The organism is Hymenobacter sp. YIM 151858-1, from assembly GCF_025979705.1.
In the GTDB taxonomy this organism is placed as follows: domain Bacteria; phylum Bacteroidota; class Bacteroidia; order Cytophagales; family Hymenobacteraceae; genus Solirubrum.
The window spans coordinates 1,933,371-2,048,713 of record NZ_CP110136.1 but is presented as its reverse complement, the minus strand read 5'-3'; the positions used below and the strand labels follow the sequence as shown (position 1 = coordinate 2,048,713).

The following is a 115,343-nucleotide window of genomic DNA, read 5'->3' as shown; positions in this document are numbered from 1 at the left end:
CTCTTTGCGCAACTGCTCCTCGGCCTGCGCAATCAGGCCATCGAGCTTATCGGCCTCGAGCAACCTAGGCTCTTGCTCGTGCTGCGCCTGCTGGGTCTGGGCGTGGTGCTGCTTGCCCGTGGCGCGTTGCTGGCGGGCTGTTTCGAGGGTGGTGTGCAGCAGGGGGCGGCGCAAAGCAAGCTGCTCCTGCTCGTGGCGCAGGCGCTGCAGCTGTGCATCGGTTTGCTGCACCAAGGCCCACGGCGTGCTGAACGGCGCGGCCTGCTGGTGCGCCGTAAGGCGCTGGCGCACGGGCCCGAGGCTGGCGGCCTGCGCGGTTAGCTGCTCCAGGGTGGCGGCCGCGCGCTGGCGGCGCAGCCCTAGGTCGTCGAGCTGCCGCAGCCAGGTATGGGCCTCGCTGAGGCGCTGGCGCGTGGCGGTGGCCGCGGCGGCTTGCGCTTCGAGGGCGGTTATTTCGGCCGTTAGGGCGGTCAGTTCGTCTTCCGACAGCAGCGTTACGCCGGCAAGGCCCGCGCGCAGGGCTTCGCTGCGCTTGTCTTCTTCCTTGGCTTTCTCAAAGGCAAAGCGCGAAATCTCGGAGTACTTCTGCGTGTCGGTAATCTTTTCGAGCAGTTGGGCCCGCTCGCCGGGGTTCGATTTCAGGAAGCGCGTGAACTCGCCTTGCGCCAGCAGCACCGAGCGCAAAAACTGGCGGTACTCCAGGCCGCTCAGCTCGGCTACCCGCGCCGGCACCCGCGACTTGTAGCTTTCCAGAATCACGCCCTCGTCGGAGCCTTCCTTCAGCTCGCTGATGCTCATGGAGGCATCCTGCAGCTGCCCTTCGGCTTTTTTTCGGGCGCGGTGCTGGCCCCAGCGCGAGCGGTACAGCTTGCCGTTTACGCTGAACTCTACCTCGGCCCAGCTTTCGCCGGTACCTTGGCTCATTACCTGCGCTACTTCGCCGTCGTGGCGGGGCACCTGGCCGTAGAGGGCCAGCGTAATGGCGTCGAGGATGGTGGTTTTGCCCGCGCCGGTGGGGCCGGTAATGGCAAACAGGCCCGCATCGGAAAGCGGGGCATTGCTGAAGTCAATCTCGTGCTGCCCGCGCAGCGAGTTGAGGTTGAAAAACCGGACGCGGAGAATTTTCATAGGTGGCCTCACGGGACCCCTCCGGGGCACGGCCCCTCTCCAAGGGAAGAGGGGGAGCCTGACGAGGGCATGTATTCAAGGTAAGAATGAGCTAGCTTTTGTAGTTAGCTATTTGCTAAGCAAGTTACGCCAGATGCTGTCGGATTTGTGCTACTACAGAGTCGGGTTGATGCAGCACTTCTTCGTTGGAAAAGCGGCTGACGGTGTCGCCCAGCGTTGCCAGATTGTGGGTACGGCCTTCATCATAAGTGTTTTGCTCTGGCTGGTTATGATAACCACCATCAACCTCAACAATAAGCTTGGCGGGTATGCAGATGAAATCCGCAATGAAGCGGTCAATCACATTCTGCCTCCTGAAGCGAAAACCTAACCGCTTCCCTCGCAAATGCTGCCACATCACCGCCTCAGCCAGAGTAGGCTGGCGGCGCATCTGCCAGGCCGATACACTGCTTAGATTATACTGCAACTTATCAGCAGTAGCCCATGCCAAGCCTCCTGAGCAGATGGATGAGTTTCCTTGAGTTGTTGATCCACAATTCATTTTCTCACTTATCGTCACAAACGCTAATTAACTCTATTGAATCCCCAGGCTCCCCCTCTCCCCTTGGAGAGGGGCGGGGGGGTGAGGCCCCTAGTTGGTGTGCATCAGCTCCACCAGCTCATCGAAGGTGCGCAGCAGCTGTTCGCGGCCATCTTCCGGCTCGCCCTCCAGCCGCCGCTCGAATACTTCGCGCTCCGAGAAGTCGTGCAGGCTGCGGGTGAGCGGCTCGGCTTCGGTTTCACCTAGGGGCCGGAGCGTTACGATGCGGAAATGCCGGCGGGCCAGTACCTCAATCTGCTTGCGGTCGAGCTTTTCGATGACTTTCAGCAGCTGCTCCGCTACTTCGAGTTGGCCTATTTCGGAGCGGATTTCCACATCGGCCCAGGCGGGCAGGGGCAGCTCGGCGTTGTCGTAGGCGGCTAGTTGCGTAAGTACTTCCTCCAGGTCGCCGTGGAAGCGCACGAGGCGGCGGGCAGTGGGCACCGCAATGGTTTCGATGGTGGGGCAGCCGGTGCCCTTGAATTCGAGCAGCAACACCTGCTTCGGGTCGTGGATTTCGGAAAACGACAGCGGAATGGGGGAGCCGCTGTAGCGGATATGCTCGCGCCCGCCCACGCGCTGCGGGCGGTGCAAATGACCTAGGGCCACGTAGTCGAAGCAATCGGGGAAGTGGTCGGCCGTGACCTGCCCTAGGTTGCCCACGTGTATGGTGCGCTCCGAATCGGAAGCCGAGCCGCCGGCGGCGTAGAGGTGGCCGGTAGCCAGCACGGGCAGGCCGTTGGCCTTGTGCTGCCACACCTGCTCGCACTCGGCCACGCGGGCGTAGTGGTCGGCAATGCCCTGCTTGATGCGGGCTTCGCGCGCCTCGGCGGTTTCACCGGGCAATGAGAGGCGCACGTCCCGGTCGCGCAGAAAGGGCACAGCGCACACCACCAGCGCGGGTTGGCCCTGGGCGTCGTCGAGTATCAGCACCTGCTCCTCGAAGCAATCGGGCACGCAGCCTACCACGTGTACGCGCAAGTGGCGCAGCAAGCGGGCCGGGGCATTGAGCGTGGCCGGCGAGTCGTGGTTGCCGCCCACAATCACCACGTCGCGGCAGTTGGTTTGGCGCAGCTGCACCAAAAAGGAGTAGTACAGCTCGAGCGCGGCGCTGGAGGGCGAGCCAGTGTCGAACACGTCGCCGGCCAGCACCAGCACTTCCACGCGCTGCTCCTGCACGGTGCGCACCAGCCACTCCAGGAAATGGCGGTGCTCCTCGGTGCGCTCGTGGCCACTGATGAAGCGTTGGCCTAGGTGCCAATCGGCGGTGTGCAGGACTCTCATGCGGGTGGTAAGTGACAGTGCAACGTCAAAATTAACGTTTGCGGCGCCGATTTTCGCTGCAAATTGTCGGCGCCAAGAAGGTTCGATGTTTAGTAAATCAGGTTACTTAATCAAATTGGTAAACCAGTTTATTTAGCCCGCAGAGGGCGCAGAGGTTTTCGCAGTGGCCGCTGAGCTCTGCGACTTCTGCGAAAACTTCTGCGGCTTCTGCGGGCTAAAAATCAAAAAGCCCCGGCACACGGCCAGGGCTTTTGACTTTCAGATCAGCAGGCGCTTAATGCACAGCCTGCTTCTGAAACTCGGTTATAGCTTCGCCTAGGTCGTAAACCGGCACGTTGGGCAGCACAGCCTTCAGGATGCTGCTACCCGCGGCCGAGCGGTAGCCGCCGGCGCAGTGCACCAGCACGGGCTTATCGGCGGGCACTTCGTGGGCACGTTCGCGCAGCTCGGGCAGCGGAATCAGCAGGGCGTTGTCGAACACGGGCTGCTTGGCCTCGGTGCGGTTGCGGATGTCGACGATGGTGAACTGCTCGGGGTGCTGGCGTACTTGCTCCACATCAACCTCCGGCGAGGTGGCAGGCAGCTCGCGCGGAGTCAGCAGAGCGCCTTTGATGTTGCTTTCGTAGCCGATTTTGGCGGTTTTGCGGATAACCGTGTCGAGGGCAATCTGCGAATCGGCCACCAGATAAAACGGCTCTTTCGGACCTAGGATGGAGCCCAGCCACGTTTCAAACTTGCCGCCGTCCATCAGGTTGATGGCGCCGGGCAAGTGGCCTTGGCGGAATTGCGCCGCCGGACGGGTGTCGATAATCGGAACGCCGGCTTCGAGCGGGGTGTGGCTTTGCAGGTGTTGCACCGAACGCACCGAGTCCTCGAACGCCGGCGCGCCTTGCTTGTTGATCTGCACATCGCGGCCGAAGTACTTGGGCGCGAAGGGCTGGTCTTCGAGCAGCACGCGCACAAACTCGTCGCGCGACATGGGCTGCAAGGCGTAGTTGGTTTTCAGCTCCTTGCCAATGGTCGAGTCGAGGTCGGTGGAGGTGGTTTTGCCGCACAACGAGCCGGGGCCGTGCGCCGGGTATACCTTGGTGGTGGGCGGCAAGGTCATCAGCTTTTCGCGGGTGCTGTCGTACATCTGCGCGGCCAGCTCCTCGCGCTTGTGGCCACCCACGGCTTCGTCTTCGCGCAGGTCGGGGCGGCCTACGTCGCCCACAAACAGCGTGTCGCCGGTAAATACGGCGCGGGTGCCGCCCAGCTCGTCGATCAGCAAAATGCAGATGGAGTCGGGCGAGTGGCCGGGCGTGTTGATGGCGTGCAGCTCCACTTGCCCTACCGAAATCCGGTCGCCCTCGTCGAAAGGCTTGTGCGGGTAAGAGGCCTTCACCAGCTTGCTCACGTAGATGGTGGCGCCGGTTTCCTCAGCAATTTCCAGGTGCGACGAGACGAAGTCGGCGTGCGGGTGCGTCTCGATGACGGCCACGATTTTGGCGTCTTGCTCGTCGGCGAAGTCGTAATACGGTTGCGGGTCGCGGGCCGGGTCGATGACGGCCATGCGGCCGCCGCTGAGCACGGCGTAAGAGGCGTGGGCCAACCCTTTGTCGTAGAACTGGTGTATCCTGAAGGGTTGTGAGGAAGGCAGGGGACTCATGGATGTAAAGTAAGGTGACAACTGCCGGACCCAGGTGGCGCGGCCGCCGACGGAGGGCTTGCCGATTACAAGCACCGCGCCGTTTAAGCGTAAGCTGACAGCATGGCCGCTACGGGCCGCCCGAGGCTGACATTGTCAAATATAACAATCCGAGAATCCGGCCAACCGGGTAGTGCCCTGAAATTTCGGCCGGCCGGCAACTTGCCAGCTGGTAAGGCCGAGGCAGGTGCCCTGGGTGGGTGGGCCGGGCGGGCGTTGCGGCAGCCCCTAGGTGGCGCAACGGCAGCAGCTGTCAGGCAAGCAAAAAAGCCGCCCCGGGCAGGAGCGGCTTTTAAGAGGTGGAGCGAGAGACGTGATGCTTCGCCTTAGTCGGCTTTCACTTTTGATTTGCCTTTATCGGCTTTCACCTTCACTTTGTCGCCTTTGGCTTTCACCTTGGCGTCTTTCATTTCTTCGCGGCGCTCGAGGCGGTTTTCCATTTGGTCTTCGCGCTTGGCCTGGTACTGGGCAAATTGCTCGGGCGAGAGCACGCCGCGCAGCTGCTCATCGGTACGCGTGCGGGCCTCCTGCATTTTCTGACCTAGGGCCTGCCGGCCATCGGGGTTGCCCGGGGTCATCTGGCCGCGCAGGGTTTCCATTTCGTTGGCTTGCGCCAGGAAGATGGCGCGCACCTTGGTTTGCTGATCGGCCGTGAGGCTGAGCTGCTTGGCAAGGCGCTGGGTTTGCAGATCGGCGCGCTGCTCGGGCGAGAAACGGCCTTGGCCCTGCCCGCGGCCCTGGTAATTGCCGGGGTTGGGCGTGCCCGCATTCGCGCTGGCGGGGTTTTGGGCCTGAGCAGTGGTAAAGCCGAGGGCCGCAACCGTCAGCAGCAGAAGCATCTTTTTCATGGCGGGAGTGTCTGTAATGAAATATTGCCTGCTTAGAGGGCAAACTGGCCCATAGGTTTAACGGGCCCGGGTCAGCCGGGGCAAGTTCCGGGCCAAGCTAGCAGCAAGCCGGATTCTGCCTATATTCGGGCCCCGACGTGTCCGTTTGCGGCCCGCTGCGGCATCCCACGACCAACTTCTCTCTAAATATTCTCCCCATTCACTCTCACTAATGGCAAACATTTTCGCCAAAAAACCGCTCGCTCAGCTGTTGGGCGAAGCCAATGCCTCCGGCGAAGGCGCTCTTAAGCGCACCCTGGGCGCGGCCAACCTGGTGGCACTCGGCGTCGGGGCCATCATCGGGGCTGGCCTGTTTGTGCGTACCGCTGCGGCGGCCGCTCAAGCCTCAGGCCCGGGCGTTACGTTAGCATTCATCGTGGCCGCTATCGGCTGCGCCTTTGCGGGCTTGTGCTACGCCGAGTTTGCGGCGATGATTCCGATTGCCGGTTCGGCCTACACCTACGCCTACACCACCATGGGCGAGTTTGTGGCCTGGGTTATCGGCTGGGCCCTGATTATGGAATACGCCCTAGGTGCCGCCACGGTATCCATTGCCTGGAGCGAATACCTGAACAAGCTCTTGGAGGTGTTTGGCACCCGAATACCCTTCGAGCTTTGCCACGCCCCCTCCGAGGGCGGCTGGATTAACCTGCCCGCCCTGCTGATTGTGGTGGCCCTGTCGCTGCTGCTCATCAAAGGCACGCAGGAGTCGGCTACCTTCAACGCCGTTATCGTGGTGGTGAAAGTGGCCATCGTGTTGATATTCATTGCGGTAGGCTGGCAGTTTGTGAACCCCGCCAACCACACGCCGTACCTCATTCCCGAAAACGCCGAGCCGGTAACCAACGCCGCCGGTAAGGTAGTGCGCGAGTACACCGCCTGGAACAAGCACGGCTGGGGCGGCATCATCGGTGGCGCGGCCATCGTGTTCTTCGCCTTTATCGGTTTCGACGCCGTTTCGACGGCCGCGCAGGAAGCCAAGAACCCCAAGCGCGACATGCCCATCGGTATTCTCGGCTCGCTGGCCGTGTGCACCGTGCTCTACATCCTGTTCGGCCACGTGCTGACGGGCGTTGCCAACTGGCGCGAGTTTGCCGACCCCGCGAAGGGCGGCGAAGCCTCGGTGGCTTATGCTATTAAAGAGCACATGCCCGGTTTCGAGTGGCTGAGCACCGCCGTTACGGTGGCTATCCTGGCCGGTTTCTCGTCGGTTATTCTGGTGATGCTGATGGGCCAGTCGCGCGTGTTCTTCTCCATGTCGAACGACGGCCTGATGCCCAAGGCTTTCTCCGACCTGCACCCCAAGTTCCGCACGCCCTACAAGTCGAACCTGGTGCTGCTGGTGTTCGTGGGTGCTTTCGCGGCCTTCGTGCCCGGCTCCCTGGCCGGCGACCTTACCTCGTTTGGTACGCTGCTGGCTTTCGTGCTGGTATCGATCGGCGTGTGGATCATGCGCCGCACCGACCCCGATCAGCCGCGCCCGTTCCGTTCGCCGCTCTCGTCGGCTGCTTTCCCGCTGGTGCCTTTCCTGGGTGCCGCCATCTGCTTGCTGATGATCGTGGGCCTCGACCTGTTCACGCTGCAGGTAGCGCTGGGCTGGATGGTGCTCGGCTTCATCGTGTACTTCGTGTACGGCAAGCGCAACTCCAAGCTGCAGAAGGGCATCGTGGTAATCCCCACCGAAATGGAGGAGCAAGCCTTTATCGAGCCCGACCCCAAAAACGCCTAGGTCGGTTTTCTGCCTAAGCCCAAAAGGCCCCGCCGGGTTACCGGCGGGGCCTTTTTTGTGCGTGTAGCGCGATTGTAGCGCGGACTACAGAGTCCGCGCTACTGCGCGCCACACCGTTCTACTTGCTCACCGGCTGCACTTCGCTTTTGAGCTTCAGTACCCGGTCGCCGTTATCCTGCACGATAAGGAAGGCCGGGTTATCGGCGGTGCCGTTGCGAGTTATTTCGGAGCCCTTAATGGTGCGGGTTACCGGCTCTTTAAAGGTCTGTTCGATTTTGCCAATGGCCGAGCCGGTGCCGTATTTCCAGGAAACGCGTGAGCCTTTGCGCATAAGTGTGGGGTTAAAAGGTGCTTGACAACAACCCACTTACGCAAAGCCGCGAAACTCGGCTTTGCGGGGCTGCAACCATTGTAGGCACAGCAGTTTCTTTGGCTACCTTTAGTGGGTTCACTCACCTCATTTCCACCGCTTTTTTTCGCATGCGAAACCATTTACGCCTGCTGGGCTTGGTGTTTGGGCTGGCAGCAGTTAGTCCGGCCTGGGCGCAGGGCACGTACCCGCGCAACGGCGTGTACGACGAACGCCCCGGCCTCTTTGCCTTCACGCACGCCACCATTTTTACCGACTACAAAACCCGCCTCGACGACGCCACCCTCGTTATCCGCGACGGGAAAGTGGAGGCCGTAGGCAAAAACCTGAAAGTGCCCGCCGGCGCCGTGGTGCAGGACATGCGCGGCCGCCACATTTATCCGGCTTTTGTGGAGGCCTACTCCAACTACGGCCTGCCCGAGGTGAAACCTGCCGACAACCGTGGCCGCCGCGCGCAGGGGCCGCAGTTCGAAAGCTCGAAAGCCGGCGCCTACGACTGGAACCAGGCCGTGCACCCCGAGGTAAATGCCGCCGAACTGTTTAAGGTGAACGACGAGCAGGCCGAGCAGCTGCGCAAGCTGGGCTTCGGGGCCGTACTCACGCACCAAACCGACGGCATTGCGCGCGGCACCGGTGCTTTGGTGGCTCTGAGCTCGGGCCGTAAAGAAGCCGAAGTGCTGCTGCTCGATCGGGCCGCTGCCGCTTATTCCTTCGATAAAGGCACCAGCACGCAGGATTACCCCTCGTCGCTGATGGGCAGCATTGCGCTGCTGCGCCAAACCTACCTCGACGCCGACTGGAACCAGCGTAATCCGCAAAAGGAGCAAAACCTCTCGCTGCGCGCTCTGAACGACCAACGCCGCCTGCCCCAGATTTTTGAGGTGCGCGACAAGCAAAGCCTGCTGCGCGCCGACCGCGTAGGCGACGAGTTCGGCCAGCAGTACATCATCAAAGGCCGCGGCGACGAATACCAGCGCATCGAGGACGTGAAAGCCACCCGGGCGCCGCTGATCCTGACGCTGAACTTCCCCGATGCCTACCAGGTAGATGATATTTACGATGCTACGCGCATTGCCCTCGAAGACCTGAAGCACTGGGAAATGGCCCCGGCCAACGCGGCGGTACTGCAAAAAGCCGGCGTGCGTTTCGCCCTGTCGTCGGCCGACCTTAAGGACAAAAAGAAGTTCTGGACGAACCTGCGCACGGCCGTGCGCTACGGCTTACCCGAAGAAGAAGCCCTGCGCGCCCTCACGGCCACCCCCGCCGAGCTGCTGAAGGTGCAGGATAGGGTAGGAGCCCTGCGGCCCGGGATGGAAGCCAACTTCTTGGTTACCTCGGCGCGCCTGTTTGCCGACGACAACGTGCTGCTCGATAACTGGGTGCAAGGCCGCCGCTACAAGCTGAGCGAAGTGCCCACCGATTACCGCGGCGTGTACGCGCTACAAATCGGCCAGCAGCCCGAGGTGCGCATGCTAGTGGCCGGTAAGCCCGAGGCGCCCGAGCTGAAAGTAGCCCTGGCACCGAAGGATACCGTGCGCGGCTCGCTGAGCGTGGCCGGCGATTTGGCCACCATCGTGTTCAGCCAGAAGGGCAAAGCCAAGGGCCAAACCGTGCGCCTGAGCGGCTACTACACCGCCGAGGGGCGCGTTTTTCAGGGCGAAGGCCAGCTGCCCGATGCCAGCCAGGTAAAATGGACAGCCCGCCGCCTCGAGGAAGCCAGCCGCGCCGCCAAGCGCGACTCGGCCAAAGCGCCCGAAGCCCCGCAATTGGGCGGCATGATGTACCCCTTTGTGGCGTACGGCCGCACCGAGGTGCCCAAGCAGGAGGTGGTACTCATCAAAAACGCCACCGTTTGGACCAACGAAAAGGACGGCCGCCTGGAGGGTGCCGACGTGCTCCTGAAAGACGGCAAGATTGCCAAAGTGGGTAAGGGCTTGGTAGCCCCCAGCGGCGCCCGCACCATCGATGGCACCGGCAAGCACCTCACGCCCGGCATCATTGATGAACACTCGCACATTGCCATCAGCGAAGGCGTAAACGAAGGCACCCAATCGGTTACCTCCGAGGTGCGCGTGAGCGACGTGGTAGATGCCGAGGACGTGGACGTGTACCGCGACCTAGCCGGCGGGGTAGTAGCGGCGCAGTTGCTGCACGGCTCGGCCAACGCCATTGGCGGGCAATCGGCCATTATCAAGCTGCGCTGGGGCATGCCCGGCGAGCAGTACAAAATTCAGACGGCCCCCGGCTTCATCAAGTTTGCCCTAGGTGAAAACGTGAAGCAAGCCAACTGGGGCGACCTGAACGTGACCCGCTTCCCGCAAACGCGCATGGGCGTGGAGCAGGTGTTTGTGGACGCTTTCACGCGCGCCAAAGAATACCAGCAGGAGTGGGCCGCCTACAACAAGCTCGGCAAGGGCAAGCAAAAGAAGGTTGGCGCCCCGCGCCGCGACCTGGAGCTGGAGGCCTTGGTTGAAATCCTGGAGGGCAAGCGCAACATTACCTGCCACAGCTATGTGCAGAGCGAGATTAACATGCTCCTGAACGTAGCCGAGCGCATGGGCTTCAAGGTGAACACCTTCACGCACATTCTGGAGGGCTATAAAGTGGCCGATAAGATGAAAGCGCACGGCGCCACGGCCTCCACGTTCTCCGACTGGTGGGCCTACAAAAACGAAGTGCGCGACGCCATTCCGTACAACGCCGCCATCATGACGAAGGTGGGCCTGAACGTGTGCATCAACTCCGACGACGCCGAGATGTCGCGCCGCCTCAACCAGGAGGCCGCCAAAACCATCAAGTACGGTGGCCTTTCGGAGGAAGAAGCCCTGAAGCTGGTTACGCTGAACCCCGCCCGCGCCCTGAAGCTCGACAAGCAAATGGGCTCGATCAAGGAAGGCAAAGACGCCGATGTGGTGCTCTGGTCGGCCAACCCGCTGAGCATTTACGCCAAGGCCGAGCGCACCTTCGTGGACGGCCGGCAGCTGTTTGATCTGGAAAGCGACCTGCAGCTGCGCCAGCAAATGAAGCAGGAGCGCCAGCGCCTGGTGCAGAAGATGATCGACGCCAAGAAAGGCGGTGCGCCCACCCAAATGGGCGTGCAGCGCCAAACCGGCCACTTCCATTGCGACACGGTAGGCGAAGACAAAGACCTCGATCAGTAATGCCGCAGCAGCACGACGTGGTGCGGAGTGGGACTCCGCAGGCGGCCTGAAGCCGCCATTCGGTACCACACCTTCTTAGGCCTCTAGGTCAGGTAGCTGCCCATGCGAGGCCTTGGCGCCGGTAGCGCCACGCGGAGTACCACTCCGCGCCACTTCGGCTCATCCCGATAACACAACAGACATTCAGCCATGCGCTTTTCGCATAAACTTTTTACCCTTGCCCTGGCCCTAGGTGCCAGCGCCACCGCGGCGCTCGGGCAGGTGCCCACCCCGGCCCCGCCGCAGGCTAAACCCATTTTGCTGGTGGGCGGCACGCTGCACGTGGGCAACGGCACCGTAGTCAACGACGCCGCCGTAGCCTTCGATAAAGGCCGCATTACCTACGTGGGCGCCCAAAACGGCTTTGCGGCCGACAAAGCCGCCTACGAGGTAGTCGATGTAAAAGGCCAGCACATTTACCCCGGCCTGATTTTGCCGAACACCACCCTAGGTCTGACGGAAGTAGATGCCGTGCGGGCCACCGTCGACTCGCGCGAGGTGGGCGTGTTCAACCCCAACGTGCGGGCCCTGATTGCCTACAACACCGATTCCGACATCATCCCGACGCTGCGCACCAACGGCGTGCTGCTGGCCCAGGTAACACCTAGGGGCGGCATGATTTCGGGCCAGAGCTCGGTGGTGCAGCTCGACGCCTGGAACTGGCAGGACGCCGCCGTGCGGGCCGACGACGGCCTGCACCTGAACTGGCCCGGCATGGTGCTGAAGCTGAGCGCCACCGAAGATGCCCAGGCCGTGCAAAAGCGCCAGGACACGCGCGAGCAGCAACTCCGCGACCTGGAAAGCCTGCTGAGCGAAGCCGCAGCCTACCAGCAGCTGCCCAAAGGCCGCAAGGAAAACCTGCGCCTCACGGCCCTGGGTGGCCTGTTCGACGGCTCCAAGACGCTGTTCATCCACGTCGACTACGGCAAGGAGATTATCGAGGCGGTGCGCTTTGCCAAGCGCCTGGGCGTGCAAAAGGTAGCCGTGGTGGGCGCCCGCGACGCCTGGATGGCCCTCGATTTCCTGAAGCAAAACAACGTATCGGTGGTGCTCTCGCGCATTCATGCCCTGCCGCGCCGCCCCGACGACGACTACGACCTGCCCTACAAGCTGCCGTACATGCTGCAGCAGGCCGGCATTCCCTTCTGCCTTGATTACCAGGGCGACATGGAAATTCCGGGCTCGCGCAACCTGGCTTTTATTGCCGGCACGGCGGCCAATTTCGGCCTGAGCAAAGAGGAAGCCCTGACGGCCGTAACCCTGAGCCCCGCCCGCATGATGGGCCTCGATAAGGACTACGGCAGCCTGGAGCAAGGCAAAAGCGCCACGCTGGTCATCAGCACCGGCGACCTGCTCGATATGCGCACCAACAACGTTACCCGCGCCTACATCGACGGCCGCGCGTTCAGCCTCGAAAACAAGCAAACCTACCTCAACCGCAAGTTCAGCGGCAAGTACGGTTTGTAGCCGCGGGCTGCCCGCCTAGGTCTCCACACGCGGGGCCTGGGTGGGCAGCCCGTAGGCCGGGCCCGGCTTACCCGTGCTTGGCTTTGCAGGAAGCACGCACTTAGTAGGTATTTATCGCGATGGATTACGTAGTGGCGGGCATTTGCCGAACAGTTCTTGCTTGTAAATTGCTCGGGCTGAATTGGACTAATAATTTGCTGATGATCAGTAAATGACCGTTCTCGCCCGGCTGCACGCATTTTCGGCCCGCCAACACCCTGCCGATTGTATCGTACTTTGCGGTGTTGCCCGACCCGGTTAGCAGCGCAACACGATTTCGTATAATTACTCGCATGTTTGGCATTAGCCCAGGTGAACCTTCCATGAGCAACAATTCCGGAGCCGCAAGCCAGGCCTCAACCAGTGTTTTGCAGGTGCTTCTGGTCGACGACCATCCGTTGGTTATCGAGGGGTTGAAAGCCTTGCTGAAAGACATTCCGGACGTGCAGGTGGTGGCCTCGGCCGGAAGCGGCGGCGATGCGCTGCTGCGCCTGCAGGAAAACCCCGCCATTCGCGTGGCCATCGTCGACCTGAACATGCCAGGCATGACGGGCGTGGAGCTGATGCGCGCCATCCGGACGGCGCACCCCGCCGTGTGCACCATGGCCCTGTCGGTTTTTCACGACCACAGCTCCGTAACCGATGTGCTGGAAGCGGGTGGCTCGGGCTACGTGCTCAAGAACACCACCAAGCCCGAGCTTACCGATGCCATCAGGCAGGTGGCCGCGGGGCGCACGTATTTCAGCCCCGAGGTAGGGGCGGCGCTGCTGCAAAACCTGCACCGCAACGGCGCCAACCAAACCGATGGCCGCGAAGAGAAACCCGTGGAGCTGACGGCCCGCGAAATGGAAATTTTGCAGCTGATAGCCCGCGAATACCCCAACGCGCTCATCGCCGAAAAGCTTTTCATCAGCGAGCGGACGGTGGAAACGCACCGCAAAAACATCCTTACCAAAACCAACTCCAAATCGGTGGTGGGGCTGATTCAGTACGCCCTCAAGCACAAGCTCATCAACAACTCGTAGCAGCTCGCCCAGGAGTTTTCTGGCTACTATTCAGAGCGTCCGGCACAGGTGCCGGACGCTCTTTTGCTTTAAGTCAGGTTAAGTAGGATAAATCTGCTTTGCCGGCGCAGGCTCAACCATAATCTACCGACCACCGTATTGCGTCTGCGAACGGGGCTCAGGCATCTATGGCGCGTATAGCTTCCGGGTTGGTACTGAGCTGATTACTACGTACTAGCACGGATACTAAATTACGTAATGCTACGGATGGCGCAGCAATAAATTATTCTGCTATCTTAGCATCGTTCAATTATTTAAAATTTAATTTATAGTTGTCAAGGACTTTACGTAGCTTACGCTTGCTGACACCCAACCTCTTTTCCAACAACCTAAAACACGAGAACGAACATGGCTTCAAAGATCCTCTCCTTCATCTGCCACGTACCTGGTGTAATTCCTGGCGCTTACCCGGCGGTGCCTACCTCCAGCACTACCACCACGATGGCTGCGGCTCCCAAGAGCAGCATGGAGCGTCAGCACGCCGACAACGGCGGCGGCCACTTCACGGCCATTTACGAGAACGACAAATTTGTGCGCTTCAAGTACATCCACAATCCTGCATGAGAACACACTGACGCTATTTGCCTCCGGCAACAGAATTGCGCATCGCCCACCTGGTTTTAGGCCAAGTGGGCGATGCTGCGTTTGCGCCAAATGCCTCAGGCACGGATTTCGCCTAACTTGCACACCAGACCAAGTGTGCTGTTTTGCCTTATGCCGATTGCCTCTGTATTGTTGCGTAGCTGTGTGGTAGTGTTGTGGATGGGTACGATGTGGGGGCACCACCGGGCCGCTGCGCAAAACGCGCCTACGCCCACCGAGGGCACATTTTACGGGGTGGTGGCCCGGGCCACCGGCCGGGCGCTCGAGGTAAAAGGCGCCACCGCCGAGGCCGGCGCCGGCGTGGTGCAGTGGGAGTTTACCCAGGCCCAGAGCCAGCAGTGGCGCTTTGTGCGCATCAGCCCGGGCAGCGAGTGGTACCGCATCGAGGCGCGCCACAGCGGCAAATGCCTTACGCTGGAGCGCCCCGACGAAAACGCCCCCGTGGTGCAGCGGCCTTACACGGGCAGCCTGTACCAGCAGTGGAAGCTGGTAGCGGCGGGCCCGGTTGGCTGCGCCCAAATTGTGAGCCGCGGCAACGACTTTTGCCTGGCCGTGCCGAGCACCGATAAGCTGAACGGTACCGGCGTGGTGGGCCAGCGCGCCCAAACCAAAGCCACGCAGCAGTGGCGCATGTTTCCGCTGCGCCTGCAGCTGGCCGAAAACGCCCGCACCTTTGGCAAGCCCGCGCCCCTAGGTGCCGCCATCAACACGCCGGCCAACGAGCTGCACCCGGTGCTTACCGCCGATGGCAAAACCCTATACTTTGTGCGCACGCGCTTTGCCGGCAACACCGAGGGCAACACCGAATCGGGCGACGTGTGGACAAGCCAAACCACCGACAACGGCCAAACCTGGGGCCCGGCCATCCGCATCGACGCCCTGAACACGCCGCAGCACAACGGTGTGCAGGCCGTGCTCGCGGGCGGCAACGCCCTGCTGGTGCGCGGCTGGTACCAGTCCGACGGCACCTCCAAGGACGAGGGCGTATCCAAAGCGCGCCGCCTGGGCAATGCCTGGGGCAAGGTGGAGTCGGTGGAAATTGCGAACTACTACACCACGGGCACCTCGTCGACCTTTTTTATGACGCCCGACGAGAAAGTGCTGCTGATGAGCCTCGAACGTGCCGACGGCCAGGGCGCTAACGATTTGTACATCAGCCAGCCCGACCGCGACGGCGGCTGGACGGAGCCGCGCAGCCTGGGCGGCACGGTGAACTCGCCGGGCTTCGACTTTGCGCCCTGGCTTACGCCCGATGGCAAAACGCTGTACTTCGCCTCGTACGGCCACGCCGGCTACGGCAGCGCCGACATTTTCGTGTGCCAGCGGCTCGATGATACCTGGACGCGCTGGACGGAGCCGCGCAACCTAGGGCCCACCGTCAACAGCCCCGGCTTCGATGCCTACTTTCAGCTGGGGCCCGAGGGCAAATCGGCCTACTGGGCGGCGGCCCGCACCACCAACGGCCCCGCCGACATCGTGCGCGCCGCCGCTGGCCTCACGCCCGCCCCCGATACCCTGGTGGCGCAGGCGCCCGTAGCAGCCGCCGTGCCGGTGGCCACGGCCCCGCCGCGCGGCTTTGTGCAAGGGCGCGTGCTCGATGCCCGCACCCGCAAACCGGTGGTGGCCGAGGTAAAAGCCCAGCGCCTAGGTGGCGACATCGTGTTCAACGCCACGGGGCGCACCGATGCGGCGGGCGGCAATTACCAGTTTAGCCTGCCGGCCGGCCGCTACCGCGTAGCCGCTACCGCCGGCGGCTTTCTTACCGTAACCGACACCGTCAGCGTATCGGGCCCGCTGACGCTGGATTTGCTGGTGATGCCTGCCGCCGTGGGCTCGCGCCTCGAGCTGCCCACCATCATTTTCGCGCAGGGCAAAGCCAACCTGCTGGGCACCTCCTACGCCGAGCTGAACCGCCTGGCCCGCACGCTACAGGATAACACCTCGGTGGAAATCCGCCTCGAAGGCCACACCGATAACCAGGGCGACGCTAAGCTGAACGTGAAGCTTTCGGAAGAGCGCGTGGCCGAGGTAAAACGCTACCTCGTGAGCCGGGGCGTGGCCGCCGAGCGCATCAGCACCATCGGCTACGGCGGCGCCAAGCCCCGCGCCAGCAACGAGCGCGAAGAAACCCGCCGCCTCAACCGCCGCGTGGAGTTCACCATCACGAAGCAGTAAGGTGTCAGTTGTCAGTTGATAGTTTTTCGTTGTTCGTTTTTCGGCTGATGACGAGGTGCTTGGCAGCCGGTTGCCGTGCCCGAACCAGCCCATGGCCAACGGCCCCGGCCCCGGTTGCGTAGCGGCATAAAGCGTTGCGGGCTACTGGTGCTGCTTTTCCCGCCATGCTGGCAACCCCTCAACAGGTACTGGCAACCGGCAACTGAGAACTGACAACTCACAAACCAACCATGCAAGCCACCATTCAGCGCGAAGTAGCGTTGCCGAAGCTGCCCTCGGCCTCGGGCATTGAGATTGTAGGCGATTTGGCCTACATCATCGGCGACGACGCGCCTTTTCTGTATTGCCTCAGCGCCCGCGAGTTGGTGGCCGGCAAGCCGGTGCAATTGTTCGAAACGGCGCATTTCAGCTCAGGCCGCATCCCCAAAGACGTTAAGCCCGACTTGGAGTGCCTGACGGCCGTGGCGCTGCCCGATGGGCAAAAGGGCTTGCTGGTAATGGGCTCGGGAGCTACTACCGCCCGCGAAATCGGTTTTTGGGTGACGCTTGGGCCCGGCACGCCGCCCGCCGCCGCGGTGTATCCGCTTTCGCTCGCGCCACTCTACAACGCCCTTAAGCCGCTGCTGCCCAAAGGCATTACGCTGAACCTGGAAGCCGCCGCCGCTACTGCTGATACGCTTTTTCTGATGCAGCGCAGCGTGGGCACCGATGCCGGCAACCTCGTGTTTCGCTGCCCCCTGGGTGCCGCCATGGATTTTGTGCAGCACCGCTCGGCGCAGGTGCCGCCTATTGGTGTGCAGCGCTACGCCTTGCCGCACATCAGCGGCAAGCCCTCGGGCTTGTCGGGCGCGTCGGTGCACCACAACCTGCTGTTTGTTTCGGCCTCGGTAGAAGACACCACCGACCCCGTGGCCGACGGCGAGGTACTCGGCAGTTTTGTGGGCATCATCGACCCGAACCAGCAGAGCCGTAGGGCTTTGCCCGTACGCATGGCCCAGCTGGTGCAGCCCAACGGCAAACCTTACCTGGGCAAAGTAGAGAGCATAACCGTGCGACGCGAAGTGGCCCGCGGCCGCTACGAGCTGCTGCTGGTTACCGACGATGACAAAGGCGGCTCCACGGCCGTGGAGGTAGAGCTAACTACCTAGGGTGCCGAAGCTGGCCACAGGCAAAACCACCTAGGCAGGTGGCTGCTCACCTAATCCCGAGGCCGGTGCCACCTTACGTAACTGCCGGCCCAGCACCACGGCCGGGCCGCTGGCAAACCGCACCAGCATGGAGCCGTTGCGCCCGCGTATGCACTTGCCGCGGGCATCAAGCACCGGGTAGCACAACTCGCCGACAAGGCCGGAGCCCATCAGGCGGCTGAGCCGGTCGCCTAGGTAGCGGTAGGTGGTAAGAGGTGTGGGCATGAATAACAAAGCCCCGCATCAGCCGGAGGTGCCGATGCGGGGCTGGTTGTGTGTACTGCTGCGCTAACGTTCGAGTTTCGCGCCGGCGTCCACGGTGGGGCGCTCGGGGGTGTTGCTCACGGCCCAGCCGGTGGCGTACATCCAGCGCGTCATGCGGGCGAGCTTGGCGATGTCGATGCGCGCGGCTTCGTCGCGGGGCGTGTGGTAATCGGGGTGGAGCAGGGTGGTGAAGAACAAGCCCGGAATGCCCGCGCGCACGTAGGGCAAATGGTCGCTGCGAAAGTACCAGCCCTCGGGGTGCCTGGGGTCGTCCCAGCGGTTATCGAGCTTGAATTTGGTGAACTGGTTGTTGGCTTGCAGGGCCATGTTTACCAGGGCCGTGGAGTTGCGGTGCGGCGGCACCGAGCCCAGCAATGCCGCCGAATCGGGCGCGTTGCGGCCAATCATGTCGCCGTTCAGCACGGCCACAATTGAGTTTTTGGGCACGGTGGGGTGCTCGGCGTACCAGCGCGAACCCAGCAGGCCGCGCTCTTCGGCGCCGTGCCACACAAACAGGGCCGAGCGGCGGCCGGGGTTCAGCTTCCAGGCCCGCCCAATGGCCAGCATGGCTACGCTCACGGTGGCGTTGTCGTCGGCACCGTTCCAGATAGAGTCGCCCTGCATGGCCGGGCCTACGCCGTCGTGGTCGTGGTGCCCGCTGAACAGCACGTGCTCGGCGCGCAGCGTGGGGTCGGTGCCCGGGGCGCGGGCTATTACGTTGATGGATGGGTAGATGTAGCTATCAACTCCCAGGTTTGCCTTAAGCGTAGCCTTCGAGCGAAGCTGAGCACCTAGGGCTTGGCGTACCAGCAGCAGGGGCGCAGCCGGTGGAGTAGGTGTAGCGGTGGTAGCTGGCAGGTTGTAGGTGCCGTCTTCGTAGCGGAAACCCACAAAGCCCAGCTGCGGCTCGGCGGTGGCATCGGCTACCAACACAATGCCCGCTACGCCCTTGCTGCGCAGCGCCGTCCCCTGCTGACCTAGGGCCGACAAAATGTAGCGGAAACCCCACAGGCTCATTTTGGGCGCGGGCAGCGGCGTAGGCGGCAGCAGGTTCATGGCCACAATCTTGCCGCGCAAGTCGCGCTTGGTGGTATCAGCCATTGAATTCAGCCACACCACCGGGCCATCGAGGCGAGCCTCCACAGGGTTGGTCACCCAGGCATCCTGCCACAAGGCCACGGGTTGCCCGTTGAGCTGCACCCGGCTATCGGCCGATACGGCCACGCGGCGCAGCGGGTAAAACTGAAAGTAAGTACCATCGGCGCCGGCGGGCTCGAGGCCCGCTTCGCGGGCGCGGTCGGCCACCCACACGGCCGCACGTAGCTCGTCTTCGCGGCCGGCGCGGCTTTCACGCAAACTGTCGCTGGCCAGCTCGAATAAGTCGCGGCGCAGCTCGTCTTCGCGAATGGCACCGAACGCGGGCGGCTCGGTAGGGGAGGTGCTGACCTTGGAGGAAGCACTCGGTGGCCGCGTGCCGCAGGCTGTCAGCAAGCCGAGCGCAGCGGCTAGTATGGGTAGGTAGTTTTTCATAAGCAATGGAGAAGTGGATGCGGGAGCTGCCAGCAGGGTTGCCCTAGGTACCGCAACGGCATTTGGCAAGCTATGGCCGATGGGGCTGGTGCAGCGTGCCAAGCTACTGCTATAAGCTGTACTTAAGCGAGCAACGCGGCGCGTTCTTGTACGCGCTGCAACTCCAGCACGCCGGGTACCTCCGTTTGTCGTGGCAGCTCACCGGTGCGGGCAAATGCGGCCCACAGCTGGCGCACCTGCCTGCCGGCTTCCGCAACTTCTGCCCAAGGCACATCCCCCAGTAGCGGCACCGCTTCCCAGGTTTCGCGCGTGCCAAACAGCAAGGGCAAATCGATGGTGTGCGCGGCGCCGAACAGACTGCCGCGGGGGCTGAACGTTACGTTGAACAGGTAGGCCCGGCCGCCCGCCTGGGCATGGCGCTTGGCAAAAGCTGCTGCAGGAGCCACGTAGATGCGCCGCGAGCCTTCCGCTACGAGCTGGCGCGTAAGCGTTCGGCCGAGCAGCGGCACCCGCTCAATCCAGCGAAACTTGGGGTCGATGACGGCAAAAAAGCGCAGCTCCTCGGCCGTCGCGCCAATAAGCACATCGATTTTGGTTGCTGCCGACTGCCAGGCCTGCGCCACGGCTGCCTCGGGTGGCAGCGGGTAAGCACCGTACTGCGTACCGAAGGGCATACCGCTTTTCAGCCCCGCCCACCGTGCCGCCCGCCAGGCCTTTGCCTCCAAAGCCAACACTTCATCGGCACTGGCGGTTGCGGCAACGGAGCCAATGGCCGCGGCCATGGCCTGCGTCATGCGGGAGCGGTTGGGCGCTAAGCCAAGCGGTGCGCTGTGCAGCATCACGCGCCTGAACAACCCCGCAGCGCCCTCCGCAACCATGAGGTGCGCCGCCGCATCGCCACCCGATGAGTGCCCCAGCAAGGTTACGCACGCCGGGTTGCCGCCGAAGCCGGCAATGTTGCGTTGCACCCAGCGCAGCGCCGCCATCAGGTCGAGCAGGCCCAGGTTGGCCGGCGCATCCGCCCGACCCAGGAAGCCAAACAGGCCCAGCCGATAGGTAACGGCAACCGCTACCACCCGCTGTTCGCTGACGAGCGGAGCGGGGTCGTAGAAAGCCAGGTCGCCGGCGCCACTTACGTACGAGCCGCCGTGTATCCATACGATTACGGGTAGCTGCTCATCCGGGCGTGCATCGGCTGGTGCCGTAACGGTCAGCCGCAGGCAATCCTCGCTGTAGGTGCGGCCGGCCAGTACCGGACCTAGGGCCTGGTTCAGCAGCGAATCGACTACCTGCGGGCACGCCGGCCCTGGGCTGGTAGCTTGAATAGGCGCGGCGGCAGCAGGCTCATCAACCGGCGGCTTAAAACGCTCGGCACGGGCATAGCGGATGCCGCTGGCTCGCACCACTGCGCCATCGTAGTAGCCGATGATGGTGCCGGCCGGCGTATGGAACTGAGCAGGAGAAAGCGTGGACATGCGGAAAGTAGCAGCAGGAGCCAGGCTTTACGTTGCCCCGCGCCGCAAGGCCGAGCTAACAGCAGCACCGGAAAACAAAAAGCCCTTCGGCAGCAGTGCCGAAGGGCTTTTGAGTACCCAGAGCCGGGGTCGAACCGGCACACCTTGCGGTATTGGTGTTTGAGACCAACGCGTCTACCGATTCCGCCATCTGGGCAAGACGAACAACGCGGACCGTTGTTCAGGAACGGGTAGCAAACTTAGAGAGACTTTCGCGAATGCGCAAGAGGTAGCGGCGTTTCAGGTAATACGTGCGCACTTGCTGCAGGGCGGCGGGGCGCTGCTCTGCGGGCAGTTCAGCGTAGCCCTGGAGCACCGGCCCGATGTCGGTTTCTATTTCATTCTCAATCCGATTGACCTCGGTTTGCACGCGCGTTGCTACCTCGGCATCGGGTTCGAATTCCAACTCCATCAGCTGCTCGTTCAGCTCCATAACTTCCATTAAAAAATCTGCCGGAAGCTCTTGTTTGCCTTCTTCGAGCAGGCCGTGGCGCTGCAAAATGTACTGCAGGCGCTGGTCGTAGCTCGAGAGGGTGCGGTAGGCATTGGTGTTTTGCGTGGAGAGCTCCAGCATGTGCTGCTGCTGCTCGGGCGCGGCCGTGGCATGAAAGTCGGGGTGATACTCGCGGCTGAGCGCGTAGTATTTTGTTTTGAGGGCCTTTTCGTCGGGCAAAAAGCTTTCGGGAAGGCCGTAGAAGGCGAAGTAGTCGGGCTGCATAAGGCAAGGCGCACGGCTGGGACCGCGCGAAACGGTGAGCGGAAGCCGGCGATGCATCGGCCGTGCCGGGCAACAACGGGCCCCTAGGTATAGTTTGGCTACAGCACCGAATCGGGGGGTGGCAGCTGGGCGGTTTGGGCCGTTACGGGGTGTACGGAAAACGCTACGGGCGGGGCGGCAAACAACCGCTTGGTGGCCGGCCACACCTCGCCAAACAAGGCCGATTGGCGGTAAGCATCGAGGTGCTCGGCCGAATCCCAGTGGCTGTAGGTGCAGAACACGTTAGGGGCGTCGGCATCCTGCCACAGCTCCATGTGGCGGCAGCCGGGTTGCTGCCGGATGCGGTCTTCGGAAGCCCGGAACACCTGCAGGAAATCCGGCACGGCTTCGGGCCGGAACGTTAGGCGCACAACGCGAATGAGCATAGCGGGTAGTCGTTGGGGTGGGACCGGCCCTAGGTCGGAAGTGCCGGCTGCGGTGCCGGCAGCGTGGGCTGGGCGGGCAAGCTACTCCTGCGCAAACCGCACATCGACCTGCGAATCGAAGTGCAAACCGAGCAGCTCGGAGGCATTGCCCTGGTTTACGCCGATGCACAGGGCGCCTTGGCTGTTGAACACGCACACGGCGTCGCCGGGGTCGGCGGTTTGGTAATGCGGGGCAATGTGGCGCACGGTTTCGCGGGCAAAATGGATGCTGAAGGGACGCTCGTGCCCCACGGCCTCGATGGCAGCGCGGGTGATGTTGGTAATGAGGTTGCCGTAGTGGTCGACGTGCACCACGTGGCCGGTAATGCGGTGATCCTGCAGGCGCAGCTGGCGGTTGAGCAGCTGGTACAACTCGGTGGTGAGCGGCCCTAGGTCGGTAAGGGAGCCACCTTGGGCCAGGTGCGCGGCCGCGGGGGCCAGCACCTCGCGGGTGGGGGAGGCGGGCCACTCGGCGGGCTGCGGCAACTGCACCAGGTCGTCGGGGCGGCCGTCGGTGAGCAAGGTGAGGATGCCGTTGTCGGCGGCCACAAAGTAGTGCCCGCGCCACGCAGCCGCCAGCCAGCCGCGGCGGCCCGCGCCGTGGTCCTCAACGCCAATCAGATGCACCGTGCCCGCGGGAAAGTCAGCAAAAACCGACCCGAGCACGTGCACGGCCTGCGCAATGTTGAAGGGCTCGATGGCGTGCGTGATGTCGAGCACGGGCGCGGCCGGGGCCAAACGCAGCAACTGCGCCTTAACGGCGGCCACGTAATGGTCGCGGTAGCCAAAGTCCGAAAGGAACGTTATCAGGCCCATTGACCGTTTTTGAGAAGAATGCGTACTATTGTTTAAGCCCACTGCAGCGGCCGCAAAAGTAGGCAATCGGCCCCGACTGACCGCTCAGCATGTTGGCCGCTTTTCTTCTCTCTCCACTGCGCCTTTGGCGTTTTCACATCTATCTAGCTTGGTCGAAAAAGTCATTACGCTTGAGAACGTTTCGCTAGTCGACTTCTTGGGCCCCGACAACCAGAATATCCGCCAACTGGCGGCTGCCTTCCCCGGCAGTAAAATCATTTCGCGCGGAAACGAGATTAAAATCCAGGGCCAAACGGCCGTTATCCAGCGCATCAACGACATTCTTTCGTCGCTGCTCGAGCATTACCACCAGTACGGCCAGGTAACGGACAAAACCGTGGCGCAGTACGTGGGCTCGTCGGATGAGGAGCTGGAGGACGCACGCCTCGCCTCGTCGCCCGACGTGATTTTGTTTGGCGCGAAGGGGGGCATTATCAAAGCCAAAACGGCTAACCAGCAGCGCCTGGTTGATGCCGTAAACAAAAACGACCTGGTGTTTGCCCTCGGGCCGGCCGGTACGGGCAAAACCTACATTTCGGTGGCCTTGGCGGTGCGCGCCCTCAAAAATAAAGAGGTCAAGAAAATCATCATTTCGCGCCCCGTGGTAGAAGCCGGTGAGAGCCTGGGCTTTTTGCCCGGCGACATGAAGGAGAAAGTTGACCCCTACCTGCGCCCGATTTACGACGCGCTGGAGGACATGCTGCCGCCCGAGAAATTCAAGTTCTACCTCGAGAACAAGACCATCGAGATTGCGCCGCTGGCCTACATGCGCGGCCGCACCCTCAACCATGCGTTTGTGCTGCTCGACGAAGCCCAGAACACCACGCCTTCGCAGCTGAAGATGTTTCTGACGCGCATGGGCCCGAACGCCAAAGTGATGGTGAACGGCGACCGTAGCCAGGTAGACTTGCCCACGAAGATTAAATCGGGCTTGTTCCAGGCCTTGGATATTCTGCAGGATGTGCCCGGCATTGGGTTCGTGGAAATGTCGGCCGAAGACGTGGTGCGCCACCGCCTGGTAAAGCAGATTGTAATGGCCTACGACAAGCACGACGCCGACCAGCAACGCGCCCAAGCCGAACGCCCCGTGCGCCCGGCGCGCTACTACCAGCCCGGCCAGCGCCCCACCGACTCCGACGGCGACGACCGCCCGGTGCAGGAGCTGCCCGTAAACCAGGAGCAAGCCTAGGTAGCACTGGCTGATATTTTTCGACGGCGCGGTAGCTTTGCTGCCGCGCCGTTGTGCTTTTACCCAATCTCACCCTCAGTATGATTACCGCCCACCGCATCACCGCTCCCGCCGAACTTCAGCAGGCCTTTGCCATCCGCGAAAAGGTGTTTGTGGAAGGCCAGAACGTGCCGCGCGAGCTGGAGCACGATGCCCACGACCAGGCCGGCGCCACGCACTACCTGGCCCAGGCCGCCGATGGCACGCCCTGCGGCGCTGCCCGCTGGCGCCGCACCGAAGGCGGCGTGAAGCTGGAGCGCTTTGCCGTGCTGGAGGAGTACCGCAACCAGCAAGTGGGCAGCGCCATTCTGAAAGCCGTGCTGCGCGATGTGCAGGCCATGCACCCCGAGGCCACGGTGTACCTGAACGCGCAGCTGCGCGCGGTGCCCTTTTACGAGCGCCACGGCTTCGAGAAAGTAGGCGAGCAGTTTACCGAAGCCGACATTCAGCACTACAAAATGGAGTGGCGCAACCCGGCCGCCGCGGGGCTGTAGGCTGCCTGCCGCGTACCCGTCCCGGCTGCTGCCACCTAGGGTTTGCTTTGCCCGTACACAACCGCCTAGGTCAACCGTACGCGTGAGGCATTCTTAGGCAAAGGCATCTATGGCAATTCGCTCCACCACTATTCCGTGGGCCACGCACCCGGCGGTGCGGTTGGTATTGGCCCTGGTTTTGGGCATCGTCATTTGGTTTTACTGGGGCGCAAGCTTGCCCGATTTGCTGCCCTGGCTGGCCGCAGGCGTGGTGTTGTACCTAGGGGCCAACGGGTGGGCCACAAAGGCAGGCACCTCCGGGGCGCACGATGCCGCGGGGCTACTGGCCCTGGGTGTGCTGGTGCTGGCCGGCACCACCGTAGCCCAACAAGCCACCGAAAGCCGCCGCCCCGAGCACCTCTACCACCAAGGCCCCATCGAGTTTTACCGCGCCGTAGTCGATGATTACACGGTGGTGCGCCCCAATACCTACGCCACTACGTTGCGCGTTTCGGCGGTGCGGGTGGCGGGGCAGTGGCGGCCGGCTCTAGGTGGCGTGCGGGTATCGGTGCCCAGGTACGAGGCCGGGGTGCAGGAGCCGCGCTACGGCCAGGTGTGGCTGGTGCGCGGCGCCCCGGCTCCGGCCAAAGCGCCGCTCAACCCCGGCGAGTTCGACTACCGGCGCTACCTCGGCTACCACCAAATCTACCACCAGCAGTTTGTGCACCCCGATCAGTACCGCGTGCTGGCCGTGCAGCCGCCCAGCTGGCTGCGCCATTACAGCATGCAGGCCGCCAAACAGCTGGAAGGTGTTTTCCGGCGCTACGTTACGGCCAAGCGTGAGTTTGCCATTGCCGATGCCCTGGTGCTGGGCCTGAAAGACGAGGTGGACAGCGACACGAAGCAGGCCTACGCCAACACCGGTACCACGCACATCATGGCCGTTTCGGGGTTGCAGGTGGGCCTGCTGTTCGGGGTGTTGCAGCTGATCCTAGGTCGGTTTTTCGGCAACACGCGCGGGTTTCGGGTGTGGTCGGCAGGGGTGGGGCTGCTGGTAATTTGGGCCTACGCCTTCCTCACGGGACTGTCGGCCTCGGTGCTGCGGGCGGCCGTCATGTTCTCGTTTGTGGCGGTGGCGCGGGCCATGGGGCGGCAAAGCAACATGTACAACACGCTGGCGGTGGCCGCCTTCTGCCTGCTGCTCTACGACCCGTACCTGCTCGTCGACGTGGGGTTTCAGCTCTCGTTTCTGGCCGTGCTAAGCATCGTGTACCTGCAGCCGCGCATTGCCGGCTGGGTTGATGCGCAGGAGTGGACGGCCCGCAAAATCCGGCCGTGGCAACCGCGCTGGCAGCGGAAGCTGCTAGGTGGCGCGGGTTGGGTGTTGGATGCGGTGTGGCAGGCGGTAGCGCTTTCGTTAGCAGCACAAGTGGCCACGTTTCCGCTGGGCTTGTTCTACTTCCATCAGTTTCCGCTCAGCTTTTTGCTCTCCAACCTGGTGGCGGTACCCTTGTCGTCGCTGGCGCTGTACGTGGGCCTGGGGCTGCAAGCGGTGGCTTTTCTGGCCGAAGGCGCCTCGCAACTCACAGGCCTGCAGGCGCTGCTGTGGCTGCCACGGGGCCTGGGCTGGGTGTTCGAAAAGCTGATCTGGCTGTTCAACGAGTACATTGTGTGGGTAGGCGAGGCCATGCCGGGTGCCCTGGTGACAGGCATCCACCTCACGCCGCCGCAAACCTGGCTGCTGTATTTGCTGATTGCCTTGCTGTTGGCGTTTGCCGCGTGGCGGCGGCTGGTGTGGCTCGGTGCCGCTACGGTAGTATTGCTGGGGTTTTCGGGTAGCCGCGTGCAGGCCGACCGCCGCATTGCCGCCGATACGCGCCTGATCATCTACAGCATACCCAGGCGCTCGGCACTGGGCTTGCACGAGGGCGCTTCGGCCCTTATTGTCACGCCCGATTCGTTGCCACTCAACCACACCGAGCAAACCTACCGGGTGCTGCCGGGGCTTATCGAGCGGGGCAACCGACAGGTGCGCTACGTGGCCGGGTGGCCGCCGCATTTGGCCGTGCGCCACCTAGGGCCCGGCGGGCCGGTGCTCCTCAGCTGGCATGGCCGGCGGGTGGCCTTTGTCAGCCAGCGCCTGTGGCAGGGGCAGCGCCCCGTGCCGGTTGATGTGGTGGTGCTGCGCCGCAACGCCCGCGTGTGGCCCGAGCAGCTGCGGGACACCTTCGGACCTAGGGCCCTGGTGGTGTTCGATTCGTCGTGCCGCTCGTGGTACGTGGCGCGCCTGTTGCCGCAACTGCAGGCCGCAGGTATGCGCGTACACGATGTAACGGCGCAAGGTGCTGTCGTTCAGCGGGTAGGAGCTGCATCGAGCGGCGGTTAAGTTGCATAATCCGAGTAAGTTTTGGGTGGCCCCGTCCAAACTCATTATTCCTTCGTACATTCTCATGGTGCGACGCTCCGGCCCAGCTGGTTTTTATGTCGCATCATTTTTGTTAGGTTTGACCTGAGCCCGTTTGGGCCACCGCCGCGCACCGGGCCTGCATGGCCCCGCTCCCGGGCCGCCGCGCCCCGGAACAACGCGCCGCCTTGGCCCTCCACCACACCCCTCACGCAACGACGACTCATGGAAGATATGGCTACCCAGGAGCTAGAAGCGTTACAGTACATTCGCTACGAGGCCAGCGATGCTATTGGCTACATCACGCTCAACCGGCCCGAAAAACGCAATGCCCTCAGCTCGGAGCTGGTAACCGAGCTGAAGCAGGCCTTCGAATACGCCGAAAACGACCCCCACTGCAAAGTGGTGGTGTTGCGCGCCGAAGGCCCGGCCTTTTGCGCCGGCGCCGACCTAGGCTACATTCAGGAGCTGCAGAACTTTGGCTACACCGATAACCTGGCCGACTCCACGCACCTGATGCAGCTGTTTCACCAGATTTACACGCTCAAGAAAATCGTGATTGCGCAGGTACAGGGCCACGCCCTGGCCGGCGGCTGCGGCCTGGCCACGCTCTGCGATTTTTCGTTTGCGGTGCCCGAGGCCAAGTTTGGCTACACCGAGGTGAAGATCGGCTTTCTGCCGGCCATCGTAAGCGTGTTCTTGCTGCGCAAAATAGGGGAGGCCCGTACCAAGCAGCTGCTGCTCACCGGCGACGTGTTTCCGGCCGAAAAAGCGGCGGCCTACAACCTCATCAACGAGGTAGTGCCCGCCGAGCAGCTGGCCGAGCACGTGTACCGGTTTGCCCGCCGCCTGTGCGTCGAGAATTCGGGCCAGAGCATGGAAATAACCAAGGAAATGATTGCCCGCATTCCGGAGCTGCCCCTCGAGGAAAGCCTGCGCTACGCGGCCCGGCTCAACGCCGAGGCCCGCGGCTCCGAAGACTGCCGCCGGGGCATTTCGGCCTTCCTCAACAAAGAAAAAATTACCTGGAACTAGCATCCGGGCAACCACCGCTACGCGCGACGCGCGGCATTCTGCTTCGGGGCACCCGGGTGTAATTAAGCCTACCACCCGCTTGCCGGCAGAGCGCCGCGCGTCGTTGCTGTGCTACTGGCACAGGCGCTAATCATCGCTGCCGCAAGCGTGCGGAGCACGCAAGCACCTAGGCGGTTCATTTAAACAAGTACTACTTTTCGCGGTTACCATCCCATGACTCCTCTGACTGGCGCGGCCCTGGTGGTCTTTACCTTTCTGGGTATGGAATTCGTGGCGTGGTTCATGCACAAATTTGTACTGCATGGCCCGCTGTGGTTTTTGCACCGCTCGCACCACGTGCGGCACCCGCACCGCTTCGAGCGCAACGACTTCTTTTTCCTGTTCTACGGCGGGTTATCGATGCTGCTGATGGTGTACGGTGGCCCCGCGAAAGACTGGCGCTACTGGGTGGGCATGGGCGTAGCCGTGTACGGCACGCTCTACTTTTTCGTGCACGATGTGCTCATTCACCGGCGCCTGCCTTTCTGGAAACGCACGAGCAACGCCTACTTGCGTGCCCTGAACATGGCACACAAAATGCACCATAAAACCACCGGGCGCAGCGGCAGCCAAGAGTTTGGCCTGCTGTGGGTGTCGCCCAAATACTTTACCCTGGCGCGCCGCAAGCCCCAGGCCCGGCGTGCCGCCGCCGCCCAAAGCCACACCACCTAACCTATCGTCATTTCTATTCGTCCTGTTCCGTGGGCCAGTTTTCAATCAAGGACCTGGAAAGCCTTTCCGGTATTAAAGCACATACCATCCGGATGTGGGAGCAGCGCTACGGCGTGCTGCGTCCTGAGCGCACAACCACCAACATCCGCACGTACTGCGATGCCGATTTGCGCCGCCTGCTGAACGTGGCCACGCTCTGCGAGCGGGGGCACCGCATTTCGCAGGTAGCCAGCCTTACCGAGCAGGAGCTGTGCCAGGCCGTGGCGGCCTGCTGCAGCGACCCGCACCAGTACAACCCGCAGATTACCGCCCTGCTTACGGCCACCATGGACATGGACGAGCCCAAGCTAAGCTACGTTATTGCTCGCGCAGCCAAGGAAATCGGGTTCGAGCAAACGATGATTCACATCGTGTACCCCTTTCTGTACCGCATTGGGGTGCTGTGGCAAACGGGCAGCCTGAACCCGGCGCAGGAGCACCTGGCCTCGCATCTGCTGCGGCAAAAGCTGCTGGCCGCCGCCGATGCCCTGCCTGCCGTTGATGCCGAAACCACCACCCGCTGGGTGCTGTTTTTGCCCGAAGGCGAGTTGCACGAGCTGGCCTTGCTGTTTATGAACTACCTGCTGCGCGTGCGCCGGCACCATGTGTTGTACCTGGGCCAAAACCTACCCATCAGCGAGTTGGCTGCTGTGTGCAAGTGCTACAAGCCGCACTATGTGTCGTCGGTGCTTACTACTGTGCCCGAGCGCGAACGGCTGCCCCAGTTTCTGCAAGCGCTGGGCACGCTGTGCCCCACGTCGGAATTCGTGTTGTACGGCCCGGTAGTGCAGTCCGAAGCCGAGCTGCCAATCCGCTTCCGCCGCGTGCAGCGCATGACCGACTTTATTGCCCTTGTGCAACAGCTCGATGTGGCTGAGCCCTTGCCAGCAGGCGCACCCACGGCCTAGGTTTTAGGTTGTTGTATACTGCTAATTATCAGTGCGTTGTATTAAACGCTTTTAACCTCGTACCCGTAACTTTATGTCCTTTCGCAGGCACTATTCATCGGCTTTGAGGTGCGGTTCACCGAGTTTTTCGGGCGTTTCACCGAAACGGAGGAAAAAAGCTTCGGGATACACGTATGCTTAGAAAGTAGTTTCGTATGTTTGTTTAGCTTTTGGCCCCTAAAAGTTAAACAGGCGTATGACCTCCCTGGAATTCACCGACCAAGTACAGAAGATATCCTACTCGCTTCGGCCCGTGGCAATGAACCTCACCCGCGACGCCGATGATGCCAAGGACTTGGTGCAAGAGACGCTGCTGAAGGCCCTGCTGAACAAGGAGAAGTTCAAGGCAGGGACCAACCTGAAGGCGTGGCTCTATACCATAATGCGCAACACGTTTATCAATAATTACAATAAGATAACGAAGCGCAACAGCCACATCGACACCACCGAGTACTTCCAGTACTTCAATACCGATGAGAACTACATCACGCACAACGGCGCCCAGTCGGACTTCGTGGTGACGGACATCAACGAAGCCATTGCGCACCTCGGCCACGAGTACCGCACGCCCTTCATGATGTACTACATCGGCTACAAATACCAGGAAATTGCAGAGAAGCTGCAGATTCCGATTGGCACCGTTAAAAACCGCATTCACATAGCCCGCAAGGAGCTTAAGAGTGCGCTTAAGGTCTACGCTCCCGGCGCGTAGGGGGAAGGAGTAATCGAGTCGGGAGCGTGCACGGGCCGCAAGCTGCAACCTCAACCGGAGGGCGTGGCTTGCGGCCTTTTTCGTGCGGCCCTAGGTGCCCGCCAGCCGCCGCCAAAACAAAGTGCGGGCACATTTGGTAGCTTGCTACCTTTCATCAACAACTGTTCAGCGTTTGAGTACCTCTGCCCAACCCAGTAAGAAAGTAATCGTGATAGGGGCTGGCTTTGCCGGTTTGGCCGCGGCCGCCTCGTTGGCGCAGCGCGGCTACCGCGTAACGGTGCTCGAGAAAAACGACGGCCCCGGCGGGCGGGCGCGCGTATTCAAGGCGCAGGGCTTTACGTTTGATATGGGCCCGAGCTGGTACTGGATGCCCGATGTGTTCGAGCAGTTTTTTGCCCGCTTTGGCCACACGCCGGCCGACTTTTACAACCTCGTTCGCCTCGACCCCTCGTACCGCGTGGTGTTCGGCCACAACGACCAGCTCGACGTGCCGGCCGACATGGAGGCGCTGCGCCGCATGTTTGAGCAGCTGGAACCCGGCGCCGGCCGCCGCCTCGACGATTTCCTGGGTCAGGCGGGCTACAAGTACCGGGTGGGCATGAGCAAATTCGTGAACAAGCCCGGCCGCTCGGTGCTGGAGTTTGCCGATCCGCGCCTGTTGGTTGATGCCATGCGGCTCGATTTGCTCGAGAACATGCACAAGCACGTGCGCCGCTTTTTCCGGCACCCCAAGCTGGTGGAGCTGATGGAGTTTCCGGTGCTGTTCCTAGGTGCCACGCCGCAAAATACGCCTGCCCTGTACTCGCTCATGAACTACGCCGACCTGGCCCTAGGTACCTGGTACCCCATGGGCGGCATGCACGAGATTGTGCGCGGCATGGTGCGCGTGGCCGAGGAGCAAGGCGTGGAGTTCCAGTACAACCAGGAGGTAGAGCAGATCGAGGTGCTGAACGGCCGCGCCACCGGCGTGCGTACCGCCACGGGCTTTGTGGCGGCCGATGTGGTAGTGGCCGGCGCCGATTACCACCACGTGGAGCAACAACTGCTGGCGCCCGAGCACCGGCACTACTCGCCCAAGTATTGGGATACGCGCACCATGGCGCCGTCGTCGTTGCTGTTTTATGTGGGCCTGAACAAGCGCCTGAAAAACGTGCGCCACCACAACCTGTTCTTCGACGAGGACTTCAACCACCACGCCCATGAGATTTACGAGGCGCCCCGCTGGCCCAGCAAGCCGCTGTTCTACGCCTCGGTGCCGAGCGTAACCGACCCGTCGGTAGCGCCCGAGGGCTGCGAAAACCTGTTCCTGCTGATACCCGTGGCCCCCGGCCTGGGCGGCGACGACGAAGCCACCCGCCAGCGCTACTACGATATGATCATGACGCGCCTGGAGCACCATACGGGCCAGAGCGTGCGCGACGCCGTGGTGTACTGCCGCAGCTACGCCCACCGCGACTTCATCGACGACTACCACGCCTTCAAAGGCAACGCCTACGGGCTGGCCAACACCTTGCGCCAGACGGCCATTCTCAAGCCTACGCTCAAAAGCCCCAAAATCAGCAACCTGTACTTTACGGGGCAGCTAACGGTGCCCGGGCCGGGCGTGCCGCCTTCGCTTATTTCGGGGCAGGTGGTAGCCGGCGAGGTAGAGAAGGAAAATGCGCTTGTAAGTTGATAATGAGTAAATTATTAAGCCAGTAGCGCGGCTGGCCTTGCCGCAGGCCACCGTCGGGCTTCTTTGTTGCGTAGTACCAAGCACCACACCACATTTCCAGCATGGCCACCTTTTCACCCGCCGTTTCGCCGCCGCCCGTTGCGGACCACGTGGCCCTTTTCGACCAAGCCAGCCTGGGGTGCAGCAAGCTCATCACCAAGCGCTACAGCACTTCCTTCACGCTGGGCATTCGTAGCCTCGATGCGCGCTTTCACGAGGCCATTTACGCCGTGTATGGCTTTGTGCGCTGGGCCGATGAAATCGTGGATACCTTCCACGACCGCGACAAAACCGCGCTGCTGCGCGAGTTTCGCTCGGAAACCCATCGCGCCATCGACGAGCAGTTCAGCATGAACCCCGTGCTGCACGCCTTTCAGCTGGCCGTGCACCGCTACGGCATCGACCGCGAGTTTATCGATGCGTTTCTGCACAGCATGGCCATGGACCTCGAGGATATCTGTTACAACGAGCCGCTCTACAACGAGTACATCTACGGCTCGGCCGAGGTGGTGGGGCTGATGTGCCTGCGCGTGTTTTGCGAGGGCGACGATGCCCAGTTTGAGCGCCTGCGCCAACCCGCCCGCCGCCTGGGGGCCGCGTTTCAGAAAATCAACTTTTTGCGCGACTTACGCTCCGACTACGAAGACCGCGGCCGCGTGTACTTCCCCGGGGTGTGCTACGAGCAGTTCGACGACGCCTGCAAGCGCCGCATCGAGGACGACATTAAGGCCGATTTCGACGCGGGCTACGCGGGCATTGTGCAGCTGCCGCGCTCGGCCCGCCTGGGAGTGTACCTGGCCTACGTATACTACCTCAAGCTGTTTGCCACCATTCGGGCCTTGCCGGCGCAGCGCATTCTGGCCGGGCGCGTGCGCGTGCCCGACAACACGAAACTTCTGCTGCTGGTTGGGTCGTACTTTCGGTACCGCCTGCGGGCCATCTAAGGCCCCGGCGCCAGTGCCCCGCCCGTGAAACTCCTGTTTGGCCTGTTCTTAACCCTGCTTGTTGCCGTGCTTTCAGCTACCGATACCGACGCCCACTCGCCGTACGCTTTGCCCGCCTTGCGCCGCCACTACCGCCAGGCCGCCGAAAACGAAGAGGCCAGCCGCCGGTTTCATTTGCTGATGCGCGGCTACACCCAGCGCGACGCCGTGGTGCTGGCCTACAAAGCCGCTTCCGAGGCCATTATGGCCAAGCACACCGGGGGCGTGTTCGATAAGCTCGACCGGGTGAAGGCCGCCAGCCAGCAGTTTGATGCCGCCGTGGCCCTTAACCCCAAACACCCCGAGGTGCGCTTCCTGCGCTTCAGCATCGAGAGCAACCTGCCCAAGTTCCTGGGTGCCAGCAAGCACCTCGACGAAGACCGCGCCTTGCTGACGCAGGCCTTGCTGCGCCACCCCCAGTCGGGGCTCGATGCCGAAGGCTTCCGCATCGTGCGCGATTTTATGCTCACCCACAACCACATTGGCGGCCCCGAGGCCGCCAAACTGCGCCAGTTGCCCGAGTAGGTTGTGCGGTACCGGGAGTGTGCTATATTAAAGCAGAATTCACACCTTCTGCCGCACACTCCGCCGCAACCTTCTGCCTGGCTCCTTGGTTACCGAGACAGATATGCCGCTCAACCTCAGTGTCCGCATCGACCCGAATTCCGGCTTTTGCTTCGGGGTTATCTACGCCATTCAGATGGCCGAAGACATCCTCGACGAGCAAGGGTATTTGTATTGCCTTGGCGACATCGTGCACAACGATGAAGAAGTGGAGCGCCTCGAAAAGCGCGGCCTGCGCATCATCGATTACGAAACCCTAGGTGGCCTGCGCGACGAGAAGGTGCTGATACGCGCCCACGGCGAGCCGCCCAGCACCTACCAAATGGCCTTGCAGAACAACCTCACGCTCATCGATGCCTCGTGCCCGGTGGTGCTGAAGCTGCAAAACCGCATCAAGAGCAGCTACGACCGCAAGGAGCGCATTTTCATTTACGGCAAACACGGCCACGCCGAGGTACGCGGCCTGCTGGGCCAAACCCGCGGCGACGCGGTGGTGTTCGAGAACCTCGACGAGCTGCTGCGCCACGAGCTGCCGCCGAACATTACGCTCTACAGCCAAACCACCAAAAGCACCGACAGCTTTTACCGCATTAAGGGCGAGCTGGAGGGGCGGGGCTACCAGGTGGCGGCCAACGATACCATTTGCCGGCAGGTATCGAACCGCGACCATGAGCTGCGCCGCTTTGCCGCCGAGTACGACCAGATTGTGTTCGTATCGGGCACCAAAAGCTCCAACGGCAAGGTGCTGTACCAGGTGTGCAAAAACACCAACGCCAACACGCACTTTATTTCGAAGGTGGAGGAACTGCAGCCCGAGTGGTTTCAGCTGGGCCAAACCATTGGCATTTGCGGCGCCACCAGCACGCCCATGTGGCTGATGGAAGACGTGCGCGATGCCCTGCTTAGATTGTGAGAAAGTGAGCTGGTGAGTTGCTGCCCACGCGGCTGGGCCAACATTGCCAGAACGTACCCATGAAGCTTTTGCAAACGACCCAACCCCCCACCATTTCAGCACCACAGCGCCGCGTAAAGCCCGAGCCGCTGGGCCAGAAGGGGGTTGCCGTGGCCCTGCTGATTTTGGGTACGTGGGCGGCGTTGCTGACGTACCTGTTGGCCTACTACCAGCCTGATTGGCGCACGCCGTGGCCCTATTTGCTGGCCCTGGTGCAAACGCACCTGTACACGGGGCTGTTCATTACGGCGCACGATGCCATGCACGGCGTGGTAAGCAGCAACCGCCGCCTGAACAACGCCCTGGGCACCCTCACGGCGTTGCTCTTTGCCTACAACTGGTTTCCTAGGTTGCTGCCGCGGCACCACGCGCACCACCGGCACGTAGCCACCCCCGACGACCCCGATTTTCATGACGGCAGGCACCCCGGCTTTGCGCTGTGGCTGCTGCGCTTCGCGCGCAACTACATTACGGTGTGGCAAGTGCTGCTGATGGCGGCCACCTTCAACGTACTGAAGCTGTTTTTTCCGGCGGCCAACGTTATTGCCTTCTGGATGCTGCCCGCGGTGCTGGCCACGGTGCAGCTGTTTTACTTTGGCACGTACTTGCCCCACCGCGGCGAGCACGCCCCCGACAACGTGCACAAATCGCGCAGCCAGCTGCCGCACCACCTGTGGGCCTTTGTGAGCTGCTACTTTTTCGGCTACCACTACGAGCACCACGATCAGCCCTACCTGCCGTGGTGGCGGCTGTGGCGCACCAAGCACGCCTAGGTGCTGCCGCGGCGCGGGGCCCTCGGCACCTAGGGCCAGGCTAGTGGGTGCGCCTGATGAGGGCCCGGTTCACGATGCGCTCGGTAACCTTGTCGCGGTACGTTTGGCCCAGGGGCAACGCCTGGCCGCCCACGCGCACCTCCTGGTTGCTCACCGAGTCGATGCGGGTTGAATTGACGAGGTAGGAGCGGTGCGTGCGCACAAACATGCCGGGTGGCAGCTGCTCCTCGATATTTTTGAGGTTGACGAGCGTGAGGTGCGTGCGCCCGTCTACGGTGTTGATTTTGGTGAAATCCTTCAGGGCCTCGATGTACAGCACCTCGCGGTAGTGCAGGCGCACAAACTGCGAATCGGTACGGATGAAGAACGAGCCCCAGCCCGACAGCGCATCGCCCGACTCGGCGGCTGGCACCTGCGCGGTGCGCAGCAGGCCCGCAATTTTGTTAACGGCCTTCAGAAACCGGTCGAGCGAGATGGGCTTCAGCAGAAAGTCGCACACATCGAGGTTGAAGCCCTCCATGGCGTACTGCGGGTACGAAGTCATGAGCACCACCAGCGGCGGCTCGCGCAAGGAGCGCACCAGGTCGAGGCCCGAGAGGTGCGGCATCGTCACGTCGGAAAACAGCACTTGCACCTGATGATCGAGCAAATACCGGTGGGCTTCGAGCGGATCGGTGAACGTGGCTTTTACCTCCAGCACATCCGTCATGGCGGCATAGGCCTGTAGCAAATCCAACACCAGCGGGTCGTCGTCGAGAAGCAAGCAGGTAATCTTCATGACTTGGTTGGGTAGGGGCGTTGGGGTGAATATAGCGAGTTGAAATATTGTGTGCTAAAAATTATTGAAAGAAAACAATGCTGGCATACTGCTACTTCATCTTAGTCGACCACCATTACCGGTTCCTCTATTTTAATAATTAGGTAGTCTGCGGGGTGCAACCTTTTGCGGCCTAACTGCAAATTTGTGCTGGCTACTCGACTGAAAGTGTGTACATTACTGTATGCCTCCGACCGCTCTTTTTCACACCTGCTGCTATGTCTCGTTTTGTTGCCGCCACGCCCCCAATCCAGCCGCTTGTGTTGGGAGTGGCCCTTACCATTCCGCGCCACGAGCGGGCTCGTACCATGCGCACGGGCGTAAGTGCCCGTTCCATTAAGCTGCGCATCGACCCGGCCCTCGACCTGCTGTTTGTTTCGGAAGTAACTCTGCCTTCTAACCTCGATTGTTTGGCCGCGCTTACCTCGCCCAACGTGGTAGCAGTAAGCCTGCGCACCGCCAGCCTCGAGTTGCTGCCCGAAGCGCCCTGCACCGGCCCGCACCGCGGCCCCACGCTCAACGCCCTCTCGAGCGGCCATTGCTTTGTAACCGCCCACGACCGCAAAGCCCACATTGCCTCGTTCGGCGAGCGGCAAGTGCGCCCCGACCGCATCGATATGCAGGTGCAAGGCCACATCAACCTGCTCGAGTACCTGCGCGCCGATTGGTTTACGGTGGAGGTTTCGGGCACGCACCGCCGGCGCCTGAGCAGGCCCTTGCCCCTGCGCCTGCAGCTCACTTTCGATGTGCAGGAGCTTACCCACTCCAACCCGCCGCTTGCGGCCTAATTGATTGGCCCCGAAGCAAAACGGCGACCTAGGTGCCTAGGTCGCCGATTTGCTTCGGGGGGTAGTGCCACCCCGGGCTTATTCGGTGGTGTGCACGCCGTTGGTTTTTTTGCAGCACTCGGGCAAACGCTCGTATGCCTTGGCGTTAGCGGTTTTCGCATCGGCATCGTAGCCGGTGGCCACCACGGCCGAGCGCAGGGCGTCGGCATTGGTTTTATCGGTGCGGTAGGTAACCGTGAGCATTTGCGTGGGCACGTTCAGCACGGCAGCCTGCACGCCTTTTTCGTAGGCCAAAGCCTTTTCGAGGCGGGCTTTGCACATATCGCACACGGCCGAGGTTTTGATGCTCACCTGCTCGGTGCCGGCTTTCTGCTTGGCTTTGGGAGCGGTGTCCTGGGCGTGCGAGAACTGGGTACCAACAACGGCCAGCAGGCCAAAGGAAAGTGCGCGGAGGGTTTTCATGATTACAGAAGGAAGAAAAAAGGAGAGAAGTTTCGGGGGGTGCAGGGCACTGAGTACTAGCTACCGATTACCCTGTACCAAATACTATTCCAGCCGGAAGCGCATGCCGAGGTAAGTCAAACGCCCATAGATGGGGCCCCAGTTCATGGCAGCATCAAACATGGGTCCGAAAGGCTGCGCGGCTGCGTCGATGGGGTTGCGCTGCCGGAAATTGGTCAGGTTTTCGACGCCGGCGTACACATCGATGCGCTTAAAGGCGCGGGTAAGCTGGGCGTTGAGCAAGGCGTAGCGCGGGGCGTAGCGCAGCACCGGGCCGGCAGCGCCGGCGTCGTGCTGGTGCATCAGGCTGGGGGCGTAGGGGCGCTTGCCGTACCACTGGGCCGTGAGGTCGGCGCGCCACTTGTCGTAGGCACTGGCGTAGCCCACGTTGGCAAACAAGCGGTGCTGCGGCGTAAGCGGCTTGGGCAGCAGGCGGTTGCCGTAGCTGGTTTTCACATCGAGCCATTTATAGGCAGCTTTGGCGTGCAGGCCTTTCACGGGCTCAATTTGCACTTCGGCCTGGAAGCTGCGCGAAAACGAGCGGCCGCCCGGCGCCAGGTTGCCGATAATGAGCATCGAGGGCAACGAATAGGGGTCGGCTACCACCTGGTTCTGGAAGATGGTGTGGTAGTAATCGGCCACAAACGTTGCCTGCCTGCCGGCCACCGTAAAGTACTGCGACACGGAGCCGCCCACATTCCAGGCCCGCTCGGCCTGCAGGTTGTTGGCAATGCTGAAGGGGCGGCTGCTCACCAGCATGCCCGTGTTTTCGGCAATGGGGTTGGCTACGCGGTAGCCACGGCCAGCCGCCAGGCGCAACACCGTGCTGCTGGTGGGGTCGTACTTCACGTTCAGGCGCGGCGTCACGAACCAGCCGTAGAGGTTGTGGTAATCGGCGCGGGCGCCGGCCACTACCGTCAGGTTACGCGAGTTTTGGTAGGTGTACTCGGCAAAAGCGCCGGGCACGCGCTCGGTGCGGGCGCGCCGCTCGCGCTGGCGGGTTTGCTCCGGCGTTTCGGCCGCGTTGGGGCCCGTGCGCAGGTACTCCTGGTAGTCGTCGTAGAGGTAGCTGGCACCTAGGCGGTACACGTGCGCGGTGTTGCCGATGGCGCTCTGGAACAGCAGCGTTGCCAGCCCGGTGCGTTGCGTGCCATCGTACCGGCGCTGCGGCCTAAACAGGTTGCCCTCTTGCAGCACCACATCAAACGGCAAACCATACGTGCTGCCGCCAAACGTGGAGTTAAAGCTATGGCTGGTGCCCGAAAGCAGCAGGCCCAGGCTCTGGTAGGGCTTGGTGGGCCAGGTGTAGGAGGTTTTGTTGTAGGCCGTGTAGCGGTTGGTTGCCTGCGTGATGCCGTAGTTGGGGTTGCCCACCTCCTCGGCCCGAAAACCAACCTGGCCACCTAGGCGCGTTTCGCGCAGCGCACCCACGCCCAGCTCGCTTACCACGGCCTTGCCCGACTTGTACTTCCACTTGTTCATCAGGTTGTACTGCGTGGCCAGGGGCAGGTCCATGAACCCGTCCCGGTTGCGGTCGATGCGGTTGCCTAGGTGGTCGGCGTGCAGCAGCAGGGCGGTGCTCAGCTTGGGGTTGATGCGGGCCGAGGTGTTGAGGTTCAGGTCGAATTTGCCGAAGTCGTTGACGTAGGCGTTGAACAGCAGGCGGTCGGTGGCATCGGGCTCCTTCAGCCGCACGTTCACCTGCCCCGAAACCGACTCGTAGCCATTCACCACCGAGCCCATGCCCTTGATGATGTCGATGCTCTCGATCCAGGGGCCGGCCAGGTAGTTAAGGCGGTATGGCGACGACAGGCCGCGCAGCGCCGGCAGGTTATCCACCGTCAGCAGCGAGTAAGAGCCATCCAGGCCCAGCAGCTGAATTTGCTTGGCCCCCGAAGCAGCATCGGTGGTCGAAACCTCAACCGAAGCGTTGGTCTCGAAGCTTTCGGCCAGGTTGCAGCAAGCCGACTTGGTCAGGTCTTGCGCGCTGATTACCTGCGTGTTGGTAGGTGTGAGCGAGGAGTAGCTCGGGGCCCGCTCGGTAATCACAACTTCCTGCAGCTCGGCGCTGCCCTTAAGGGCTACCCGAACGTAGGGAGCGGCCTGCACGGTATCGGGGCGGTAGCCCAGGGCATTTACCACGAGCCGCCCGGAGGTAGCTTTAGTAGAATAAGGCAGCACGAACAAGCCCTTGTCGTCGGTGGTGGCGGCTTGGTCGGTGCCGAGCCAGCGCACAATGGCGCCGGGCAAGGCGGCGCGCGAGGCGCCATCGGTTACTTCGCCGCGTACGGGTTTGGGCGCGGCAGTTGATTGAGCGAATGCGGCCGGCGCGGCCCCAAGCAGGAGCAAGGGCGCAAGGCGCAGGGCGCGGCTTCGCAACGAAGCAGGCATAAAGTCAAGAGGTTAGGTCTTCCGGAGAGGAGAGGGATGGCCGCGCAGGGCCAAGCCAGCCAACACCAAACGGTGCCGGCATTGCCGAAAAAGAGCCTAACCTAGACGTTGAGCGTGCACTTGAAGGCCAGCAAAGCACGGCCCGCTCGGAGGGGAGGAGAGGAGTCGGACGCGTGCCAGGTAAGCTGGGGCGCAACAGCTGCGGCTGCCGTTGCCTGCGGCGCCCAAACCGGTTGGGGCAGCACGGCCAGCAGAGCAGGCGCAACTACTTTCAGCAGCGGCCCCGAGGATGCCGCGGTATCGACCTTGTGGTGATGGGCGCTGAAGTCGCAGCAGCCGTCTTTCACCGATGCCTTGGCAACGGGAGCGGGCTTATTGCAGGCCGGCGGCGCGTCGGCAACGGCGGCTTTGGGTGCGCACACGTGGTGCGGCGTAAGTACTACCGCCCGTTGCGTTTGCCCGCTGGCAAAGCAAGTGTGCTGCTGCACCGTGAGGCCCACCGACGAGGTGAGCACCAGCAGGGCCAGCCACAGGCTTGTCAGGCGCAGGAGCAACGAGCGTTTCTTCACAGTACAAAGATACGCAGTAAGCCCGAGCCGCGACCGTACAGATAAAGGCCGGGCCAGTACATGATTTTGGCTTTGCCCTAGGTACCGAAGTAGCCTTGCTGCCAATTTGGCAAGCGCCAGCAGCTGCTACCACTTTCTGCCCCAGGCGCTAGTCAACCTACACAAAAAGCCCTCAGATTGCCCAAAACGGGCTTTTTTGGCAGTGGTAGAAAATGGTAAATGGTGGTTGCCTTTTCGAAGGGCTTGCGTACTTTTGTTTACCGACCTCGTGCACGTACCCCATCCGCAAAGCTACGGCTTCTTTTTGCCCCTAACCTATGAACCTGCTCTCCGGCGAATACGAATGCAAGCTCGACCCGAAAGGGCGGCTCGTGTTGCCGGCGAAGGTAAAGGCCAACCTGCCCGAGCAGTCGGGTAGCCAATTGGTGCTGGTGCGAGGGTTTGAGCCGTGCCTGGTGCTTTACCCTAGGTCGGCGTGGCGCGTGATTCATGAGAAAGTGATGGCGCTCGACGAGTTCAACGAGGAGTACCGCCAGTTTCAGCGCAACTTCTTCCGGGGCATGACGGAGGTAGAGCTCGATAACATCGGGCGCTTTGGCCTGCCGCGCACCATGTTGCGCTACGCCGGCATCGAGAAGGAGGCCATCATCGTGGGCTTGGGCAACCGCTGCGAAATCTGGGACCCCACGCGCTACGACGAATACCTGATTAAAGACCAGCAGAGCTTCTCGAAGCTGGCACAGAAATTTTTGACCAACGAAACGCCGCCGGCGGGCGGTTTGGCCGCATAACAATGGAAACTCCCAACGCGACCTACCACCGCCCCGTGATGCTGCAGGAGTGCCTCGATGGCCTCGATCTGCAGCCCAATGGCCGCTACGTCGATGTTACTTTCGGCGGCGGCGGGCACTCGTGGGCTATTCTGGAGCGCCTGGGTCCGGATGGCCACTTGTACTCCTTCGACCAGGATGCCGACGCCGAGCGCCAGGCCCAGCGCCTGCTCGCGGGCCCGCGGGCCGATCGGTTCACGTTTATCCGGGCCAATTTCGGCGAGCTGCAGGCCGAGCTGGAGCGCCGCGGGGCTGCCCCCGTCGATGGGCTGCTTGCCGACCTAGGGGTGTCGTCGTACCAGTTCGATACGCCGGAGCGCGGCTTCAGCACCCGCTTCGACGGACCGCTTGACATGCGCATGAACCCCGACGAAGGCCCCACCGCCGCCGACGTGGTAAACGAGTACGGCGAGGCCGAGCTGCACCGCATTTTTGGCATGTACGGCGAGGTAACCAACGCCCGCACCCTGGCCAAGGCCGTGGTGCAAAGCCGGGGCGGCCGCGGCATCGAAACCATTGCCGATCTGAAAAAAGCCATTGCCAGCTGCACCCCGCGCGGCAAGGAAAACAAGTACCTGGCGCAGGTATTTCAGGCCTTGCGCATCGAGGTAAACAACGAATTGACGGTACTGGAGGCCATGCTGGAGCAAGCCGCCCAGGTGCTGCGGCCGGGCGGGCGGCTGGTGGTCATGTCGTACCACTCGCTCGAAGACCGGCTGGTGAAAAACTACCTAGGCACGGGCAAATTCTTCGGGGAGGTAGAAAAGGATTTGTTCGGCAACCCGCAGAAACCTTTTGAGGTGCTCACGCGCAAACCCGTTACGGCTTCCGAAGAAGAGCTGCAGCTGAACAACCGTGCCCGCAGCGCCAAGCTGCGCGTGGGCGTGCGCAACGAGTTCGTTATCAAACCCAAGCACTGAATCGTCCGTGGCCGTTAATACGCTTCGTCCTACTACGCACCAGCCGCGCCAGAACGTGCCGCGCGAGGTAGCGCCGCCGGCCCCCGAGCCCGAGCAGCTGCCCGAGCCGGAACCGGTGCCCGAGCCCAGGCGCCCGCGCCCCGAGCCGGAGACCAAGCCGCGTCGGCAGTCTACCTGGAGCATCTTCTCGGTAGTCGAGAAAGTAGTAAACGTCGATGGCCTGTTCCGCGACGGCGTGCCCGTGCGCTTTCTGCCGCACACGCTGTTCGTGATGTTCCTGATTCTGCTCTACATCGGCAACACGCACTACGCCACGCGCATGAACCGCAGCATTCAGAAGCTGAAAGTGGAAACCGAAGACCTGCGCGCCGATTACACCACCCTGAAATCGGATTACATGGAGGCCAGCAAGCAAAGCGAGGTGGCGCGCAAGGTGGCCGCCTACGGCCTGGTCGAAAGCTCGTCGCCGCCTTTCCGCATTACGGTGCCGGCCGGCGGCCTCGATGAAGCCGAACTCGACCGCCTGCCGGTGATTACCGCCGACTCCCTGGCCGCCCGCGCCGTGCGCGACTCCGCCGCCGTAGATTCGGCAACCCAGCCTGCTGCCGCGCCCACCCCCGAAGAAGAGCAACACTAGCCATAGGCATGAGCAAGCAGGGCAGCGTTAAGAAATCCATCGTTACACGAGTTCGGCTCGCCTTTTTGGGCGTACTGCTGTTTTCGTGCGCCATCGTCTGGAAGATTCAGCGCATTCAGTACCAGGAAGGGGAGCGGTGGCGCGCCCTGGAGCAGGAGCGCCGCATTGTGTACCAACCGGTGTTTGCTACGCGCGGCAACATTTTCTCCGACAACGAGAGCATTATGGCTACCTCGCTGCCCTTCTACCGGGTGGCCTGGGACCCCTCGGTGGTAAGCGACGAGCTGTTCAACCGCAAAGCCGATTCGTTGGCGCTGCTGCTGTCGCGCTTTTTCGGCGACCGTAGCAAAGACGAGTACCTGCGCAAGCTCAAAAACGCGCACAACCCCAAAGCCCGGGTGCGCTACGTGCGCCTCAACTCGCGGCAAATCAACTTTCAGGAGAAAAAGCTACTGGCTACCTGGCCCATTTTCCGGGCTGGCAAAAACCGCGGCGGCGTCATCTTCGAGAAGGTGGATAAGCGTTTCCGGCCCTTCGGCGGCCTGGCGCAGCGCACCATTGGCTTCATCAACGAAGAAAAGCACGGCGCGGGCCTCGAGTACACTTTCAACAAGCAATTGGCCGGCAAGGATGGCGAGGCGCTGTTCGAGCGCCTGCCCGGCGGCCTGAAGCCCGTGTACGACGCGGCCGAAGTGAAGCCGCTCGATGGCTACGACATCAAAACCACCATCGACATCAACCTGCAGGACGTGGCCGAGAATGCCCTGTTGCGCAGCCTGATGGACAACAACGCGCAGTACGGCACGGTAATCCTGATGGAGGTGAAAACCGGCGAAATCAAGGCTGTGGCCAACCTAGGGAAAGTGGCCGACGGCGTGTACCGCGAGGATTACAACTACGCCATTGCCGACCAGGGCCGTACCGAGCCGGGCTCTACCTTTAAGCTGGCCTCGATGATGGCCTTGTTTGAAGACAACCCCGAGCTCGACCTGAACGACTCCGTAAACACCGGCCGCACGGGATCGATGAAAATTGCCGGGGCCGTCAAGACCGACTCGCACCCCTACGGCAAAATATCGGTGCAGCAGGTGTTCGAGAAGTCGTCGAACATTGGCGTGGCCAAGCTGGTGAACGACCACTTCAGCCCCGAGCCCAACAAGTACACCGACTACCTGAAGAAATTTGGCCTGCACCAGCCCCTGGGTTTTCAGATGAGCGGCGAGGCCCGGCCCTACATCAAAGACCCCCAAGACCGCTCCTGGAGCCGCACCTCGCTCTCCACCATGAGCATCGGCTACGAGCTGAAGCTGGCGCCGCTGCAAACGCTGGCCTTCTACAACGCCGTGGCTAACAACGGCGTGAAAGTGCAGCCCATCATCGTGCGCGAAATCAAGCAGGCCGACCAGGTGCTGGAGCGCTTCGAGACGAAGGTGCTGAACCCCAAAATCTGCTCCGACGCTACGCTGGCCAAAGTAAAGGCCATGATGGAGGGGGTGGTGGAAAACGGCACGGCCCGCGGTATTCGTACGCCCGACTACAAGATTGCCGGCAAAACCGGCACGGCCTGGAAATTCAAGAACGGCCGCTACACCAAAACCTACTCCACCAGCTTCTGCGGCTACTTCCCGGCCGATAAGCCCAAGTATTCGTGCATCGTGGTGGTCGATTCGCCCAAGAACGGCCGCATCTACGGTGCCGACGTAGCCGCCCCGGTGTTCCGCGAGGTATCTGATAAAGCCATGGCCCGCGACCAAGCCAGCCAGCGCCCCCTTCTGGCCCGTGCGCCGCTGCGCAAAGCCCTGGTGCCTGCCGCTCATACCGGCCTGCAAGAAGACCTGCAACTGGTGTGCAGCCGCCTAGGTGTCAGCAACCACGCCGAGGGCTCGTCGGCCGATGAGTGGGTGCGAGCCGATACGCAGCAGGGCATTAAGGCGCTGCAATGGCAGCCCCTGCCGGTGCGCCGGGGCCGCGTGCCCAATGTAGCAGGCCTAACCCGCCGCGATGCGCTGTTTATGCTCGAGAACCGCGGCTTGCGCGTACGCACCGTGGGTACGGGCCGCGTTACGCGGCAATCGTTGCCGGCCGGGGCGCCGCTGCAACGCGGCGCCACCATTATGCTGGAACTCAAAGACCCCACCGTGGTAGCGAAAGCCGCGCAGCCCGTGCTGCCTTACGCTCCGCCCAAGCCCACCGTGGCGCCCGAGCCCACGGTAATACCCGAGCCCGTTTCGGCCAGCGGCCAGCCCACCGCCCGCCCCGATGGCCAGGGTACGTTGTACCCCGGCCTGAAGCCTGCGCGCTCGCGCTAGCCTCGGCCGCGCTTAACCCATTCTCCGACCCTTCCGCTGCTCTACTGCTCTTGTCTTCGCTAACCTCCACTCCCCAGCACCCGCTTCGCGACTTACTCACCGACGTAAACGTGCTCGAGCAGCGCGGCGCGGCTGACGTACTCGTTGCTAACCTCACCCTCGATTCGCGCCAGGCGGCCGCTGCTACGGTTTTTTTCGCGCTGCGCGGCGTGCAGGCCGATGGTCATCAGTTTATCGGCAAGGCCACCGACCTAGGGGCCAGCGTGGTGGTGTGCGAAGAACTCCCGGCGGAGCTAAGCGAACAGGTTACGTATGTACGGGTGGCGGATAGCGCCGAAGCCATGGCGCACATGGCGGCGGCGTTCTACGGGCATCCATCCAAGCAGCTGAAGCTGGTAGGCGTAACGGGTACCAACGGCAAAACCACCACCGCTACGCTGCTGCACAAGCTGTTTACGGCGCGGGGCTACAAAGCCGGCATGCTCTCTACGGTGCAAAATCAGATTGGCGAGGAGGTAATCCCCGCTACGCACACCACGCCCGATGCCATCCGGCTGAACGAGCTGCTGGCACGCATGGTGGCCGCTCGGTGCACGCATGCCTTTATGGAGGTTAGCTCGCACTCCGTGGTGCAGCACCGTGTAACGGGCCTGCACTTTGCCGGCGGCATCTTCACCAATCTCACCCACGACCACCTCGATTACCACGGCACGTTCGATAACTACATAAAGGCCAAAAAGGGCTTTTTCGACATGTTGCCCGCTTCGGCCTTTGCCCTCACCAACGCCGACGACAAGCGCGGCATGGTAATGCTGCAGAATACCAAGGCCAGCAAGGCCACTTACTCCATGCGCAGCCTCGCCACGGTACGCGGCCGCCTCATCGAAAATAGTGTGGAAGGGCTGCTGCTCGAAGTGGACAGCCACGAAGTGCAGTTCCGCCTGATTGGGGTATTCAACGCCTACAACCTGCTGGCCGTGTATGGTGCGGCTACGCTGCTGGGCGAAGACCCCGAAGAAACCCTGACGGTGCTTTCGGGCCTAACCTCGGCGCCGGGCCGCTTCGAGCCGATTGTGTCGCCGCGTAAGCGCGTGGTGGGCATTGTGGATTACGCCCACACGCCCGACGCGCTGGAAAACGTGCTGACAACGATTGCGGAAATTCGCCGGCCCGACCAACAGGTGATTACCGTGGTGGGCTGCGGCGGCAACCGCGACGCGGCCAAGCGCCCCGTAATGGCCGAGCTGGCCTGCCGCTTGTCCGACCGCACGGTGCTTACCTCCGACAACCCCCGCTTCGAAGACCCGAACGAAATCCTGAAGCAGATGCAAGCGGGCGTACGCCCCACCGACGCGGGCAAGTACCTCACCGTGCCCGACCGCCGCGAAGCCATCAAAACCGCGTGCGCCATTGCCCGGCCCCAGGACATTGTGCTGGTAGCCGGCAAAGGCCACGAAACCTACCAGGAAATCCAAGGCCAGCGCACCGCCTTCGACGACCGTGAAGTGCTGCGCGAAGCTTACGAACTGCTGAGCTTGTAATTGCAGGTCTTCCGAACGTCATGTCGAGCGCAGTCGAGACATCTCGCCGGATAGTAATTTCTATCAAACATCAGCACGCGAGATGTCTCGACAAGCTCGACATGACGTTTGAATGAGTTCGTCCGACAACGACCCGATTAGCACAAAATCACTACAAACGCAACGTTTGACCGCACCCGAAAAAGCCGAAATTTTGCTGCTTCACCGCGCTTGAACTGGCTGCCGCTCCAGCCCCCACTAATGCTCTACTACCTCTTCGATTTTTTGCACCGCCATTATAACGTTCCGGGCACGGGTGTATTCCAGTATACCTCGTTCCGGGCGGCCATGGCAGTGGTTACCTCGCTTATCATCGCGCAGCTGTTTGGCAAACGGCTGATTGCCATCCTGCGCCGCAAGCAAATCGGCGAAACGGTGCGCGACCTAGGTCTGCAGGGCCAGCTGGAGAAAAAGGGCACCCCCACCATGGGCGGCCTGATTATTCTGCTGGCCATTCTGGTGCCCACGCTGCTGTTCGCCAAGCTCGATAACATCTACGTTATCCTGATGATTTTGAGTACAGTATGGCTCGGCCTAATCGGTTTCGTCGACGACTACATCAAGGTGGTGAAGAAGGACAAGGAAGGCTTGGCCGGCCGCTTTAAAATGCTGGGCCAGATTGGCCTAGGGCTGACGGTGGGCTGGGTGTTGTTCTTCAGCCACGACGTAACGGTGCGCCAATACCTGCTCCCGAACGGCCAGATTTCGGCCGTGGATGCCAGCCGCGTGTACCAGGACGTGAAGCTGATGATTACCACCATCCCGTTCGCCAAAAACAACGAGCTGAACTACGGCGACTTGTTTGCCACGGCCGGCGACTTTTTCAACGAGTACTACGCCTTCTTCTACATTCCCATCGTGATTTTCATCATCACGGCGGTATCGAACGGGGCCAACATCACCGACGGCCTCGACGGCCTGGCGGCGGGCACCTCGGCCATTATCGGCACCACGCTGGGCATTTTCGCCTTTGTATCGGGTAACGCTGTGCTGGCCGATTACCTCGACATCATGTTCATCCCGAACGTGGGCGAGCTGACGATTTTCTGTACCGCCTTCGTGGGAGCGTGCGTGGGTTTCCTGTGGTACAACTCGTACCCGGCGCAGGTATTTATGGGCGACACCGGCTCGTTGGCCATCGGCGGCATCATCGCTGTGCTGGCCCTCATCGTGCGCAAAGAGTTGATCATTCCGGTACTCTGCGGCATTTTCCTGGTCGAGAACCTTTCGGTAATGGTGCAGGTGAGCTACTTCAAGTACACCAAGCGCAAGTACGGCGAAGGCCGCCGCCTGCTGCGCATGTCGCCGCTGCACCACCACTACCAAAAGCTAGGCTACCACGAATCCAAAATCGTGTCGCGGTTCTGGATTGTGGGTATCATGCTGGCAGTACTGACCCTTGTGACCTTGAAATTGCGTTAGGTTATGGCCGACTTGACTGCTATGAGGCGCTTGCTGGCGGAAACGGTAGTCGAGAAATCACCTAGCGAAGTCTTGGGCTTGGTACAGCGGTTTCAAAAGCTCGTGTGGAACGACCAGTTTTCTGTTTCCGAAGCACAAGCCGAGTTATTGAGAGAGTTGGCCTACGATCTGGATTTCTTCGAGCCGGATGATAAACTACGTAACGATGATCCTAGCTACTACGGCATGGATAAGCTAAAGGAAACCGTACTCGAGGCATTAGAACGAATCAATAGCGAATAGAATGAAACTGGTAATCCTAGGTTCGGGCGAAAGTGGGGTGGGGGCGGCGCTACTCGCGCAAGCCAAAGGGCACGAGGTATTCGTGTCGGACGGCGGCGCGCTTAAGCCTGCCTACAAGGAGAAACTCGACAAAGCCGGTATCCGCTACGAAGAAGGCACGCACACGCTGGCGGAAATCCTGTCGGCTGACGAAATCGTGAAGAGCCCGGGTATTCCGGAAAAAGCGCCGGTAATGAAAGCCGTGCGCGAGAAAGGGATTCGCGTTATCTCCGAAATCGACCTGGCCAGCCGCTATACCAAAGCTCGTAGCATTGCCATTACGGGCACCAACGGCAAAACCACCACCACGCTGCTTACCTACCACCTGCTAAAAGAGGCTGGTTATAAGGTAGGCCTGGCCGGTAACGTTGGCCATTCGTTTGCCGAACAGGTTATCGAGGATGCGTTCGACTGGTACGTGCTGGAGCTGAGCTCTTTTCAGCTCGACGATACCTACGATTACACGCCCTCGGTGGCGGTGCTGCTGAACATTACGCCCGACCACCTCGACCGCTACGATTACTCCATGCAGAAGTATGCCCAATCCAAGCTGCGCCTCACGCGCAACTTGGATAGCAGCAGCTACTTCATCTACAACGCCGACGACCGCGTGATCGAGCAGGAGTATCAGTCGGTATTTGTGGATACCAACGATTTACCGTTTACCCTGCAGGAGCACCCCGAGCGGCGTTGTGCAGCGTACTTCACCTCCGAAACCACCTTGCGCCTCGACATACCGCACGTGCAGAACGACGGCTACGAGGAAGTAAGCATTGCCCGCTCGCCGCTGATCGGGCAACACAACCGCCAGAACCAAGCCGCCGCCATTATGGCCGCGCGGGTAGCCGGCGTTTCGGTGGAGCAGATTGAGGCCGCGCTGCCTAGGTTCCACAACGCCGACCACCGCCTGCAACCCGTGGGCGAAATCAACGGCGCGCGGTTCATCAACGATTCCAAAGCCACCAACGTGGAGGCCGCTTGGTTTGCCCTCGACGGCGTGAAAGCCCCGCTGATTTGGATTGCGGGCGGCACCGACAAAGGCAACGACTACAGCACGCTCGTGCCGCTGGCCCGCGACAAAGTAAAGGCGCTGATTTGCCTAGGTGCCGACAACGCCAAACTGCGCGCGGTGTTTGGGGAGGTAGTACCGCACCTGGAGGAAACCCAGGACGTACGCGAGGCCGTGCGCCGCGCCGCCCAGCTGGCCCAACCCGGCGACGTGGTGCTGCTCTCGCCCGCCTGCGCTTCGTTCGATTTGTTCAAGAATTACGAGGACCGCGGCCGGCAATTTGCCCAGGCAGTGGCGGAATGTGGGGGCGCGTCGCACGCACCCGCTATCGGTTAAAGTATATCCCAAACCCAATGGGCACGTGCAACGCGCCCCTACCGCCATGGAACCCATCAAAAACTGGCTGCAGCGCAACCTAAAGGGCGACCCTATCCTGTGGGCCATTGTGCTGATGTTTTCGGTCATCAGCATTTTGGTGGTGTACTCGGCCACCGGCACGCTGGCTTACAAGAAGATGGGCGGTAACACCGAGTACTTCCTCATCAAACACGCCGGTCTGATTTTCGTCGGGCTGTTTTCGGCGTGGCTGGCGCACCTCGTCGATTACCGGCACTACTCGCGCTGGTCGTTGTACGCGCTGCTGGCCTCGGTACCGCTGCTGCTGTTCACGTATTTCTTCGGGGGTACTACCGTAAACGACGCTTCGCGCTGGCTTACCATTCCGGTCATCAACCAAACGTTTCAGCCTTCCGACTTGGCCAAGCTGGCGCTGATTTCGCACCTAGCCAGCATGTTGTCGCGCCGGCAGCAATACATCGAGAACTTCAAAACCACGCTGCTGCCCGTAATGATCTGGGTAGGGGTTATCTGCGGCATCATCGTGCTGTCGAACGCCTCCACGGCGTTGCTGCTGTTCTTCACCTGCCTGCTGCTGATGTTCATCGGCCGCGTGCCCATGAAGCACATGCTCCTGACGGTGGTGATTGTGGTTTCCCTAGGTGGCGTGGCCCTTACGGCCGGGCAGCGCTGGGGCACGGTGCAAAAGCGCATCGAGTCCTTCACCGACAAGTCGAAGCCGGTGCCGTTTCAGCTCGAGCACAGCTACATCGCCATTGCCACGGGCGGCCTTACCGGCAAAGGCCCTGGCAAAAGCACCGAGCGCAACATCTTGCCGCACCCGTATTCCGACTTCATCTACGCCGTAATTATTGAAGAATACGGCTTTGCCGGGGGCATCGGTATTCTGTTTCTGTACCTGGCCTTTTTGTACCGCGGGCTGATTACCGTGATGCGCAGTTACGGCGCTTTCGGCGGGCTGCTTTCGGCCGGGCTGAGCTTTAGCCTGGTGTTGCAAGCCATGGTGAACATGGGTGTGGCCGTGGGCCTAGGTCCGATTACGGGCTTGCCGCTGCCCATGCTCAGTATGGGTGGTACTTCGCTTATTTTCACCGGTATCAGCATCGGTATTATCTTAAGCGTGAGCCGCGGCGAGCGGGAGCTTCGGCCCATGACCGGGGAACCCGATGATGCGCCCCGGATTCCGAAACAAACCGCTTTTGCTTAATTCTGAAGGTTGAATTCTGAATGCTGAAATAACACCGCCTCGCCTCAGCGTTCAACTTCCGAATCCTTTTTCCATGTCGAATTCAGAATTCAGCATTCCTACTTCAGAATCGCCGCAGACCTCGGCTTCTTGCCGCGTTATCATCAGCGGCGGGGGCACGGGTGGGCACATTTTTCCGGCCGTAGCCATTGCCAACGAGCTGCGCCGCCGCCGCCCCGATGCCGACATTCTGTTTGTGGGCGCCAACGGGCGCATGGAAATGACGCGCGTGCCCGAAGCCGGCTACCGCATTGTGGGCCTCGATATTTCGGGGCTGCAGCGCCGCCTCACGCCACAAAACCTGCTGTTTCCGGTGAAGGTGTTTCGGGCCGTGCGCAAAGCGGGCAAGCTGCTCGAGCGTTTCCGGCCCGATGCCGTAGTGGGCGTGGGTGGCTACGCCTCGGCGCCGGTGCTGCTGGCCGCCACGTCGCGCGCTATTCCGGCCCTGATTCAGGAGCAAAATTCCTATGCCGGCCTCGTAAACAAGCTGCTGGCGCGCCGCGTCGATAAGGTTTGTGTGGCCTACGAAGGCATGGAGCGCTTCTTTCCGCAGGAGCGGCTGGTGCTTACGGGCAACCCCGTGCGGAGCGAAATTGCCGGCGGCAGCCGTGAGGAGGCCCTAAAGTTCTTTGGCCTCGATCCGGCGCGCCCGGTGCTGCTGGTGGTTGGTGGTAGCCTAGGTGCCCGCACCCTCAACCAAGCCACGGCAGCGGCCCTGCCGCGCCTGCGCGAAGCCGGGGTGCAGCTGCTCTGGCAAACGGGCAAGCTTTACTACCCCAATGCCGAGCAAGAAGCTGCTCCTTTTGCCGCCGCCGGCCTGCACGCGCTGGAGTTCATCAAACGCATGGATCTGGCCTACGCCGCCGCCGATGTAGTCGTCAGCCGGGCCGGTGCGCTGTCGGTTTCGGAGCTTTGCCTCACGGGCAAGCCGTGCGTGCTGGTGCCCTCGCCCAACGTGGCCGAAGACCACCAAACAAAAAATGCGCAGGCATTGTCCTCGCGCTCTGCGGCTTTGCTGGTAACCGATGCCGAGGCCCCGCAAAAGCTCTACGATGTGGCCCTGGATTTGCTGCGCGACCCCGCCCGGCAAGCCGAGCTGCGCCGCAACATCCTGCCCCTTGCCCGCCCCGATGCCACCACGGCTATCGTTGACGAGCTGGAAATCTTAATCGAACGCCAACGCGCCCTAGCAGCCCGATGAACCCTGTAGCTCAGTTTCCCTACGTCTACTTCCTAGGTATTGGTGGCATCGGCATGTCGGCGCTGGCGCGCTGGTTCCGGGCCAACGGCCACATTGTGTGGGGCTACGACAAAACCCGTACGCCACTCACCGAAGCGCTGCAGCGCGAGGGCATTCATGTGCACTACAACGACGACCCCCTCAGCATCCCCACCGAAGTACGGGTAAACCCCGATAAAACGTTGGTGATTCTGACGCCGGCTATGCCCAAAAACCACCAGGAATGGGCCTGGCTGCGCGAGAACAACTTCAACATTCAGAAGCGGAGCCAGGTGCTGGGTTTGCTGACCCAGGGCCGCCGCACGGTAGCTGTGGCGGGTACGCACGGCAAAACCACTACGAGCAGCATGGTAGCCCACTTGCTGCACCACGCTCACATTCCCGCTGGCGCTTTCCTAGGTGGTATCTGCGTCAACCTCGATTCGAACCTATTGCTGCCTCCTGCCGAGGCCGGGTCCGAAGTACCTGTGGTGGTAGAAGCCGACGAATACGACCGGTCGTTTCTGACCTTGCACCCCGATGTGGCCATCGTAACGAGCACCGATGCCGACCACCTCGACATTTACGGCGAGCAGTCGGCCTTGGTCGAGTCGTTCCGGCAGTTCGTGAGTCAGATCAAGCCCGGCGGCACGCTGCTGCTCAACCATACGGCCGACCAAAGCCTGGCTACGGCTGTGCAACCCGGCGTGCGTGTGCTGCACTACGGCCTCACGCCCGAGCAAGGCCCCGATTTGCATACCGGCCACATTCAGGCCCAAGGCCACAAGTTTCACTTCGACTTGCTGGCACCTGGCTTAGGGGATGTACGCGTGCCCGGCTTGGAGCTGCCGGTGCCCGGTTACCACAACGTAGAAAACCTGCTGGCTGCTGCCGCCGCGGCCAGCATGGTAGGCTTGCCCTGGGAGCAACTACCCGAAGCCGTGGCTGCGTACCGCGGGGTGCACCGCCGCTTTGAGTTTGTGCTCACGAAAGGGGAGGAGCATGCTTTCATTGATGATTACGCCCACCACCCGCGCGAGATTGAGGCCTTTCTGCGCTCGGTGCGGGCCTTGTACCCGGGCAAGCGCATTCGGGCCATTTTTCAGCCGCACCTTTATACCCGCACCCGCGATTTTGCCGAGGGGTTTGCCCAAAGCCTAAGCCTGGCCGACGAGGTTATTCTGCTGCCTATCTACCCAGCACGCGAGCTGCCCATCGAAGGCATCGAATCAGACATCATCTTCGAGAAGCTTACCAACACCCGCAAAGCCCTGCTCTCGAAGGAGCGCCTGCTGCAGGTAGAAAGTGCCTACGGCGACGAAGATTTTGAAATAGTGACGACCATTGGCGCAGGCGATATCGACCAGCTTGTCCCGGAATTGAAAAAAATTCTGAACAATAAGTGGTATGGCGCTGAAGCGTAAGGCAAAAAATGTACTTTTCGTTATTGGTAGCCTGCTGCTAATGACGGCTTTAACGGTATTTGCCTCGGTGCGGCAAACCAACCGCCCCGTGGGTTCGGTAATTGTTTCGATTGGTAACGAGTTCAATAATTTCTTCATAAGCGAACAGCAAGTGACGGCATTGCTCACGCGCAACGGTAATCAGCAGCTGGAAGGCGCCGAGCCACAGGACCTCGACCTGCGTGCGCTGGAAGGCCGTCTGAAAACCCACCCGTTTGTGAAGGATGCTCAGGTGTACCGCGACCTAGGCGGCAACCTGCACGCCGATGTGCGGCAGAACCGCCCGATTGCCCGCTTAGTGCACCCCGAAGCCGACAAAGACCTGTACGTGGATGCCGACGGCCAAACCTTGCCGCTGTCGATGCTTTACTCGGCGCGCGTGGTGCCCATTGCCCGCGTAGGCGGGGCGCCGCTGAGTGCCCAGTTCTTCCAGGATTCTACGGGGCAGCGCTACCTCCAATTCCTGCGCTACATCGACGAGCACCCGTTTTGGCGCGCCCAGGTGGCCGAAGTATTCGTGTCGCCCAACGGCAAGCTGACGTTTACCCAGCAGGTGGGCGACCAGCGTGTAGAATTTGGATATCCTGAGAATATTTCGGAAAAATTCGCGAAACTCATGGTATTTTACCGCCAAATTCCGCCAGCTTTAGGATGGGATACGTACCACCGGGTTAATGTGGAATTCCAGAATCAAATAATTTGCGAATAGAAGGCCGTTGAAACTATCTGATTTTCCGGCAATTTGCTTTCTCCCGACCCTCAACACCGCTTTACCCGCCAGCCATAACCTCCATGCAGCACGATAAAATTGTAGTAGGTCTCGACATTGGCACCACCAAAATTTGCGCCTTGGTGGGCCGAAAAAATGAATTCGGCAAACTCGAAATTCTCGGCATGGGCAAAGCCGTGTCGGAAGGTGTGGTGCGTGGTATTGTTTCGAATATTGATAAGACCGTTGATGCAATTAAACGTGCTATTCGGCAGGCCGAAGAGCAATCCGGAATTAACATCGGAATTGTAAACGTAGGCATTGCCGGCCAGCACATTAAGTCGTTGCAACACAACGGCTCCATTACGCGGGCCTCGGCCGATAGCGAGATTACGCAGGAAGATGTGATGCGCCTCACCAACGATATGTACCGTTTGGTGACGCCTCCGGGCTCGGAGATTATCCACGTAATGCCCCAGGATTACAAGGTGGATTACGAGGAGAACATCATGGATCCGGTGGGCATGTCGGGCGTGCGCCTGGAGGGCAACTTCCACATCATCACGGCCCAGAGCACGGCCATCAACAACATCAACAAGTGCGTGACCAAGGCTGGTCTCGAAATCGATAACCTGATTCTGGAACCGCTGGCATCGTCGATGTCGGTGCTGTCGGATGAGGAGAAGGAGGCTGGCGTGGCTCTGATCGATATCGGCGGCGGTACCACCGATCTGGCTATCTTCAAGGATGGTATTATCCGCCATGCGGCCGTGCTGCCGTTTGGGGGCAACATTATCACCTCCGACATCAAGCAAGGCTGCATGGTGATGCAAAACCAGGCCGAGCAGTTGAAGGTGAAGTTCGGCAAAGCCATTGCGGAAGAGGCTTCGGAGTACGAAATCGTGAGCATTCCGGGCCTGCGCGACCGGGCGCCGAAGGAAATCAGCCTGAAGAATCTGGCTTACATCATCGAGGCCCGCATGGAGGAGATTCTGGAGCTGGTGTACGCCGAAATTCAGCGCACCGGCTTCGAGAAAAGCCTGGCGGCTGGCATTGTACTGACGGGTGGTGGCTCGCAGCTGCAAAATCTGGTGCAGCTGACCGAGTACATCACCGGTATGGATACCCGCATTGGTTACCCCAACGAGCACCTGGGCAAATCGCGCATCGAGGCTGTGAAGTCGCCCATGTACGCTACCACGGTGGGCCTGGTGCTGGGCGGCTACCGCTCGCTCGACGAGCGCGGCTCGCGCCAGCAATACGACGAATACACCATGACGCGCCCGCACGAGGCCCCGGTTCGGCAGAATACCCCGCCGGCAGCCCAGCCTGCGCAGGCCCAGCCGCAAGCCAAGCAGCCGGAGCAACCCAAGCAGCCCAGCAAGGCCGCCGGTTTCCTGCGCGACATTATCACGAAGACGAAAGGCCTTCTTATCGACGATTTCGACGACAAACAGTACTAAGTCAGTGAACAATGATCAGTTGACAATGAGCAAAGTAGAAGCGAGCTTGCGGTAGCTGCCGAGTTCGTACGTAAATTGCTCTCCGCTCAATTGTTCATTGATCATTGTGAATTGATCATTGACCCAACCTGCCATGGATTTCAAATTTGATATCACGCCCCAAAGCAAGTCCATCATCAAGGTGATTGGTGTGGGTGGCGGCGGCTCCAATGCCGTCAACCACATGTACTCGCAGGGGATAAAAGATGTAGAGTTCGTTATCTGCAACACTGATAAGCAGGCGTTGCAGAGCTCGTCCGTACCGAACCGCCTGCAAATCGGCGTTGATCTGACGGAAGGCCTAGGTGCCGGCGCCAACCCGGAGCGCGGCAAGCAGGCTGCCATCGAGAGCCGCGAGCAAATTCGGGAGCTGCTGAGCAACGGCACCAAAATGGTGTTTATTACGGCTGGTATGGGCGGTGGCACCGGCACGGGTGCCGCGCCGGTAATTGCCAAGGTGGCCAAAGAGCTGGGTATCCTCACGGTGGGCATCGTAACGGCGCCGTTTATGTTTGAGGGCCGCAAAAAGCGCCAGCAAGCCGAAATGGGTATCCGCGACCTGAGCGATAACTGCGACACGGTGCTCGTTATCCTCAACGATAAGCTGCGCGAGATGTACGGCAACCTGCCCATCCGTTCGGCTTTCGCGAAGGCCGATAACGTGCTGAGCACCGCTGCCAAGTCGATTGCCGAGATTATTACCGTAACGGCCGACGTGAACGTGGACTTTGAAGACGTGAAAACCGTCATGAAGGACTCGGGTGCGGCCGTAATGGGCAGCAGCATCACCGAAGGCGAAAACCGCGCCCGCCGCGCCGCCGAAGAGGCCCTGGCTTCGCCGTTGCTGAACAACACCGATATCCACGGCGCGCAGAAGATTCTGCTCTCCATCATGTCGGGCGACCAGGCCGAACTGGAGATGGACGAACTGACCGAAATCACGGAGTACATCCAGGCCAAAGCCGGCCAGGATGCCGAGGTTATCTTTGGCCACGGCATCGACGGTACGTTGGGTCAGAGCATCCGCGTGACGGTAATTGCCACGGGTTTTGCCCGCGAAGCACACAGCATCACCATCATGAACAGCTTGTCGCGCGAGGTGGAGCCTTCCTCCAAGCCCGAGCCGGTGGTAGTGCCCGATCCGCAGATTAACCTGTTCGACAAGGATCGTCACGAGCCCATCGGCATGCGCCCGGTGGTGCCCACCCCAACTCCGGTAGTGGTGCCGCCCGCGCCGGTAGCCGCTACGCCAGTGGCTGCCGTGGAGTACCCGGCCGTTACGCCGCCCGCAGTTCCCGAGCAGCCCCAGGCCCGTTTCGACCTAGAGCAGTCGCCCTCGCCGTTTGTGCCGCCCGTGGTATACCCCGCACCCTCGGCACCCGAGCCCTTGCAAGTGGTGCAGCATATGCCCGCTGCCCCGGCCGAGCCGCTGCCGCAGGCAGTTCCCGCTCGTCCGTCGTTGGATGCCCGGGCCGAAGAGCGCCGCCGCCGACTAATGGAGCTAAGCAATGGCTTGTCGTCGGATGCAGTGAAGGAGCAAATGGAAGTGCCTGCGTACCTGCGCCGGCAGGTGAAGCTGGAACCGGTGCAGCCTTCGTCGGAGCGTAACATCTCGCGCTTCAACCTTTCCGACGACAACGAACTGCTCGGCGACAACCGCTTCTTGCACGATAACGTGGACTAACCCACGTACCCGCGACTTAACCCAAAGCAAAGGCCCCGCCGATTAATCGGCGGGGCCTTTGCTTTGGTGCTATGTGCCAACCACGACAGCCTCGCATCATTACTTGTGAAGAGCGTAACAATGCAGCTGCACCTAGGCCTGCTGAAACCGGCAACCCGAATACGTTGCTGCGCACCATAAGGGCGCATAATTTCAGCTAGCAACAGCCTGGCCAGAACAAGACGTAGGTGGCATGGGTAGTGCTCACCACCATTAACACGCAGTGGCTAAAACCGGATAAGCTCCTCGGCTTGCTGGCGCAGCAAGTCCTGAAACAGCGGGTGCTTCAGCTCGCCTTCGCGCGTCAGGTGCTCCTCAATGTTGGGTAGGCGCACACGTAACGGCAACACTGCTGTGCCCAGGTACATCAGCACGTCGCTTAGGTGCGTAAGGGCCAGCAGCCCACCCTGCGCACCCGATGATAGCCCTACCAGCGCTGCCTTTTTGTTGCGGATACCGCCTGGGTACGGTAGCCCATCGATGAATGCCTTGAGCACGCCCGGATACGAGCAATTGTATTCGGGCACCACAAACACCAGCTTATCGGCCTGGCTAGCCAGGCTAGCCAAACGGTTGAACTCGTTGTTGCGGCCGGCATGGTCGTAGAGGGCCGTCGAAATAAAATCGGCGGGCAATTCGGCCAGGTCGAGCAGTTGTGCCTCGGCACCCAGGCCTTGCAGCGTGGCCGCGTACAGGTTGCTCAGGAGGCGCGCCCGCGAGCGGGGCCGGTTGGTACCGGCAACAATGGTAATCATCTGATCAGAAGCAAAACGATAAGGCCTGAGGCAACGGCGCCCTAGGTGATATGGCGCGCCGCAATGCCAGGCAGGCACGGCAGGGGCAAAAGAAAAGCGAAACGGAGGGCCGTTTCGCTTTTCCGCTTTCGCAGCACTTAACTACTAAGTGCTACGCAAGGTTATTGGAAGTTGCTTTAGCCGCCAGGAACTCGCGGTTCAGGATGGCAATGTTTTCGAGCGAGATGCCTACCGGGCACTCGGCTGCGCACGAGCCGATGTTCGAGCAAGCACCGAAGCCTTCCTTGTCCATCTGGGCCACCATGTTCTCAACGCGGGTTTTGCGCTCTACCTGACCCTGGGGCAGCAGCGCCAGCTGCGACACCTTGGCCGATACGAACAGCATAGCCGAAGCATTTTTGCAGGCTGCCACGCAGGCACCGCAACCAATGCAGGTAGCGGCGTCAAACGCACGGTCGGCAATGTTCTTCGGAATCGGAATCTCGTTGGCGTCGGGTACACCACCGGTATTTACCGACACGTAGCCGCCAGCCTGGATGATGCGGTCGAAAGCCGAACGGTCAACGCTCAGGTCTTTGTTCACGGGGAAGGCAGCCGCACGCCAGGGCTCGATAACGATGGTGTCACCGTCGCTGAACTTGCGCATGTGCAGCTGGCAGGTAGTCGTGCCGGGCTCGGGACCGTGGGCACGGCCGTTGATGAACAGGTTGCACGAACCGCAAATACCCTCGCGGCAGTCGTGGTCGAAGGCAACGGGCTCCTCGCCTTTGTGGAGGAGGTCCTCGTTGAGCACGTCAAGCATTTCCAGGAACGACATTTCGGGCGAAATGTCGCGCACCTGGTAGTCAACCAAGTTCCCGTCGGTGTTGCGGTTGCGCTGCCGCCACACGCGCAGGGTGAGGTTCATGGGTTTGGCATTCGGGTTATTACCGGCCATTGTATTTCTGAGGTATTAGGTCTTAGGAACTTAGGTGTTAGGGCAGGGAAGAGGGTGAATTTAACCCCTAAGTCCCTAAGCCCTATAACCTTACTTGTAGCTACGCTGCGTAAGCTTCACATTCTCGAAGCTAAGCTCCTCTTTGTGGAGCGCTTCGGGCACGTTGTCGCCTTGGTATTCCCAAGCGGCCACGTAGGCGAAGTTGTCGTCGTCGCGAAGGGCTTCGCCTTCGGGCGTCTGGTACTCCTCGCGGAAGTGGCCACCGCAGCTTTCGTTGCGGTTCAGGGCGTCGTCAACCATCAGCTCACCCAGCTCCAGGAAGTCGGCCACGCGGCCGGCGGCTTCCAGTGTCTGGTTCAGCTCTTCGTTAACACCAACCACTTTCAAATCGCTCCAGAACTCCTTGCGCAGCTGCTGAATTGCCTGCTTGGCAAAGCGCAGGCCCTCGGCCGTGCGGGCCATGCCGCAGTACTCCCACATGATATGACCTAGGGCCTTGTGGAACTCGGTGGGCGTGCGGTTGCCGTTGATGCTCATGAACTTGGCAATCCGCTCGCGCACCTCGGTTTCGGCCTGCTGGAAGGCGGCGTGCTCCGTGGTTACGGGCTTGGGTGCCGTTTGGGCCAGGTAATCACCCAGGGTGTAGGGAATTACAAAGTAGCCATCAGCAAGGCCCTGCATCAGTGCCGAAGCACCCAGGCGGTTGGCGCCGTGGTCGGAGAAGTTGCACTCGCCCAAAGCGTACAGACCCGGCACGGTGGTTTGCAGGTTGTAATCAACCCACAGGCCGCCCATGGTGTAGTGCACCGCCGGGTAAATGCGCATCGGCTGCTGGTAAGGGTCTTCGCCGGTAATCTTCTCGTACATGGCAAACAGGTTGCCGTACTTCTGGCTTACCCAATCGGCGCCGTTGCGCTTGATGGCGTCGGCGAAATCGAGGAAAACTGCGAGGCCCGACTGGCCTACGCCACGGCCCTCGTCGCACATCATCTTGGCGTTGCGCGAGGCTACGTCGCGGGGCACCAGGTTACCGAAGGCCGGGTATTTGCGCTCCAGGAAGTAGTCGCGGTCCTCTTCGGCAATGTCGTTTACGTTGATCTGGCCAGCGCGCAGGCGCTCGGCCGTTTCCTTGGTTTTAGGCACCCACACACGGCCGTCGTTACGCAGCGACTCCGACATCAGCGTCAGTTTCGACTGGTAGTCGCCCGATACCGGGATACAGGTGGGGTGAATCTGCGTGAAGCAGGGGTTGGCAAAGTAAGCTCCCTTTTTGTGCGCGCGCCAGGCGGCGGTAGCGTTCGAATACTTGGCGTTGGTGCTCAGGTAGAACACGTTACCGTAGCCACCGGTGCACAGCAGCACGGCGTGGGCCGCGTGCGTCTGGATTTCGCCGGTAATCAGGTTCCGCGTTACGATGCCGCGGGCCTGGCCGTCAACCACCACCAGATCGAGCATCTCGGTGCGGGTGTACATCTTCACCTTGCCGTAAGCAATCTGGCGCGACAGGGCCGAGTAGGCACCTAGCAGCAGCTGCTGGCCTGTTTGGCCGCGGGCGTAGAACGTGCGGCTTACCTGCGCGCCACCAAACGAGCGGTTGGCCAGCAAGCCGCCGTATTCGCGGGCGAAGGGAACACCTTGCGCCACGCACTGGTCGATGATGTTTACCGATACCTGCGCCAAACGGTACACGTTGGCTTCGCGGGCGCGGTAGTCGCCACCTTTTACTGTATCATAGAACAGGCGGTACACCGAGTCACCGTCGTTCTGGTAGTTTTTAGCAGCGTTGATGCCGCCCTGCGCAGCAATAGAGTGCGCGCGGCGGGGCGAATCGTGGAAGGAGAAGGCCTTTACGTTGTAGCCCAGCTCGGCCAGCGAGGCGGCGGCCGAAGCGCCGGCCAAGCCGGTGCCCACCACGATTACGTCGTACTTCCGCTTGTTGGCGGGGTTTACGAGCTTAACGTTGAACTTGTGCTTTTCCCATTTTTCGGCCAAGGGGCCTTCGGGAATCTTCGACTCCAGTTTCATTAGTTGAGCGCGAGGTTAATGGTGTCCACCAACGGCTTCACGGCCCACACAGGCTGATAGTTGTCGTCGGTCAGAAAGTAGAAGTACAGCGGCATGATGGCAAAGCCAGCCGCTACCAGAATGGCAAACGCGTAGCCGGTGTAGGTAATGGCCGGGGTATACTTGCGGTGGGTGAGGCCCAACGTCTGGAAGGCGCTTTTGAAGCCGTGCACCAAGTGAAAGCCCAGCGCAATTTGCGCGGCCACGTAGAGCACCACGTACCACCACTGCTTAAACGACGACGCCACCAGCGTAAACAAGTCGTCGTTGTTGTTGATGTCCGGGTCCAGCTCGCCGAAGCGCGCCCGGTAGAAGAAATTGTAGAGGTGTACCAGCAGGAAAATCAGGATAATGGTGCCCAGCAGGCCCATGTTGCGCGACTGCCAGGGCGAGTTCTGCTCGTTGTGGTTGACGACGTAGCCCTGGGCGCCGCGGGCGGCTTTGTTGCGGACGGTGAGCATGTAGGTTTCGTAGATGTGAAACACGAAACCCGCCACCAGCACAATTTCCATCACCCGAATGACCGGGTTGGTGCCCATAAAGTGGGAATAGATGTTGAAAGCAACACCGCCGTCGTTCTTGAACAACTGCAAGTTGCCAACCAAGTGAACGACAAGGAACGAGCACAGGAACAAACCCGTGACGGCCACAATGATTTTGCGGCCGATGCTGCTGGTAAGCGCTTTGCTAAGCCAACTCATAGGGGAACGAAAGGGTGAGAAAATGGTCGGTTGTACCGGTCAAAGGTACTGCCCGACCCGGTACGAAACAATGTAACCTAAGCCGAACAGTAATTAAGCCCGGAAGCTAGCCAAACCACCTAGGCTGTTGAACCGTTACACACATCGTACTATTGTACTAACCCAACCTGTACGGTTTTTGTTAGGTTGCTCGCGGATTTTTCCGCATCTTCTTCACCTCTCGCCGACGCTTCCAACGGACTAGCCATATGACGCTTCCGCTACTTCATAGCCGGGCTTTCCCAAAGCTCGCTACCCTCCTGACGGTATTTGCACTGTGGCTGGTGGCCGGGCAGGCAATGGCTACGCACATCCGCGCAGGCGACATCCAGGCCCGCGCCGACCCCAACAACCCGCTGCGGATCATTTTTCAGATGATCATCTACACCGACTCCCGCTCGCCGGCGGCGCAGGATGAGACGGAGACGATATTTTACGGCGACGGCACCACCAGCGGTGTAAACGCCATCAGCGTGGCCAGCCGCACGAACATCGGCAACGATATTCTGCGGAACGTTTACAATTTCGAGCACACCTACAACGCGCCGGGCAGCTACTTCGTGAGCTTTATCGGCGAGAACCGGGCCACGGGCATCCGGAACATGCAGGCCTCGGATGCGCAGAACTTCTACATCCACACGCGCATCACCATCGACCCGATTGTGGGGGCCAACAACTCGCCGGTACTCAACGCGCCGGCCGTTGATCGGGCTACCGCCGGGCAGGTGTTTCTGCACAACCCCGCCGCCTCCGACCCCGATGGCGACTCGCTGTCGTACCGACTGGTGGTGTGCCAGCGCGAGCCGCGCGGCGTAGTGGGCATTACCACGGCCACCACCAACCGCAACCGGCCCCAGCCCACGCCCGTGCCGGGCTATGCTTACCCCAATGAGCAGAGCGTATCGCCGGGGGGCGTGCAGGTGCCGTATGCCGGCCCGCCCGCGGCGCAGGTAGGGGAGCCGGCCATCCTGGTGATTGACCCCCGAACCGGGCAGCTGGTGTGGAATGCGCCCAGCCTCCGCGGTATCGGCGACTACAACGTGGCATTTATTGTAACGGAGTGGCGGCGCGATGCCAACGGCGGCCGACGCATTATCGGGGAGGTTATCCGCGATATGCAGATTACGGTAGTGGCCTCGAATAACCAGCGCCCCACGGTGTTTGTACCACGCGACACCTGTGTAATAGCAGGAGCCACCATCACGCGCACCATCACCGGCACCGACCCCGATAACCATACCATGCAGTTGCAGGCGTTCGGAGGGATTTTCCCGCCGGCTACGTTCCGGCAAACCATCAGCCGGCCCGGCTACGTGGCCGGCGTGTTTCAGTGGACGACGAGCTGCTCCGACGTAGCCTCCGACCCCACGCAGGTAGTGTTTAAGGTGCAAGACCAGCCGCCCGGAGCTACCTCGCCGCTGATTGACGAGCGGCCGTGGCGCATTACGGTGGTAGGGCCGCCGCCGGCCAACCTGGTGGGCCGGCCGCAGGGTGGCTCCATCGTGCTCAACTGGGACCGGTACATCTGTTCCAACGCGTCGCGCATTCTTATTTTCCGGAAGGAAAACACGTCCTCATTCCGGCCCGGGCCCTGCGAAACCGGTATTCCGGCCAGCGCCGGCTACACCCAAATTGGCTCGGTAGCCAGCAACGTGGTTTCTTTCACCGACGACAACGGCGGCCGGGGGCTTGATCGGGGCAAAACCTACTGCTACCGCATCTACGCCGAGTTTCCGCGGCCGGCCGGTGGGGCCAGCATTGCCTCGCGGGAAGTGTGCGTAACGCTGGAGGGTCGGGCGGCGCTGTTCACCAACGTTACCGTCGACCGCACCGACGCGGCCACCGGGCAGATCACCGTGAAGTGGACCAAACCGGTCAGCTCGTCGGGTTTTAACCCGCCGGTGGGCTACCGCTTGTTCCGCGGCGAAGGCCAGAACCCCTCCACGGGCGGCTACACGCTCGTCCGGACCATCAGCAACCTCGACGATACGGTTCACGTCGACACGAACCTCGACACCGAAACCAAGGCCTACACCTACCGGCTCGAGTTCTTCAGCAACGTGTCGACGCAGCCCAACTCGGCGGCCATTGTGGAGAATGCCGGTCCGGCCAGCAGCGTGCGCCTCAACGGCGTGGCCAATGCGGTGGGCAACTCCATCAAGCTTAATTTCACGTACAACGTGCCCTGGGATAACAGCCAGCGGCGCACGCGCATTTACCGCCGCAACCCCGGTGCTACCGCTTTCACGCTGATTGCGGATACCGTGGTGACGCGCACCAGCGGCACCTTTACCGACCGGGGCACCGCGGCCCAGCCGCTGCGCAAAAACCAGACGTACTGCTACTACGTGGAAACCGTGGGTACCTACGGCGCGCCCAATTTGCCCAGCAACCTCGTCAACCTGAGCCAGGTGCGCTGCGTTACGCTGGCCTCTATTCCGTGCCCGCCGGTGCTCACGCTGCGCCCCATTAATTGCGACAGCGTAGCCGCTGCGCTGCCGCGCGGCGGGCAGGCCCGCTACAACAACTACCTGCGCTGGACGCTGGGCAATACCCCCGCCGATTGCGGCCGCAACATTGCCTTCTACCGGGTGCTGTTCCGGCCCACCGAGGAGGGCGAGTTCACGGAAATCGGCCGCACGCCGGTGCAAAGCTTCGTGCACCGCAACCTGGCCTCGGCGGCTGGCTGCTACGCGGTAATTGCCGTCGACTCGGCCGGCACTTCGAGCGTGCAGAGCAACATCGAGTGCCAGGATAACTGCCAGATTTTTGTGCTGCCGAACATCTTCACGCCCAACGGCGACGGCCGCAACGACACCTTCAAGCCCATCTTCGCCAGCCCGGTAACCCGCGCCAAGGTGCAGATATTCAACCGCTGGGGCGCGAAGGTGTACGAGGGCACCGCCTCCAGCGACCTGACGCTGTGGAACGGCGGCGGGGGCCGCGGCAACGAAGGCGGCGACACGGGCGCCCGTGCATCGGCCGGCACTTACTACTACCTGATCGAAGTGGAGTTTGCCGACCTCAAGCGAACCACCCGAATTTTTAAAGGCTGGGTAGAGCTGATGCGGTAAAAGCCCTCAGCAAGTGTTTCGAAACGGGCTGCCGACCACCGGCAGCCCGTTTTTTTGTGCCCCGGCCCTAGGTGCCAACGGGCTGGCTGGGTGTAGGCAGCCAAGGCACCTCGGGGCAGGCCGGCCCAAACGGCTCCGGGCACCTAGGGCCGGGCCATCGGTTTTGCGCATAAGGCCCTGATTGCGCACCTTGCGGCCTGTTTAGCCGCTGCTAAACCGGGCCGCGTGCCCGCCACCGTTTCTTCCATCGATTTTCCCTCTTGATGAAAGCAGTAGTATTCCCCGGCCAGGGCAGCCAGTTTACGGGCATGGGCCGCGAGCTTTTCGAGCAACACGCCGAGGCCAAGCGCCTGATGCAGCAAGCCAACGAAATCCTGGGCTTTTCGCTCACCGATATCATGTTCACGGGTTCCGACGACGACCTGCGCCGCACCGACGTAACCCAGCCTGCCATCTTCGTGCACTCGGTGGCGCAGTTTGTGGCCACGCCCGGCCTGCAGCCCGACATGGTAGCCGGCCACTCCCTAGGTGAGTTTTCGGCGCTGGTGGCGGCGGGGGTACTGCAGTTTGAAGACGCGCTGCAACTGGTGGCCCGCCGCGCCCAGGCCATGCAAGCCGCCTGCGAGGAGCAGCCCGGCACCATGGCCGCCATCCTGGGCCTCGACGATGCCGCCGTGGAGCGCATCTGCCAGGAAATTACGCAGGCCGGCAACGTGGTAGTGGCCGCCAACTACAACTGCCCCGGCCAGCTGGTAATCAGCGGCTCGAAGCTGGGCATCGAGCAGGCCTGCGAAGCCCTGAAGGCTGCCGGCGCCAAGCGCGCCCTGCCGCTGCCGGTGGGCGGGGCTTTCCACTCGCCGCTGATGCAATCGGCGGAGGCGGCGCTGGCCGAGGCCATTGGCCGTACCACCTTTACGGCGGGCCGCTGCCCGGTGTACCAGAACGTGGACGCTGCCCCGCACACCAACCCCGACGAAATCCGCCAGAACCTGATCAGCCAACTGACCGCGCCGGTACGCTGGACGCAGTCGGTGCAGCGCATGACCCTGGACGGCGCCACCGAGTTTGTGGAGTGCGGCCCCGGCAAGGTGCTGCAAGGCTTGGTGAAGAAGATTTCGCCCCAGGCTGCTACCGCCTCGGCTCAGTAAGCTTTCGATAACAGGAAGAGCCGGCCCACTGCCGGCTCTTCTGCTTTTCGCCCTAGGTGCATGGAGCAGCCGCGGCTGACAGGAGGGAGTGCCAGCAGGCTCATCATCAGCTTGCTGGCAGCGGGCTGGTTGTTGGGCTTGTTTGCGTACGCCTACGGGCCGGGGCCCGGCGTTACGGCCGATTCGTATTACTACCTCGCGGCGGCTCGCAGCTTTGCCGAGCACGGCCACTTGCTGAACCCCGATGGCACGCCTTACCGCTGGTGGGGGCCGCTGTACCCGGTGCTGCTTTCGGCCGGCATGGGCAACCCCGGCGCATGGGTGGGCGTGCTGAACGGCATCAGTTTGCTGGGTTGCCTGGGTGCCTGGGGCTGGCTGGCCTGGCGGGTAGTGCCCAACCGGCCGATAGCCGCCGGCGCGGTGCTGGCGCTGGGCTGCGCCACGCCGTGGCTGGCCACGGCCAAATTTGTGTGGTCGGAGCCGGTGTTTGGGTTGCTGTTTGGCCTGTACGCGGTGGCGCTGTACCACTACCTGCAGCGCGGCGGCCCCAGGTGGTGGCTGGCGGCTACCGCGTTGGGGGTGCTGTTGCCGTTGCAGCGCACCTCGGGGCTGTTTCTGCTGGTGGGCGTGGGGCTGGGCGTATTGCTGGCTTACCCCGATGCGTGGCGCCGCCAACGCGGCGCCCTGCTGCTGCACGGGGCCGTCGGCGGATTAATGGCTTTGGCCTGGCTGATTTATGCCCGCATGGTAGCGCCGCGGCCCGAGTTTTACCGCAACAAAGGCTGGCAGGGCCTGCGCGAAGCCCTGGCCGACTACGGCTACGTGCTGGTGCGCTGGCTGTTGCCGGTGCAACAAGCCGAGTGGCCCAAGCACTGGGTGTTTGCGGGGCTGCTGCTCGTGCTGCTGGCCGGCATGCTGTACCTAAGCTGGCAGCAAAGCCACCGCCTGATACGGCTGCTGAGCGTGGCGGTGGTGGTATACCTGCTCATCCACATGGGCACCACGGTAGTAAGCCGCAGCGGCGGCAACGTGTACGACGTGGAGCGGTACTGCGCCGTGGTGTACGGCCCGTTTGTGGTGGTGCTGGCCGCGCTGGTTTCCGAAGCTGCCGCGAAGCGGCGCTGGGTGGTGTGGGTGCTGGCTGTTTGGCTGCTGTACCCCGCGGTGCGTGCCGTGCGGGTAGCGCGCTTTTCGCACAACCGGCCGGTGCAGCCCTTGGTGGTACCCCAGCACCCAGGCAAGCAGGCACCCTAGGTTAAAGGTCGCCCATCCACTGCTCCACGGGCAGTTTATCGGGGCAATCGGCCAGCAAATCGGCTACGCTTTTGTGCAGCTCGGGGTGCACGTAGGCGGTGGCAATGTCGGCCAGCGGCGCCAGGGCAAACATGCGCTCGGGCAGGCGGGGGTGCGGTATGGTGAGGCGCTCGGTGTGCAGCACTACGTCGTCGAAGAAGAGGATGTCGACGTCGAGGGTGCGCGGGCCCCAGGGCTCCAGCCGCTCGCGGCCGAACTCTTGTTCTACTTGCTGGCACACGTCGAGCAGCGGCTCGGGGCCTAGGTCGGTATTCAGCAAAATGGCCTGGTTGAGGAAAGCGGGCTGGCCTTCGTTGCCCCAGGCGGCGGTTTCGTACACGGCCGAAACCGACACGATTTTGCCCGCTTTGGCGGCCAGCGCCACGAGGGCGCGGTGCAGGGTAGCTACCCGGTCGCCCAGGTTCGAGCCGAGCAAAAGGTAGGCGTTGTGCTTGTGGTTCATGGCCTAGGAGGCTTGGCGCTGAAAGAAGGCAATGGTGCGCTCGGCTACCTCGTGGGCGGGCTCGGGCAGGTGCTCGGCATCCCAGGGGTGTGCGCCGCCAAACATATGCCCGGCGCCCGGCAATATTACCAGCTCGGTGTCGGGTTTCCAGCGGGGCAGCTCGTGCGCTTTTTGTACGGGCAAGGTCTCGTCCTGGTCGCCATGAATCACGAGCAGCGGCTGGCGCAGCTTGCGGCGCACGTTGTGCGGGATATCGAGGCGCAGGCGGTTGGTATGGAAGTCTTCCACAATCTGGAAGTACAGCGGCAGCTGCTGCTTGGTGCGCGCGTTTTCGACGTGGATGACGCCCGCCTGCTGCCACTGCTGCATCATGGGCTCGGGCCAGCCGGGGTTTACGTTGGTAATGGGCGCCCACGCCGCCACGGCCCGCACGCGTTTGTCCTCAGCGCCCTTCAGCATTACCAAGCCGCCGCCGCGGCTATGGCCCGCGAGGTACAGGCGGCCTAGGTCCATTTCGGCGGGCGGCACGGGGGTGGCGCCGGGCTGGTGCAGGGCATCGAGCAGGCAGCCGATATCATCGAGCTCGATGCTGAAGTTGTTGCGGCCGAAGGCGTCGAGGTCTTCCAGGTCGCCGGTGCCGCCAATTACCACGCCGTTGTGCGACAGATCGAGCTTCACGAACACAAAGCCGCGCAGGGCAAAGTAATCGGCCATTACGTTGAAGTGGCCCCAATCCTTGAACCCCTTGAACCCGTGCACAAACACCACCACCGGCTTGGGCTTGCCATCGGGCACAAAACGGGCGTCGGCGGCAAATGGCCGCGCGTGGTGCGCGGGCTTGAGCACAAAATCGAGGCGGGTGAGGGTTGCGGCAGCAGGCATAGAACAGGGGGCAATGGGCCCGAAAGCCCGACAGTTGAGGGTTACAGCAGAAGGTACGTAACCAAGAACAAAAACGGACGATACACGCTTATCAGCAGCCAGGCAAATACCAGGCTTAGGCCCAAAGCCTGCAGCAGCGGCAGCCACCGCCCGCCGCCGTAGGTGCGGCGCAGCAGGCCGTAGCCCCAGCCCGTGAGGGCCAGCAGCATCAGCACGCCGATGGTCTGATCGGACTCGGAGTAGGTGAGGGGGCGCCCCAGCACATAGGGCGCCGCCTGCAGCAACAATAGCACCGGGCCCACCATCAGCAATTGCAGCAACAGCAGTAAGCTCATGTAGTGCGTGGCCGTTACCACGTGCTCGAGGTAGTAGCGGCGCCGGCGCCATAGCAGGGCCGCGAGGGCCAAGGCCACCAACGGAATAAAGACGAAGATGAGCGACTTCGACAGCACATCGGCCAAGTGGTTGAACTGCTCGGTTAGCTGCGCTGCGCTGGTTTTGCGTCTGATTGTCAGGTTGTTGATCTGCTCCAGGGCCCAGCGGCCGTACCAGTTGTCGAGGTGGTAGTTGAGCGGGGTGTTGAATATTTTGAGCCCGATGCGGTGCGCCACAAACACAAACAGCAGGTTGGCAATCAGGAACAGCTGCAAGGGCTTGGGCCAGGGCACGCGGCGGCCCCGCAGGATGTCGGCCGTCATGCGACCGGGCCGGGCCAACAAACTCCACATGCCTTTCAGTACCTTAAAATCGAAGTGCGTGGTGGTGTCCACGGCGTGCTCCAGAAAATGACCTAGGGCGTAGTCGTGGTAGCCGAGGCGCTTTTCGCCACAGCTGTGGCAGTAAGCACCTTGCAGCGCGGTGCCGCAGTTGGCGCAGCTGGTAACGGTGGCAGTGGTGGTGGCCGGCACGGCAGGTGATTGGTTGGTGGTGGTTGGCCTAAACTAAGCATCCGCCGTATTCTGCCCGACCCTTCAGCTTAAAAACTGCCGCCGCGTGCGTATCATTGCGCGCCCAACCACCGCATGAGATATACGCTGGACGATATACAGGCCCCGATAGCGGCCGAAATGCAGGAATTTGAAACCAAATTCCGCCAGTCCATGCAAACGCGGGTGATGCTGCTTGATAAGATCATGGGCTACATCATCAAGCGCAAAGGCAAGCAGCTGCGGCCCATGTTCGTGTTTCTGACGGCCCACACCGTTAGCGCCGACCCTACCGCGCCGTTGCCCGAAGCCTCGTTCCGCGGGGCGGCCCTCATCGAGCTGCTGCACACGGCCACGCTGGTGCACGACGACGTGGTGGACGATTCCAACTACCGGCGCGGCTTCTTCTCCATCAACGCCCTCTGGAAAAACAAGATTGCCGTGCTCGTAGGCGACTACCTGCTCTCGCGCGGCATGGCCTTGGCCCTGGAGAACGACGATTTCGATTTGCTCAAAATCGTGAACAACGCCGTGCGCGAGCTAAGCGAAGGCGAGCTGCTGCAGATCGAAAAAGCCCGCCGCCTCGATATTACCGAGGACGTGTACTTCGACATCATTCGCCAGAAAACCGCTTCGCTGATTGCCTCCTGCACGGCCGTGGGGGCCTCATCGGCCGGAGCCGATAAAGCCACCGTGGAGCGCGCCCGCCTGTTCGGCGAGAAAGTGGGCATGGCGTTCCAAATCAAGGACGACTTGTTCGACTACGGCACCGCCGAAATCGGCAAGCCCGTGGGCATCGACATTAAGGAGAAGAAGATGACGCTGCCGCTCATCCACGCCCTGCGCGAAGCCTCGTGGCTGCAGAAGCGGCGCATCATTTATAATGTGCAGAACAACGACGGCCGCTCCGACCGCGTGCAGTCGGTAATTGAGTTCGTGAAAAAATCGGGCGGTTTGGAGTACGCCATCGAGTGCATGACGCGCTTTCGCGACGAGGCCCTGCAAATCCTGAACACCTTTCCGGAGTCGCCGGCCCGCACCTCACTGGCGCAGCTGATCGACTACACCATCGAGCGAGAAAAATAAGACGGCTCAACCGGCCTAAACGCATGCCGCCCGAAGCAGCAATCTGCTTCGGGCGGCGTTTTTTCTGGCCTGTTGCGGCTTCTGTTACTAGTGCTGCTCGGCCGGCGGAATCTGGTAGCTAACTTTGTCGGCGGCCACGTCCGATATATCAAACGTTACGCCGTCGAAGGTGCTTTTTACCGTGATTTCGTGAACCATCTCGCAGCCGGGGCATTTGATTTCTTCTTTCTCAAACTGGCCGTCGTCTTCCATGGAGTTGGCGAGGTGGTCGGGGGCCGGAATGCCGATCAGGTCCGTGAAAACTTCGGTGTGGCACTCGTTGCACTCGAACTTGAGCCCCACGGTGTGACCTTGCAACTCAGTAATGGGAGCTGGCTGGTTGGCTTTCTGCTGAATCCACATACGGGGAGGTGTTTGGTTTTGGGTTAAGGAATGAGGCGCCGAACGGCCTAGGTGCTAACGCGGGTTAGCCCCGGTTAGTGGTACGCACGAACGCCGAAAAAGGTAACTGGCCTAGGTGCCCGCGCCGGCAAAAGCCGCTGCCACCGTTGGCTGGCGGCTGCCCTAGGTGTACTTTGGGGCGCTTTTGCTCAGTGGCCCTTGTTAGCGCCTTTTGTATGAATGCTTCTGCTTCGGCGGCTTCGCCTGCTTTGCCCCAAGTGCCGCGCTTGCGGGCTTTTCGCAACTCGTTGGCGCTGGCCGAGAACCCCATTCCCATCATCACGCAGTACCTCGATGAGCTAGGCGAAACCATCGGGCTGCACATGGGCGGCATCCGGCCCACCTTGCTCACCCGCGACCCGGGCCTGATTCAGCACATTCTGCAGAAAAACCACCGTAACTATCCCAAGTCGGAGATGTCGCACGGGGTGGCGCGCTACCTAGGGCATGGGTTGCTTACCTCCGAGGGTAGCTACTGGCTGCAGCAGCGCCGGCTTATTCAGCCGGGCTTTCATCGGCAGCGCATTGCGGCTCTTACCGAAACCATGCTGCAGGTAATTGACGAATGCCTGGAGCCCGTGGTGGCGCAGGCCCGGCAGCAAGGCGGCGCTACCCCAGTGGCGGTGCACGAGCTGATGACGACTACGGCTTTTCGCATTATTGCGCGCTCGGTGTTCAGCACCAGCATGAGCGAGGCCGAGCTGCAGCAACTGGCTCACCTGCTCACCGATATTCAGGCTTTTTACACCCGCACCCTCAGGCAGCCTTACCTAAAGCCGTGGCTGGCTGTGAAGGGCCAATTCCGCTACCACGATCAGCTGGCTGCGCAAATGCGCCAACTGGTGCTCAAGTACATTCGGCAGCGGCAGCAGGAGGGAGGCGCCGGCAAAGACGACCTGCTGCAAATGCTGCTCGATGCGCGCTACGAAGACACCCACGAGCCCATGACGGAGGCGCAGGTGCTCGACGAAGCCATTATCCTGCTCGTGGCCGGCCACGAAACCTCCGCCAACGCGCTGTCGTGGCTGTGGTACTTGCTGGCTCAGCACCCGGAGGTAGTGGCCAAGCTGCGCGCCGAAATGGGAGCAGCCCTAGGTGAGCGGCGCCCTGCTTTTCAGGATTTGCCCCAGCTGCCGTACGCGCTGCAGGTAATTCAGGAAACCATGCGGCTGTACCCGCCCGCCTGGATCGTAGACCGCCAAGCCCTCGAAGACGACGAGTACAACGGCCTGAAGCTGCCCAAAGGCACGCTTATTTCGGCTTACATCTACGGCGTGCACCACTTGCCCAGGTTGTGGCCCGAGCCCGAAGCTTTCCGGCCCGAGCGCTTCGGCAAGGAGCAGCTGCGCGAGCAGCCCGCCTACGCCTACCTGCCGTTTGGCGGCGGGCCGCGCCTGTGCATCGGCAACCAGTTTGCCCTCACCGAAATGCAGCTGGTACTGCTCGAAACCCTGCGCCGCTTCGAGGTGGAATGGGTGGCCCAGCCCGCGCCGGGTCTGCGCCCGCTCATCACGCTGCGCCCCCGCGCCGAAATCACGCTGCAGTTCCGGCTGCGCGCCTAGGTGCTGGGCAGGCCAGCAGCGAAGAGCAGCCCGTGCCGGCACCGCCCCGTTCACATATTGATGTGGTTGCGTGGCGCATTGTGCGCGGGCGTGCTATCATTGCCCCATGACACTGCCCTTAAGCCTATTAAGCGCCCCGCAAGATCTGGTGCCGCGGCTCGAAACCGCCGACCTCATTTTGCGCGGCCCCAAGCTCGATGATTTGCACGAGTCGGCCGACATGCACACCGACCCGGATTTCTTCCGCTACCTAGGCAACAAGCCGAATACCGAGGAAGAGGTTTGGCGCCGCATCCTGAGCCAACTTGGGCATTGGGCCATGCTGGGATACGGCTCGTGGGCCATCGAGGAAAAAGCCACCGGCCGCTACATCGGAGGGGTAGGCTTTTTCGATTATCAGCGCGACCTGAACCCCTCCATCAAAGGCACGCCCGAGGCAGGGTGGGTACTGTCGCCGCGCGTGCACCGCCGCGGCTACGCCAGCCAAGCCCTGGAGGCAGCGCTGGCCTGGGCCGATACAAACTTCCCCACCAACCGCATTACCTGCATCATCGACCCCGACAACGAAGCCTCTTTGCGCCTGGCCGGTAAGTTCGGTTTCCGGGAGTTTGCCCGCACCACTTACCACGAGGAGCCCATTGTGCTGCTGGAGCGCATCCGCACCTAGGTGGCCGCTCCCCTCGGCTGTCATTGCGAGCCAAGCGAAGCAATCGGTCCTGAGCAGGGTAAGCTGTTCAGCCAGTACTAAGCAAAAACCTGGTAGCCAACCGAAAAACGCACCGCCCGACTCCTGATACTAAGAGTCGGGCGGTGCGTTTTTCGGTTGGTGGTGGCTGAACGGTGGTGCCGCGAGAGGAAGGATTGCTTCGCTTGGCTCGCAATGACAGCCGAGGGGGCGGCTGTTCCTCTTTACAACGACAGCCCTTACTCAGCCAGCAACTGGTCGATGGTTTTGTTAAACTCCTCGGTCTGCTTCTGGTAGTACTCGCCGGTGCCGGGGCCGCTAAAGCCCGTATGAATTTTGCGCACCTCGCCTTTCTTATCCAGGAAGATGGTGGTGGGGAAGGCCAGTACTTTCGAGAGCTGGGGCAGGGCTTTGCTAGCCGAGTCTTTGTTGGCCATGCCGGCCACGGCCAAATCGTAGCCCACGTTCAGGCGCTCTTTCATTTTCAGCAGCTTTTGAGCGGCTGCCTTCTGGTCGGGGCTGCGCTCAAAACCTAGGCCGATGATTTCCACGCCGCGTTGCTTGTTCTTCTCGTACCACGGCGCCAGGAAGTTGGTCTCGTCCATGCAGTTGGGGCACCACGAGCCCAGCACCTGCACCACCACTACTTTGCCCTTGTACTTGGGGTCGGTGGGGGAGATGCTGCCCCCTTCGTAGATGTTCGGGAATTTGAAATCGAGGCGCTTCTGACCGGGCTTCATGCCGGTAAGGGCGTTGGCGTCGGGCAGCTTGGCGTTCGGGTCGAGCTTAGCTGTCCAGGTTTCGTGGCCCGATTTGCCGTTGTAGAAGTCGCCTTTCAGTGTTCCGTCGGCTTGCTTTTGTGCCGTAAAGAGCCAGCCGTGGTTGCCATCGAAGGTGGTCATGCGCACGGTGTTGCCATCGGCTTGGCCCGCCAAGTAGCGGTAGTCGCCCGTGGTGGTCAGAAACGTGCCTGTAACCTCCGAGCCGTTTTGCTTGAAGATGCCCACCGCAGGTGTGGTGCTGCCTTCGTCGTCTTTGAAAGTAGTAGCCCAAGTGCCCGCAAAATCCTGCGCTTGGCCCTTTGCGGCACCAAACAGTTCATTGCTTTGAGTAGCCTCAAACGGTACACGGTAGGGCTCGGGGGCGTCGTACTTCACCCAAGTGCCCGTCAGCTTGCCTTCGCCAGCAGGGCGCACCACCAAGGCAGCATCAAACACATGCAACTTAATGGTGGTTGAGTCGCCGGCGGTGCTGATTTCATCCAGCTTCAGGCGCTCCTCGCCGTTGATGCCTTTGTTAATTAGATAGGCCACCTGCTTGCTGCCTTCTTCGGCTACCTCAAACAGGAAAGGAATTTCCTGACCTTGGGTTTTCAGAGCACCGCGCCAGGGGCCGGTTTTCAGCGGCGAGGCCGCGCTGGTTTTTTCCACGGTATCAGCAGCAGTTTTGTCGGAACCGGAGTTGCAGGCCGTCAGCACCGACGCCAGCAGGGCGGCGCTGCCCAAAAGCAGGCGGCCCGAAACGAAACGAAAAGTCATCTGTTGTAAATAAATATGGGCGCAATAGACCCCCGAAAAGTACACTTGGCAGCCCAACGTAGCCGCCAAACCCGCGTACAACCGGAGGGCGAATATAAAGTTTGTCTGCCGGGTGGTGGGGCCTATATTTGCGCCTTGCCAACTTTGGCTTGGTTTTGTCACCCTTTTCCCGCTGATATCCCATGGCGTTTGACCTGGACATGATCAAGACCGTGTACAACGGTCTGGGCGAGCGAGTAGAAGCTGCCCGCCGCGTGGTGGGCCGCCCCCTCACGCTGGCCGAAAAAATCCTATACGCCCACTTGTATGCCGGTACACCCACGCAGGGCTTTGAGCGTGGCGTATCGTACGTTGACTTCGCGCCCGACCGCGTAGCCATGCAGGACGCCACCGCCCAAATGGCCCTGCTGCAGTTCATGCAAGCCGGCCGCGACAAAACGGCTGTGCCCTCCACCGTGCACTGCGACCACCTCATTCAGGCCCGCGACGGCGCCGCCGAAGACCTGGCCGTAGCCAACGACGAGAACAAGGAGGTTTACGACTTCCTGGCCTCTGTATCGAACAAGTACGGCATCGGCTTCTGGAAGCCCGGCGCCGGCATTATTCACCAAGTGGTGCTCGAGAACTACGCCTTCCCCGGCGGCATGATGATCGGCACCGACTCGCACACTCCCAACGCTGGCGGCCTCGGCATGATTGCCATTGGCGTAGGTGGTGCCGATGCCGTTGACGTAATGGCTGGCATGGCGTGGGAGCTGAAGTTCCCGAAGCTGATCGGCGTGAAGCTGACCGGCAAGCTGAGCGGCTGGACGGCCCCCAAAGACGTAATTCTGAAAGTTGCTGGTATCCTGACCGTAAAAGGCGGCACCGGCGCTATCGTGGAGTACTTCGGCGAGGGTGCCGAAAACATGTCGTGCACAGGTAAGGCAACCATCTGCAACATGGGCGCCGAAATCGGGGCCACCACCTCGGTATTTGCCTACGATGAGTCGATGGCTACCTACCTGCGTGGCACCGGCCGCGCCGAAATTGCCGACATGGCCAACGGCGTAGCCCAGCACCTGCGCCCCGACGACGAAGTACTGGCCGACCCGGCTAAGTACTACGATCAGCTGATCGAGATTAACCTCTCGGAGTTGGAGCCGCACGTAAACGGCCCCTTCACTCCGGATGCTGCCTGGCCGATTTCGCAGTTTGCTGCGGCCGTTAAGGAGCACAACTGGCCCGCCCGCCTCGAGGTTGGTCTGATCGGTTCGTGCACCAACTCGTCGTACGAAGACATCACCCGTGCTGCTTCGGTAGCCGAGCAGGCCGTGACCAAAGGCCTGACGGTAAACGCCGAGTTCACGGTAACGCCGGGCTCGGAGCTGGTACGCTACACCGTACAGCGCGACGGCCTGCTCGACACCTTCGCCCAGATGGGCGGCGTGGTGTTGGCCAACGCTTGCGGTCCGTGCATCGGCCAGTGGGCCCGCCACACCGACGACCCCAAGCGCAAGAACTCGATCATCACCTCGTTCAACCGCAACTTCGCTAAGCGCAACGATGGCAACCCGAACACGCACGCGTTCGTGGCCTCGCCCGAAATCGTGACGGCTTTCGCTATTGCCGGCGACCTGACCTTCAACCCGCTCACCGACACGCTCACCAACAAAAACGGCGAGCAAGTGAAGCTGGATGAGCCCCGTGGCCTCGAAATGCCGCCGCAAGGCTACGCCGTGGAGGACGCTGGCTACCAGGCCCCGGCCGAAAACGGCATGGGCGTGCAGGTAATCGTCGATCCGAACTCCGACCGCCTCGAACTGCTCGAGCCCTTCAAGCCCTGGGAAGGCACCGACCTGATGGGTCTGCGCCTGCTCATCAAGGCCCAAGGCAAGTGCACCACCGACCACATCTCGATGGCCGGTCCGTGGCTGAAGTACCGTGGTCACCTGGACAACATCTCGAACAACATGCTCATCGGGGCCATCAACGCTTTCAACAGCGAGGCCAACAAGGTGCGCGATTTCGTGAGCCAGGGCGAAACCTACAACTCGGTACCGCAAGTGGCCCGCAACTACAAGTCGATGGGCATCGGCACGGTGGTAGTAGGCGACGAGAACTACGGCGAAGGTTCGTCGCGCGAGCACGCGGCCATGGAGCCCCGCCACCTGGGCGTGCGCGCCATCATCGTGAAGTCGTTCGCACGTATCCACGAAACCAACCTGAAGAAGCAGGGCATGCTGGCCCTCACCTTCGCCAATAAGGCCGATTACGACCTGATTGAGGAAGGCGACACCATCGACATCCTCGGCCTGACGGAGTTTGCCCCCGGCAAGCCGCTGCAGATTCGTCTGCACCACACCGACGGCGACACGGACCTCATCACGGTGAACCACACCTACAACGAGGGCCAGATCGAGTGGTTTAAGGCTGGTTCGGCCCTCAACCTGATTCGCCTGCAGCAGTCGACAGAAGCCAGCGCGCTGTCGCAGAAGTAATTCTGAGCGGATAGCTGCATAGCAAACCGGCCGCTTCCCTAGGTGGGAGCGGCCGGTTTTGTTTATGGAATAACGAGAGGACTCGCATCTAGCCAGTAATCAAACAACCTACTCAATGAGGCATTACTTAGCGCTGTTGGTACTAATGTTTGCTTGGCTAGGAAGCTCTGCTCAAAGTGTTGTGCGCGGAGTTGTGCTGGAAAGAAGTACGAGTAATCCTCTTCAAAATGCAGAGATACTCATTGCGGGCACAACAACCGGCTCATCTACTGATGACAAAGGAGCTTTTCAGTTAGACATAGGAAAAGACACGGCCACGATAGTTGTGCGTTCTGTTGGTTACCAAACTCAGCGCTTGTTGGTGCATTCGCACGACAGCGTAGCGGTACGCATGAGAGTGGAGTGCATAGTAGATTACTTCTACCGTCCCTACGTAGAAGCTAGACTTGTTTCGGGGGTGCGAAACACTCCCTTTGGAGGACAAGCCACCTTATTCTGGCCTTATCTACTACACAACAGCTACATGCAGCCAGCGGCGCGGATCGCCTTAGGGTATCAAACCGGACGAAGCAGCATAGTTCGTTCTGCTACAATCGGCATAGACGAATTAATTGCCTCTTGCAATGTCAATGTCGACTTAGCTGCAGAGTATCAGTATGTTCAGCTCAACAAAGCGCTTTTTGCCTTTGAAAGGTTGAGCCTAGGTGGCAACTTCTCTTATGGCAACCGCATGCTGCCCATCTGGTTAGCCTTAGGTGAGGCACGCATTATTGATGGCGAATACAGATACACTCGTGCAGGATTGGAAGTGGGGAGTCAGTATCGTTTTGGAGTACTGCATAAGCAATATTTCGAGCTTACGAGCCGGGTTGGGTGGTGGCAGAAACAATGGCAATGGCAGAGCATTCTTTCAACTTTATTCAGAACGCGCTACACTTGTGCAGTCAGTTACCAGCAGGTAGGCCAACGGTATAAAGAAATAAACTTGAGCGTCGGCATTAGGTGGTTTCGGTAAGCTGCGCAAGGCAACACGGCTTGATGCTCTTATTATCCCGAGCTTTGCCGAATGGATCTACTGCGCGTCTCGGAAATCAACTTTCAGGAAGAAGGCAACTTCGGCCTGCGCGACATCAGCTTCACGCAGCAGCGGTTTCAGAAGCTGGCCATTGCCGGCGAAACGGGCTCGGGCAAAAGCACCTTGCTGCAAACCATAGCCGGGTTGGTGTCGCCTAAGTCGGGCGAGGTGTGGTTTGAAGGGCAGCGAGTGGAGGACCCGCACGAAAAGCTGATTCCGGGGCACAAAGGCATTGCCTACCTCTCGCAGCAGTTTGAGCTGCCCAAGTTTTTGCGCGTGGAGCAGGTGCTGCAATACGCCAACACCCTACCCGCCGACGAGGCCGAAACGCTGTACGAGGTGTGCCAGATCAGCCACTTGCTGAAGCGCAAAACCAACCAGCTTTCGGGCGGCGAGCGGCAGCGCATTGCCTTGGCCAAGCTGCTGCTAGGTGCGCCTAGGTTGCTGCTGCTCGATGAGCCCTTCTCCAACCTCGATATCGGCCACAAAACCACGCTCAAGGCCGTAATCCGCGACATCAGCGAGCGGTTGGGCATTACCTGCACCCTCATTTCGCACGACCCCTTGGATACCCTCTCGTGGGCCGACGAAATGCTGGTGATGCAGCACGGCGCCATAGTGCAGCGCGGCACGCCCCAGCAAGTGTATCGGCAGCCCGCCAGCGAGTACGTGGCAGCGCTGTTTGGGAGCTACAACCTGCTGCGGGGTGCTGCGCACAAAGCTTTTGCGCAGCACCTAGGGCTGCGGCCCAACCGCAAAGCCCTGTTGCTGCGGCCCGAAAACCTGCAACTGGTGGCGCCGGGCCAAGGGCTGGCAGGCACCGTTACGGAAGTAACCTACTACGGCAGCTACCAGGAGCTGCGGGCCGAGCTGGCCGGCGCCTCAGTTACCATCCGAACCACCGACAACCAGCTGGCCGTGGGCGACGCGGTGCACGTAACCGCTCGGCCCGAAACCGTGTGGTACGTGTAGCGGCGCCCCGGCGGGCTGCCTGCGGTTAAGGGCGTTTGCCTCACCTAGGGCCGCTATTGCCAGCTGCTTCGGTAGTCGTGGGCAAATTGCCGGAACGTAATCGGGGCGCGGCCCAGCAGCTCGGCGGTGGTGTTGGTTACCCGCGCGGCCAAGCCCAGGCGGGCTACCGAGTAAATACCGATCATCACGTTGATAAACGCCGGCGCAAAGCCGTGGGCCAGCATGTGTTGCCGAAACTCGCCGATGCCCGCTGCGCGGTAGCGGATGGGGCGGCCCAGCACCTGCGTAAGCGTGGCGGCCACCTCGCCGTAGGTCAGGGCCTCGGCGCCGGTTAGCTCGTAGGCGGCGTTGGGCAGCTCGCCGGGCTGCAGCAGCACCCGTGCCGCCACGGTGCCAATGTCGCGTACATCGATAAACGCCGTGCGGCCCTGGCCCGCCGGCAGCAGAATCTGGTGGTTGTCGCGGATGTCGAAGCGGTGCGTGGTGCTCAGGTTCTGCATAAAAAAGCTGGGGCGCAGCATCGTCCAGCCCATGCCCGAGCGGCGCAAATCGGCCTCTACCTTGTGGTGCGGGGCAAACCAGTTGTATTGCGCGCCCTGCAACGACAGAAACACCACATGGCGCACCCCGCTCAGCTGCGCCCGCTCGATAAACGGCCGCAGATAGCGCCGCACGTCGCTCAGCTCGGGCGGGCGCACCAGCAGCAGCCGCTCGATGCCTTGCAGCGCGGGCTGGTACGTGGCGGGGTCGGTGAAATCGAGCGGAACGGTGGCTACGCCCTCGGGCAGCGAGGCAGCCGCGCCAGGGCGCACGGCAGCCACCAGCCGACTGGCTACGTTGGGAGTTTGCAGCAGGTGCGCGAGCGTGGCGGCGCCTACGTTGCCGGTGGCCCCCGTGAGCAGGATACGAGTCATGCCGGCAAGTACGCGCTTTTGCCCGGGCGGGTACATGACGTTTGTTAGCTATGCAAACGTGGGAGCGTGTCGTACAAATTGAGACAATTCAGCAAACGTGCCAAGAGCTACGCAGCGCCTTCGCCAACAGCAGATTGGGCGGTTGCAGGCGTGGACTTACAGCGTAGCTACCTGCTCAGGCTGTGTGTCGGCTTCGCGCGGCTTCAGGAAAAGGTAGTAGTAGGCCAGCACCAGCAAACCCAGCGTAAAAGGCACCAGCGCCAGGTGTTTGCCGGTAATCAGCCCGCCAACAAGCACCTCGTCGAAATGGAAAAATTCGCTGACCATCCAGTAGGAGTTGGCCGAAATCCAGAGCACGATGGCCAAGTTGTGGGCCAGCTCCGACTTTAGGTGGCGGGTGCGCCAGGCAATAATTGCGGCAATGGCCAGCGTCGGAAATATCATGGCAATGCCGAGGGTTTTCCAGACCATGCACCAGCTCACGTCCTTAAGCAGCCAGAACACGATGTGCAGGTTTTCCATGCGGCGATAAGAGGTCGGTATGGCATAAACCGGCTCGGGCGTGGCGTTTTCCATGAGATTCAGCAGTGCAGAAAAGGTAAAGTTACACGCCCGGTTACATGCGGCGCCACCGCGCTTTGAGCCCAGGTGCGCATTCTGTGGCCTATGGCGCTGCCAGTTGGAAGCGCAGGCGGTATTTGGCGGACTGCCGGGCTTCGGGTTTCTTCGCAGCTACCATGCCCACTATCTTTTCCCACGCTGCGGTAGCTGCCGGCCTAGGTCGGGCGCTGCATGTGCGGCCGTTGCCAGCCCGCTTCTGGTGGCTTACGGCGCTATGCGCCATCTTGCCCGATTTCGATGCCGTTACCTTCAGGCTCGGTATTCCGTACGAAAGCATGTGGGGGCACCGCGGCTTTACCCACTCGTTGGTGTTTGCCGCGCTGGTGGGCCTGCTGATGGGCTTTTTTGCGTGGCCGCGCACCCGGCCGGAGCCGCGCTGGGCGTTGGCGGCTTGGTTTGCAGTGGCTACGGCCTCGCATCCGGTGCTTGATATGCTCACCAACGGCGGCCTGGGTGTGGCGCTGCTGGCGCCGTTCAGCAACGAGCGGTACTTTTTGCCGTGGCGGCCCGTGCGCGTGTCGCCCATCGGAGCGGGCTTCATTTCGATGCGGGGTGTGGCTACGTTGCTGAGCGAACTGCTGTGGCTGTGGCTACCGGTGGGCGTGGCAGTGCTATTGGCGCGCCTGCTCCGGCGCCGGGCAGCCCCAAACACCTCTGCGACAGGTAATTAATAAGGCGCACCTAGGGCGAGCAACGCCGTATGGCGGCATCAGCCCACCGCAAAAAAAACGGCCGCACAAAGGCGGCCGACGATGGAACAGAAACGGGTTGGCTAATTCAGCCACACCTCCGCTACGGGCTCGAAGCGGCGGGTAGCGAATGCGCCGTAGGGCTGCTCGGCATAGAAGCCAAGCACGTGCACCTGCGGCTCTTTGGTACGGGCATTCAGCCGGTACTCTACCGGGTACACCGCGCCGCGCTCGGGCCAGTCGCCGATGTGGTCTTCGGGCCGACGTGCGGCGTCGATGCAGCGGGCGTATTGCTGTACGGGAGTAGGAGTAGGAAGCTGTGTCTTCTTCGTTCTGCGCATATCCAAAAATAAGGATATTCAGCATAAACTAAAAATATTAGGTAAGAAAAATTGGTGAAATCAGGGCATTAATCGCGTAAATAATATGATTATGCCTGGCTGTGGCGGCCGCATCAGAATCAAAAAGTTTACTCCTCGGGAACTAATCTGACGCAGTTTGAAAACTATATGCTAAAAAATTTAGTAAATAGCAGCGCCGGCCAACGGCTAAGTGGGGGTCGGCTCGTTCTATGACGCGCATTACGCCATTTTCTATTAGCACCGATTGGGCCGGCCTTACGCTGCCGCTCTTTGCCTGCGTGGTGCCGGCGGGCTTTCCCTCGCCGGCCGACGACCACCTCGACGCCCCGCTCAACCTGCACGAGCTGTTGTTTGCGCATCCGGCCTCTACGTTTCTGGCCCGCGTAACCGGCGACTCCATGAACGGCGCCGGCATTCGCCACAACGACATCATCGCCGTCGACCGCGCTTTGGAGCCGGCCGATGGCTGCATTGTGGTGGCCGTGCTCGATGGCGAGCATACCGTGAAGCGCCTGCGCCGCGAGGGCACCCAAACCTGGCTCGAGCCCGAAAACCCGCGCTACCCCATCATCCGCCTCCACGAAGGCAGCGAGCTGATTGTGTTTGGGGTGGTGACGCACGTAATCCATGCCTTCCGCGAAAAGCGCAGCCGCGTGCTCGGGCAGGTGAATAACCTGCGCCGCCGCGCCTAGGTAGCTACCGCTATGTTTGCCCTGGTCGACTGCAACAACTTTTATGTGTCGTGCGAGCGGGTGTTTCAGCCGCGCTACGAGGGCGTGCCCGTGGTGGTGCTCAGCAACAACGATGGCTGCCTGATTTCGCGCTCCGACGAAGCCAAGGCCCTGGGGCTGAAAATGGGCGACGCTTTTCACCTGGTAAAACCCACGCTGCAGGAGCACGCAGTAAAGGTTTTTTCCTCCAACTACGCCCTCTACGGCGACATGAGCCGGCGCGTGGTGCGCGTACTCTGCGACTTTGCCCCGGAGGTAGAGGTATACTCCATCGACGAGGCTTTTCTGAACCTAGGGGGCATGCGCTACTGGGCACCCCAGGGGCTGGAGGACTACGCCGGCCGCATCCGCGAAACGGTGAAGCAGCACGTGGGCATACCCACCGCCGTGGGCGTGGCACCTACCAAAGTGCTGGCCAAAATGGCCAACCGCTTAGCCCGCAAACGCCCCGAAACCGAACGCATTTGGGTGCTGGGTACCGATGCCCAGCGGCTCGAAGCTCTGGAGCGCACCGCTGTGGAGGACGTGTGGGGCATTGGCCACCGCTATGCCCGCAAGCTGTACGAGCAGAATATTTGCACCGCCGCGGCCCTGGCGGCCAAGCCCCGCGCCTGGGTGCGCCAGCACCTGGGCGGCGTGGTGGGCGAGCGGCTGTGGTACGAGCTGCACGGCCAGTCGTGCCTGGAGCTGGAAGCCCGCCTGCCCGACGACGAAACCACCCTCGGACCTAGGGCCCCGCACCGCCAGAGTGCCGCCTGCACGCGCTCGTTTACGCGCCCCATTGCCGACGAGCAAAAGCTGCGCGAAGCCGTGGCCACGTTTGCTGCCCGCGCCGCCGAAAAGCTCCGGGCCGAAGGCCTGGCCGCGCACCTGCTCACGGTGCTGCTCGGCACCGATCGGTTTTCGCCCAAGCCGGGGCCCTCTACCTTCAGCACCACCATTGCACTGCCCTGCGCCACCAACGACACCGGCCAGCTAACGCACTACGCCCTAGATGCCCTGAAGCGCCTGCGCCGGGCGGGCACCAGCTACACCCGCGCCGGGGTGGTGTGCGCCGGCCTCGAGCCCGAAGGCCAGGTGCAATTAGGCTTGTTTGAAGCGCCCGAAGCCCGCCAGAAAAGCAAGCAGCTGATGGAGGCGCTGGATGCGCTCAACAAACGCTTCGGGCGGGCCAAGGTGCGCTATGCCGCGGCCGGCACCAAGGCGCTGTCGTGGCAGGGGCGCTGCGAGTACGTATCGCCGCAGTTTACCACCAACTGGGAGCAGCTCTGGCGTATCGGCGACGCGAACCCCAAGGCCTGACAACTACTGCAGCTACGGAACCAGCCGCGGCTACCCTAGGTGCCAAAACTTGGCCGGCTAGCCTACGGCAAGGGTATGATTAGCAACCCAAGCCGGAAGCTCGCTAAAGCACCTGCCCGAAAGCAGACCCGGGGGCCGGACGTGCGGCTATTTCACGGGCTCGGCTTGGTCGCTTGGGGCTGCGGCCGCTTGCTTTTTGCGTTGCCGACGCAGGTAACCGCGCACCAAAAAGTTGTGCTCCAGGGCCTCCATGCTGCGGCTGAAACCCGCCGTGCCGCGCTCCACGTGCTCCACGCTCTGGCGCAGCTGGCGGCTCATGGCTGTATCGGTGAGCAGGGTGCCCAGTGGGCCGGTGCCACGGTGCACCTGCCCTTGCAGCGTGGTTAGCAAGGCCGCCAACGTATCGGAGCTGCCGGCCAGTTGCCGGCTGGTGTGGGCCAGGTTACCGACCAAGCTGGTATCGGTGAGGAGGTAGCCCGCGGCCCCGCGGCCCTGGCGCACCTGCCGGGTGAGGCGCTGCACATCGGCTGCGGCGGTTTCGAGGCTGGTGGCAGCGCGCGCAGCACTGCGCAGGCTATGGCGCACATTGGCCGCCAGCTGCTCGTCGCTCAGCAGCTGCCAAAGTGCCTCGCTGTTGTTGAGGCGGGCAGTAACGGCACGCATGTCCTGCGTAATGCCAATCAGGTTCTGGCCCGAGCCCTGCAGGGTAACCAGCAGGTCGTCGATACCTAGGGGCACGCGGGTGGGCAGCCGGTCGCCGGGCGCAACGGCCGGGGCCGGGCCGGGCTGCGCGAGCAGGTTGATGATGGTATTGCCCACCAACCCATCGGTGCCAATGCTGGCCACAGTATTGCGGCGCACGTAGGGCTGCACGTCGCGGTTCAGGCGCATGGTTACGCGAATGGTGGTATCGTTGATGATCTGAATACGGCGCACCGTACCCACCGGAATGCCGCCCAAGCGCACGTTGTTGCCCGTCAGCAGCCCCGATACGTTGCGGAAATCGGCTTGCACCAGCAAGCTGCGGCTGAACAGGTTTTGCTGACGGCCGAGCAAAAACAGCGTCACGAGCAGGCCGCCCAAACCAACGAGCACAAACAGCCCAAGGCGAACGTGGTTTCCAGGAGTACGCTGCGACATACAAACGAAGCTTTAAATAAAGAACTCGTGGATGGCCGGCTCCGGGCGCTGCTGCAGTTGGGCGTAGGTGCCCTCGGCGTAGCAGCGGCCGTCGCGCAGCAGCGCCACGCGGTCGGCCGTAAGCCGCACGCAGCTCAGGTCGTGCGAGATGATAAGGGCCGAGGTGCCATACTTTTGCTGTACCTGGCGAATCAGCTGGCTGATTTCGCGCGAAGTCACCGGGTCGAGCCCCGTGGTGGGTTCGTCGTACAGGATAATCTCCGGCCGCAGAATGAGTGTGCGGGCCAGGGCAATGCGCTTGCGCATGCCGCCCGAAAGCTCCGCCGGCATCATGGCGCCCGTTTGCTCCAGGCCTACGTCGGCCAGCGCCTGCCGAATCAGCTCTTCTTCCTCGCCGCGGCGGTGGCGCAGCCAGTGGCGCCGCAGCGGAAACAGCAGGTTTTCGCGCACAGTCATGGAGTCGTAAAGCGCGTTGCTCTGGAACAAAAAGCCCACCCGTGCCCGCAACTGATCCATGGCCTGGTGGTCGAGGCGGGTAACGTCTTGGCCGAGCACGGTAATCTGGCCTGCATCGGGCACGAGCAGCCCGATGATGCACTTGATCAGCACCGATTTGCCCGAGCCCGACTTGCCAAGCACCACCACGTTTTCGCCGCGGCGCAGGAGCAGCGAGAAATCCTGCAGCACGTGGTTGTCGCCGAACGATTTATACACGTGCTCCACGGCAACGACCGTATCGGAACCGACCGCGGTTTCCGCAGCTGTCGGAAATGCCCTAGGTGCTAGTGTCGATCCGGAGTGCATGGGAGGCTTTAGTTAAGGCCAAGCAGGCCGGTGATTTGCACGGCCAGCAAATCGAGCACAAAGATGACCAGCGAGGCCACTACCACCGCTGAGTTGGCGGCCTGCCCTACGCCCTCCGTGCCCTTAGTTGAATTGTAGCCTTTGTAGCAACCGATCATGCCTACGGCAAACCCGAAAAAGAACGTTTTGCCGAACGCCGGCAGCACGTCGCCAAAGGTCAGGCTCTCCAGAATGTTGTTGATGTACAGCGCCAAAGTGGTAACGCCCTGTAGGTTGAGCCCTAGGTAAGACGCGAACAAGGCAATGCCATCGGCCAGGATGGTGAGCACCGGCAGCATAAGGGTGGCGGCCAACACGCGCGTAACAACGAGGTACTTAAACGGGTTGGTGCCCGATACCTCCATGGCGTCGATCTGCTCGGTTACGCGCATGGAGCCCAGCTCGGCCCCGATGCTGGAGCCCACCTTGCCGGCAAAAATCAAGGCGGTGATAATCGGGCCCATTTCGCGGATAATCGTCAGCCCCACCATTGCCGGAATCCACGACTCGGCCCCAAACTGCACCATGGTTGGGCGGCTTTGCAGCGTGAGCACCATGCCCATGATAAAGCCGGTTACGCCCACCAGCGGCAAGGATTGATAGCCGATTACGTAGCACTGGTAGAGCCACTCGCTTACCTCGTAGCGCGGTTGAAAACCCTCGCGGAAAAAACGTGCGGTAAAGAGCGTTAGCCTGCCGGCGTCGTCCAGAAACTCTCTCGCCTTCATGAGCGTGCGCAATGAAGTTGGGCCAACCGGTTAGCCAGGCCGGCGAATGGGGCAACTGGTGTGAGCGACCTAATCATGCGGCACGCTTACGGTGCCGCCTACCGTTGGTGCAAGCAATGCCAATTGTTGCGCCAACGGCATAATCTAACCTAATTCCGGCCACCTTGTGCACGTTGCTCCGATTTCGTGCTTGATCTTCGGGAGTATAAATGCCGTGGTAAGAAACAGCTGCGCTGCGACGAAGCTGCCAAGTAGAGCCGTCGCAGCGCAGTATCAAGCAGGGGTAATTACGGCAAAAAGCCGAGGTGCCAAGCCTGGCCGTTGCTACGGCTGCAGCACCACCCGCCGCGTAAGCACCTGGCCGCCGGCCAATTGCCACTGCAGCAGGTACACGCCCGCGGGCAAAGCAAGCAGTTGCAGCTCGGTGGTGGCTTGCGTTACCAGCCACGTGCGCACCTGCTGCCCTAGGTTGTTGCGCAGCACCAGCACCGAGCCAGCGGCGGCGTTGGGGGGCAATTGCACCTGCAGGCGCCCGTGGCTGGGGTTGGGGAATACGGCCCAACTGGCCTGCTGTGCCACTGTGGGGCGCGTGGGCAGCACCTGGGCGTAGCGCAGCTGGGCGGCATCGGCGGCGGCTTGCAGCTCGGCCAGGGTAGGAGCCGCCAGCACGGCAAAAGCCACCGTTACCGAGTCGTTGGGGGCCAGCCGACCTAGGGCCGCGCCCACTACGTGCGATACATCGGAGCCGGTGGGCGTACCAGCGGTGCGTTGCCGGCGGCCCGAGCTAAGTGTCAGGAATTTCTCGGCCGACGAAAACCCGTCGCGCAGGCTTACCGCGGCCGTGGTGGGCGCCGCGTTGTCGAGGGCGTAGTACGAGGCCGTGGCAGGGGCCGCGGGCCCCAGCAGCCGCACGCCCGCAAACAACCTAGGGTTCAGCGCATCGTGCACGTAGCCCAGGGCGCGGGCCGAGTCGTACGCGGCCAGGTTGCGGCCGGCTTCGGCGGGCAGGTCCCAGTCCATAAACAAGCCGGCGTGCAGGGTTTGCCAGGTATCGGGCGAGAGGTTGCGCAAGGTGTATTCCACAATGGCATAGTCGCGGTCGGCGGGGGCGGGGCCGGCCCAGGCCATGGCCCGCTGGCGCACGCGCACCCCTAGGGTGCGGCCGTTGCTCTGGCTCGGCAACGAATCCTGAAACGCCCCGGTGGCGCGCTGCATAGCGGCCGTGGCCGTTTGCATGGCTATGGCCTGTTGCCGGAAAAAGTCCTGATCGGGGCGGTTGGCGGGCACGCCGCGCAGGCGGTCGGCTACTTTGGCGGGGCCGGTGGCCACCAGCAAGCCGCCTTCGCTCAGCAGCACCGGCGAGTTGCGGTAGGTAATACCGGCGCCGATTTCGGTGTTGCCGCTATCGTAGCCCAGGTTGCTGCGGCTGGTAAGGGTAAGGTGCAGGTTGTTGGCCGCGAGCACCACGTAATCGGGGTTCAGCTCCAAGGTCACGTACTCATCGGCCGCAAAGCCGTTGGGCGCGGTAAAGCGGCAGCGCAGCACGGCGCGGGTGCTGGCTGGCGTGTTGGGGGCAATGCTCAGCTGCACCGGCACGGTGGCCGTGGCATTGGTACCCAAGGTACCTAGGGCCGCGGTGCTGCCGCTGCCCAGGCTAAGCTGCGGCGTAAGCGAGCTGATGCTGAGCGTGAGGCCCGGCACCGGCTGCAGCAGGTTTTGGATGGTAAGCGCCAGGCGGGCCGTGTCGCCGGCCAGCAAGCGCGGCTTGCTGAGGCGGTGGCCGAGCACCCGCACAGCCGTTTGGTTGGCCCCCAGGGCCAGCGCGCGGTGTGCGTTCAGGCGGCCCGAGCCCAGGCGGCCCGCCAGCGGGGCGTTGCGGGGTATGCCGTAAATATCGTCGGCGGAGCGGCGCAGCACGGCCACTACCTGCGCCGCCGAAAGCTGCGGATACAGGCTGCGCACCAACCCCGCCGCCCCGGCTACCAGCGGCGCCGCAAACGACGAGCCGCCCACCGGCGTGTAGGCGTCTTCGGCGTCGTAGAGGGTGGTAAGTATGCGCCGGCCGGGCGCGCTCAGGCCCACGTGGTAGCTGTAGGTAATGGTTTGCTCGTCGAAATCCGACAGGCCCGCCACGGACAGCACGTGGTCGTACGACGCCGGGTAAAAGTCGAGCTCGGCGTTGGTGTTGCCGGCGGCGGCCACCAGCACGGCGTCGCGGTTTACGGCCGCATAGGTGCACACATCCTGCTCGAACTGCGACTTGCCGCCCACGCCGCCCCACGAGATGTTGATGATTTTGCAGCCGTGGTCGGCGGCGTACACAATGCCTTCGTAGCCCCCAAACGCGCCCTCGGGCGTTTGCGGGTATATTTTGATGTGCATGAAACGGCACTTAAAACCCACGCCCGCTACGCCCTTGCCGTTGTCGGCGGCGGCGGCGGCGGCGCCGGTTACCAGCGTGCCGTGGCTAAACAAGCCACTGCGCGGGATTGAGGCCGTGGGGTCGTTGTCGTTGTCGCCGGTGTCCCAGCCCCGAAAGTTGTCGATGTACCCGTCGCGGTCGTCGTCGATGCCGTTGATGGGGTCGGCGTAGTTCAGCTTGGCTTGCCCGCGCAAATCCTGGTGGTTGAACAGCACGCCGCTGTCGGTAATGCCAATTACCACCGAAGTGTCGCCCTTGCTCAAATTCCAGCCCGAGTAGGCTTTAATCAGCTTCAGGTGGTACTGCCCATCGGCTTTGGTTGAGTCGGCCAGCGGGTCGTTGGGCTGGTACAAGGGCGCGCGTTGGTAAAGCGGCTCCACGTACTCCAGGGCGCCGGTGCTCAGCAGGGTTTGCCGCACCTTGCCAAACGGCAGCTCGGCGGGGTAGCTGAACTGGTAAATGGTGCGCAGCTCCACGCTGCCCGGCAAATCGGCCGAAGGCGGCACCGCCCTTGGGAACTTCTGCTGCACGCCCTTGGCCCCCAGTTGACCTAGGGCGCGCTCCACGTAAGTAAGGGCAACACCCTCGCGCAGCTTAAACACCGCCGTGCCCGGCAAGGTAGGCGCGGCCTCGGTGGCGGCAGTTGGGCCCGGTTGCGCAGCAACTACCCCCGAAAGCAGCAGCCAGCTATGGGTAAAAAACAGCAGGCGTAAAAGCTGTTTCATCGATGCAAATGATGTGATGGGGCAGGTGTGCCTTAACTACGTAAATTTAGCCCCGCCGCGACACATGGCCGAGCTTTTTCGCTCGACGTTGCTTTGCATTCCCTCAATTCCCGATTATGACCGCTACAACCCAAAAGCACCAGGCTACCCTGGAGCAAGCTGTGCAAGCCCTGCACGGCCGCACGTTCTTCGCCCATTACCCCGAAAACCCCTCGCCCGATGTGTACGGTGCCGATGCCGATGCCCAAGGCCGTGAGGCTTTCCTAGGTCGCCGGGGCCAGCAGTTCCAGGAGCTGCAGCAAGGCCAGCCCGAGGCCTGGGCCGGCCAGGAGGAGTCGCCCTACGAGCAGGCAGCCCTAGGTATCAAATACCCTTACTACGCCCCCGAAACGCTGGTGCGCAACGCCCAGCAGGCGTTTGATGCGTGGCGTAAGCTGAAGCCCGCCGACCGTGCCGCTCTGCTCATCGAGAGCCTGGAAGGCATGAAGCAGCGCTTCTTCGAAATCGGCTACGCCACCATGCACACCACGGGGCAGGCGTTTATGATGTCGTTCCAAGCCAGTGGGCCCCACGCCGCCGACCGCGCCCTGGAGGCCGTGGCCGCCGGCTACGAGGAGCAAACGCGCTTCCCCGAAGAAACCCGCTGGGACAAGCCCATGGGCAAGTACACCATCAGCCTGAACAAATCGTGGCGCCCGGTGCCCAAGGGCGTGGCGCTGGTTATCGGCTGCTCCACGTTCCCGACCTGGAACACCGTGCCCGGCATGTACGCCTCGCTGGTAACCGGCAACCCCGTTATCATTAAGCCGCACCCCAAGGCCGTGCTGCCCATTGCCATTGTGGTGGCCGAGGTGCAGAAAGTGCTGGTGGCCCACGGCCTGCCCGCCACCATCTGCCAGCTGGCCGTTGATGCCGACGACCGCCTCATCACCAAGGAGCTGGCCGAGCACCCCGCCGTAAAGCTGATCGACTACACCGGCGGCACCGAGTTCGGCAACTACATCGAGAGCCTGCAGAGCAAGGGCAAAACCGTCTTCACCGAGAAAACCGGTGTGAACTCGGTTATCCTCGACTCGTGCGACGACCTCGACAAGGTGGCCCAGAACCTGGCCTTCTCGGTTAGCCTGTACTCGGGTCAGATGTGCACCGCCCCGCAAAACTTCTTCATCCCGGCCGAGGGCGTGAAGGTGGCCGGCACGCTGGTGCCCTTCGATGAAGTGGTGCAGAAGCTGGCCGGCGCTGTGCAGGGCCTGGCTACCAACCCCAAGGCGGCTCCGCACGTGCTGGGTGCCATCCAGAACCCGGCCACGCACCAGCGCGTGGAGCAGATGACGCAGAGCGGCCACCGCAACGTGCTGGCGCACGGCAAAGTGGAGAACCCCATGTTCCAGAATGCCCGCACCTGCTCGCCTGCGCTCTACGAGGTTGATGCCACCCAGAAGGAGCACTTCAGCCAGGAGCTGTTCGGGCCCATCATGCTGGCCATCAAAACCCGCGACTCGCACGAGAGCGTGAAGCTGGCCGCCGAGCTGGCCCGGGAGCACGGCGCCATCAGCTGCGCGGCTTACACCACCGATGCCGAGCTGAAAGAGGAGATTATGGATCAGATGAGCCTGGCCGGCACGGCCGTCAGCTTCAACCTGACGGGCGGTATCTACGTGAACCAGAACGCGGCTTTCTCCGACTTCCACGTAACCGGCGGCAACCCCGCCGGCAACGCTTCCTTCACCAACCCCGAGTTTGTGCTCAAGCGCTTTACCTGGGTCGGCTTCCGCGAACCGGCGGCCTAAAGAATTAATAATTAGTAATTAATAATTATTAATTGACAAAAAACGCCCCGGTGCCGTTTGGCGCCGGGGCGTTTTTGTTGGTCGGTGGCTCTGAAGCGGCTACTGCGAGGCGCCGCGTTGGGGCTTAGCCGTTACGGGCTTGGTGTAGCGGTACGCCTTGGGCGACTTTACCGTGCGGAATTTGTAAGGGTTCCTGGCGTTCATATCAACGCCGAAGCCAACCGTGCGCGGCTCCCGGCGGAACGACGATTTGTCGTTGGCGCGGCGCTGTGGCTTTGCGTTTACGTTGCCGTAGCTTTTGGGCTGTTGCAGTACTTTATCCTGGGTGCAAGCGCCGCCAAGCACAAGCATGCCGAGCGCGAGCAATGGGGTCGAGATTTTCATGGGGGCGCGGGTTATAGGTGGCGTCCAGCCGCAGCCGGATAATGATACCTGTGTACTCGCTTTACGCCCAAAAGGATACGTGCGCGCCGCCCTAGGTACCCACAAACAAAACGCCCGGGCGGGTGCCGCCGGGCGTTGCAAAAGCCTAGGTGCAAAACCGGCTAACCGGGCCAGAGCACCGGGGCCGCTTCCGGAATTACCAGCGCCGGAATGGGCGTGCGCAGCATAAGGCCGGCCGTGGGGCTGTTGTAGAACCGGCTGCCGGGCAACGATTGCTGCCGGGCCACAAACATCAGCAGATCGGCGGCGTTTGATAGCGCCGTTTCGATAATGCCCTGCTCGATGCTGGAATGCTGGTTGGTCTGGATGGTGTGCGAGAGGCCATCGAGCAGCTGCGTGGCGTGCACGTTGGCCAGAATATCGTCGGGCTCGGGCGCCTGGGCGGTGGTGTAGATATGAATGGCTACGGCCTCCGGAATTACGCGCGTAAGCAGGCGCCGGGCGCCGGCGCGGCCCTGCCCCAGGTACAGCACGCGGTTGGTTTGAAACTGCAGCAGAAACTCGGGCACGATGGACACCGACTTGGGCAAATGCGCCGGCCGGCGGTCGGTATCGAACACGATGCGCTGCGGAATTACGTGCTCGTGGTAGTGCTCGGGCACCAGCAGCAGCGGCTGCGTTACCAGCCTGATTAGTTGCAGCACCGGGTGCTCGGCGGCGTTGGCGGGCAGGTTGGCGCGGCCGCAGATCAGCACGCTCGGCAACGAGGCCGACAACATCTCGGGCAGGCACTCGGCCACGGGACGCTGCAGCAGCTCGTGCGTGTAGGTTACCGAGGTTTCGCGCAGGCGCTCCAGGGTGGCCAGGCGTTGCTCGAGCGCCGGAAGCGGGGGCAGCGTGGGGTGGGCAAGCAGGCCATCGGCGGTGCCTAGGTCGGCGGCAACCGAAAGCACGCGCAGCCGCACGCTCATTTGGCGGGTAGTAAGCTGACGGGCTAAAAAAGTGGCGTACTCCAGGGCGTTGGCCGCTACCCCAGAGAAATCGGCCAAAACAGTAAGAACAAGCATAGCCGTCTATTAATCAGCGTATTTGGGAGGTGTGTGCAGGCAATATCAGTATACTCAGTAAAGTGCTTATTGTTATTAATTTGAGATTAAATCGGAGTTTTTTAACTGCGAATTAATGGCGTGATTCGTAGCGGCATAGTACTTCTACAAGCTCAGGGCCTCGCGGAAGCGCATGGATTGCTGCCGCGACACCTCCACCTCCGAGCCGCCGCGCAGCTGAATCTTGAGCGTGCTGCTAAACCAGGGCTCGATGCGCTCGATGTGCTTGAGGTTGATGATTTGCTGGCGGTTGGCGCGGAAGAACACGTTGGGGTCGAGGCGGCTTTCGAGCTGCTGCAGCGTGCGCGAAATCAGCGGGTGTTCGTCATGAAAATGCAGGCGCGTGTAGTTGTCGGCCACCTCAAACAGGCGCACATCGGCCAGGCGCACAAACCAGCACCGCTCGCCGTCTTTCACAAACACCTGGTCGGTTTCGCGCAGCAGCTCGCGCGCGGGCGCAGCGGCCACGGGCTCGTCGGCCGGGTCGGTACTCAGGGCCGTACGTGCTTTGGCCAGGGCGGCACCTAGGCGCTGCTCGTCAACGGGCTTCAGCAGGTAATCGAGGGCGTTTACCTCGAAGGCCTGCACGGCGTACTGGTCGAAAGCCGTGGTGAAAATGACGTGCGGGGCAGCGCCCTCGAGGTCGGCCAGCAGCTCGAAGCCCGAGCGGCCGGGCATATGAATGTCGAGCAGCAGCACATCGGGGCGCAGCTCGGCAAGGCGCGCGGTGGCCTCGTCGGCGTTGGCGGCTTCGCCCACCACTGCTACATCGGGGTGGCGCTGGAGCAGGCGGCGGAGCTCCTGGCGGGCCAGGCGGGAGTCGTCGACAAGCAGGATATTCATGGTAATGAATAATGATCAATGAGTAATGAACAATGAGCAGGAGAACAGGCGGTTAGGGGCGGGGTGCCGGGGCGCCGAGCGGGGTGGCGGCACCTAGGGCCGGCGCGTGACTTAGGGGCACTGGCCCAGGGCTGGTCGGCAATTGCTCATTGTTCATTGCTAATTGTTCATTGATAACAACGGGCAGGCGCAGGCGCGCCGCTACGGTATCGGGGGTGGCTTGCTCGAGGCGGAGCTCGGCCCTAGGTCCGAACAGCAGGCGCAGCCGCTCGCGGGCGTTGCGCAGGCCGGTGCCGGTGCCATCGGCTTTGGCGGGGCCGCTGCTCAGCTGGCCGGTGTTTTCTACGCTCAGCAGCAATTCGCCCGCGGCGCAGCGGGCTTGCACCCGCAGCTCGCCGCCTGCCGGCAGCTGCGCCAACCCGTGCTTAATGGCATTTTCGACGAGCACCTGCACCAGCATGGGCGGCACCTGCACACCCAGGCAATCGGCGGGCACATCAATGGTGTAGCGCAGGCGCTCCTCGAGCTGCAACGACTCGAGCTGCAGGTAATCCTGCACCACGGCCAGCTCCTTACCCAGGGGCACTTGCTCGGTGCGGTTCAGCTGAATGGCGTAGCGCAGCAGCTCCGACAGGTGCGAAAGCATGTGGCGGGCCTGCTCGGGGTCTTCGCCGATGAGGGAGCGAATGTTGTTGAGGCCGTTGAAAAGAAAGTGCGGGTTGATCTGGGCCTTTAGCGTCTGCATTTCGGCCTCGCGCACGGCGGCAGCCAGCTTCCACTTATCTACCTCGGCCTGGCGGTAGCTGCGCAGGTAGTGCAGCCCGAAGTACACCACCGACCACAACCACAGCACAAAGTTGACGTTGAGCGCGTAGCCGACAAACTCGCCCCAGCTCTGGGGTTTGCCACCGGGCATCATCAGCGGAAGCACTACCAGCAGCGTTATCGTCCAGATAATCACCTGGCTCAGCACCGAGAGCAGGGCGTTGATCAGCAGCAAGCGCCACAGCACGCCCAGCAGCGGCAGTTGCACCCATTGGTAGCGCCTGATGATGTAGCGCAACCCGTGCGACAGGCCCACCATGGTGGCCGCCACCACCACCTGAATGACCACGATGTAGCCCGCAAACTTTTGGGTGAACATGGTGTAGCCCACCACCCCAAACACGCCGTACAAGGCCCAGCCAATCAGCTGCAGGCGCCAGTAGGAGCGGCTGGGGGGCGGCACCGTAGCAAGGAGGTTCATGGGCTGAGGAACTACAGCGAAACCAAAGAAAAAATACCGGCTGAGCAGCGGTTAGGCCACAGCCGCAAAGGCAGCCGGTTGCGCGGCGGCCAAGCGGGTTTTGGCCCGGTAATCGGCCCACAGCCAGGCGCCCAGCAGCACCATCGAGCCGCTGATGAAAGCCGGAATCAGGTACAGCTGCGTGGGCGCCAGGTACAAGCCCAAGGCGAGGCAACCCCCGGCAATTACGCCGGCCGCTACCGCAAACGCGGCCGTGCGGTAAAACCAGGCGTACGGGAAAAAATGCGCCCCCGTGATGATGCCGTAGACCATGATGAAGTACTCGGGGTTGCGCAGGTACACAAACACCAGAAACGGGAAGTAGAACAGCTGCGCGAAGTTGAGCCACAACCCCAGCGGCTGCAGCGGGTTGTGCTTGAGCGTCCAGGTAGTGCCGAACACGCCCGAGAGCAGCCGCGCCAGGGGCAGCATCAGGCCGCTGGCCATAAACGTGTAGAGGCTGTGTTGCGAGGCCGAGCCCGGCAGCGCCCATACCACCGCAATACCGGCCCAGAGCAGGGTAGCAGCGGCAATAAAATCGAGGCCGTTTTTGGCTTTTACTGACAGTTCCAGGTGCAGGGCGGCAAAGTCTTCTTGGCGAATCATGGCTACGGAAGCGGTTGTGGAAGCGTAGGTTGATGAGGCAGCGTGAGGCCAGCGACGCAGCGCCGCCGGCCCCCGAAACTTAGCTGTTTTTCGAGCGGGCAGCGGTTTTTGCTTTGGCCTTAGCGGGGGCATGCTGCTGCAAGAAAGCATCCGTTTGCCCGAAAAACCACTGCGTGTCGTCCCACATCAGGAAGTGGCGGCCGGCCTCCGACATTTCGATGCGGTGCTGCGGCAACTTGGTGTACTGCTGCTCGAAAATGGCGCGGGTGCTTTCCTTTGTCGAACCGAATTGCTTGTAGGCAGCCCAGGCACCTAGCACCAGCACCGGCTGCTGAATGCGGGCTATATCCTGGCGCAGGTCGGTGGTGTACATATCGTACATGGCCTGGGCCACGGTGGCGGGGTGGGAGAGGCGGCCCCAGCGGGCGGCCACGGTTTGGCGGGCGGTATCGGTAATCATGCTGGCCACCATTTGGCGCTGCTGAGCGGCGGGCATCGGGCCGCGGCTCATTTGCTGGCGCATGCCCTCGGCCATGGGCTTAGCCATTTCGGCCGTGAGGTTGGGGTTTTGAATGGCCGACATAAACGGCAGCGAATCCACAATCACCAGCGGGCCCACGGCTTCGGGTTGGGTGGCGCTCATCCAGAGGGCCATAAAACCACCCAGGCTGTGGCCGATGATGGCCGGGCGCTGCAGCTTCTGGGTTTTGATGTAAGTCAGCAGCTGGTCGCGCACATTCAGCAGCAGGTTGTCGGTGCTGGCCGGCGCGGACTCGCCGCCAAACCCCGCCAGCGACACAATGTGGCACTGGTACTGCTGCTGGTAGCGGGCCACGGTTTCGTCCCACACGGCGCCGGGGCAGGTAAGGCCCGGAATCAGCAGCACGGGCTGGCCTTTGCCCACCACGCGCACCGTAAAGTTGGGGTGCGCGGCGGGGTTGTCGGTGGTGGTGTGGGCGGCCGGGGCGGGCTGGGCACCTAGGGCAGCGGCAGGAGCCAGGGCGGCGGTGGCGAGCAGCAGGGCAGCGCAGATGGGGCGGAGGGCGGTAGCGAAGCGTTTCATGATCATCAGGCGGTTTGTGTCGTGGTTGATGATCCAAAGGTGGCACCTCGCGGCCCCGAGCGGAAGCAAAACCTGGGCGAGCGGTAAGCCGCCCGGCCGAATGGTAAAAAAGTTGGGGCGAATTGCCAGAGGCTCCGGGGCCTCTTGAGACCCCCACGGGGCACGGTCCCCTCTCCAAAGGGGGATGGGGAGCCACGGCGGCGCGGCAGTCAGCAACGATTGCGGCGGCTGCGGCTCGCGCCTCCGCCGCCGCTCCCTAGGTGCGTGGCCTGCACGTGGCTGGAGCAGCGCCGCCCAGGCTATGGGTTAGCGCGACTGCTGAAAAAAAAAGCGGCTCCCTAGGTTGGGAGCCGCTTTCGAAAGCAAAGAGCAGGAGGGGCGTTACTGCTTGCCGTAGTCGCCGCTATCGGGGCGTTTGTCGCCTTGCGCCTCGGGGGCGCACTGCTTGCTCGTTACGCGGCCATCGGCCCCGAAAACAATCTTAATCGGCTGCGTGTCGGTGGCGCTGCCAAACAGGTACGACCACGTGTGGCCGCCATCGGCGGCGGTGTCGTCGCCGGTGGGCTCACCCATCAGGTGGCGCACTTGCTCCTGGGTCATGCCGGTTTCAATTTCGGTGCAGGCTACGGCGTTTTGGTAGCTTTCCTGCGCGGTACAGGCATACAGCAGGGCTGCGGCCATTACCACCCCAATCAGTCGGTTGCGCATGGGTTGGGGCAGTTAAATCAGCTTGCTGATGTCGTCGCGCAGCGTATCGATGCCGCGCTTAATTTCCGTCCAGACGCTGCCTTGCTCGCCCGCCTCGCGGCCCGGGGTACCAAGTTGCTCGGCCAGCTTGCTGCGCTTCACCTCCAGGGCAGCAATGTGCTCGTGGTAGTGGTGCGGCGAGTTGGCGGTGGTAGCGTTGGCGCGGGCATGCAGGGTTTTAATCTTGGTGTCCAGCTCGTCGAGCGCCTGCCGCAACTCATTTTCGCTGAGGTGGCTAGGCGCACGCATGTGGTCGGGGTTAGGCGTGTAGCTCATGGCTTGGGAGAGAGAATCGGAGGGTAGTTGGTAGCCACCTGGGGCGGCTTCAGGCTTTTTACTGATTTAGCCTCCGAAAAGATGCTCCGGCAAGCACATTGCCATGTAGGCGCACTACGGTTGGGTTCTCTCGAGTTCCGCCAGGCCCGAGTTGCTGTTTTCTGGTTGGGGCAACCAAACGACCTAGGCCTTGCGCTGGAAATGCTTGGTCTGTCATCCTGACGCAGGAGGGACCTTACTGGGGCCTCACCACCCTCGCTCCAGGCGCGACATGGTGGAGAGGGGGAGCCTAGCGACTTAGGAAACGGCTGTCATGTCGAGCTAAGCGAGACGGCTGGGGTGTAGACGTTGGGTAGTAACTACTTAATTACTGTCATCCTGACGAAGGAAGGACCTTCTCACGCCCGAACCTCACCCCCAGCCCCTCACCTGTGGAGAGGGGAGCAGTTAGTATCGGACGTCAGCACGGCAGATGTCTCGACAAGCTCGACATGACACGACCTAGGGAATGCCGGCTTGTGTCGTGCGGGCGTGATGAGGTCCTTCGGCTAGCGCCTTGGGATGACAGGCGAGGAATGGGTTAGTGAAATACGCCCCACTGCCGGGGCAGCCCTAGGTCGCGGGCGAGGGGGGCAGCGGCGGTGCTCCAGATGTTGGTAAGCAACTCGTTCACGGCGTCGGCCAGCTCGATGTGGTAGTCGGTTTCGAGCTTCTCGGCCTGGCGCAGCACGGTATCGGTGCGGCGTACCACGTGGTTGAGCAGGGGCTGGTTGGGGCCGCTGAGGCGGGCCACCGAAGCGGGCTGGTGCCGGAATACGTTGTTGAGCAGGCGCACCGTCAGCTCGGCTTCGCCGAACGTGTCGCCGGTAATTTTGGCGTGGTAGCTGATCTGGTTTTGCAGCTGCCGCAAAATCAGCAGCAAATCGTTGGGCGTTTGGTGGTAGCCGCGCACCGGGTCGTCGAGCCGCTCGCGCAGCCGCTCGCGCCGGTCCTCCAGGGCTTCGGGCCCTTCGAGCAGGCGAAACTGCAGCTGTTCGGTCAGCACCTTGTCCTGGCACACCAAGCGCACCAGCAGCTGGTCCTTTTCCTTTTGCGGCAGGTTGAGCAGGGCTTTGCGTAAATCGGGCGGTAAGGCGGGCATGTAGTCAATTGGATATAGGCAAACAACAACGCGCGGGTAGTTTTTGCTTCCGAAAGTGCAGTTTTTTGCTGTGTACGCAAGCCGTGCGGCCGGGGATAGAAGGCGAAGCCCGAAAAAAGCTGCCCTCCTCAGCTGAGGAGGGGATGCCGCGACGCAGTTGCGGCTGGGGTGGTTGGCCTCGCATCAGGTGGTAAAATCACCCGAATAGGTCGTCTGATGAAAGAACGTCATGCTGAGCGAAGCCGAAGCATCTCTACCGCTTCGTTGGGATTAGTATCAGGAGAAGCGGTAGGAATGCTTGGTTGATGCCTTCCTTTGGTTCGGCAAGCGCAGCATGACAGACGCAAGGAGTAGTCCCAGGTAGTTTTAGCACTAGCCTTTCAACCACCCCTAGCCCCTCCTCATCTGAGGAGGGGAACTAGCTTTTAGCTCTAGCTTCTGGTCTTTGCTTCTTTCTCGTCCTCAACCACCAGAGTAGCCGATGCCGGTACCGCTACCGGGTGCTCGGGGCGGTCGGCGGCTACCTCGCTTTCGGGCGGTACGTGGCCGGCCAGGGCCCAGCGGTGGCGGGCTTCGTCGAACTCGTTTTCGCTTTTGGCCACCACCACGGCCGCTACGGCGTTGCCGATGATGTTGGTAATGGCCCGCGCTTCCGACATAAACCTGTCGACGCCGAGCAGCAGCGCCATACCCTCGACGGGAATGGTTTTGGTAGCGGCCAGGGTAGAGGCCAGCACCACAAAGCCCGAGCCCGTAACGCCCGCCGCGCCCTTGCTCGTCACCATCAGAATACCAATAATAGTAAGCTGCTGGCCCAGGCTTAGCGGTATGTTGAAGGCCTGCGCCAGAAAGATGCTGGCCATGGAAAGGTAAATGGTGGTGCCATCGAGGTTGAAGGAGTAGCCCGTGGGTATCACCAGGCCTGCCACCGAGCGCGAGCAGCCGTAGGCCGTCAGCTTGTCAATCAGCCGCGGCAAGGCCGATTCGGACGACGACGTGCCCAGCACAATCAGCAACTCTTCCTTGATGAAGCCCAGCAGCCGCCACAAACTGAAGCGGTAGTAGCGCGCCACCAGCCCCAACACCCCAAAAATGAACAAGGCCATCGTCAGGTACACCGAGGCCATCAGCTTGGCCAGCGGAAGCAGCGTATGCAGGCCGTACTTGCCAATGGTGTAGGCCATGCCGCCAAAGGCACCTAGGGGCGCCAGCTTCATTACCATGCCCAACACCCCAAACAGCACGTGGCTCAGCCGATCGAATGTGGCAATAAGTGGCTGGGCCACGGCCGCGGGCATGCGCGTGAGGGCCAGGCCAAACAGCACCGCCACCAACAGTACCTGCAGAACGTCGCCCTCGGCAAAGGCGCCCACCATGCTCTCGGGCACGATGTGCGTGAAAAAGGCCACCCAATCCATGCCGGCGGCCTGCTCGGCGTACTGCTGGGTTTCGGCGGCCTTGCCGGTGGCGGCGGCGGTATCGATGCCGCGGCCGGGCTGCACCAGGTTGGCGGCGGCCACGCCCAGCAGCAGGGCAAACGTGGTAATCAGCTCGAAGTACAGCAGCGCTTTGCCGCCCACCCGGCCCACTTTTTTCAGGCTGCCCATGCTGCCAATGCCCAGCACCACCGTGAGGAAGATGATGGGCCCAATGAGCATTTTGATAAGCCGGATGAACGTTTCGCCCACGGGCTTGAGGGCGGCCCCCACGCCCGGGAAAAACGCGCCCAGCAGCACCCCCAGGGCAATGGCAGTAAGTACCTGAAACGTTAGGTTGCGGGCGAGTTTTTTCATGCAGACGGCGAGCCAGCCGGCAAAGTAGCAAATGCCCGCGGGTGGCGGGGCGGGTTGGCGGTGTCGTTGGGGCATTACTGCCGCTGCCGGGGCCTGATGGTGTCTGCGCTACCTAGGGTTGCGGGTACGCACAGCTCGCACCAGTAGGCGGCTGCATTGCCACAGCGCGGCTACGCAAGCCAGGCATACTAGCAAGGCCGGGTAGCGCCAGGCAGAGGTTGCCAGAGGCCCGGCCACCGCGGCCGTTTGCGGGGCGAAGCTGGCCAGCCACTGTTGCCAAGTGGGCATGTATGGTAAAGGGTAGGCCAATTGAGTTGAAAACCCGCAAACCCAAATTGGGGTTACCGGCTTCGGGATGTCGCTAAACAGAAACAGCGAGTAAGTTGAGCCCAATGGAAAGCAGGCATATTTTTTCAGGCCAACCCTTGAAGGGATGTCCAATGCCGTTACCAACGATTGGTACCGCGCGTTGGGACCGAACTTAATTTGAATTCCCCACACATCATTCGGGGATTTAGCCAGGGTGGCAGCGGCAGCTTGCAACCTAACCAGCTTCAGCGAATCAGCATAACGGTTGCCGGTTAGCTCTGTCGTACGCCAGGCACGTTGGGCAATTAGTTCCGCATATTTCGGCCCCATGATCAACCCTGTATAAGTTGGGTCGGCGTAGGGCAACGGTGGAAGCGTTACTTGCATTACGTGCTGCACCTGAGCACGCTTGTCCGTGCGGATAAACGTGCAGCAGACCCAAAGGCCCCACGCCAGCACCAACAGCCCCGCGGGGAAAAACAACTTGCGCGAATGGCGGCGTACGGTATACATAATGCTGGCCCTAGGTACCCAAGGTAACAACTACGTTTTAGAGCACGAAAAAGGCCCGCCTAGGTAGGCGGGCCTTTTTGCAACGCAGGCACTAAGCAAAGCTTACTTCACTAAGCTGAAGCGGTTGGTTTTGCTTTGCCCAGCGGTGCTGACGCGGTAGAAGTACGTGCCCGAGGGCAGCTGCTCGCCGTGCAGCGTTACCGATTTCACTTCACCGGCTTGCACCTCGGCATCGTAGAGCTTGGCCACGCGGGCACCTAGGGCGTTGTACACCTCAACCACCGTCCGGCCCGATTTAGCCACCGAGAACGTGATGGTAGCATCGGCGCTGGCGGGGTTGGGGTAGAGCGAGGTGCTCAGGCCGGCCTCCGCTTTCACGCTTTGCGCCGCGGCGGGCCCGGTGGTGGTGAGCGAGGCCGTGAGCGAGCTGGTGCTCGGGGCCACCGAAATCACGCGGCAGTTGTCGAACAGCTCGTTGATGGCCGCCACGGCCCCGCTAATGTCGCTGAAGCTCGGGGTAGCACCGTTGGCGGTGTAGTTCTGGCCGCTCAGGGCTCGGTTGGCCAGGACCAGCAGCCCGCCCACCGTTCGCGAGGTCCCTAGGTTCTGGAGCACACTGGCGGCAATGGTGCGCGTTACCGTGGGCGACAGGAACCCGTTGTCGGTACAGTTGATGGTGCTGTACGTGGTCATCGTGGCCGAAAGCGGGATGCCGGCCAGGTTGCTGCTCAGGCGCGCGTTCAGGCTGAGCGCCAGCGTTTGGCCGATGAGCACGTTGTTGAACTTGCCGTTCTTCAGGATGGAAGCCGGAATGCCGGCGCAGGTGCCCGCCACCCCGTCAACCGTGTAAGCCACCCCGCTCGGGAAAGCACCCGCCGAGCCACCGGCCGGCATGCGGTCGACGATGCACTGGCCCTGGTTGGCCCCAAACGTGAGGCTGCGGCTGCTGGGGAACTGCAACGAGGCAGGTATGCCAATGGTGAGGGGCGTGGTGCCCAGCAGCTGGTTGATGAGGGCCAGGCGCCGCAACGAGGTGTTGTTGCAGAGCGCGCCCTGGTCGTTGCTCCAGCCGCCTTGCGTGAGCGTGCACACCTTCACACCGCACACAATCACGTTTACCTGCACGGCATCGGAGGGCGCGGAGCAGGCCACCCCGCCGAGGGTGCTGGTGGCTACGCGCCGGAACCAGGTGGGCACGTTAATCGGGCCGGGCGCGTCGTAGGTTTCGCCCGTTGCCCCGCCGATGTCGGCAAAGCCTGCGGTGGCGCTGGTGGTGCTGCGCTGCCACTGGTAGGTTATAATGCCGCCGCCGGTGCCGGGGGCGGCGTTGCTAAACGCGGCCGGGTCGCCGCCCACGCACACGGTGCTGCCGCCGTTTATCCTGCCCGGCGCCACGGCATTGGGCGTTACGGTAAGCTCGTTGCTATTGGCCGAGCATTGCACCCCGTTCAGGGTGCTGGTAGCCACGCGCCGGTACAGCGTGGTTTGCGTTACGGCCGGGGCATCGTAGGTGGGGCCGGTAGCGCCATCGATGTTCGTCCAGTCGCCGGCGCCCACTTTGCTTTGCCACTGGTAGGTAACCGGTGCCGAGCCCGAGCCGTTGCTCGCGTTGCTGAAGGCCGCCGGGTTAAAGGGCGCACACAGCGCGCCACCGCCGGCAATGCTGCCCGGCACCACACTGTTCGGGGTTACCTGCAGGGCGTTGCTGTTGTCGGAGCACTGTACCCCGTTGAGCGTGCTGGTAGCCACCCGCCGGAACCACGTGGTCTGGGTTACAGCGCCGGGGTCGTAAACGGCATCAGTAGCGCCATCGATGTTGGCAAAGCCAGCCGAGGCGCTGGTGGTACTCTGCTGCCACTGGTAGCTGATGTCGCCGCTGCCGGTAGCGTCCACACTGCCAAACACCGGGGCATCGTAAGGCGAGCAGCCCGTGCCACCGCCCGTGATGCTGCCCGGGCTGATGCTGTTCGGGGTTACCTGCAGGGCGTTGCTGTTGGCCGAGCACTGCACGCCATCGAGGGTGCTGGTGGCCACGCGCCGGAACCAGGTAGTCGTGTTGATCGGGCCAGGCGCGTCGTACGTGGCAAGGATAGCGCCATCGATGTCGGCAAAGCCCGTTGTGGCGCTGGTGGTGCTGCGCTGCCACTGGTAGCTGATGTTGCCCGCGCCCGAGCCGGCGGTGGGGCTGCTAAACGCGGCCGGGTCGCCGCCCACGCACACGGTGCTGCTGCCCGCAATTTCGCCGGGGCTCACGCTGTTCGGTTGCACGCGCAGCACATTGCTGGTAGCCGCGCAGGCTACGCCATTCAGCGTGCTGGTAGCCACGCGCCGATACCACGTGGTTTGCGTTACGGCCGGGGCGTCATAAGTGGGGTCGGTAGCTCCGCCGATGTCGGTAAAGCCCGCCGAGGCGCTCGTGGTGCTCTGCTGCCACTTGTAAGTTACGTTGCCGCTGCCGGTAGCGCCCACACTGCCAAACGCAGGGGCGTCGAAGGGCGAGCAGAGGGCGCCGCCGCCCGTGATGCTGCCCGGCGCCACGGTGTTCACGGCCAGGCTAACTGCCGCGCTGGCCGCGCAGGCCGGCGCCGCCGTGTTGCTCACCTTGGCGTATACCGTGCCCGTGGCCGAGCTGTAGGCGCCCGGCGAGGTAATGGCGTTGGTCAGGCCCGCGTCGCTGAACCAGCTGATCGACACCCCGGTCTGGCTGCCCTTCACGGTATTCTCCAAGGCGGTTAAGTCGAAGGTAGCGGTGGTGCCGCCCTCGGTAGCGGGGCACAAAGTGGCCGAGGCCGCGGTGGCCGTGGGGGTAGCGTTTACGGTTACGTTGCCCGTGGCAGGCTGCGAAGCGCAGCCGTTGGCGCCACGCACAATTACGGTGTAAGTACCTTGGGCCGTTACATCAATGCTTTGCGTGGTGGCCGAAAAACCGCCCGGGCCGCTCCATTCATAGCTCAGCGGCGCCAGCCCGCCCTGGGCCGAGGCCGTAAGCCGCACGGCGGGGTCGGCGGAGCAGCGCGTGGCCGAGTTTACTTGCGCGACGGGTTTTGTGTTGAACGCACCACCCGCAAAATCCTGCAGCGAGGCGTTTACCGAGGGCGAGTTGCGCGTTTCGAGCAGGAAATTGGTGAAGCATGGGTCAAGGTTAAGGTTCCCTAGGTCAACAAACCCTTCGAAGAAAGAGCCCTGCACGTAACCGCTGCCGCTTTTGGGCGTGTAGGCCCAGGTAGGATAGCTGGGTACTGGGTAACCTTGGTCGTTTACGGCGGCGTTGGCATTGGCCAAGCTGGCGGATACTGTTTGCAAGGAGCCACCGCCTTCGTTGCCGCCCGAGCCAACCCACTTCAGGATGGTGATGTTGACGTTGCCGCCGCCATCGGTAAAGTTGCTGAGCACCAGCAGGTCGCCCACGGCGTGCGAGCCGCTGAATACGTTGGCGCCGTTTACGGTAACGGGGCCAACACCGTTCTTGAAAAACCAAAAGCCGATTTGCGCTACCCCGTTGATGGCCGTTCGGTCGCCGAAGAAGTAAAGTTTGGAGCCGATTAGCGCCGCACCGGCGTTGGTAATGTCGCCTTTGTCGTTGGTGTTGCCCAGGCTCCAGCCCCAGCCGCTAATTGGGTCGGGGTCTTGCGAGCCGTTGGTGAACTGGTCGTCGCCGGTGTTGTTGGCATCCACCTTGAACGACGACACATAATTAGGCTGATTGAGCACGGCCGGCCAGTCGCCCGGGTTGCCGTCAATGGTAATCGATTGGGCCGTTGCCGTTGAGCTCAGGGTAGCTAAGCCAAGCCACAAAAAAAGCCCCCACAGCAACGTATTTGTGCCGTTGAGGCTTGATGCCGTGGCTTTTCCTGTCCGCTTTCGGAGTAGAAAAAAGCTGTCCATAGAAGTTAGGTGTGTGGAAGTAGGTAGGGCGGAGGTGCAGGCAATACCTGGCCTACCCGGGCCTGATGAGCCGGAGCAGGAAAGGCCGGAAGAGGAGGTGGGCTTCGGGCACCTAGGGTAGTGCCGAAGGCTAAAGGAGGATTGCACCGCCCCGGGCGCCGGGGGCGGGCAGTAGCTAAAAACGACAGCTTGCGATGGCCGTTGGATTGCACAATTTGGCCGTTAAGCCTTAGCGCGGGCTCAGCAGCGCATGCCTGTTGCGGTTGGCAAGCCAGCAACGGGCAGCAAACTCAGCTCCGAGCAAAGCCTCGGGCGGCGCTTGCGGATCGGAAAAGCAACGTCAACGGTGGGCTGGGCGGGCGGTAGCGGGCGGGCTGGCGGGTGCGTCAACACCTACCACTGAATATACCATTAAGCAACTGCCCTTCGCAACTAAAACAATAAAATAATTCATACAAAAGATAAGATAAGTCATATAATTTTAAAAGAATGCTGTGGCTAGCTCAAAACAGTGCCCCTGGCCCCGGCAACGAGGCAGCGGGAGCAAGCCCTGGGGTCGCCAACCCCACGGCGCGCTTTGGCGTTGGGTTGCTTACTTCGCAGCCCCTTACCGCCGCCATGCCCCAACGTGTTCTGCTGCTTGCAGCTTTGCTGAGCGCCCTAGGTGCCCAGGCCCAAACCCCGCCTGCCACCGATACCACCCGCCGCGCCGTGGCCTTGCCCGAGGCCACCGTAATTGGCTATGGGCAGCGGTTGCCGCTGCGGCGCACGGCGGCGGCCGTGGGCGTGGTAGATGAGCAGGTGATTCGGCGCTTCAACGAGGTGTCGCTGACGCAGGCCGTGAACACGCTGCCGGGCGTGCGGCTGGAGGAGCGCGCCACGGCCAGCTACCGGCTGAGCGTGCGGGGCAGCACCATCCGCTCGCCGTTTGGGGTGCGCAACGTGAAGGTATACTACAACGACATACCCTTTACCGAAGCCAGCGGCAGCACCCCGCTCAACCTCCTCGACCCGGCCACCCTAGGTAGAATTGAGGTGATAAAAGGCCCGGCAGGCAGCGCCTACGGCGCAGGCACGGGCGGCGTGGTGCTGCTGGGCAACCGCCGGCCCCTGCCCGGCGAGGCGCGCGTGCAGCTTGGGTTGGCGGCGGGCTCGTTTGGCTTGTGGCGCTACTCGGCCGTGGCCGAAACCGGCAAAGAGGGCCGCACGCTGCGGGCGCAGTACACCCGGCAGGAGCTCGATGGCTACCGGCAAAACAGCGCCCAGCGCCGCGACGTGCTGGCGCTGGACGGCGAGCTGGCTACCTCCGAAAAGCAAACCATCAGCCTCAGCGCCCTCTACACCGACCTCGATTACCAGATACCCGGCAGCCTCACGCGGGCGCAGCTCGGGCAAAACCCGCGGCAGGCCCGGCCGCGCAGCGCCGCCGGGCCCGGCACTTTGGAGCAGCGCGCCGGCTACCGCTCGCGCACGGCGCTGCTGGGCGCCACGCACGAGTACCGTTTTTCGGCGGCCTTCAGCAACAAAACCACGCTCTACACCACCGGCTCGGTTATTCGCACGCCGTTTTTGGTTGATTACGAGCGCAACACGCAGGTGGGCTGGGGCGGGCGCACCAGCTTTGGCTACCGTACCCTGTTGGCCGGGTTGCCGCTGCGCCTCACGGCCGGGGGCGAGGTACAAACCGCGTTCGAGAACTCGCGCAACTACCAAAACCAGGGCGGCACCCCCGGCCCGCTGCGCTACGACGACGAAATCCGCACGGCCACCGGCTTTGCGTTTGGGCAAGCCGATTGGGAACTGCCCTACGGCTTTCTGGCCACGGTGGGGGCCAGCTACAACCGCCTGCGCTACCGCATCTACCGCGTGTCCGATGCGGCCTTGCGGCCCAACAATTACCGTTTCGAGCGCAGCTTCCGGCCCGAGGCGTCGCCTAGGGTAGCGCTGCTGAAGGAGCTGACGCCGCAGGTATCGGCCTACGCCAGCGTAAGCAGCGGGTTTTCGCCGCCAACCGAGGAGGAAATCCGGCCATCCAACGGTTCGCTCAACCGCGATTTGCAGGCCGAGCGCGGCACCAGCTACGAGGTAGGCACCCGCGGACAGCTGCTCGGCAACCGCTTGCGCTTCGAGGTGGCGGCCTATGATTTCCGGCTGCGGCAAACCATCGTGTCGCGCACCGATGCGCAAGGGGTGCAGCTGTTCTCCAACTCGGGCTCCACGCGGCAGCGCGGCGTGGAGGTAGCCCTGAGTGGCTGGCTCTGGCAGGCACCAGCAGCGGCCGGTACTACCGCCACCGAGGCCCCGGCGGCGCCCCTGGGTTTGCGGGCTTTCGTGAGCTATGCCTACAACCACTACCGCTTTGGCCGCTACGAAAGCAACGGCAACGATTTCAGTGGCAACCGCCTCACGGGCACGGCGCCCCACACCCTGGCCGCCGGCCTCGATTTCGGCTACTCCCTGGGTTTCTACCTCAGCCCTACCACCAGCCACCAAGCGCGCATTCCGCTCAACGACGCCAACACGGAGTACGCGGCCGGTTACTGGACGTTTGCGGCGCGCACGGGCTGGCGACGCACCTGGTTTCAGCACCTCGAAACGGAAGTGTACGCTGGCCTCGAAAACGCCACCAACCGGCGCTACAGCCTCGGCAACGACCTGAACGCTTTTGGCAACCGCTACTTTCAGCCCGCACCGGGGCGCAACTACTACGGCGGCGCTACGCTGGGCTGGCGCTGGTAGGCCGAGGGAAATACACCGAAAACCGGGAGCCCACGCCCGGCTCGCTGCTGACCTGGATGCGGCCGCCGGCGTTTTCGACGCTGCGCTTCACCATGTAAAGGCCCACGCCCGAGCCCTCCACGTGGCCGTGCAGGCGCCGGAACATGGTGAAGAGCTGCTGCTGCTGCTCGGGCTCCAGGCCCAGGCCGTTGTCGTGCACGTGCAGCACGGTAAAATGCTCCTGCACCTCGCACGCAATGCGGATGTGCGGCGGGCGCTCGGGGTGGCGGTACTTAAGCGCGTTGCTGAGCAGGTTGTACACCACCGAGCGCAAATTGCGCGGCGAAAACGACACGCTGGGGCACTGGCCTAGGTCGGCCTCGAGGTGGGCGCCGGTTTGCTCGATCAGGGGCTGCAAATCCTGGCGCACGTCGTCGAACACGGCGGCCAGCGACACTTGCGCGGGCGGCTGGTCGAACTCCTTTTGCAACTTGGTAACCTCGCTCAGGTAGCCGATGGTACGCTTGAAGCGCTCCACCGAGTCGTGCATCATGTGCAGCACCGGGGCCAGCTCGGGGCTGCTGAGCGCGGCCGTGGGCAGCTGGTGCTCCAGCAAATCAAGCAGCCCCTCGATGTTGGTGATGGGCACCCGCAAATCGTGCGAGGCGCTGTAAATGAAGTTGTCGAGGTCGACGTTGGTGCGCACCAGCCGCTCGTTGGTGGCCTGCAACTGCTTGTTGAGGGCGCGGGCTTCGTCGCGGGCGGTGCGCAGCTGCTGGGTAAGGCGCTGCAAGGCCTGCTCGGCCAGTTGCCGCTCATGGATATCGAACACCGTGCCCACAATGCCCGCGTACTCGCCGGCCGCGTTGTAGCGGGGCATGCCCGCATCAATGGCCCAGCGGTACTGCCCATCGTGGCGGCGCAGGCGGTACACCACCCTGAAAGGTACGCGGTGGGCATTGGCCTCCAGAAAGGCTTGCTCGGCCGCGGCGGCATCGTTGGGGTGCACGGCCAGCAGCCAGCCGGTGCCCAGCGCCTCGGCTTCTTGCTGGCCGGTGTAGCTGTACCATTGCCTATTGAGGTAGGTGCACTGGCCGTCGGGGTCGGTTACCCAAATCATCGAGGGCAGGCTGTCGGCCATCGAGCGGAAATACTCCTCGCTTTCGAGCAAAACCTGCTGCAGGCGCTTTTGCTCGTGAATGTCGGTATCGGTGCCAAACCAGCGGGTGATGTTGCCATCGGCGTCGCGCAGGGGCAGGGCCCGCACCAAAAACCAGCGGTACTCGCCGCTGGCGGCCCGCAGGCGCGCTTCCACCTCGTAGGGCGTGCCGTGCGCCAGCGAGTTGTGCCAGTGCTGCTGCAGCCGGGGCAAATCGTGCGGGTGAAAGTAGGTCGTCCAGCCGTTGTTCCGGCACTGCTGCCAGCTGCTGCCGGTGTAGCTGTACCACTGCTCGTTGTAGTAATCAACCTCGCCGTGGGGTTTGGCCGTCCAAACCAGCTGATCGATGGCGTTGGTAAGCGTAAGCAGCTCTTGCTGAAACTGCTGCATCTGCTGCTGCGCCACTACCTGCCCCGTTACCTCGTAGGTAAACACCACTACGCCGTCGGTGCGCCCGTGCTCATCGAAACTCGCCTGCTGAATGTAGTTGAAGTAGCCGTTTTCGATGGGGCCGCCGGGCGTGCGTTGCACCGGCAGCAGCACGCCCTGGGCCTCGTGCGTGATGCCCGTGCGGTACACCTGCTGCAGCGAGTGGTACGCCTCGTGGTTGGTGGCTTCGGGCACTGCCTCCAGCAGCGGCTTGCCCAGCAGCTCGCGCCCCGGAAACAGCCGCTCGTAGGCGGTGTTCACCATCTGGTACACGAAATCGGGGCCCGCCATCATGCAAATGGCCGTGGGCGCGTGCCTGAACAGCCGCTCCAGCCGGTTGTTCAGCTGCCGGTAATCGGTAGCGGCGGCCGCACCTGGGGCGGCGGGCTCGGCAGGGGCAAAGCTCAGGGTTAGCTCGTGGTGCTGGCACTGCACCGCCAGCTGCCAGGCCGGGGCCGCGCCCCCGGCGGGCAGCAAGGCCTGCTGGGGCTGGCCCGAGTGGTAAGCCGCCTGGCAATGCGCCAGCACCCGCTGGGCACCTAGGGCGGCAAAGCAGTGGCTAAGCGGCAGGTTGGGCTCGGCGGGCAGCTGCAGCACCCGTTGCGCGGCCTCGTTGAGGTGCGTTACGGTGAAATCGGCAGTACCGGGTGCCGCGGGCCGCAGCAGCGCCATGGGCGCCAGCGACACGTTGAGCACGGATTGGGCCAGCGTTGAAGCAGAAGTTGGGTGTTTTGACAAAGCCGGGAGAGGAGGCGCAGCACACAACTGCCGCCCGAAGGTAAGACTATGGAAATACGTGGGCGGTGCGCAGGCAAAACCAAGCTCGCAACGCCTGTTAGCGGTTGGGGCGCATGGCCCCTAGGTGAAACGCAACCGGGCGTGGGCGGGCAGCCAGGGTTCGGGCGCAAGGCGCACATACCGGCCACGCATTTTGCGCCCCCGGGCGGAAGTTCGGCAGCACGTAGCCACGCAACCGCATTCCGCGTACAAAGCCCGGATATCCACCGAAATGGAGCGACTTCACCCTTCTTTGCGGCATTTGCAACAGCTACACGAGCAGCTGCTGGGCCTGCATGAATATACGCCGGAGCACCACGGCGAGATGCTGCGCCTAAGCCAGGAGGCCCTGCCCGAGCTCGAGCGGTTGGCTGCCGTTGACATTGCCGGGCCCTGGCAGCGGCAAGTGCGCGCGAGCCGCGAGTTGGTAGAAATGGCCGTGGCCGAAGCTACCAAGCCCGTGCCGCAGTGGCGGCTGGTACGCACGGCCCTCAACGGGGCGCTGTACCCGTGGGCGCATTTGCCGCGGTTGCCGCGCCCCTCGCCCAACGCCGGCACCTAGGCGCCGCCGCTACACCTTAATGGCTTTGCCCTTGCGGGCCGACTCGTAAATGGCCATGATGTAGCGCACGTCGCGCAGGCCCTCCTCGCCGGGGGTGCGGGGCGTTTTGTTTTGCCGGATGCACTCCGAGAGGTGGTCTATTTCGGCGGCAAACTGGTTGCCTTCCTTTAGCTGCGGTTCCTCTTTGCCCTCGGGCTTCCCGATTTTCATCGTGTGCTTGTCGTAGTCCGACAGCGGATCAAGGTCGAGCCAGCCTTTGTCGCCGAACACGCGGCCGCGCTTCACCGATTCGTAGCTGTACGACGACGTGCAGGCGGCCAGCACCCCGCTCGGAAAGCGCAGCGTAAAGGCCACGTTGTCTTCCACTTCCTTAAATCTGGGGTCGTTGGGGTCGGAGGCAACCTGGGCGGTTACTTCCACGGGCTCCTCGCCGGCAAAGTAGCGCGCGGCGTTGAGCGAGTAAATGCCGATGTCCATCAGCGAGCCGCCGCCGGCCAGCTTTTTCTGCACGCGCCAGGTGTCGGCCTGGTCTTCGGCGGGCTTCACGAGGCGGCCGTGGTCGGAGGTGATAAAGCGCAGCTTGCCCAGCTCGCCCTTCCGGATGCGCTCAATGGCATTCAGGTTAAACGGCTCGTACTGGCAGCGGTAGGCAATCATCAGCTGCTTGCCCGCTTTTTGGCAGGCGTCGATCATCTTCTGGCAGTCCTCCACCGAAGTGGCCATGGGCTTTTCGCAGAGCACGTGCTTGCCCGCCTGCGCCGCCCGGATGGTGTACTCGGCGTGCAGGCTGTTGGGCAGAATGATGTACACCACGTCCACCTCGGGGTTGTCCTTCAGGCTGTCGAAGTTCTGGTAGCTATAGATGTTCTTCTCCTGAAGCCCGTATTCCTGCGCCAGCTTCCGGGCTTTGTCGGGCGAGCCGCTCACCAGGGCAACCAGCCGGGAGTGTTGGCAATCCTTAAAGTTGGGCATGATTTGCTCGGTGGCGAATTTGCCCAGGCCCACAATGGCCCAGCCGAGTTTCTTCTGATCGTTGTTTTGCATAGCGGCGGTAAGAGGTTGAGCGAGCGAGGCAGCGGCAGCGCCCGGGCCGGCCAGCGCTGCCAACGCAGCACCCAGCCCGGCCTGGCGCAAAAACTGGCGGCGCGAATCGGCAGCATTCATAAGCAGTGCGCAATTGGCCAATAGCAGGGCTAACGGCCTGGCCCAAGCCGGGGTTGCGGGGCGCCGCACCGGCTGGCTGCCTAGGTGCCGCAGCCCGCGCGCCACCTAGGCAGCACCCACTACCAACGGCACCGCCCGCCCCCGGGCTGCCGTGAGCCGAGGAGCGGGCGGTGCCGTTGCTGATCAAAACCAGAGCTGCCGACCTAAGGCCGCCACACCACGGTAAGGCCGGCCGCGCCGGGGTAGGCCAGCGGCGCTACGCTGTAGCGGCCAGGCAGGGGCTTGCGCCCCCAGCGGTTGCGGTGCGTGAGGTACCCCAGGTGCGCCGACAAAATGCCCACGCCGGCCCCGGCCACCACATCGGATTGCCAGTGGCGGTTGTTGAGCATGCGCAGCGCCGCTACGCTGGTGGCAATGGTGTAGGCGCCCACGCCGTACCACTGGCTTTGGTCGCGAAACTCGGTGTGCACAATGCTGGCCGCCAGAAAAGCCTGCGCCGTGTGGCCCGAGGGGAAGGAGTTGCGCGTGCTGCCATCTGGGCGCAGCACGTTGGTGGTGTGCTTGAGCGTGAAGGTGGTAGCGGCGAAAATGGCTTCCGATTTCAGCATCACCAGCAGAATGTTCAGCCGGTCGTTGCGGGTTTCGACGCCGGCCAGCTCCACGGCGGCCAGCTCGAGGTACGGCACGAAAATCAGAATATCGTCGGCGCGGGTGCGGAAGTTCGGAAACTGCCGCTGAATGTCGCGCTGCGCATCGTAGCTGCTGTACAGCCCGCGCCCGTTGATGGTGCTGACACCGTAGCCGATAAGCGCGGCCGGCACCACGGTAGCGCGCACCAGCTTGCCCTTGCACCAGGGCTTTTTGTCGGCGGCCGGGATGCCGCCGGGGTTTTCGTACTTCCGGATGGTATCGGGCGGGGCCGTGGGCGCCCGGGGCGTTTGGGCCTGGGCCACCACGGGCAGCAGGCCGGCCAGCAAAAGCAATAATCGGGGTGCAGACATACAAGCCGGAGTACCCGCAAAGGCACTCCGGTGTTAAGGTTGAGCTAACAGCGCTGAATTAGCCTAGGCCACCTCGGGCAGCACCAGTACGGGCAGGCGGGCCTCGCGCACTACGGCCGCCGTTACGCTTTCATGAAACAACTGCCCCAAAAAGCTACGACGGCGCGCTACCAGCAGCAGCAAATCGGGTTGCAGCATGGCGGCCGCATCGGCAATGCCCGCGGCGGGGCTGGCCCCGCTGAAGCCGTTGGGCTGCGCGCTGGCAAAGCCCGCCGTGAGGCCGGCGTGCTGGGCGTTGGCAAAGGCGCGGGTGGGGTCGTTGGTTACTTCTTCGTCGCTCACGTGCAGCACGGTAAGCGCGGCGCTGCCCAGCAGGGGCTGCAGCGTTTGGGTGGCGTGGGTAGTGGGCAGCGGCTGATCGTCGATGGCCAGCAGCACCTGGCGCGGCGGCACGGTGCCCGAGGCGTTGTGCGGCACAATCAGCAGGGGGCAGGCCACGTGGCGCAGCACCTCCAGCGAGGTGGTGTGAGCCAGCTCTTCGGGGGTGTTGCTGAGGTCGGGGCGGCCCACCACTATTACCGAGGCCTTGTGGCGGCGGGCTGCGGTGGCCAGCTCGGTGCCTACATCGCCGCGCTCGAGGGCGCAAGTAGCCCGCACGGCCGCCGGCAGGGTGCGCAGGCGCTGCTGCAACAGGTCGTTGGCCTGGCTTTCGGAATAATCGGCAGCGGCGGTAAAGGCGCGCGGGCTTAGCAACGAGGGGCGCACGTGCAGCAGCACCAGGTGCGCGCCCGCCGGCGCGGCCAGCGCGGCGGCGTACTGCAAGGCATGGTCGGCTACGGGCGAAAAATCAGTGAGAACAAGCAGGGTGAGCATGGCAGAGGGCTTTAGCCGGGCACCTGATAACGGCGCGTTGGCGCTGCAGTTTACAACCCGCGTGTTAATGGGTGATTACCTGGGTTAAAAAAAACGCCTTAGGCAGCCCCGGGTGTTGGGTATTGATGAACGCACCTAAGCCCTCGGGCGAGTGATTATGCGCTAACGACAGCCGCCGGCGGTTCGGCGGCCGAACTTTCGGTGCCCACGGTTGAGCTGCGCCGCTCGAGCAGCACCACGTTGCGCCACACCCCATGCAGCTGCCCGATCCGCTCCCGAAAGCCGATGGTGCGGAAGCCCGCCTTGGCGTGCAGGGCCAGGCTGGCGGCGTTTTCCTGCAAAATGCCGGCCTGCAGCGTCCAGATTCCGTTGGCCTCCGCCGCCTGCACCAACGCTTGCAGCAGGTGCAGCCCCACGCCCTGGCCCCGGGCATCCGGCGCAATGTAGATGCTTACTTCGGCTACGCCCCCGTACACGCAGCGGCCCGAAACGGGGCTGAGAGCTGCCCACCCCAGCACTTGGCCGCCGGGCCCCAGGGCCACCAGGCGGCTGTGCCCTAGGTGGCCGGCATGCCAGGCAGCCCACTCAGGTACCCGGGTTTCGAAGGTGGCGTTGCCGGTGGCAATGCCCGCCGCGTAAATAGCTTGCACGGCGGGCCAGTGATGTTCGGTTAACGGTTGCAGCAGCATCGGAGCAGGGGTTCGGAGTACAGCAAAAGTTGCCAGCGG

Annotated in this window: 97 protein-coding genes, 1 tRNA gene and 1 pseudogene (1 of these 99 only partly in view); 49 read left to right on the top strand and 50 right to left on the bottom strand. The window is 62.1% G+C overall.

Going from position 1 to position 115,343, the window contains the following annotated elements:
* From OIS50_RS09105 to OIS50_RS09085, 5 genes are all read right to left on the bottom strand, one after another.
* A protein-coding gene (locus OIS50_RS09105) for an AAA family ATPase (protein ID WP_264694081.1) crosses the window boundary here: on the bottom strand, positions 1-1,128 show its beginning. The gene continues 2,298 nt to the left of window position 1, outside the view; 1,128 of the gene's 3,426 nt are visible here — the first part of the coding sequence; its start codon is at positions 1,126-1,128; its stop codon lies beyond the left edge, outside the window.
* Positions 1,129-1,252: 124 nt separating this feature from the next.
* A complete protein-coding gene (locus tag OIS50_RS09100; RefSeq protein ID WP_264694080.1) occupies positions 1,253-1,594 on the bottom strand; it encodes an endonuclease domain-containing protein in 342 nt (113 codons plus the stop codon).
* A 165-nt stretch (positions 1,595-1,759) separates the two neighbouring features.
* A complete protein-coding gene (locus tag OIS50_RS09095) occupies positions 1,760-2,992 on the bottom strand; it encodes an exonuclease SbcCD subunit D C-terminal domain-containing protein (protein WP_264694078.1) in 1,233 nt (410 codons plus the stop codon).
* 274 nt (positions 2,993-3,266) lie between these two features.
* Positions 3,267-4,640: an MBL fold metallo-hydrolase gene (locus OIS50_RS09090; RefSeq protein WP_264694076.1), complete on the bottom strand. Its 1,374-nt coding sequence runs from the start codon at positions 4,638-4,640 to the stop codon at positions 3,267-3,269.
* Positions 4,641-5,005: 365 nt separating this feature from the next.
* Positions 5,006-5,527 carry a Spy/CpxP family protein refolding chaperone gene (locus tag OIS50_RS09085; protein WP_264694074.1) on the bottom strand — a complete coding sequence of 174 codons (522 nt, stop codon included), beginning with the start codon at positions 5,525-5,527 and terminating at the stop codon, positions 5,006-5,008.
* A 211-nt stretch (positions 5,528-5,738) separates the two neighbouring features.
* On the opposite strand from OIS50_RS09085, the gene OIS50_RS09080 reads away from it, so the two are divergent.
* On the top strand, positions 5,739-7,295 hold the full coding sequence (locus OIS50_RS09080) for an amino acid permease (RefSeq protein WP_264694072.1): 1,557 nt from the start codon (positions 5,739-5,741) through the stop codon (positions 7,293-7,295).
* Between the two features lie 118 nt (positions 7,296-7,413).
* Here the strand turns inward: OIS50_RS09080 and OIS50_RS09075 are convergent, their stop codons facing one another.
* A complete protein-coding gene (locus tag OIS50_RS09075; protein ID WP_264694070.1) occupies positions 7,414-7,626 on the bottom strand; it encodes a hypervirulence associated TUDOR domain-containing protein in 213 nt (70 codons plus the stop codon).
* A 149-nt stretch (positions 7,627-7,775) separates the two neighbouring features.
* Here OIS50_RS09075 and OIS50_RS09070 point away from each other — a divergent pair, with 149 nt between their 5' ends.
* The 6 genes from OIS50_RS09070 (at position 7,776) to OIS50_RS09045 (ending at position 17,361) form a co-directional block, all read left to right on the top strand.
* A complete protein-coding gene (locus tag OIS50_RS09070; RefSeq protein ID WP_264694068.1) occupies positions 7,776-10,826 on the top strand; it encodes an amidohydrolase family protein in 3,051 nt (1,016 codons plus the stop codon).
* 189 nt (positions 10,827-11,015) lie between these two features.
* Entirely contained in the window at positions 11,016-12,332 is a 1,317-nt protein-coding gene (locus OIS50_RS09065) for an amidohydrolase family protein (RefSeq protein ID WP_264694066.1), read from the top strand.
* A gap of 362 nt (positions 12,333-12,694) precedes the next feature.
* Positions 12,695-13,396 carry a response regulator gene (locus OIS50_RS09060; protein ID WP_264694064.1) on the top strand — a complete coding sequence of 234 codons (702 nt, stop codon included), beginning with the start codon at positions 12,695-12,697 and terminating at the stop codon, positions 13,394-13,396.
* Between the two features lie 387 nt (positions 13,397-13,783).
* On the top strand, positions 13,784-13,999 hold the full coding sequence (locus OIS50_RS09055; protein ID WP_264694062.1) for a hypothetical protein: 216 nt from the start codon (positions 13,784-13,786) through the stop codon (positions 13,997-13,999).
* Between the two features lie 150 nt (positions 14,000-14,149).
* Entirely contained in the window at positions 14,150-16,213 is a 2,064-nt protein-coding gene (locus OIS50_RS09050) for an RICIN domain-containing protein (protein ID WP_264694060.1), read from the top strand.
* A 230-nt stretch (positions 16,214-16,443) separates the two neighbouring features.
* On the top strand, positions 16,444-17,361 hold the full coding sequence (locus OIS50_RS09045; protein ID WP_264694057.1) for a DUF6929 family protein: 918 nt from the start codon (positions 16,444-16,446) through the stop codon (positions 17,359-17,361).
* 30 nt (positions 17,362-17,391) lie between these two features.
* Here OIS50_RS09045 and OIS50_RS09040 read toward each other — a convergent pair whose 3' ends face one another.
* The 7 genes from OIS50_RS09040 to OIS50_RS09010 form a co-directional block, all read right to left on the bottom strand.
* Positions 17,392-17,625, bottom strand: a complete 234-nt coding sequence (locus tag OIS50_RS09040; protein ID WP_264694054.1) for a hypothetical protein — start codon at positions 17,623-17,625, stop codon at positions 17,392-17,394.
* 63 nt (positions 17,626-17,688) lie between these two features.
* On the bottom strand, positions 17,689-19,194 hold the full coding sequence (locus OIS50_RS09035; RefSeq protein WP_264694052.1) for a M28 family metallopeptidase: 1,506 nt from the start codon (positions 19,192-19,194) through the stop codon (positions 17,689-17,691).
* A gap of 122 nt (positions 19,195-19,316) precedes the next feature.
* Positions 19,317-20,669 (bottom strand): carboxylesterase family protein, encoded by a 1,353-nt coding sequence (locus tag OIS50_RS09030; protein ID WP_264694050.1) that lies wholly within the window; start codon positions 20,667-20,669, stop codon positions 19,317-19,319.
* A 114-nt stretch (positions 20,670-20,783) separates the two neighbouring features.
* Positions 20,784-20,865, bottom strand: a tRNA-Leu gene (locus tag OIS50_RS09025).
* Positions 20,866-20,889: 24 nt separating this feature from the next.
* Positions 20,890-21,426 (bottom strand): iron-sulfur cluster co-chaperone HscB C-terminal domain-containing protein, encoded by a 537-nt coding sequence (locus OIS50_RS09020; protein ID WP_264694049.1) that lies wholly within the window; start codon positions 21,424-21,426, stop codon positions 20,890-20,892.
* A gap of 98 nt (positions 21,427-21,524) precedes the next feature.
* Complete coding sequence (locus OIS50_RS09015; RefSeq protein WP_264694047.1) at positions 21,525-21,851, bottom strand: putative quinol monooxygenase; 327 nt, start codon at positions 21,849-21,851, stop codon at positions 21,525-21,527.
* A gap of 81 nt (positions 21,852-21,932) precedes the next feature.
* Positions 21,933-22,706, bottom strand: coding sequence for an SAM hydrolase/SAM-dependent halogenase family protein (locus OIS50_RS09010; RefSeq protein ID WP_264694045.1), 774 nt, complete (start codon positions 22,704-22,706; stop codon positions 21,933-21,935).
* A gap of 148 nt (positions 22,707-22,854) precedes the next feature.
* Here OIS50_RS09010 and OIS50_RS09005 point away from each other — a divergent pair, with 148 nt between their 5' ends.
* From OIS50_RS09005 to OIS50_RS08950, 12 genes are all read left to right on the top strand, one after another.
* Positions 22,855-23,934 (top strand): PhoH family protein, encoded by a 1,080-nt coding sequence (locus OIS50_RS09005; RefSeq protein ID WP_264694043.1) that lies wholly within the window; start codon positions 22,855-22,857, stop codon positions 23,932-23,934.
* An 80-nt stretch (positions 23,935-24,014) separates the two neighbouring features.
* On the top strand, positions 24,015-24,467 hold the full coding sequence (locus tag OIS50_RS09000; protein ID WP_264694041.1) for a GNAT family N-acetyltransferase: 453 nt from the start codon (positions 24,015-24,017) through the stop codon (positions 24,465-24,467).
* A gap of 109 nt (positions 24,468-24,576) precedes the next feature.
* Entirely contained in the window at positions 24,577-26,832 is a 2,256-nt protein-coding gene (locus OIS50_RS08995) for a ComEC/Rec2 family competence protein (RefSeq protein WP_264694039.1), read from the top strand.
* 243 nt (positions 26,833-27,075) lie between these two features.
* On the top strand, positions 27,076-27,885 hold the full coding sequence (locus OIS50_RS08990) for an enoyl-CoA hydratase/isomerase family protein (RefSeq protein WP_264694037.1): 810 nt from the start codon (positions 27,076-27,078) through the stop codon (positions 27,883-27,885).
* A gap of 213 nt (positions 27,886-28,098) precedes the next feature.
* Positions 28,099-28,596: a sterol desaturase family protein gene (locus OIS50_RS08985; RefSeq protein ID WP_264694035.1), complete on the top strand. Its 498-nt coding sequence runs from the start codon at positions 28,099-28,101 to the stop codon at positions 28,594-28,596.
* A gap of 29 nt (positions 28,597-28,625) precedes the next feature.
* Complete coding sequence (locus OIS50_RS08980) at positions 28,626-29,543, top strand: MerR family transcriptional regulator (protein WP_264694033.1); 918 nt, start codon at positions 28,626-28,628, stop codon at positions 29,541-29,543.
* A gap of 235 nt (positions 29,544-29,778) precedes the next feature.
* Positions 29,779-30,294, top strand: a complete 516-nt coding sequence (locus tag OIS50_RS08975) for an RNA polymerase sigma factor (protein WP_264694031.1) — start codon at positions 29,779-29,781, stop codon at positions 30,292-30,294.
* 172 nt (positions 30,295-30,466) lie between these two features.
* Positions 30,467-31,969 carry a phytoene desaturase family protein gene (locus tag OIS50_RS08970; protein WP_264694029.1) on the top strand — a complete coding sequence of 501 codons (1,503 nt, stop codon included), beginning with the start codon at positions 30,467-30,469 and terminating at the stop codon, positions 31,967-31,969.
* Positions 31,970-32,070: 101 nt separating this feature from the next.
* Positions 32,071-32,952, top strand: a complete 882-nt coding sequence (locus tag OIS50_RS08965; RefSeq protein WP_264694027.1) for a phytoene/squalene synthase family protein — start codon at positions 32,071-32,073, stop codon at positions 32,950-32,952.
* Positions 32,953-32,976: 24 nt separating this feature from the next.
* A complete protein-coding gene (locus OIS50_RS08960) occupies positions 32,977-33,516 on the top strand; it encodes a hypothetical protein (protein ID WP_264694025.1) in 540 nt (179 codons plus the stop codon).
* Positions 33,517-33,619: 103 nt separating this feature from the next.
* Positions 33,620-34,468, top strand: coding sequence for a 4-hydroxy-3-methylbut-2-enyl diphosphate reductase (locus tag OIS50_RS08955; protein WP_264694023.1), 849 nt, complete (start codon positions 33,620-33,622; stop codon positions 34,466-34,468).
* A gap of 59 nt (positions 34,469-34,527) precedes the next feature.
* A complete protein-coding gene (locus tag OIS50_RS08950; protein WP_264694021.1) occupies positions 34,528-35,280 on the top strand; it encodes a fatty acid desaturase in 753 nt (250 codons plus the stop codon).
* Positions 35,281-35,320: 40 nt separating this feature from the next.
* Here the strand turns inward: OIS50_RS08950 and OIS50_RS08945 are convergent, their stop codons facing one another.
* Positions 35,321-36,058, bottom strand: a complete 738-nt coding sequence (locus tag OIS50_RS08945) for a LytR/AlgR family response regulator transcription factor (RefSeq protein ID WP_264694020.1) — start codon at positions 36,056-36,058, stop codon at positions 35,321-35,323.
* A 257-nt stretch (positions 36,059-36,315) separates the two neighbouring features.
* On the opposite strand from OIS50_RS08945, the gene OIS50_RS08940 reads away from it, so the two are divergent.
* Positions 36,316-36,885 (top strand): hypothetical protein, encoded by a 570-nt coding sequence (locus OIS50_RS08940; protein WP_264694018.1) that lies wholly within the window; start codon positions 36,316-36,318, stop codon positions 36,883-36,885.
* Between the two features lie 78 nt (positions 36,886-36,963).
* On the opposite strand, the gene OIS50_RS08935 is transcribed toward OIS50_RS08940, so the two are convergent.
* The 3 genes from OIS50_RS08935 to OIS50_RS08925 all read right to left on the bottom strand — a co-directional run bounded on the left by OIS50_RS08935 (position 36,964) and on the right by OIS50_RS08925 (position 40,346).
* Positions 36,964-37,347, bottom strand: coding sequence for a heavy-metal-associated domain-containing protein (locus OIS50_RS08935; protein WP_264694016.1), 384 nt, complete (start codon positions 37,345-37,347; stop codon positions 36,964-36,966).
* Between the two features lie 84 nt (positions 37,348-37,431).
* A complete protein-coding gene (locus OIS50_RS08930; protein ID WP_264694014.1) occupies positions 37,432-39,777 on the bottom strand; it encodes a TonB-dependent receptor in 2,346 nt (781 codons plus the stop codon).
* 101 nt (positions 39,778-39,878) lie between these two features.
* Positions 39,879-40,346 (bottom strand): hypothetical protein, encoded by a 468-nt coding sequence (locus OIS50_RS08925; RefSeq protein WP_264694012.1) that lies wholly within the window; start codon positions 40,344-40,346, stop codon positions 39,879-39,881.
* Positions 40,347-40,663: 317 nt separating this feature from the next.
* On the opposite strand from OIS50_RS08925, the pseudogene mraZ reads away from it, so the two are divergent.
* The 14 genes and pseudogenes from mraZ to ftsZ form a co-directional block, all read left to right on the top strand.
* Positions 40,664-41,114: pseudogene (gene mraZ, locus OIS50_RS08920) on the top strand (division/cell wall cluster transcriptional repressor MraZ); the annotation flags it as partial.
* A 25-nt stretch (positions 41,115-41,139) separates the two neighbouring features.
* Entirely contained in the window at positions 41,140-42,096 is a 957-nt protein-coding gene (rsmH, locus tag OIS50_RS08915; RefSeq protein WP_264694008.1) for a 16S rRNA (cytosine(1402)-N(4))-methyltransferase RsmH, read from the top strand.
* 7 nt (positions 42,097-42,103) lie between these two features.
* Positions 42,104-42,733 carry an FtsL-like putative cell division protein gene (locus tag OIS50_RS08910; RefSeq protein ID WP_264694006.1) on the top strand — a complete coding sequence of 210 codons (630 nt, stop codon included), beginning with the start codon at positions 42,104-42,106 and terminating at the stop codon, positions 42,731-42,733.
* A gap of 8 nt (positions 42,734-42,741) precedes the next feature.
* A complete protein-coding gene (locus OIS50_RS08905; protein WP_264694004.1) occupies positions 42,742-45,042 on the top strand; it encodes a penicillin-binding protein in 2,301 nt (766 codons plus the stop codon).
* Between the two features lie 50 nt (positions 45,043-45,092).
* The gene (locus OIS50_RS08900) at positions 45,093-46,583 is read left to right on the top strand and encodes a UDP-N-acetylmuramoyl-L-alanyl-D-glutamate--2,6-diaminopimelate ligase (RefSeq protein ID WP_264694002.1); all 1,491 of its coding nucleotides are present in this window, start codon (positions 45,093-45,095) and stop codon (positions 46,581-46,583) included.
* Between the two features lie 240 nt (positions 46,584-46,823).
* On the top strand, positions 46,824-48,044 hold the full coding sequence (mraY, locus tag OIS50_RS08895) for a phospho-N-acetylmuramoyl-pentapeptide-transferase (protein ID WP_264694000.1): 1,221 nt from the start codon (positions 46,824-46,826) through the stop codon (positions 48,042-48,044).
* A gap of 3 nt (positions 48,045-48,047) precedes the next feature.
* The gene (locus OIS50_RS08890; RefSeq protein ID WP_264693998.1) at positions 48,048-48,326 is read left to right on the top strand and encodes a hypothetical protein; all 279 of its coding nucleotides are present in this window, start codon (positions 48,048-48,050) and stop codon (positions 48,324-48,326) included.
* A gap of 1 nt (position 48,327) precedes the next feature.
* Entirely contained in the window at positions 48,328-49,710 is a 1,383-nt protein-coding gene (gene murD / locus OIS50_RS08885; RefSeq protein WP_264693996.1) for a UDP-N-acetylmuramoyl-L-alanine--D-glutamate ligase, read from the top strand.
* Between the two features lie 46 nt (positions 49,711-49,756).
* The gene (locus OIS50_RS08880; protein ID WP_264693995.1) at positions 49,757-50,938 is read left to right on the top strand and encodes an FtsW/RodA/SpoVE family cell cycle protein; all 1,182 of its coding nucleotides are present in this window, start codon (positions 49,757-49,759) and stop codon (positions 50,936-50,938) included.
* Positions 50,939-51,011: 73 nt separating this feature from the next.
* Positions 51,012-52,178, top strand: coding sequence for an undecaprenyldiphospho-muramoylpentapeptide beta-N-acetylglucosaminyltransferase (gene murG, locus OIS50_RS08875; RefSeq protein ID WP_264693993.1), 1,167 nt, complete (start codon positions 51,012-51,014; stop codon positions 52,176-52,178).
* Positions 52,175-53,620, top strand: a complete 1,446-nt coding sequence (murC, locus tag OIS50_RS08870) for a UDP-N-acetylmuramate--L-alanine ligase (RefSeq protein ID WP_264693991.1) — start codon at positions 52,175-52,177, stop codon at positions 53,618-53,620. Before murG ends, murC begins: the two co-directional genes overlap by 4 nt.
* A 40-nt stretch (positions 53,621-53,660) precedes the next feature.
* Complete coding sequence (locus tag OIS50_RS08865; RefSeq protein ID WP_264693989.1) at positions 53,661-54,368, top strand: cell division protein FtsQ/DivIB; 708 nt, start codon at positions 53,661-53,663, stop codon at positions 54,366-54,368.
* 83 nt (positions 54,369-54,451) lie between these two features.
* On the top strand, positions 54,452-55,831 hold the full coding sequence (ftsA, locus tag OIS50_RS08860; RefSeq protein WP_264693987.1) for a cell division protein FtsA: 1,380 nt from the start codon (positions 54,452-54,454) through the stop codon (positions 55,829-55,831).
* A gap of 133 nt (positions 55,832-55,964) precedes the next feature.
* Positions 55,965-57,554 carry a cell division protein FtsZ gene (gene ftsZ, locus OIS50_RS08855; RefSeq protein WP_264693985.1) on the top strand — a complete coding sequence of 530 codons (1,590 nt, stop codon included), beginning with the start codon at positions 55,965-55,967 and terminating at the stop codon, positions 57,552-57,554.
* A 266-nt stretch (positions 57,555-57,820) separates the two neighbouring features.
* On the opposite strand, the gene OIS50_RS08850 is transcribed toward ftsZ, so the two are convergent.
* The 4 genes from OIS50_RS08850 to OIS50_RS08835 form a co-directional block, all read right to left on the bottom strand.
* A complete protein-coding gene (locus OIS50_RS08850) occupies positions 57,821-58,348 on the bottom strand; it encodes an NADPH-dependent FMN reductase (RefSeq protein ID WP_264693983.1) in 528 nt (175 codons plus the stop codon).
* 151 nt (positions 58,349-58,499) lie between these two features.
* On the bottom strand, positions 58,500-59,255 hold the full coding sequence (locus OIS50_RS08845) for a succinate dehydrogenase/fumarate reductase iron-sulfur subunit (RefSeq protein WP_264693981.1): 756 nt from the start codon (positions 59,253-59,255) through the stop codon (positions 58,500-58,502).
* 120 nt (positions 59,256-59,375) lie between these two features.
* A complete protein-coding gene (locus OIS50_RS08840; protein WP_264693979.1) occupies positions 59,376-61,310 on the bottom strand; it encodes a fumarate reductase/succinate dehydrogenase flavoprotein subunit in 1,935 nt (644 codons plus the stop codon).
* Positions 61,310-62,050, bottom strand: a complete 741-nt coding sequence (locus OIS50_RS08835; protein WP_264693977.1) for a succinate dehydrogenase cytochrome b subunit — start codon at positions 62,048-62,050, stop codon at positions 61,310-61,312. Before OIS50_RS08835 ends, OIS50_RS08840 begins: the two co-directional genes overlap by 1 nt.
* Before the next feature lie 248 nt (positions 62,051-62,298).
* Here OIS50_RS08835 and OIS50_RS08830 point away from each other — a divergent pair, with 248 nt between their 5' ends.
* The 3 genes from OIS50_RS08830 (at position 62,299) to OIS50_RS08820 (ending at position 67,565) form a co-directional block, all read left to right on the top strand.
* Positions 62,299-65,163, top strand: a complete 2,865-nt coding sequence (locus OIS50_RS08830) for a gliding motility-associated C-terminal domain-containing protein (RefSeq protein WP_264693975.1) — start codon at positions 62,299-62,301, stop codon at positions 65,161-65,163.
* A gap of 263 nt (positions 65,164-65,426) precedes the next feature.
* Complete coding sequence (gene fabD / locus OIS50_RS08825; RefSeq protein WP_264693973.1) at positions 65,427-66,311, top strand: ACP S-malonyltransferase; 885 nt, start codon at positions 65,427-65,429, stop codon at positions 66,309-66,311.
* Positions 66,312-66,371: 60 nt separating this feature from the next.
* Positions 66,372-67,565 carry a hypothetical protein gene (locus OIS50_RS08820; protein ID WP_264693971.1) on the top strand — a complete coding sequence of 398 codons (1,194 nt, stop codon included), beginning with the start codon at positions 66,372-66,374 and terminating at the stop codon, positions 67,563-67,565.
* Position 67,566: 1 nt separating this feature from the next.
* Here the strand turns inward: OIS50_RS08820 and folK are convergent, their stop codons facing one another.
* Genes folK through OIS50_RS08805 form a run of 3 tightly spaced genes read right to left on the bottom strand, consistent with a single transcriptional unit; the run spans position 67,567 to position 69,857 of the window.
* Positions 67,567-68,067, bottom strand: a complete 501-nt coding sequence (gene folK, locus OIS50_RS08815) for a 2-amino-4-hydroxy-6-hydroxymethyldihydropteridine diphosphokinase (RefSeq protein WP_264693969.1) — start codon at positions 68,065-68,067, stop codon at positions 67,567-67,569.
* Between the two features lie 3 nt (positions 68,068-68,070).
* On the bottom strand, positions 68,071-68,949 hold the full coding sequence (locus OIS50_RS08810; protein WP_264693968.1) for an alpha/beta hydrolase family protein: 879 nt from the start codon (positions 68,947-68,949) through the stop codon (positions 68,071-68,073).
* 41 nt (positions 68,950-68,990) lie between these two features.
* Positions 68,991-69,857 (bottom strand): DUF3667 domain-containing protein, encoded by an 867-nt coding sequence (locus tag OIS50_RS08805; RefSeq protein WP_264693966.1) that lies wholly within the window; start codon positions 69,855-69,857, stop codon positions 68,991-68,993.
* A gap of 114 nt (positions 69,858-69,971) precedes the next feature.
* Between OIS50_RS08805 and OIS50_RS08800 the strand changes: the two genes are divergently transcribed.
* A complete protein-coding gene (locus OIS50_RS08800; RefSeq protein ID WP_264693965.1) occupies positions 69,972-70,961 on the top strand; it encodes a polyprenyl synthetase family protein in 990 nt (329 codons plus the stop codon).
* A gap of 87 nt (positions 70,962-71,048) precedes the next feature.
* On the opposite strand, the gene OIS50_RS08795 is transcribed toward OIS50_RS08800, so the two are convergent.
* A complete protein-coding gene (locus tag OIS50_RS08795; protein WP_264693963.1) occupies positions 71,049-71,363 on the bottom strand; it encodes a hypothetical protein in 315 nt (104 codons plus the stop codon).
* Between the two features lie 215 nt (positions 71,364-71,578).
* Between OIS50_RS08795 and OIS50_RS08790 the strand changes: the two genes are divergently transcribed.
* Positions 71,579-72,964, top strand: a complete 1,386-nt coding sequence (locus OIS50_RS08790) for a cytochrome P450 (protein ID WP_264693962.1) — start codon at positions 71,579-71,581, stop codon at positions 72,962-72,964.
* A 106-nt stretch (positions 72,965-73,070) separates the two neighbouring features.
* Positions 73,071-73,631, top strand: coding sequence for a GNAT family N-acetyltransferase (locus tag OIS50_RS08785; RefSeq protein ID WP_264693960.1), 561 nt, complete (start codon positions 73,071-73,073; stop codon positions 73,629-73,631).
* A 257-nt stretch (positions 73,632-73,888) separates the two neighbouring features.
* Here OIS50_RS08785 and OIS50_RS08780 read toward each other — a convergent pair whose 3' ends face one another.
* Positions 73,889-75,187 (bottom strand): peroxiredoxin family protein, encoded by a 1,299-nt coding sequence (locus tag OIS50_RS08780; protein ID WP_264693958.1) that lies wholly within the window; start codon positions 75,185-75,187, stop codon positions 73,889-73,891.
* A 182-nt stretch (positions 75,188-75,369) separates the two neighbouring features.
* Here OIS50_RS08780 and OIS50_RS08775 point away from each other — a divergent pair, with 182 nt between their 5' ends.
* The 3 genes from OIS50_RS08775 (at position 75,370) to OIS50_RS08765 (ending at position 79,714) form a co-directional block, all read left to right on the top strand.
* On the top strand, positions 75,370-77,667 hold the full coding sequence (locus OIS50_RS08775; protein WP_264693956.1) for an aconitate hydratase: 2,298 nt from the start codon (positions 75,370-75,372) through the stop codon (positions 77,665-77,667).
* A gap of 115 nt (positions 77,668-77,782) precedes the next feature.
* Positions 77,783-78,682, top strand: a complete 900-nt coding sequence (locus tag OIS50_RS08770) for a carboxypeptidase-like regulatory domain-containing protein (protein WP_264693954.1) — start codon at positions 77,783-77,785, stop codon at positions 78,680-78,682.
* A gap of 51 nt (positions 78,683-78,733) precedes the next feature.
* Positions 78,734-79,714 carry an ABC transporter ATP-binding protein gene (locus OIS50_RS08765; RefSeq protein ID WP_264693952.1) on the top strand — a complete coding sequence of 327 codons (981 nt, stop codon included), beginning with the start codon at positions 78,734-78,736 and terminating at the stop codon, positions 79,712-79,714.
* Between the two features lie 53 nt (positions 79,715-79,767).
* Here the strand turns inward: OIS50_RS08765 and OIS50_RS08760 are convergent, their stop codons facing one another.
* Together OIS50_RS08760 and OIS50_RS08755 are read right to left on the bottom strand one after the other, a co-directional pair.
* Positions 79,768-80,628, bottom strand: a complete 861-nt coding sequence (locus OIS50_RS08760) for an SDR family oxidoreductase (RefSeq protein WP_264693950.1) — start codon at positions 80,626-80,628, stop codon at positions 79,768-79,770.
* A 156-nt stretch (positions 80,629-80,784) separates the two neighbouring features.
* Positions 80,785-81,204, bottom strand: coding sequence for a hypothetical protein (locus OIS50_RS08755; RefSeq protein ID WP_264693948.1), 420 nt, complete (start codon positions 81,202-81,204; stop codon positions 80,785-80,787).
* Positions 81,205-81,365: 161 nt separating this feature from the next.
* On the opposite strand from OIS50_RS08755, the gene OIS50_RS08750 reads away from it, so the two are divergent.
* Complete coding sequence (locus tag OIS50_RS08750) at positions 81,366-81,920, top strand: metal-dependent hydrolase (RefSeq protein ID WP_264693946.1); 555 nt, start codon at positions 81,366-81,368, stop codon at positions 81,918-81,920.
* Between the two features lie 101 nt (positions 81,921-82,021).
* Here OIS50_RS08750 and OIS50_RS08745 read toward each other — a convergent pair whose 3' ends face one another.
* Positions 82,022-82,279: a hypothetical protein gene (locus tag OIS50_RS08745; protein ID WP_264693944.1), complete on the bottom strand. Its 258-nt coding sequence runs from the start codon at positions 82,277-82,279 to the stop codon at positions 82,022-82,024.
* A 230-nt stretch (positions 82,280-82,509) separates the two neighbouring features.
* Here OIS50_RS08745 and OIS50_RS08740 point away from each other — a divergent pair, with 230 nt between their 5' ends.
* Positions 82,510-82,992, top strand: a complete 483-nt coding sequence (locus tag OIS50_RS08740; protein WP_264693942.1) for a LexA family protein — start codon at positions 82,510-82,512, stop codon at positions 82,990-82,992.
* 12 nt (positions 82,993-83,004) lie between these two features.
* Positions 83,005-84,333, top strand: coding sequence for a Y-family DNA polymerase (locus OIS50_RS08735; RefSeq protein WP_264693940.1), 1,329 nt, complete (start codon positions 83,005-83,007; stop codon positions 84,331-84,333).
* 147 nt (positions 84,334-84,480) lie between these two features.
* On the opposite strand, the gene OIS50_RS08730 is transcribed toward OIS50_RS08735, so the two are convergent.
* From OIS50_RS08730 to OIS50_RS08715, 4 genes are all read right to left on the bottom strand, one after another.
* A complete protein-coding gene (locus tag OIS50_RS08730) occupies positions 84,481-85,473 on the bottom strand; it encodes an MlaD family protein (protein ID WP_264693939.1) in 993 nt (330 codons plus the stop codon).
* Between the two features lie 12 nt (positions 85,474-85,485).
* On the bottom strand, positions 85,486-86,277 hold the full coding sequence (locus OIS50_RS08725) for an ABC transporter ATP-binding protein (RefSeq protein ID WP_264693937.1): 792 nt from the start codon (positions 86,275-86,277) through the stop codon (positions 85,486-85,488).
* Positions 86,278-86,285: 8 nt separating this feature from the next.
* Positions 86,286-87,044, bottom strand: a complete 759-nt coding sequence (locus OIS50_RS08720; protein WP_264693935.1) for an MlaE family ABC transporter permease — start codon at positions 87,042-87,044, stop codon at positions 86,286-86,288.
* Between the two features lie 324 nt (positions 87,045-87,368).
* Entirely contained in the window at positions 87,369-90,191 is a 2,823-nt protein-coding gene (locus OIS50_RS08715) for a S8 family serine peptidase (protein WP_264693933.1), read from the bottom strand.
* A gap of 116 nt (positions 90,192-90,307) precedes the next feature.
* Between OIS50_RS08715 and paaN the strand changes: the two genes are divergently transcribed.
* A complete protein-coding gene (paaN, locus tag OIS50_RS08710) occupies positions 90,308-91,981 on the top strand; it encodes a phenylacetic acid degradation protein PaaN (protein WP_264693931.1) in 1,674 nt (557 codons plus the stop codon).
* Positions 91,982-92,080: 99 nt separating this feature from the next.
* Here paaN and OIS50_RS08705 read toward each other — a convergent pair whose 3' ends face one another.
* The 12 genes from OIS50_RS08705 to OIS50_RS08650 form a co-directional block, all read right to left on the bottom strand.
* Positions 92,081-92,365: a hypothetical protein gene (locus OIS50_RS08705; RefSeq protein ID WP_264693929.1), complete on the bottom strand. Its 285-nt coding sequence runs from the start codon at positions 92,363-92,365 to the stop codon at positions 92,081-92,083.
* 161 nt (positions 92,366-92,526) lie between these two features.
* The gene (locus tag OIS50_RS08700; protein ID WP_264693927.1) at positions 92,527-93,414 is read right to left on the bottom strand and encodes a hypothetical protein; all 888 of its coding nucleotides are present in this window, start codon (positions 93,412-93,414) and stop codon (positions 92,527-92,529) included.
* A gap of 162 nt (positions 93,415-93,576) precedes the next feature.
* Positions 93,577-94,314, bottom strand: coding sequence for a LytR/AlgR family response regulator transcription factor (locus tag OIS50_RS08695; RefSeq protein WP_264693925.1), 738 nt, complete (start codon positions 94,312-94,314; stop codon positions 93,577-93,579).
* Between the two features lie 52 nt (positions 94,315-94,366).
* Entirely contained in the window at positions 94,367-95,560 is a 1,194-nt protein-coding gene (locus tag OIS50_RS08690) for a sensor histidine kinase (protein ID WP_264693923.1), read from the bottom strand.
* 51 nt (positions 95,561-95,611) lie between these two features.
* On the bottom strand, positions 95,612-96,205 hold the full coding sequence (locus tag OIS50_RS08685) for a DUF7010 family protein (protein ID WP_264693921.1): 594 nt from the start codon (positions 96,203-96,205) through the stop codon (positions 95,612-95,614).
* A gap of 79 nt (positions 96,206-96,284) precedes the next feature.
* Positions 96,285-97,268 carry an alpha/beta fold hydrolase gene (locus tag OIS50_RS08680; RefSeq protein WP_264693919.1) on the bottom strand — a complete coding sequence of 328 codons (984 nt, stop codon included), beginning with the start codon at positions 97,266-97,268 and terminating at the stop codon, positions 96,285-96,287.
* 381 nt (positions 97,269-97,649) lie between these two features.
* Positions 97,650-97,976, bottom strand: coding sequence for an outer membrane protein assembly factor BamE (locus OIS50_RS08675; protein ID WP_264693917.1), 327 nt, complete (start codon positions 97,974-97,976; stop codon positions 97,650-97,652).
* 12 nt (positions 97,977-97,988) lie between these two features.
* Positions 97,989-98,291, bottom strand: coding sequence for a sll1863 family stress response protein (locus OIS50_RS08670; RefSeq protein WP_264693916.1), 303 nt, complete (start codon positions 98,289-98,291; stop codon positions 97,989-97,991).
* Positions 98,292-98,871: 580 nt separating this feature from the next.
* Positions 98,872-99,432 (bottom strand): hypothetical protein, encoded by a 561-nt coding sequence (locus OIS50_RS08665; protein ID WP_264693915.1) that lies wholly within the window; start codon positions 99,430-99,432, stop codon positions 98,872-98,874.
* Between the two features lie 431 nt (positions 99,433-99,863).
* Positions 99,864-101,225, bottom strand: a complete 1,362-nt coding sequence (gene dctA / locus OIS50_RS08660) for a C4-dicarboxylate transporter DctA (protein ID WP_264693914.1) — start codon at positions 101,223-101,225, stop codon at positions 99,864-99,866.
* A 108-nt stretch (positions 101,226-101,333) separates the two neighbouring features.
* Positions 101,334-102,047 (bottom strand): hypothetical protein, encoded by a 714-nt coding sequence (locus OIS50_RS08655; protein ID WP_264693913.1) that lies wholly within the window; start codon positions 102,045-102,047, stop codon positions 101,334-101,336.
* Between the two features lie 102 nt (positions 102,048-102,149).
* A complete protein-coding gene (locus tag OIS50_RS08650; protein WP_264693912.1) occupies positions 102,150-105,842 on the bottom strand; it encodes a T9SS type A sorting domain-containing protein in 3,693 nt (1,230 codons plus the stop codon).
* A 708-nt stretch (positions 105,843-106,550) separates the two neighbouring features.
* On the opposite strand from OIS50_RS08650, the gene OIS50_RS08645 reads away from it, so the two are divergent.
* Positions 106,551-108,671 carry a TonB-dependent receptor family protein gene (locus tag OIS50_RS08645; RefSeq protein WP_264693911.1) on the top strand — a complete coding sequence of 707 codons (2,121 nt, stop codon included), beginning with the start codon at positions 106,551-106,553 and terminating at the stop codon, positions 108,669-108,671.
* Here the strand turns inward: OIS50_RS08645 and OIS50_RS08640 are convergent.
* Entirely contained in the window at positions 108,649-110,976 is a 2,328-nt protein-coding gene (locus OIS50_RS08640; RefSeq protein ID WP_264693910.1) for a PAS domain-containing sensor histidine kinase, read from the bottom strand. The two genes, OIS50_RS08645 and OIS50_RS08640, sit on opposite strands and share 23 nt — an antisense overlap.
* Before the next feature lie 301 nt (positions 110,977-111,277).
* Here OIS50_RS08640 and OIS50_RS08635 point away from each other — a divergent pair, with 301 nt between their 5' ends.
* The gene (locus OIS50_RS08635) at positions 111,278-111,577 is read left to right on the top strand and encodes a hypothetical protein (protein WP_264693909.1); all 300 of its coding nucleotides are present in this window, start codon (positions 111,278-111,280) and stop codon (positions 111,575-111,577) included.
* 9 nt (positions 111,578-111,586) lie between these two features.
* Here the strand turns inward: OIS50_RS08635 and OIS50_RS08630 are convergent, their stop codons facing one another.
* The 4 genes from OIS50_RS08630 to OIS50_RS08615 all read right to left on the bottom strand — a co-directional run bounded on the left by OIS50_RS08630 (position 111,587) and on the right by OIS50_RS08615 (position 115,304).
* Complete coding sequence (locus OIS50_RS08630; RefSeq protein ID WP_264693908.1) at positions 111,587-112,741, bottom strand: Gfo/Idh/MocA family protein; 1,155 nt, start codon at positions 112,739-112,741, stop codon at positions 111,587-111,589.
* Positions 112,742-112,944: 203 nt separating this feature from the next.
* Positions 112,945-113,742: a phosphatase PAP2 family protein gene (locus tag OIS50_RS08625; protein ID WP_264693907.1), complete on the bottom strand. Its 798-nt coding sequence runs from the start codon at positions 113,740-113,742 to the stop codon at positions 112,945-112,947.
* Between the two features lie 63 nt (positions 113,743-113,805).
* Positions 113,806-114,615 carry a universal stress protein gene (locus OIS50_RS08620; protein WP_264693906.1) on the bottom strand — a complete coding sequence of 270 codons (810 nt, stop codon included), beginning with the start codon at positions 114,613-114,615 and terminating at the stop codon, positions 113,806-113,808.
* A gap of 155 nt (positions 114,616-114,770) precedes the next feature.
* Positions 114,771-115,304 carry a GNAT family N-acetyltransferase gene (locus OIS50_RS08615; protein ID WP_264693905.1) on the bottom strand — a complete coding sequence of 178 codons (534 nt, stop codon included), beginning with the start codon at positions 115,302-115,304 and terminating at the stop codon, positions 114,771-114,773.
* Positions 115,305-115,343 lie beyond the last annotated feature (39 nt).

Coding starts and splice junctions, on each gene's coding strand:
- OIS50_RS08840 (WP_264693979.1), bottom strand. CDS start 61,310: ATGAAACTGGAGTCGAAGATTCCCGAAGGCCCCTTGGCCGAAAAATGG.
- OIS50_RS08770 (WP_264693954.1), top strand. CDS start 77,783: ATGAGGCATTACTTAGCGCTGTTGGTACTAATGTTTGCTTGGCTAGGA.
- OIS50_RS08990 (WP_264694037.1), top strand. CDS start 27,076: ATGGAAGATATGGCTACCCAGGAGCTAGAAGCGTTACAGTACATTCGC.
- OIS50_RS08985 (WP_264694035.1), top strand. CDS start 28,099: ATGACTCCTCTGACTGGCGCGGCCCTGGTGGTCTTTACCTTTCTGGGT.
- OIS50_RS09050 (WP_264694060.1), top strand. CDS start 14,150: ATGCCGATTGCCTCTGTATTGTTGCGTAGCTGTGTGGTAGTGTTGTGG.
- murD (WP_264693996.1), top strand. CDS start 48,328: ATGAAACTGGTAATCCTAGGTTCGGGCGAAAGTGGGGTGGGGGCGGCG.
- OIS50_RS08945 (WP_264694020.1), bottom strand. CDS start 36,058: ATGAAGATTACCTGCTTGCTTCTCGACGACGACCCGCTGGTGTTGGAT.
- OIS50_RS08780 (WP_264693958.1), bottom strand. CDS start 75,187: ATGACTTTTCGTTTCGTTTCGGGCCGCCTGCTTTTGGGCAGCGCCGCC.
- OIS50_RS08725 (WP_264693937.1), bottom strand. CDS start 86,277: ATGCACTCCGGATCGACACTAGCACCTAGGGCATTTCCGACAGCTGCG.
- OIS50_RS08775 (WP_264693956.1), top strand. CDS start 75,370: ATGGCGTTTGACCTGGACATGATCAAGACCGTGTACAACGGTCTGGGC.
- OIS50_RS09065 (WP_264694066.1), top strand. CDS start 11,016: ATGCGCTTTTCGCATAAACTTTTTACCCTTGCCCTGGCCCTAGGTGCC.
- OIS50_RS08690 (WP_264693923.1), bottom strand. CDS start 95,560: ATGAACCTCCTTGCTACGGTGCCGCCCCCCAGCCGCTCCTACTGGCGC.
- paaN (WP_264693931.1), top strand. CDS start 90,308: ATGACCGCTACAACCCAAAAGCACCAGGCTACCCTGGAGCAAGCTGTG.
- ftsZ (WP_264693985.1), top strand. CDS start 55,965: ATGGATTTCAAATTTGATATCACGCCCCAAAGCAAGTCCATCATCAAG.
- OIS50_RS08670 (WP_264693916.1), bottom strand. CDS start 98,291: ATGAGCTACACGCCTAACCCCGACCACATGCGTGCGCCTAGCCACCTC.
- OIS50_RS08835 (WP_264693977.1), bottom strand. CDS start 62,050: ATGAGTTGGCTTAGCAAAGCGCTTACCAGCAGCATCGGCCGCAAAATC.
- OIS50_RS08740 (WP_264693942.1), top strand. CDS start 82,510: ATGACGCGCATTACGCCATTTTCTATTAGCACCGATTGGGCCGGCCTT.
- OIS50_RS09015 (WP_264694047.1), bottom strand. CDS start 21,851: ATGCTCATTCGCGTTGTGCGCCTAACGTTCCGGCCCGAAGCCGTGCCG.
- OIS50_RS08705 (WP_264693929.1), bottom strand. CDS start 92,365: ATGAAAATCTCGACCCCATTGCTCGCGCTCGGCATGCTTGTGCTTGGC.
- OIS50_RS08850 (WP_264693983.1), bottom strand. CDS start 58,348: ATGATTACCATTGTTGCCGGTACCAACCGGCCCCGCTCGCGGGCGCGC.
- OIS50_RS08680 (WP_264693919.1), bottom strand. CDS start 97,268: ATGAAACGCTTCGCTACCGCCCTCCGCCCCATCTGCGCTGCCCTGCTG.
- OIS50_RS09090 (WP_264694076.1), bottom strand. CDS start 4,640: ATGAGTCCCCTGCCTTCCTCACAACCCTTCAGGATACACCAGTTCTAC.
- OIS50_RS08830 (WP_264693975.1), top strand. CDS start 62,299: ATGACGCTTCCGCTACTTCATAGCCGGGCTTTCCCAAAGCTCGCTACC.
- OIS50_RS08675 (WP_264693917.1), bottom strand. CDS start 97,976: ATGCGCAACCGACTGATTGGGGTGGTAATGGCCGCAGCCCTGCTGTAT.
- OIS50_RS09010 (WP_264694045.1), bottom strand. CDS start 22,706: ATGGGCCTGATAACGTTCCTTTCGGACTTTGGCTACCGCGACCATTAC.
- OIS50_RS08630 (WP_264693908.1), bottom strand. CDS start 112,741: ATGAATGCTGCCGATTCGCGCCGCCAGTTTTTGCGCCAGGCCGGGCTG.
- OIS50_RS09000 (WP_264694041.1), top strand. CDS start 24,015: ATGATTACCGCCCACCGCATCACCGCTCCCGCCGAACTTCAGCAGGCC.
- OIS50_RS08905 (WP_264694004.1), top strand. CDS start 42,742: ATGAGCAAGCAGGGCAGCGTTAAGAAATCCATCGTTACACGAGTTCGG.
- OIS50_RS08890 (WP_264693998.1), top strand. CDS start 48,048: ATGGCCGACTTGACTGCTATGAGGCGCTTGCTGGCGGAAACGGTAGTC.
- OIS50_RS09030 (WP_264694050.1), bottom strand. CDS start 20,669: ATGTCCACGCTTTCTCCTGCTCAGTTCCATACGCCGGCCGGCACCATC.
- OIS50_RS08765 (WP_264693952.1), top strand. CDS start 78,734: ATGGATCTACTGCGCGTCTCGGAAATCAACTTTCAGGAAGAAGGCAAC.
- OIS50_RS09075 (WP_264694070.1), bottom strand. CDS start 7,626: ATGCGCAAAGGCTCACGCGTTTCCTGGAAATACGGCACCGGCTCGGCC.
- OIS50_RS08715 (WP_264693933.1), bottom strand. CDS start 90,191: ATGAAACAGCTTTTACGCCTGCTGTTTTTTACCCATAGCTGGCTGCTG.
- OIS50_RS08760 (WP_264693950.1), bottom strand. CDS start 80,628: ATGACTCGTATCCTGCTCACGGGGGCCACCGGCAACGTAGGCGCCGCC.
- fabD (WP_264693973.1), top strand. CDS start 65,427: ATGAAAGCAGTAGTATTCCCCGGCCAGGGCAGCCAGTTTACGGGCATG.
- OIS50_RS09055 (WP_264694062.1), top strand. CDS start 13,784: ATGGCTTCAAAGATCCTCTCCTTCATCTGCCACGTACCTGGTGTAATT.
- OIS50_RS08795 (WP_264693963.1), bottom strand. CDS start 71,363: ATGTGGATTCAGCAGAAAGCCAACCAGCCAGCTCCCATTACTGAGTTG.
- OIS50_RS09040 (WP_264694054.1), bottom strand. CDS start 17,625: ATGCCCACACCTCTTACCACCTACCGCTACCTAGGCGACCGGCTCAGC.
- OIS50_RS08785 (WP_264693960.1), top strand. CDS start 73,071: ATGACACTGCCCTTAAGCCTATTAAGCGCCCCGCAAGATCTGGTGCCG.
- OIS50_RS08820 (WP_264693971.1), top strand. CDS start 66,372: ATGGAGCAGCCGCGGCTGACAGGAGGGAGTGCCAGCAGGCTCATCATC.
- ftsA (WP_264693987.1), top strand. CDS start 54,452: ATGCAGCACGATAAAATTGTAGTAGGTCTCGACATTGGCACCACCAAA.
- OIS50_RS08685 (WP_264693921.1), bottom strand. CDS start 96,205: ATGATTCGCCAAGAAGACTTTGCCGCCCTGCACCTGGAACTGTCAGTA.
- OIS50_RS08730 (WP_264693939.1), bottom strand. CDS start 85,473: ATGTCGCAGCGTACTCCTGGAAACCACGTTCGCCTTGGGCTGTTTGTG.
- OIS50_RS08935 (WP_264694016.1), bottom strand. CDS start 37,347: ATGAAAACCCTCCGCGCACTTTCCTTTGGCCTGCTGGCCGTTGTTGGT.
- OIS50_RS08665 (WP_264693915.1), bottom strand. CDS start 99,432: ATGCCCGCCTTACCGCCCGATTTACGCAAAGCCCTGCTCAACCTGCCG.
- OIS50_RS08810 (WP_264693968.1), bottom strand. CDS start 68,949: ATGCCTGCTGCCGCAACCCTCACCCGCCTCGATTTTGTGCTCAAGCCC.
- OIS50_RS08995 (WP_264694039.1), top strand. CDS start 24,577: ATGGCAATTCGCTCCACCACTATTCCGTGGGCCACGCACCCGGCGGTG.
- mraY (WP_264694000.1), top strand. CDS start 46,824: ATGCTCTACTACCTCTTCGATTTTTTGCACCGCCATTATAACGTTCCG.
- OIS50_RS09085 (WP_264694074.1), bottom strand. CDS start 5,527: ATGAAAAAGATGCTTCTGCTGCTGACGGTTGCGGCCCTCGGCTTTACC.
- OIS50_RS08930 (WP_264694014.1), bottom strand. CDS start 39,777: ATGCCTGCTTCGTTGCGAAGCCGCGCCCTGCGCCTTGCGCCCTTGCTC.
- OIS50_RS09080 (WP_264694072.1), top strand. CDS start 5,739: ATGGCAAACATTTTCGCCAAAAAACCGCTCGCTCAGCTGTTGGGCGAA.
- OIS50_RS08790 (WP_264693962.1), top strand. CDS start 71,579: ATGAATGCTTCTGCTTCGGCGGCTTCGCCTGCTTTGCCCCAAGTGCCG.
- rsmH (WP_264694008.1), top strand. CDS start 41,140: ATGGAAACTCCCAACGCGACCTACCACCGCCCCGTGATGCTGCAGGAG.
- OIS50_RS08645 (WP_264693911.1), top strand. CDS start 106,551: ATGCCCCAACGTGTTCTGCTGCTTGCAGCTTTGCTGAGCGCCCTAGGT.
- OIS50_RS08695 (WP_264693925.1), bottom strand. CDS start 94,314: ATGAATATCCTGCTTGTCGACGACTCCCGCCTGGCCCGCCAGGAGCTC.
- OIS50_RS08735 (WP_264693940.1), top strand. CDS start 83,005: ATGTTTGCCCTGGTCGACTGCAACAACTTTTATGTGTCGTGCGAGCGG.
- OIS50_RS08720 (WP_264693935.1), bottom strand. CDS start 87,044: ATGAAGGCGAGAGAGTTTCTGGACGACGCCGGCAGGCTAACGCTCTTT.
- OIS50_RS08880 (WP_264693995.1), top strand. CDS start 49,757: ATGGAACCCATCAAAAACTGGCTGCAGCGCAACCTAAAGGGCGACCCT.
- OIS50_RS08750 (WP_264693946.1), top strand. CDS start 81,366: ATGCCCACTATCTTTTCCCACGCTGCGGTAGCTGCCGGCCTAGGTCGG.
- OIS50_RS09035 (WP_264694052.1), bottom strand. CDS start 19,194: ATGAAAAACTACCTACCCATACTAGCCGCTGCGCTCGGCTTGCTGACA.
- OIS50_RS08615 (WP_264693905.1), bottom strand. CDS start 115,304: ATGCTGCTGCAACCGTTAACCGAACATCACTGGCCCGCCGTGCAAGCT.
- OIS50_RS08975 (WP_264694031.1), top strand. CDS start 29,779: ATGACCTCCCTGGAATTCACCGACCAAGTACAGAAGATATCCTACTCG.
- OIS50_RS08625 (WP_264693907.1), bottom strand. CDS start 113,742: ATGTCTGCACCCCGATTATTGCTTTTGCTGGCCGGCCTGCTGCCCGTG.
- OIS50_RS08655 (WP_264693913.1), bottom strand. CDS start 102,047: ATGTATACCGTACGCCGCCATTCGCGCAAGTTGTTTTTCCCCGCGGGG.
- OIS50_RS08965 (WP_264694027.1), top strand. CDS start 32,071: ATGGCCACCTTTTCACCCGCCGTTTCGCCGCCGCCCGTTGCGGACCAC.
- OIS50_RS09045 (WP_264694057.1), top strand. CDS start 16,444: ATGCAAGCCACCATTCAGCGCGAAGTAGCGTTGCCGAAGCTGCCCTCG.
- OIS50_RS08620 (WP_264693906.1), bottom strand. CDS start 114,615: ATGCTCACCCTGCTTGTTCTCACTGATTTTTCGCCCGTAGCCGACCAT.
- OIS50_RS08950 (WP_264694021.1), top strand. CDS start 34,528: ATGAAGCTTTTGCAAACGACCCAACCCCCCACCATTTCAGCACCACAG.
- OIS50_RS08955 (WP_264694023.1), top strand. CDS start 33,620: ATGCCGCTCAACCTCAGTGTCCGCATCGACCCGAATTCCGGCTTTTGC.
- OIS50_RS08845 (WP_264693981.1), bottom strand. CDS start 59,255: ATGAACCTCACCCTGCGCGTGTGGCGGCAGCGCAACCGCAACACCGAC.
- OIS50_RS09070 (WP_264694068.1), top strand. CDS start 7,776: ATGCGAAACCATTTACGCCTGCTGGGCTTGGTGTTTGGGCTGGCAGCA.
- murC (WP_264693991.1), top strand. CDS start 52,175: ATGAACCCTGTAGCTCAGTTTCCCTACGTCTACTTCCTAGGTATTGGT.
- murG (WP_264693993.1), top strand. CDS start 51,012: ATGTCGAATTCAGAATTCAGCATTCCTACTTCAGAATCGCCGCAGACC.
- OIS50_RS08865 (WP_264693989.1), top strand. CDS start 53,661: ATGACGGCTTTAACGGTATTTGCCTCGGTGCGGCAAACCAACCGCCCC.
- OIS50_RS09060 (WP_264694064.1), top strand. CDS start 12,695: ATGAGCAACAATTCCGGAGCCGCAAGCCAGGCCTCAACCAGTGTTTTG.
- OIS50_RS08755 (WP_264693948.1), bottom strand. CDS start 81,204: ATGGAAAACGCCACGCCCGAGCCGGTTTATGCCATACCGACCTCTTAT.
- OIS50_RS08940 (WP_264694018.1), top strand. CDS start 36,316: ATGTCTCGTTTTGTTGCCGCCACGCCCCCAATCCAGCCGCTTGTGTTG.
- OIS50_RS09095 (WP_264694078.1), bottom strand. CDS start 2,992: ATGAGAGTCCTGCACACCGCCGATTGGCACCTAGGCCAACGCTTCATC.
- OIS50_RS09020 (WP_264694049.1), bottom strand. CDS start 21,426: ATGCAGCCCGACTACTTCGCCTTCTACGGCCTTCCCGAAAGCTTTTTG.
- OIS50_RS08800 (WP_264693965.1), top strand. CDS start 69,972: ATGAGATATACGCTGGACGATATACAGGCCCCGATAGCGGCCGAAATG.
- dctA (WP_264693914.1), bottom strand. CDS start 101,225: ATGAAAAAACTCGCCCGCAACCTAACGTTTCAGGTACTTACTGCCATT.
- folK (WP_264693969.1), bottom strand. CDS start 68,067: ATGAACCACAAGCACAACGCCTACCTTTTGCTCGGCTCGAACCTGGGC.
- OIS50_RS08745 (WP_264693944.1), bottom strand. CDS start 82,279: ATGCGCAGAACGAAGAAGACACAGCTTCCTACTCCTACTCCCGTACAG.